Source organism: Chromobacterium sp. INPA-IVC, assembly GCF_059047085.1.
The window spans coordinates 220990-333234 of sequence record NZ_JBTNLS010000004.1; the positions used below are offsets into that span (position 1 = coordinate 220990).

Here is a 112245-nt window from a genome sequence, read left to right on the forward strand (position 1 = left end):
CCACCACTGGCCCCGGGCGTCCAGCCGCAGCCAGCCGAACACCGCCGGCACGTTCGGCCACTTGGCCAGCGCCGCCAACACCATTTCGTCCATCGCTTCTCCTTCCGCGGGTTCGTCCCGCTTGTTCCGCCGCTAGCCTATGGCGCGCAGCACCCTCAGCGGCGGCGTTCTCGTCACCTTGCCCACCAGCGGCCAGCCAGCCAGCGTCACCACCAGCACCCCGCCGGCCATCCCCAGCGGCAGCAGCCACCAGTTGAGCAGCAGAGGCAGGGAAAACAGTTTCACCGCCGCCAGCACGCCGATGCCCATCGCCCCCAGCGCCGCCAGCAGGCCGGACACCGCGCCCAGCCACACCAGCTCGGCCAGCACCACGCTGCGCACCTGCCTGCGCGACGCGCCCAGCGCCCGCATCAAACCCACGTCGGCCAGCCGCTCGTCGCGGGTGGCGGTCAGCGACGCCCACAGCACCAGCACCCCGGCCGCCAGCGCCAGCAGGAACATCGCCTCGATCGCGCGCGTCAGCTTGTCCACCATCGCCCTGACCTCGGCCAAGATGCTGCCCACGTCTATCACCGTCAGATTGGGGAAGCGCTCCACCAGTTGGTTGGCGAAGGCCTCGTCCGCCGGCTCCAGGCGGAAGCTGGTGATCCAGCTGGCCGGCTGCCGGCTGAACTGGCCCGGCGTGCCGATCACGAAGAAATTGACGCGGAAGCTGTCCCAGGGCACTTCGCGCAAGCTGGTCACCTTGGCGCGGTAGGCAGTGCCGGCCAGGTCGAAGGCCAGCGTGTCGCCCAGCTTGATGCCCAGGAGATTGGCCAGGCCCTTCTCCACCGAGAATTGCGGCTTCACCCGCTTGCCCTCGTCCCACCACTTGCCGGACACCACCTGATTGCCCGGCGGCGGCTCGGCGCGCCAGGACAGGTTGAACTCGCGCTCGGCCAGGCGCCGCGCCTGCTCGTTGTCATAGCTTGCCGGACGCACCGGCTGCTCGTTGATGGCGATCAGCCGGGCGCGCACCATCGGCGCGAGCTCGGGCTGCGGCCGCCCGGCCGCGGCGAACGCGTCGCGCACGCCGTCCAGCTGGTTGCCCTGGATGTTGATCACGAACTTGTTCGGCGCGTCGGCCGGCACGCTGCGCTGCCAGGCGCCGATCAGGTCGTCGCGCACCACGGTCAGCGTAAGCAGCGCCATCAGCCCCACCGACAGCGAGGCGATCTGCAGCACCGCCAGCCAGCGCCTTCGCGCCAGATTGGCGATGCCGAAGCGCCAGCCCACCTTGCCGCCGCGCGGCAGCCGGCGCAACAACAGCACCAGGCCCAGCGCCAGCGCGCCGGACACGCCGAGAAAACCCAGCATCGCCGCCAGCAGCCAGCCGGCCAACGACCACTCGCCCACCTGCCACGAAGCCAGGCCCAGCAACGTGGCCAGCGCCAGCACCGGCGCGATCACGCCCTGACGCGTCGGCGGCAGTTCGTTGCGCAGCACCGCCGCCGGCGACACGTCGCGTATGCCCATCAGGGGCGGCAGCGCCAGGCCGGCCAGCAGCAGCTGCGCCGCCAACGGGCCTATCAGCCAGGGCTGCCAGCCCGGATCGGGCAGAATCTCGCCGACATAGCCGCTGAACAGCCGCATCAGCCCCAGTTGCACGCCGAAGCCGGCCAGCGTGCCGATCAGTCCGGCCAGCAGCCCCACCAGCGCGAACAGGCCGACGAACAGCCCCCATACCTCGCCGGAGCCCAGGCCCAGGCAACGCAGCACCGCCACCTGCTGCCAATGGCGCTGCAGGTAGCGGCGCACCACCAGCGCCACCGCCGAAGCGGCCAGCGCCACAGTCAGCATCGCGGTCAGGCCGAGAAAGCGCCGCGCGCGCTCCAGGCCGGTGCGGATTTCCGGCCGCATCTCTTCCACGTTTTCCAGCCTGGCGCCCTTGGGCTTGTGCGCGCGCAGCCAGGCGCGGAAATCGGCGATTTGGCGGTCCTCGCCGGCGAACAGCAAGCGCCAGCGGATGCGGCTGCCTTCCTGCACCAGGCCCGTGGCCGGCAGGTCGGCGCTGTTGAACATCAGCCGCGGCACGAAATTGTAGATGTCCATGCTGCCGTCCGGCTCGCGGACGATGACGCCGGCCAGCTTCAACTGGGCGTTGCCGACGCCGATCTCGTCGCCCAGCTTCAGCTTGAGCCGGCTGATCAGCCTGGCGTCGGCCCAAGCGGTGCCGGGCGCCGGCTGCAGCTGGCCGCTTTTCTCGCCGCCGTCGGTCAACCGCACCGTGGTCTCGCCGCGCAGCGGATAGCCCGAGCTCACCGCCTTGTACTGCGCCAGCGTCGCCTGTCCGCCGGCGAACACCATGGACGGGAAGGTGATGTTGTCGGCGGTCTGCAGGCCGCGGCGCTTCGCCTCGGCCCGCACCGCGTCCGGAGCCGTCTCGTTGCCGGAGAGCACCAGGTCGGCCGCCAGCAGCTGGGTGGCCTGGGTGGTCAGCGCCTTTTCCACCCGGTCGGAGAAAAAGGCGACGCTGCTCATCGCCGCCACCGCCACCAGCAGCGCCAGGCCGAGGATGGTCAGCTCCCCCGCCGCCAGCTCGCGGCGGATGAAGCGGGAAACGAAACGGAAACGTCCAAACATGGTCATTCGGCTCGCGCTCCGTTCAGCTTGCCGTCCACCAGCCGGTAGATGGCGTCGCAGCGGCTGGCCAGCTCGTTGTCGTGGGTGACCAATACCAGCGCCGTGCCCTGCTCGGCGTTCAGCTGGAACAGCAGGTCTATGATCTGGCGGCCGGTGTGCGGATCGAGATTGCCGGTCGGCTCGTCGGCGAACAACAAGCCGGGGTGGATGACGAAGGCGCGCGCCAGCGCCACCCGCTGCTGTTCGCCGCCGGACAGGTGGCGCGGATAATGGCCAAGCCGCGCCGCCAGCCCCACGCGCTCCAGCATCCGCTCCGCCGCTTCGCGCGCGTCGTTGCGCCCGGCCAGCTCCAGTGGCAGCATGACGTTCTCCAGCGCGGTCAATTGCGGCAAGAGCTGGAAGTTCTGGAACACGAAACCCACCTTGTCGCGCCTGAGCAGCGCGCGGGCGTCTTCGTTCAGCCGCGACAGCGGCTTGCCGAACAGCGCCACCTCGCCGTCGCTGGGGTGGTCGAGGCCGGCCAGCAGCGACAGCAGCGTGGACTTGCCCGAGCCCGAGGTGCCGACGATGGCCACGCTCTCGCCGGAATACAGGGTCAACGACGCGCTGCGCAGGATGTGCAGCACGTCGCCGCGGAAATGCACTTGTTTCGCCAACTCGCTGGCGGCCAATACCGCCTTCTTTTTCTCAGGATGGTTCATGCGTTCTATCGTCTGCAAAATGCTGTTCCCCTTGTTGCTGCTGTGGCAGCTGCCCGCCTTCGCCGCCACGGTGCTGGTGTTCGGCGACAGCCTGTCGGCCGGCTACGGCCTGGCGCCGGGCCAGGGCTGGGCGGCGCTGCTGGCGCGCGATCTCGCGCCACGGCACCAGGTCGTCAACGCCAGCGTCTCCGGCGAAACCAGCGCCGGCGGCCTGGCCAGGCTGCCCGACGCGCTCGCCCGCCATCGGCCCGACGTGCTGGTGCTGGAGCTGGGCGCCAACGACGGCCTGCGCGGCCTGCCGATGGCCGAGATGCGGCGCAACCTGCAGCGGATGATAGATCTGGCCCAGGCCCGCAAGGCCAAGGTGCTGCTGGTGGGCATGGCGCTGCCACCCAACTATGGCCCTCGCTACGGCGCCGAGTTCCGCGCCGTTTATGACGATTTGGCCCGGCGCAATCGCCTGGCCTACGTGCCGCTGCTGGTCGAGGGCTTCGCCGGCGATCTGAGCGCCTTCCAGCCTGACGGCCTGCATCCCCGCGCGGAGAAGCAGGCCACCATGATGCGCACGGTCAAGGCAAAACTACCAGTGAAATAATGCAACAAAGCCATTGACTGGTTATTGTTTTAAATAGAAGAATAAGCATATCGCATAACCATACGACGATCCGCCAATCTGCTTCCGCCGCGCAGCCGGAACCAGACCGAACGGCCGTTGCCGCGCCATGCCCCAATCCCCCTTGCTCAGCCGTATCACCCGCCCCTACCGCGGCCTGCCGCCCAGCGTCTACATCCAGGTCGTCTGCAGCTTCATCAACAACGTAGGCGGCATTTCCAAGCTGTTCCTGCCGCTCTATCTGCGCGAGAACTACCACCTGCCCTATAGCCAGATCGGCATGCTGATGGCCTTCTACGGCGCCGGCATGCTGGCCGGCTCGCTGAAGGGCGGCAGCCTGAGCGACCGCTTCGACAGCCGCGCGCTGGGCGTGCTGGCCCTGGCCGTGTCCGGCCTGTGCATGGCCGCGCTGGCGTCGCAGATTCCGGTATGGCTGTTCATGCCGCTGCTGGTGCTGTCGGGCATGGCGGACGGCGGCTTCCGGCCGATCAACCAGCGGCTGGCGCTGGAACCCTGTACCCCGCAGCAGCGCCCGGTCGCCCAAGGCATGATGCGGGTGGCGTTCAATCTGGGCGTCGCCATCGCCGGCATCACCAGCGGCTTCCTCGCCGCCTACGGCTACCAGTGGGTGTACGCGGCCAACGCCGCCGGCACGTTGCTTGGCACCTGCTGGATGGCCTGGTCCTACAGCCGCCAGCGGGAAGATACCCGGCCGCAGCGTCGACAGGCCGGCAACGAAGGCCCGCTGGCCGGTCCCTGGCGCGACGCCAGCTTTTTGCGGACCATCTTCGCGCTGGTGCTGGTCACGCTGGCCTTCGACCAGATGTATGTGACGCTGGCGCTGTTCCTGCGCGAGCACTACCAGCTGGGTCCGCAATGGGTGGGCTATCTGTTCACCATCAACGGCCTGATGGTGGTGGCGCTGCAGATCCCGGTCAGCCGCCGCATCCTGCGCTGGGGGCTGGCGCGCAGCACCCAGCTGGGCGTGCTGCTGACCGGCTGCTCCTTCCTGTGGCTGAACGCCGGCCACGGCGCGCAGTGGGCGGTGCTGATGATGGTGACGCTGACCTTTGGCGAGCTGCTGCTGTCGCCCAGCTACGCGCAGCTGGTGATGCATCGCTCGGAGGGCCGCCTGCGCGGCAGCTATCTGGGGCTTTACAACGCCGCCTGGAACGGCCGGACGCTGGTGGCGCCGGCGCTGGGCACCGCGCTGTACGGCCAGCTGGGCGGCGCGGCGCTGTGGTGGCTGTGCGCGCTGGCCGCCTGCCTGAGCGTGGCCATCCAGCACGGCGCGCTGAAAACCATGCTCTCCCCCGCGGCGGCAAGCCGCTAGGCGGCTCGCGCCCCGGCCTCGCGCGGGGTGGCCGATAAAACAACACCCCGCCGGCTTGCGCGGGCGGGGTGCGGAACGGAATCCGGATCAGTCGCGGATTACAGGTCCTTGGCGTTCTCGGCCAGGTAGGAAGCCACGCCTTCAGCGGACGGCTTCATGCCCTTCTTGCCCTTGTTCCAGCCAGCCGGGCACACTTCGCCGTGCTCTTCGGTGAATTGCAGCGCGTCGACCATGCGCAGCATTTCGTCGACGTTGCGGCCCAGCGGCAGGTTGTTCACCACTTGGTGCTGCACCACGCCGGACTTGTCGATCAGGAAGGAGCCGCGGAAAGCGACGCCGCCGTCGGCTTCAACGTCGTAGGCCTTGCACAGGTCGTGCTGGATGTCGCCGACCAGGGTGTAGCCGACTTGGCCGATGCCGCCCTTTTCCACCGGGGTGTTGCGCCATGCGGCGTGGCTGAACTGGCTGTCGATGGACACGCCGATCACTTCCACGTTCTTGGCCTTGAAGTCAGCCAGGCGGTGGTCGAAGGCGATCAATTCGGACGGGCAGACGAAGGTGAAATCCAGCGGGTAGAAGAACACCACGGCGTACTTGCCGGCGGTGGCTTGCTTGAAGGAGTAGTTGTCTACGATCTCGCCATTGCCCAGCACGGCGGAGAAAGTCTTTTCACCAGCGAAGAACGGGGCTTGCTTGCCAACGAGTACGGCCATTTGGATCTCCTTGAAAGTCTTGGTATGACAACGCGTCCCTGATCGGGCATCGGGAAACGTCGGGGGAATGCGAGGCTTTATAAAACAACCGCGTCGAACCGGCCAATTGTAATTCCATATGATGGCAATTAAGTTTCGCAATGCCATCGAATCCAGCAGGCCGCAAACCCTATGTGGGGACGATCGCGGCCGATTCAAGCGTCGAAGGACAAGGCCGGGGGCTCGTCCCGGCCCCGCCCTCCAGCTCGCCGTGCTGCAAAATCCGCTCCCGCAGCCACGCCAGTCCGGGGTCGCCGTCGATGCGGGCATGCCAGATCAAGGCGTAGGCGTAGCTGTCGATCTCGAATGGCAGTTCGAACGCCAGCAAGCCGAATCGTTCCCGCAATCCGCTCCCCAGCCTGGAGGGCAGGCTCATCAGCAGATCCGTGCCCTCCAGCGCGCTCAGGCTGCCGATGAAGCCAGTCGCATGCAGCGCGATATCCCGCCTGCGGCCCAGCCGCTCCAGCGCTCGGTCCACCAAGCCCTGGTTTTCCTTCAGAAAAGTCGCGTCGACATGTCCGCAGGATAGATAGTCGTCCAGATCCAGCGAACCGCCCCTCGCCTTTCCCGACAGCGGATGGTCGCGGTGCATCACGCCGATGAAGCGCTCGCGGAACAACTCCCGGTAGTGGAACCCCGCTCCCGGCGGTGTCCATCCCCAGAAACTCAGATCCAGCTCTCCCGACTCCAGCTGCGACAACACCTTGTCGCCGACCGGCTGCAGGGAAAGCCTGACGCCCCTCGCCTCGCGCCGCAGCCCGCGCAGCAAAGGCGGCAACAGCGTCGCCTCGGTGTAGTCGCTCACCGCCAGGCGGAAACTGCGGCTGGCGGTGGCCGGGTCGAAAACCGGCGGCTGCAGGATGGCGCAGACGCGGGCCAGCACATCGTTCACCGGCGCCACCAGCTGCTCGGCCCGCGCGGTCAGCACGAATCCCTCCTTGCCGCGGATGAACAGCGCGTCGTTCAGCAATTGGCGCAAGCGCCCCAAGGCATGGCTGACCGCCGGCTGGCTCAAGGCCAGTTGCTTGGCGGCCCGCGTCACCGAGCGCGTTTCAGCCAGCGTCGAGAACAGCACCAGCAGGTTCAAGTCCTCGCGCAGAAGATGCATCAAATGAATATCCCGGTTCATATTTGTGCATTTTACGCGCCCTGATGCCGGTAGCAATATAACGCCTGCATAACCATTCATGGCAGAACGGCATGACCCCACGCCCCCGCATCGCCCCGCCCACCCCATCCGTCCCGCCGCGCAAACCGGCCTTGCTGATCCTGCTGGCCGCCAGCCTGCAGCTGGCCGGCTGCGCGGTCGGACCCGACTTCCAGCGTCCGTCCATCCCGCCGCCCGCTTTTCGCCTGCCGGACAGCGCCTCAGCGACGCAAGCCGGCGCAGCCGCCTCCCGCCCCATTGACGCCCGGTGGTGGAAGCTGTTCAACGACCCCGTGCTCGACTCGCTGCAGCAGCTGGCCGCGCAGGGCAACCTGGATCTGAAGATCGCCGAGGCCAGGTTGGCGCAGAGCCGCGCCCAGCTCGGCATCGCGGAATCCGCCAACCTGCCCAGGCTGGGGCTGGGCGCCCAGTATTCGCGCGAAGCGATCAGCGGCGAAGGACCGCTGGCCAGGCTCGGCGCGCCGAATACGCCGCACAATCTGCGCCAGGCCGGACTGGACAGCAGTTGGGAACTGGACATCTGGGGCTACAACCGCCGCTTGCGGGAAGCCGCCTACGCCGGCCTGGACGCCGCGCGGATGCGCAGCGAAGGCGCCAGGGTGATCCTGGCGGCCGACATCGCCCGCAACTATCTGCTATTGCGCAATGCGCAGGCCCAGCTGGATATCGTCGAACACAACCGGCAGTCGGCGCTCAAACTGCAGGAGCTGACCCAGCGGCGCGCCCAGCATGGCGTCGCCACCCGCTACGAAACCGCCGCCGCCAGCGCCCAGCTGGCGGTCTTCGAGGCGCAGCTGCCGCGGCTGCGCCAGCAGCGCGCCGCGTTGATGAACGCGCTGGCGCTGCTGCTGGGCGAGCCGCCCCATGCGCTGGAAGCGCTGCTGGCGCCGCCCTCCGGCCTGCCACCATTGCCGGGCGAAGTTCCGGTGGGCCTGCCGTCCGAGCTGGCGCGCCGCCGGCCCGACATCCTGCTGGCCGAAGCGCAGCTGCGCGAAGCCACGGCGGCGATAGGCATGGCCCAGGCCGACTTCTACCCCCGCGTCCGCCTGAACGGCAGCTTCGGCTACCAGGCGCTGGAGGCCAGCGACTTCGGCAGCTGGTCCTCCCGCTTCTTCTCGGCCGGCCCGTCCTTCTACCTGCCCATCTTCGAAGGCGGCCGGCTCAGCCGCAAGCTGGAGCTGAGCCAGGCCAAGCAACAGGAAGCCGCCGTGGCCTACCGCCAGACCGTACTGCGCGCCTGGCACGAGGTAGACGACGCGCTATACGCCTATTCCAGCGAGCAGGCGCGGCAAATCCAGCTGCAGCGGGCCTTCGAGCAGCAGAGCATCGCGCGCGACGCGGCCTTGCAACGCTACCGCGAGGGCGCCAGCCATTTCCTGGCGGTGCTCCACGCAGAGCAGGCCCTCCTCTCCAGCCAGCGCGAGCTGACCGACAGCCGCACCGGCATCGCGCTGGCCCTGGTCGGCCTGTACAAGGCGCTGGGCGGCGGCTGGGATGCCGATCTGGCCGCGGCAAGCGGGAAAGACGCGTCATGAGCGCGCCAGCCCCCTCCCCGCCGCCGCCGGCTCCTTTCGGCCCCCGCCTGATCATCGGCCTGTGCGGCGTGCTGCTGGCCACCATCATGTCCGGCCTGAACAATCGCGTCGGCGCGCTGGCGCTGGCCGATCTGCGCGGCGCGCTGGGATTCGGCGCCGACGAGGGCGCCTGGCTCAACAGCGCCTACCTGGCCGGCGAGCTAGTGGCCATGCCGTTCTCCTGCTGGCTGGCCATCACCTTCTCGCTGCGCCGCTTCCACCTGGCGATGGTGGCCGCCTTCGCCCTGCTCGCCGCGCTGCTGCCCGCCATCCACAGCCTGCCGCTTTTGCTGGCGCTGCGCTCGGCGCAAGGCCTGATAGGCGGCATGCTGATTCCGGTGCTGATGATGGCCGCGCTGCGCTTTCTGCCCTTGTCGGTCCGGCTGCACGGCCTGGCGCTGTACGCGCTGACCGCCACCTTCTCGCCCAATCTCGCCGCCTGGCTGGGCGGGCAATGGACCGACGTCTGGCGCCATTGGCCGCTGGTCTATTGGCAAAGCCTGCCGCTGGCGCTGCTGTCGATGGCGATGGTGGCCTGGGGCCTGCCCCAGGATCCGGTTCTGCTGCCCCGCCTGCGCCAGGCCAACTGGTTCGGCATGGGTTGCGCCTGCGTCGGCCTGTCCATGCTGGCGCTGGCGCTGGATCGAGGGGGGCGGCTGGACTGGTGGCGCTCAGACTTGATCTGCTGGCTGGCGCTGGGCGGCTCAGGCATGACCGCCTTGTTCCTGCTCAGCGAATGGTTCCACCCCGCGCCCTTCATCAAGCTCCAGCTGCTGGGCAAGCGGAATCTGGCCCTGGGCTTTTCCGCCTTCGTCGTGCTGCTGGTCGTGATGCTGTCGGGCTCGCTGCTGCCCGCCATCCACCTGGAGCGCGTCTGGGGCTACCGCAGCCAGCAAAGCGCCCCCATCGGCCTGATCATCGCCGTGCCGCAATTGCTGCTGGGCTCTCTGGTGGCGCTGCTGCTCTATCGCCGCCGCGTCGACGCGCGGCACGTCTTCGCGCTGGGCCTGGGCCTGATCGCGCTGGCCTGCCTTCTCGCCAGCCGCATCACCAGCGACTGGACCTGGACATACTTCCTGCTGGCCCAGGCGCTGCAAGCCGTCGGCCAGCCGATGGCCGTGATTTCCACCCTGTTTTTGTGCACCAGCGTGGTGCTGCCGCCGGAAGGCCCTTACGTGGCGGGCACCGTCAACACCCTGCGCGCGTTCGGCATTCTGCTCGGCAGCGCGGTGGTCAGCCATTTCGTCACCCTGCGCGAGCGCTTCCACAACACAGACCTGACCGACCGCCTGGGCCAGGTGGCCGGCGTCGTTCAGCTGCCCGATGGCTTGGGCGCAGGCGTGCGCCAGCAAGCGTTCGTGCTGGCGATATCCGACGCTTACTGGCTGCTGGGCGCCATCGCGCTGCTGCTCATCCTCCCCGTGCTGTGCCTGCAATACGTGCCTCCGCCCGGCAGCGCGCCGCCAGCCGCCCCCCAGACACCCTGAATCCGGAGACAAACCATGACCATGCCACGATCCGCAAAATACCTGAGCGCCGGCGTACTGCTCGCCCTCGCCGCCGCTTCCGTCCACTTGCTGAACCGCCACGAGAGCGACACCTCGGAACAAAGCACCGACGACGCCTACGTCCAGGCGGACTTCACCCTGGTGGCTCCTCGCCTGTCCGGCCAGATCAGCCGGCTGCTGGTGAAGGATCACCAATCCGTCGCCGCGGGCCAGCTGGTGGCGGAGCTGGACAATCAGGACCAGCAGGCCGCATTGGCCGCCGCCCGCGCCGACGTGCAGGCGGCCCGGGCCAATGTCGAAGGGCTCAAGGCCCAGGCCAGCCGCCAGGGCGCCGTCATCGCCCAGGCCGGCGCCGCGGTCAGCGCCGACGACGCTTCGCTGGCGCTGGCCAAGGCCAACCAGCGCCGTTATCGCGACCTGTCTTCCGATGGCTCGGGTTCGGAGCAGGACGCCCAGCAAGCCGAAGCGCAGCTGCGCATCAGCGCGGCGGCGAAAGAGCGCGACCAAGCGGCGCTGACCGCCGCCAGGCTGCAGTCCGACATCATCGCCGCCGATCTTCACAAGGCCGAAGCGGCGTTGGCGCGCAGCGAGGCGGCGCTGCACACCGCGCAGCTCAACCTCTCCTACACCCGTATCAGCGCGCCGGTGGCCGGCACCGTCGGCAGGCTGTCCGCGCGCGTCGGCAGCTATGTCACCACCGGCACTCCGCTGATGGCGGTAGTGCCCTTGCAGGCGGTCTACATCGAAGCCAACTACCGCGAAACCCAGCTCGCCTCGATACGTCCCGGCCAGGCGGTCAACGTTCAGGTCGACACCTTGCCCGGCGTCAGCCTGAACGGCCGCGTCAGCAGCCTGGCGCCGGCCAGCGGCATGGCCTTCGCCCCCATCGCGCCGCAGAACGCCACCGGCAACTTCACCAAGGTGGTGCAGCGGCTGCCCGTCCGCATCCAGCTGGACCCCGGCCAAGCAGCCTTGAAACAGCTGCGGGTCGGCATGTCGGTCCAGCCGACGATTTACACCCGCCAATCCTCGCGGGAATAAAAAAAACGGACAGCAAGCTGTCCGTTTTTCTCATGCCAGGCGAGCGAATCAGGCGCTCGGCTCGGCCTTCTGGCGCAGGCGCAGGTTCAGCTCGCGCAGCTGCTTGTCATCCACCGCGTTCGGCGCGTTGGTCAGCAGGCACTGGGCGCGCTGGGTCTTGGGGAAGGCGATCACGTCGCGGATGGATTCCGCGCCGCACATCAGCGTCACCAGGCGATCCAGACCGAAAGCCAGGCCGCCGTGCGGCGGCGCACCGAACTTCAGGTTGTCCAGCAGGAAGCCGAACTTGTTCTGCTGCTCTTCCGGGCTGATCTTCAGCGCGCCGAACACCTTCTCCTGGATCTCGGCGCGGTGGATACGGATCGAGCCGCCGCCGATTTCCCAGCCGTTCAGCACCATGTCGTAGGCGCGGGCCAGGCAGTTGGCCGGATCCGTTTCCATCAAGTCCTCGTGGCCCGGCTTCGGGCTGGTGAACGGATGGTGGCAGGCGGTCCAGCGGTCGGCTTCCTCGTCATGCTCGAACATCGGGAAGTCAACCACCCACAGCGGGCGCCATTCCTTGACGAAGTAGCCGTTGTCCAGACCGTGCTCGTGGCCGATCTTGATGCGCAGCGCGCCGATCGCCTCGTTCACCACCTTGGCCTTGTCCGCGCCGAAGAAGACGATGTCGCCGTTCTGCGCGCCGGTGCGCTCGATGATCTGCTTTAGGCCGTCGGCGGACAGGAACTTCACGATCGGGGACTGCAGGCCCTCTTCGTTCAGCTTGGTCGCGTCGTTGACCTTGATATAAGCCAGACCCTTGGCGCCGTAGATGGCGACGAACTGGGTGTAGTCGTCGATTTCCTTGCGGCTGAACGACGCGCCGTTCGGCACGCGCAGGGCCACCACGCGGCCATTGGCCATGTCGGCGGCGCCGCGGAACACCTTGAACTCTTCCGACTTCATCACGTCGGTCAGTTCGGTGAATTTCAGCGAAACGCGCATATCCGGCTTATCGGAGCCGTAGTAGAACATGGCGTCACCGTAAGTCATGCGCGGGAAGGTCGGCAGCGTCACGCCCAGCACGTCGCTGAAGATCTCCTTGGTCATGGTCTCGGTGATGTCCATGATCTGGTCCTCGTTCAGGAACGAGGTCTCGATATCGATCTGGGTGAATTCAGGCTGGCGGTCGGCGCGCAGGTCTTCGTCGCGGAAGCACTTGGTGATCTGGTAGTAGCGGTCGAAGCCGGCCACCATCAGCAGCTGCTTGAACAGCTGCGGCGATTGCGGCAGCGCGAAGAACTCGCCCGGATGCACGCGGGACGGCACCAGGTAGTCGCGGGCGCCTTCCGGGGTGGAGCGGGTCAGCATCGGGGTTTCGATGTCGATGAAGCCCTGCTTGTCCAGGTGGTTGCGCACGCCCATGGCCACCTTGTAGCGCAGGCGCAGGTTCTTCTGCATCGCCGGGCGGCGCAGGTCGATCACGCGGTTGGTCAGGCGGACGTTTTCCGACAGGTTCTCGTCGTCGATCTGGAACGGCGGCGTCGCCGCGGCGTTCAGGATCTCGATTTCCTTGGCCAGGATTTCGATCTCGCCGGAGATCATCTTGCTGTTGGCGGTGCCGGCCGGACGCTCGCGCACGATGCCGCTGATGGACAGCACGTACTCGCCGCGGCTGCTGTCAGCCAGACGGAACGCTTCCGGGGTGTCCGGATCGATCACCACCTGCACCAGGCCTTCGCGGTCGCGCAGGTCGATGAAGATCACGCCGCCATGGTCGCGGCGGCGGTGGGCCCAGCCTTTGACGGTCACGGTTTGACCGAGGTATTTCTTGTCGATGAGTCCGCAATAATCGGTGCGCATTGGGTAAAACCTTTTTGATTGAATTCTTCGAAGTTCCCGCTAGGGGACGACATGCTTAGGGGCTAGACAGGGTGACGGCCTAGCCCTGCCGATTATGTTCATCATTCAGCCGCGGGCGCTGAGCCTGCGGCGGCGGGTTCGGAACCACCACGCCCATGGAAATGACGTACTTGAGCGCCTCGTCGACGCTCATGTTCAGCTCGCGGGTATCGCTGCGCGGCACCACGATGAAGTAGCCCGAGGTCGGGTTCGGCGTGGTCGGCACGTAAACGCTGACCAGTTCCTCGCCGTTCTCCGCGTGGCGCAGGATTTCCTGGGCCGGCGTGCCGGTCTGGAAGGCCACGGTCCAGGCATTTTGATGCGGCCAGCGCACCAAGAGCGCGTTCTTGAACGCGTTGCCGGAGTCGGACAACAGCGTGTCGCTGACCTGCTTGACGCTGTTGTAGATCGAGTTGACCACCGGCGTGCGCGACAGCAGGCCGTGCCAGAACTCCACCAGGCGGCGGCCCAGCACGTTGGCGGCCAGCATGCCGGTGCCCATCACCACCAATACCGCGAACACCACCCCCAAACCGGGGATGTGCATGCCGAACAGCTGCTCTGGGCGCCACTCGGCCGGCAGCAGCGTCAGCGTCTGGTCCAGCGAACCGATGATCAGGTTCAATACCCAAAGGGTGATCGCCAGCGGCAGCCAGATCAGCAGGCCGGCGATCAGATAGCCCTTCAGGGTCATTTTGATTTGCGGGGGAACCGACATCAGTCGCAACCGCAGCCGGCGCCGCAGCTATGGCCCCCGGAAGAGGTGGAATCGCCGGACGAGGACGAAGACGAGGAAGCGCCGCCCTTGAAGTCGGTGGCGTACCAGCCCGAGCCCTTCAGCTGGAAACCCGCGGCGGACAGCTGCTTGTTGTAGTCGGCGCTGCCGCATTCCGGACAGGCGGCCACCGGCGCGTCGCTCAGTTTCTGCAGGTGTTCCTTGGCGACGCCACAGGCGCCGCAACGATATTCATAGATCGGCATAGCTTTACTTTCCCGCCAATTGACCACAATGGCATAATACGCATGATTGCTGCACTGCACCACATCCGGAACTAAACTCAGGACAGGTCTGACTGTACAGATGCGGCCGCCAGCTTTCAAACACAAGTGCGCCGTCTGCAAACCAGCCATTATATCCGACTGAAACGGCAATACAAAAACCACTTTTACTCATTCTGCTGCAACACCGCCCTGCAACGCTATCCCGGAGGTCCAAATGGTTTACCAAGAAGGTCAGATGGAAAGCATACGCAACATTCTCGCCGGCAAGAGGGGGCTCATCGTCGGCATCGCCAACGAAGACAGCATCGCCTACGGCTGCGCCACTGTGCTGCATCAGCTGGGCGCGGAGTGCGCGGTCACCTACCTCAACGCCAAGGCCGAGAAATACGTGCGGCCGCTGGCCGAAGCTTTGCAGGCCAAGCTGGTGCTGCCGCTGGACGTGGAGCAAGCCGGCCAGCTGGAGAGCGTGTTCGCCGAGATAGAAAAGCACTGGGGCGGGCTGGACTTCATCATCCACTCCATCGCCTATTGCCCGATGGAAGACTTGCACGGCCGCGTCACCGACTGTTCGCTGGCCGGCTTCCAGCAGGCGATGCGGGTGTCGTGCTACTCCTTCATCGAGATGGCGCGGTTGGCCGAGCCGCTGATGAAGCGCGGCGGCAGCCTGATCACGATGAGCTATTACGGCGCCGACAAAGTCGTGGAAAACTACAACATCATGGGTCCGGTCAAGGCAGCGCTGGAAAGCGTGTCGCGCTATCTGGCCAACGAGCTCGGCCCCAAGCGCATCCGCGTGCACGCGGTGTCGCCCGGCCCGCTGAAAACGCGCGCCGCCTCCGGCATCGCGCATTTCGACCAGTTGATCGAGGACGCCATCGCCCGCGCGCCGCAAAATCGCCTGGTGGAGATAGAGGAAGTAGGCATGACCTGCGCCTTCCTGATTTCCGACGCCGCCAGCGGCCTGACCGGCCAGACCATCTACGTAGACGGCGGACACCACATCAAGGCTTGAGGAGAGCGGCATGATTCACGATACCCACGCATTCGACGACATCCTGCAACAGGCTCGCCAGTTGGGCGCGCTGCCGATGGCGGTGGCTCACCCCTGCAGCCGCGAATCCCTGCTGGGCGCGGTGGAGGCCGCCGACAACGGCATCGCCACCCCCATCCTGGTCGCGCCCCTGGCGCGGCTGCAGAAGCTGGCCGACGAACTGGAAGTGGACCTCCGGCGCTTTGAATGCCTGGACGTCGAGCACAGCCACGCCGCCGCCGCCCGCGCGGTGCAGCTGGCCCGCGACGGCTACGCCGACATCCTGATGAAGGGCAGCCTGCACACCGACGAATTCATGAGCGCCGCTCTGGCGCGCGACACCGGCATCCGCACCGACCGCCGCATCAGCCACATCTGGGTGATGAAGGTGGAAAGCTATCCGCGCTACCTGTTCATCACCGACGCGGCGGTCAATATCGAGCCGGACCTGATCACCAAGCGCGACATCTGCCAGAACGCCATCGACCTCACCCACGCGCTCGGCATCCCCTGCCCCAAGGTGGCCATCCTGGCCGCGGTGGAAACCATCAACCCCGACATGCGCTCGACGCTGGACGCCGCCGCGCTGTGCAAGATGGCCGACCGCGGCCAGATCACCGGCGCCATCCTCGACGGCCCGCTGGCCTTCGACAACGCCATCTCCAAGGAAGCCGCCGAGAGCAAGGGCATCGTCTCGCCGGTGGCCGGCGATCCCGACATCCTGCTGGTGCCGGACCTGGAGGCCGGCAATATGCTGGGCAAGCAGCTGACCTACCTCGCCCAGGCCGCCTCCGCCGGCATCGTGATGGGCGCCCGCGTGCCGATGGTGCTGACCAGCCGCGCCGACGACGCCAGCGGCCGTCTGGCCTCCAGCGCCATCGCCAGCCTGCTGGCTCACCAGAAGCGCCGCCAGGGAGGACGTTCATGAACCGTTGCCTGTTGGCAATCAACGCCGGCTCCGCCACGCTGAAGTTCCGCGCGTTTTCGCTGGACGGCCAGACGCTGCTGGCGCGCGGCATGGTGGACCGCTTCGGCAGCCGCGAAGCCCTGTTCTCGCTGGCCGACGCCAACGGCCAGAAGCTGGCCGAGCGCGGCCTGGCCGACGCCGCCCACGACACCGCGCTGGCGGCGGCGCTGAACGGCCTGGCCGACCAGGGCCTGGAGGCGCGGGCGGTGGCGCACCGCGTGGTGCATGGCGGCAGCCGCTTCCGCCAACCGACGCTAGTGGATGCCGACACCCGGGCGGCGCTGGACGACTACATCGCGCTGGCGCCGCTGCACCAGCCGGTCAGCCTGGCGGTGATAGACGCCTTCAGCCGGATAGATTCGCAACTGCCGCAAATCGCCTGCTTCGACACCGCCTTCCACGCCACCCAGCCGACGGTGGCCACCCGCTTCGGCATCGCACGCCACTGGCACGACGAGGGCGTGCGCCGCTACGGCTTCCACGGCCTGTCCTACGCCGCCATCGCGCGGCGGCTGCCGGAAATCGGCCTGGCCCACGGCAAGGTGGTGGTCTGCCACCTCGGCAGCGGCGCCAGCGCCTGCGCGATCGAGTCCGGCAAGAGCGTGGCGTCCAGCATGGGATTCTCGGCGGTGGACGGCCTGATGATGGGCAGCCGGCCCGGCTATATCGACCCGGAGGTGATCCTGTACTGGCAGGAGCATGAAGGCATGGGGGTGAAGGACGTGCGGCGCGAGCTGTACAAAAACTCCGGCCTGCTGGGCGTGTCGGGCGTGTCCGCCGACATGCGCGAGCTGCTGGACAGCGAACTGCCGGAGGCCCGCGAGGCGGTGGAGCTGTTCTGCTACCGCGCCGCGCGGGAAGCCGCCAGCCTGGCCGCGGCGATGCGCGGCCTGGACGCGCTGATCTTCACCGCCGGCATCGGCGAGCACTCGGCGGAAGTGAGGGCCAGGATATTGCAGCAGTTGTCCTGGCTGGGATTCGAGCTGGACCACGCGGCCAACCTCGCCCACGCGCGCCGGCTCACCGCCGCCGGCAGCCGTCTGCCGGCCTATGTGCTGCCCACCGACGAGGAAGGCGAGATGGCCCGCCAGGCGGCGCGCCTGCTCTAAGAAGCGGTTCGCTGGCCCCGCGCATCGGCGATGCGGCGTTGCAAACGGCTGCAGAATACCCGGGGAGCGCATGCGCGCTCCGCCTCCCCGGCCGTTTTCTCCTAGCCCCGCCTGCGCTGGCGAGACTTTGAACCAGCGTCAAACCTTCAGGCTCAGGCCTCGGCGGCGCTCAGCCAGCGGGTAAGCACCTGGGCGGCCAGCGCGGGCATAGCCTCGCCGTGCCGCCGGTTCTGCTCGCGCAAATCGCGCGGGTCGATGCCCGCCGCCGCCAGCTCTCCGCTGTGGCCGATCAGCCAGCGTTCCAGCTGCGCCGGCTCCACTTCCGGATGGAATTGCAAGCCAAGCGCGTAATCCTCGACGGCGAAAGCCTGGTTCGGACACAGCTCGCTGCCCGCCAGGCACTGCGCGCCGTCGGGAATGGCGAACTGGTCGCCATGCCAGTGCAGCACCGGCGCGTCGGCCAGCGGCGCCAGCGGCGACGCTTGGCCGGCATCGGTCAGACGCAGCGGCGCGTAGCCGATTTCCTTATGCCCCATCGGCGCCACCGGCGCGCCGAGCGCGCTCGCCATCAATTGCGCCCCCAGGCAGATGCCCAAGGTCGGCCGGCGCCGCCTCAGCCTCTGCTCCAGCAGCAGCCGCTCCTGCTGGAGAAACGGATACAGATCGTCGTCGCCGACGCCTATCGGGCCGCCCAGCACCACCAGCAGATCGGCCTGCTCCAGCGCCGGGCTGTCCAGCCGGTCCACGCCGGCCTCGCGGTATTCGATGCGGTAGCCGCGCATTTCCAACTGGCGGCGCAAGGACCCCAGGTCCTCGAACGCGACATGGCGGATCGCAATGGCGGTTTTCATCGGCGGCGCTCCCGTTTCTGCGTGCGGATTCATCGAGTATGCATAAGCCCCTTGCCCTTGTCGACGCGGGAAAGGACAACGCCCCCGCCGCATCGCTGCGACGGGGGCGCGGATACACAAAAGGCCCCGCGATGCGGAGCCTTTGCGTATTCTTGCAGCCTGGGCTGTCGATCGATTAGGCCATGGCCTTGATCTGGGCGGACAGACGGCTCTTGTGACGAGCAGCCTTGTTCTTGTGGAACACGCCCTTGTCAGCGATGCGGTCGATCACTTTTTCGGAAGTCTGGAACACCACGCGAGCGGCGGCCTTGTCACCGGCTTCGATAGCCTTGAGCACTTTCTTCACTGCGGTACGGAACGCAGTACGCAGGCTGGCGTTGTGCGCGCGCTGCTTAAGGGCTGTGCGTGCACGCTTGCGAGCTTGTGCGCTGTTAGCCATGAATTTCTCCTGATAGCGGAATCTGAAACCCGCGATTCTAAGCCCTAAACTCAGGTTTTGCAACAATAAACCCGCCAGCGTAAACTAGCGGGCTTGCTCAATCCGCCCAGTATCGGCCGTCAAACCAAAATGAACCTGCTCAAGGCCCTGGCTGCAGTCAGCAGCATGACCATGGTGTCCCGCGTCCTCGGCCTGGTGCGCGACACCCTGGTCGCCCGCATCTTCGGCGCCGGCATGGCCGCCGACGCCTTCAACGCCGCCTTCAAAATTCCCAACATGCTGCGCCGGCTGTTCGCCGAAGGCGCGTTCTCGCAGGCTTTCGTGCCCATCCTCGGCGAGTACAAGCAGAACAAGACCCATGAGGAAACGCGCGAGTTCGTCGCCAAGGTGACCGGCGTGCTGGGCTCGGTGCTGCTGCTGGTGACGGCGATAGGCATGCTGGCCGCGCCGGCCATCATGTGGATCTCGGCGCCCGGCTTCTACCGCGAGCCGGCCAAGGCCGCGCTGTTCGCCGACATCCTGCGCGTGTCTTTCCCCTATATATTCTTCATCTCGCTGTCGTCGATGACCGGCAGCATCCTGAACAGTTGGGGCAAATTCTCGATCCCTGCTTTCACGCCCACCTTCCTGAACCTCAGCTTCATCGTGTTCGCGCTGTGCTTCACCCATTACTTCCATCCGCCCATCATGGCGATGGCGTGGGCGGTGTTCGTCGGCGGCCTGATCCAATTGGTGTGGCAACTGCCTTTCCTCAAGCAGATCGGCATGCTGGCCCGGCCCATCCTGGCCTTCCGCGACCCGGAAGTCTGGCGGGTGATTCGGCAGATGGGGCCGGCGATCTTCGGCGTGTCGGTTGCGCAGATCTCCCTCTTGATCAACTCCACCTTCGCCTCCTTCCTGCCCACCGGCAGCGTGTCGTGGATGTATTACGCCGACCGGCTGATGGAATTCCCATCCGGCGTGCTGGGCGTGGCGCTCGGCACCATCCTGCTGCCGTCCTTGTCCAAACACGCGGCCAGCAAGTCCGACGCCGAGTTCAGCGTGCTGCTGGACTGGGGCATCCGGCTGTCGCTGCTGCTCGCGGTGCCGGCCACCGTTGGCCTGGGCCTGCTGTCCGGCCCGCTGCTGTACACCATGTTCATGTACGGCAAATTCACGCCTCACGACGCGCTGATGTCGCAGCAGGCAGTGATCGCCTATTCGTTTGGCCTCCTGGGCCTGATCCTGGTCAAAGTGCTGGCGCCGGGCTTTTACGCGCGCCAGGACATCAAGACCCCGGTCCGCATCGCAGTGACCACCCTGGTCATCACCCAGGTGATGAACCTGGCCTTCGTGTTTCCGCTGAAGCACGCCGGCCTGGCGCTGTCGATCGGCCTCGCCTCCTGCATCAACGCCGGCCTGTTGATGCACACGCTGCAAAAGCGCGGCATCTACCGGCCGGAGGCCGGCTGGAAGCCCTTCCTCGCCAAATTGTTCGTCGCCATCGCGGCGATGGCCGCCGCGCTGCTGGCCTGCCTGCAGTGGCTGCCGATAGACTGGCACGGCCACGCCTGGCAGCGCGCGCTGTGGCTGCTGTTGCTGGTCGGCGTCGGCGCGACGGTCTACTTCGCCGCCTTGTTCGCGCTGGGTTTCCGCCCGCGCCAGTTCATGCGCCGCGAGCATTGAGCCGCCAGCCTATGATTCATCAGCATTCGGTTAGAAAGTCGCAACCATGAGCCATCTCACCCCCGAACATTCGCCGTTGGGCAAGACCGTCAGCTACCAGGACCAGTACGATCCCTCCCTGCTGTTCCCGATCGCGCGCAAGACCAAGCGCGACGAGATCGGCGTGGATGAAGCCGCGCTGCCCTTCGCCGGCGTCGACATCTGGACCGGCTTCGAGCTGTCCTGGCTCAATGCCCGCGGCAAGCCGCAGGTCGGCATCGCCACCTTCCGCATCCCGGCGGCCAGCCCCAGGCTGATCGAGTCCAAGTCGTTCAAGCTCTACCTGAACAGCTACAACCAGACGCGGATGGACGGCGTCGACGCCCTCTCAGCCCAACTGGCGCGCGACCTGTCCGCAGCCGCCGGCGCGGAGGTTTCGGTCTCCATCGCGCTGCCGCAGGCCTTCGCCGCCGAACAGGTACGCGAACTGGCAGGCGAGTACATCGACGAGCTGGACATCGAGGTCGACCACTACGCGCCCTGCCCTGAGGTTCTCAAGGCCGACGCCGCCGACATCGTCAGCGAAACCCTGTGCAGCAATCTTTTGAAATCCAACTGCCTGGTCACCGGCCAGCCGGACTGGGGCAGCGTATCCATCCGCTACACTGGGCCGAAGATCGACCGCGAGGCGCTGCTGAGATATCTGATCGGCTTCCGCCAGCACAATGAATTCCACGAGCAATGCGTGGAACGCATCTTCGTCGACGTGCTGCGCGCCTGCGCGCCAGAGAAGCTCACCGTCTACGCCCGCTACACTCGCCGCGGCGGCCTGGACATCAATCCGTGGCGCAGCAATGCGGACGCCGCGCCGACGGACAACGTCCGCGCCGCGCGGCAGTAAGCGGCCCGGCCGGCCAAAACAAAAGGGATGCCAAAGAGCATCCCTTTTTTGCGGACCAGGCCCGGCCTCAGAACGGCGCCGGCGCCTCGAATTCCATCTCCTCGAAAGTCACCGGGTGGCGCAACACCAGCCTCGACGCGTGCAGCAGCAGGCGGTCGGCCTTGGCCTGCGCCTCCGGCGGCGCGTAGATGTCGTCGCCGAGGATGGGGTGGCCGGATTCCAGGTTCAGCATGTGCATGCGCAGTTGGTGGGCGCGGCCGGTTTGCGGATCCAACTCCATCCGGCTGATGTTGCGGCCGGTGTCGCGCAGAATCACCCGGTAATGGGTAATGGCTTCCTTGCCCTCGTCGAAATCCACCTTCTGCCGCGGCCGGTTCGGCCAATCGATGATCAGCGGCAGATCCACCGTGCCGCTATTGCTCTCCACGATGCCGTCCACTACCGCGATGTAGCGCTTCTTCACCTTGCGGTCCATGAAGGCGATGGACAAGGCGCGCTGCATCTCCGGGCCGCGGCCCATCACCACCAGGCCGGAGGTGTCCATGTCCAGGCGGTGCACGGTCAGCGCGTCCGGGTAGACCTTCTGCGCGCGGCTGATCAGGCAGTCGGCCTTGTCCTCGCCTCGTCCCGGCACCGACAACAGGCCGCTGGGCTTGTCCAGCACCAGGAGGCAGCTGTCGGCGTAGATCACGGAAAGGCCGGTGTCCGGCGGCGGGTTGTAGTGTTCCAGATTGTGTCTTTGCATTGAAAACGGCTTTTAAGAAAAACGATTTGGCGGCGATTATCGGCGTTAAAGCCTTGCGCCACAAGCTGTTACCGTCTTTTCTCCGCGGCGCTGTCACTTGAAATCCCGCCCGGCAGCCATCACCCTGTTCAGACAAGACGACAAAGGACGCATCATGACGGAACGATTCTATCAAGACCCCTACCAGACCCGCCTGGCCACCCGCGTGCTCAGCCACGACGACGCCGGCCTGACGCTGGAAGACACGCTGTGCTATCCCCTGGGCGGCGGCCAGCCCGGCGACAGCGCCACGCTGACGCTGGCCGACGGCGCCATGCTGCGCATCGCTGACACCCGCCGCGACCGCGACACCCGCGCCATCCTGCACCAGACCGAAGGCGACACCCGCCTCGCGCCCGGCGCGGAAGTGACGCTGGAGCTGGACTGGGAGCGCCGCTACCGCCACATGCGCATCCACACCTGTCTGCATTTGCTGGGCGTGGTGATCAAGGCCGGCGTCACCGGCGGCAATATGACTGCGGAATCGGGCCGGCTGGACTTCGCGCTGCCGGAAGGCATGGAGCTGGACAAGGAGCATATCGAGGCCGAGCTGAACCGGCTGGTGGCGGCCGACCTGCCCCTCGTCGTGAAAATGACCAGCGGCGAAGCGCTGAAGGCGCAGCCCGAGCTGATCCGCACCATGTCGGTGACGCCGCCCTTGCACCTGCCGGAGATCCGGCTGATCGAGGTGGAGGGGGTGGATCTGCAGCCCTGCGGCGGCACCCATGTCGCGCGCACCGGCGAAGTGGGCCGGGTGCGGGTGAAGAAGATAGAGAGCAAGGGGGCGCGCAACAAGCGGGTGGTGGTGGAGCTGGCGGAATGAGCCGGGAAACCGTCATCGGCAGCGTGCTGGCGGTATTGACCGGCAAAGCCGTGCCCTTCGCCCGCCCCGGCGCGGTCAGCGCCATCGCCAAGCAGCCGCTGGCTGGACGCGCATCCGTGGGCGCGCTGGGCCTGGCTGGCGACGAGCAAGGCGATCCGCGCTACCACGGCGGCCCGCACAAGGCAGTGCATCTGTACGCCTTCGAGCATTACACCCGCTGGCGCGACGAAATCGGCCCGCGTCCGGCGCTGGAGCAACCCGGCGGCTTCGGCGAAAACCTGAGCACGCTGGGCATGGACGAGGCCACGCTGTGCTTGGGCGACCAATTGGCAATCGGCTCCGCGGTGCTGGAGATCTCCCAGGGCCGCCAGCCTTGCTGGAAGCTCAATCACCGCTTCGACCAGCGCGACATGGCCAAACGCTTGCAGGACAGCGGCCGCACCGGCTGGTACTGCCGGGTGCTGCGCGAGGGCGACGTCGGCGCCGGCGACGACATCCGCCTGCTGGCGCGCCCGCATCCGGAGTGGACGCTGGCGCGGCTGGCCGATGTCTTCTACCGCCGCGGCCTGGAGCGGGCGTTGCTGCTGGAGATCGCCCGGCTGCCGCTGGTGGAGTCCTGGCGGCAGCTGATCGAGAAAAGGCTGGAAAGCGGACAGCTGGAAGACTGGAGCCGCCGGCTGGACGGCTAGGCAAGCAAAACGGGGACCGAATCGGTCCCCGTTGCTATTTGGCGGATGCCGCGCTCAGCGGGCGTCCAGCGCCATTTCGTGCTCCGGATGCTCCGGCTTCTCGTCCAGCGTCATCCGGTGCAGCCACGGCGCGATGATGATGGTCACGATCGCGATCGCGCCGGTCACCACGCCGATCTGGGTGAACACGCGGCTATAGATCTCCAGCGTGGCCAGCGGGCTGGTGACGTTGTCCGGCGCGGCGGTCAGGCCCGCCACCCAGCCGGCGATCACCGACGACGCGGCCGAGGTCAGAAACCATGCGCCCATGATGAATCCCATCAGACGCTGCGGCACCAGTTGCGCCACCATCGCCAGGCCCAGGCCGGAAATCAGCAACTCGCCCACGCTCTGCAGCAGATAGCTCAGCACCATCCAGTTGGACGACACCAGGCCCTGGGCGTTGGCGTACTTGGCGCCCAGCGGCAGCACCAGAAAGGCGGCGGCGCACAGCACCATGCCGATCGCGAACTTGTGCGGCATCGGCAGGCGGTTGCCCAGCTTGTTGTAGCAGACCGCCAGCAGCGGGCTGGCCAGCATGATCCAGAACGGATTCAGCGACTGGAACTGCTCCGGCTGCACCGGGATGCCGAACAGCGTGTGCTCGGTATTGTGGATGGCGAAGAAGTTCAGCGACAGCGGCATCTGGTTGTACAGCACGAAGAACACGGTCGCCTGCAGCATCAGGATGGCGGCCACGATCATCTTCTTGCGCTCCGCGCCCTTCAGCAGCAGCGTTTCCTTGACGTACAGACCCACCACGCCGATGGACAGCACGGCCAGCACCACATTGGCGATGATCTCGTGCTTCAGCAGCAGCGCGGCCGCGCCGCAGGCGACGACGATGCCGGCCAGCACCGCCAGCCAGGTGGACAGCTTGGGCGTGCGGAAATCGGCGTCGGAGCCGTAATCCTTGACCCAGCCCTGCATGAAAACGAAGTTGACGACGGTGATCAGCATGCCCACCACCGACAGCGCGAAAGCATGGGCGTAACCGAAACGGTCGGCCAGCCACGGCGTGGCCAGCATCGACAGCAGCGAACCGATATTGATCGCCATGTAGTACATGGTGAAGGCGCCGTCCAGGCGGGGATCGTTCTCCTCGTAGCACTTGGACAGCAGCGACGACGGGTTGGCCTTGAACAGGCCGTTGCCCACCGCGATGGTGCCCATGCCCAGGTAGAGCAAGCTGATGTGGTCGGCCGACGCGGTCACCATCGCATAGCCTGCGGTCAGCACCAGCGCGCCCAGCAGAATGGTGCGCTTGGTGCCCAGCACCTTGTCGCCCAGCCAGCCGCCGACGGCGATCAGGCCGAACACCAGCGCGATGAAGGACGAAAACAGCGTGAAGGAGTCGGCCTCGCGCAGGCCCAGGGCCTTCACCAGGTAGACGGCCAGGATGCCCTGCAGGCCGTAGAAGCCGAAACGCTCCCAGAATTCGATCGAGAAGATCAGGTAAAACGGCTTGGGCTGGCGCAAGGGATTGAGCGCAGACGACGTCATTATGGGTTCCTTGTAATCAGAACTGCCGCGGACCCGGGAAAAAATCCTGCATGGCGGAATGACGGAAAGACAGACACCCGCGGCGCCGGCCATCGCCAGTCACGCCAGGGTGAGACAGACAGTGGTCACTACTGAAAAATAAGGCAAACTCTTGCCATCATTCGAAAAAGCACGACAAATAGCGCTTTTGCTCTATGAAAGATAGCGTTCAGGAACTATTGATGAACGAAGTAGTCGGACCTGTCAATGCGGGGAGAAGAAATCAGGGGCAAATACCCGCATGGCAAGGACGGGATTCGAGAATGCGACAGTATTTTACAAATCAGAATGCTGCTAAATCGATTATTAAAAGAATAAATACAATCCATTGACATATTTAAGCAATATAATTGCTTTTATATCAAACCAACATCTATTCTCCGCCAACTCCAGCCCTCATCTACACAAAGCCGCCAGCCTGCGGTCCAGCTCGCCTCCCCGCCGACGCAAGGCATCGACGAAACGCAGCGGCAACGGCGACGCCGGGCGGAACTGCGGCAACACCAGCTGCACCGAAAATGGAATGGCCTCGGCCAGCGGCCTTACCGCCACCCCTCTTCCCGCCTCGGCCAGCGCCGTCAAAGGATTGACGATGGCCACCCCCAGGCCCAGCCTCACCATCTCGCAGACCGAGGCCGCGCTATGGCTGGACAACTGCAGCCGCCGCGCCACGCCTTCGCGCGCGAACCAGGCGTCCACCTGCTGCCGGTAGCTGTCGCTGGCGGCCAGGCTGATGAAGGACAGGCCGTCGAAATCGCGCGCGTCCAGCCTGCGCTTTTCCGCCAGCGGATGCCCCGCCGGCAGCACGCACAGCTCGTCCCCCTGCCATAGGGGCTGCGCCAGGCAGCCGGCCGGGGCCTGCTGCTGCTCAGTCAGGCCCAGGTCGAAGCGCTGCGCGGACAACCATTCCTCCAGCCACGGCGACTCCTGCGGGCTGATGTCCACTCCCACGTCGGGAAAATCGGCGACGAAGTCGGCGCAGGCCGCCGGCAGCAAGGCCTGCGCGAACACCGGCAGGCAGGCGATGGCCAGCTGGCCGCCGGCGAACTGGCGAATCGCGTCCGCGCTGGCGACGATGCGTTCCAGGCCGACAAAGCTGCGCTCCACTTCAGTGAACAATTGCAGCGCCTGCTGGGTGGGCCGCAGCCGGCCGTGGCCGCGCTCGAACAGAGCCAAGCCCAATAGCTGCTCGCAACGCGCCAGCTCGCGGCTGACGGTAGGCTGCGAGGTATGCAGCAACCGCGCGGCGCCGCTGACGCTGCCGCTGGTCATCACCGCCCGGAATACCTCGACGTGACGCAGATTGATCGACACGGCCACTCCCGTTGCTTGAATTCAATCCATATCATAAATGAAAGACCTGCCAATAAATTGCTATTTTATTTTTGCAGCAAGCCGGTGGATCATTGAATGAAATCTCAACCGGAATGCCCGCCATGCACGCCTTCGACCACCGCCGACTCGCCGATATCGCCCGCCAATACGGCACCCCGCTATGGATCTACGATGCCGGCTCCATCCGCCAGCGCATCGCTCAGTTGAAGGCGTTCGACACCATACGCTATGCGCAGAAGGCCAACTCCAACACCCACATCCTGCGGCTGATGCGCGCCGAGGGCGTGAAGGTGGACGCGGTGTCGCTGGGCGAGATCGAGCGCGCGCTGGCCGCCGGCTACCGCGGCGGCGGCGAGGACGCCGACATCGTGTTCACCGCCGACGTCCTGGACCGTCCGACGCTGGCCAGGGTGGTGGCCGAGAACATCCCGGTCAACGCCGGCTCCATCGACATGCTGCGCCAGCTGGGCGAAGCCGCGCCCGGCCATCCGGTGTGGCTGCGCATCAATCCCGGTTTCGGCCACGGCCACAGCCAGAAGACCAACACTGGCGGCGAGAACAGCAAGCATGGCATCTGGCACGGCGATCTGGACGAAGCGCTGCAGGCTGTGCGCCAGTTCAAGCTGCGGCTGATCGGCATTCACATGCACATCGGCTCCGGCGTCGACTACGGCCACCTGGAGCAAGTGTGCGGCGCGATGGTGGATCTGGTGGCGAAGCTGGACTGCGACATCGAGGCTATCTCCGCCGGCGGCGGCCTGTCGATCCCCTACCGCGACGGCGAGCCGCGCATCGACACCGGGCATTACTTCCAGTTATGGGACGCCGCCCGCCGGCGGATCGCCGAGCGCCTCGGCCATCCGGTGCGGCTGGAAATCGAGCCCGGCCGCTTCCTGGTGGCAGAATCCGGCGCGCTGCTCGCCGAAGTGCGCGCGGTGAAGAATATGGGCAGCCGCCGCTTCGCCCTGGTGGATGCCGGCTTCAACGACCTGATGCGGCCGTCGCTGTACGGCAGCTATCACCACATCACGCTGCTGGACGCCGACGGCCATGAGAAAACCGGAGCCGTCGACACCGTGGTGGCCGGCCCGCTGTGCGAATCCGGCGATGTATTCACCCAGCAGGAAGGCGGCACCGTGGAAACCCGGCCGCTGCCGCCGGCATCGGTCGGCGACCTGATGGTGTTCCACGATGCCGGCGCTTACGGCGCCTCGATGTCGTCCAACTACAACAGTCGGCCGCTGCTGGCCGAGGTGCTGGTCGACGGCGCCGAAGTCCGGCTGATCCGCCGCCGCCAGACCATGGCCGAGCTGCTGGCGCTGGAAGCCTGAGCAGCCCAACGCAGAACGCAAAAAAGCCGGACGTCGTCCGGCTTTTTCGCACATTCCGTCAAACCCAGGCCGGAATCAGCCCTTCTGTTCCATCTTGTTGATGACGAACTTGACTCCCGGCACCTTCTCGGCCGCCTGGCCGGCCTGGAACATCTGCTGATCGTCGGTCATCACACCTTCGATCGTCACTTCGCCCTTCTTGCTCGACACCTTCAGGTCCAGCGGCTTCAATGCCGGCTCGGCGTCCAGCGCCTGCTTGACGCTGGCGGCCAGTTGCTCGTCGGTCGGCGCGGCGACCGCCGCGTCTTCGGCGTAGACGGCGTGGGCGGCGAAAGCGCCGGAGCAGGCCAGAGCGGCCAACAGCAGGGTGCGGCTTGCGATTCGTTTCATCGTTTTCTCCAAATTTCTCGCGACGATGGCCGTTCGGCATCCGCGCCGCCGGCCATATCCATGGGACCCGTCCATGTTAACGATGAAACTTTTCGGTTTTGTTTCAGCTCCATGACTTCACATCTGCCCGGCATCACGCCGGGCCGTCCATCAGGTTACAATCCAGACCATCTACCACGGGAAGGCCATTCGGCCCCAAGCATGAAGCAGACACTGTTCAAGAAAAGCTGGCCGCTATGGCTGGCCTTGCTGGCGCTGGCCGGCTGCACCACCACCTCGTCCGTCGTTCCCGACCGCCCGGCTCCCGGCATCCCCTCCGGCGCCGACAGCGCCAGCCCGGCCGCTCTTCCCGCCTGGAACGACCAGGCCGTCGGCGACACGATCCAAGGCCTGCGTCAAAGTTGCCGGACCCTGCAGAAGAAACCAGCCTGGAGCGGCGTCTGCCGCGAGGCAGGCGCGCTGGCGGACAATGACGCCGACGCCGCGCGCCGCTTCTTCGAAAACCGCTTCACCGCCTGGAAGCTGCGCGACGGCGGCCGCGACAGCGGCCTGATCACCGGTTACTACGAGCCGCTGCTCAACGGCAGCCTCAACCGCTCCGACCGCACGCCGTGGCCGATCTACGGCGCGCCGCGCGACATGGTCAGCGTCGACGTGCCGATGAGCCAGCGCAATCGCGGCGTGCTGCGCGCCAAACAGACCGGTCCCGGCCGGCTGGCGCTGGCCTCAGGCGGCAATATCGAAATCAACCCGGCCGACTTCCCCGCCGATCCGCGCGGCATCCGCATGAAGGGCAGACTGTCCGGCTCCCGCCTGCTGCCCTACTTCACCCGCGGCCAGATCAACCAGGGCAGCATCGCCGGCAGCGCGCCGGTGATCGCCTGGGTAGAGGACCCGGTGGAGCTGTTCTTCCTGCAGGTCCAGGGCTCCGGCCGCATCCAGCTGGACGACGGCAGCTTCCTGCACGTCGGCTTCGCCGACCAGAACGGCTATCCCTACCAGTCGATAGGCAAATGGCTGGTGGACAAGGGCGAAATGACGCTGGGGCAGGCGTCGATGCAGGGAATCAAGGATTGGCTGGCGAAAAACCCGCAGCGCCGCGACGAGTTGCTGGCGGTCAACCAGAGCTACATCTTCTTCAAGCAATTGCCCGGCGACAACGGCGGGCCGATCGGCGCGCTGGGCGTGCCGCTGACCGGCGGCTACAGCATCGCGGTGGACCCGCGCTACATCCCGCTGGGCGCGCCGGTCTATCTGTCCACCACCTGGCCCCACTCCAGCGAGCCGCTGACCCGGCTGGTGCATGCCCAGGATACCGGCAGCGCGATCAAGGGCGCGCTGCGCGCCGACCTGTTCTGGGGCTACGGCACCGAGGCCGGCATGTACGCCGGCCGGATGAAACAGCAAGGCAGCCTATGGCTGCTGCTGCCTAAGGGCTTGTCTCCCGGCGCCGCGCTGTAACGCGCATCACGGCAGACGGAGCCCAAGGGCTCCGTTTCGGTTTTCAAGCCGGCTCAGGCCGCCAGCGCGCGCGGCCGGCGGCGCACGGCGATGGCGGGAGGAAGCGAACAAGCGCTGCGGGCGCGGCCTCTCCGCCTTCCCGCTCCTCATCGCGGCTCAAGGCGGTCTCCAGCGCCCGGCTGGCCAGGAACAGCGCGCGCACCACTTCCGGCTGCCGGAGAACGGCGTGTTGCGACAACAGCTCGCCACTGAGCGGATCCACTCCAATGGCGAGGGCTTCCACTATGCTGCGGGCTTCGGCTGGCGACATCATGCAGGCTCCTCGGACTGATGGAACGACAATCCATGCCGCGAATATCGTGGCTGGACCCCGCATAGGATCGGCATTCCCGGAGCAAAGCGCACCTGTCTGTTCAGCCACCTGCGCAATGCGCGGCCAGCGCCTGGCGCACCCGCCCCTGCCCGTCCTCCAGCCAGACCACCACGCCGCTGACGCCCGGCCTCTGGCCATCTGCGAAGCGCAGATGCCGTTTCAGCGTCGTTTTGGCGCCGCTCAACGGAAAGGGACCGGCCAAGGTCCGCGCCACCGCATCGTGCCGCAACAGCCTGCCCTGGTTCTCTCCCGCGCTCACCCGACTTTGCAGTCCGTCCTCGAACAGCGCCAGCATCAGGCGCAGCGGCGGCTCGCCGGGCCCGAGCACGGCTTCGGCCTCGATGTCCACGCCGTCTCCCGCTTGCCGCCCCCTCACCCGCAGCGCGGCTCCCGCCTGCCCGCCGGGAAGGCCAGCCCTCAGGCCGTCGTAGCCGGAGAAACGCCAGTCGCGCCCATTGACCAGCATCTGTGGGGTATAAATCAGTGGCGATCCGGCCAGAGCCGCGCGCCAGCGTTGGCGCTGCGAATAATCGGGGCTGGCGAAACGGTCCCGCCAGCCCAGGCCATCCCAGTAATCGACATGGAAAGCCAGCGGCACCACCCGCTTCGCGTCCAGTCCGGCCGCGGCGAGGCCTGACAGCCAGCTTTCGGCCGGCGGACAGCTGCTGCAGCCCTCCGAGGTGTACAGCTCCAGCAAGGACGCCTGACGACCGGCATCCTGCGCGCCGCTCAAAACGCAAGCCGCGGCAGCCTGCGCCGGCGGCGCGCAGATCAACAGCATTCCAACCCAGCAAATCGCTTTCCAGCATTCCATGGCTCTCTCCCCCGCCGTTTGCAGATTAGTCGCAAACGCCTCGGGTTTCTTGCATGGGAAGGATGGATCGCCACCAGGCAGAGCGCGCGCTCATCCAAGAAAACGGCGACCGGGCAGAAATTGGCGGGCAAACAGGAAAGGGAAAGGGAAAGGGGTTGCGCTTACGCGCAACCCCTTGTATCTGGTGGGCCCCCCGAGAGTCGAACTCGGCACCAACGGATTATGAGTCCGCTGCTCTAACCAAGCATGAGCTAGAGGCCCTGAAGAGTGGGCGATTATAGCAGGGGAAAATAAAAATCCCCAAGCCCTTTATTCAAGGAGCTTGGGGATTTCCGACATTTCAAGCAGTGCGCTTATTGGCCGCCCGGCTCGCTGTCCAGGAAGCTGCGCAGACGCTCGGAACGGGTCGGATGACGCAGCTTGCGCAGCGCCTTCGCCTCGATCTGACGGATCCGCTCGCGGGTCACGTCGAACTGCTTGCCCACTTCTTCCAGCGTGTGGTCGGTGTTCATGTCGATGCCGAAACGCATGCGCAGAACCTTGGCCTCGCGCGGCGTCAGCGTGTCCAGCACTTCCTTGGTCGCGTCCTTCAGGCTGGAATACATCGCCGCGTCGGACGGGGCCAGGTTGTTCTGGTCCTCGATGAAGTCGCCGAGATGGGAATCGTCGTCGTCGCCGATCGGGGTTTCCATGGAGATGGGCTCCTTGGAAATCTTCATGATCTTGCGAATCTTCTCTTCCGGCATCTCCATCTTCTCGGCCAGTTCCGCCGGATCCGGCTCGCGGCCGCTTTCCTGCAGGATTTGACGCGAGATGCGGTTCATCTTGTTGATGGTCTCGATCATGTGCACCGGGATGCGGATGGTGCGCGCCTGGTCCGCGATGGAGCGGGTGATCGCCTGGCGGATCCACCAAGTGGCATAGGTCGAGAACTTGTAGCCGCGGCGGTATTCGAACTTGTCCACCGCCTTCATCAAGCCGATGTTGCCTTCCTGGATCAGATCCAGGAATTGCAGACCGCGGTTGGTGTACTTCTTGGCGATCGAAATCACCAGACGCAGGTTGGCCTCGATCATTTCCTTCTTGGCGCGGCGCGCCTTGGACTCGCCGGCCGACATCTGGCGGTTGATTTCCTTCAGCGCCTTGATCGACAGCATCGCCTTGTCCTGCAGATCGGACAGACGGGTCTGCTTCTCGATGATCGCGTGCTTGAAGCGGGTCAGCGCCTCGCTCCAGGCCTTGCCGGAATCGATTTCGCTTTCCACCCAGTCGGTGTTGATCTCGTTGCCGGGGAACACCTTGATGAAGTGGGCGCGATCCATGCGCACGCGGCTGACGCAGATGTCCTGGATGTCGCGCTCGTAAGTGCGGATCTCGTTGACGCGGCCGCGCAGCGACTCACAGAGGCTTTCCACCTGGCGGGTTGCGAAGCGCACCAGCATGAACTCGGTGGTGATCGCGTCCTGCAACTCCTGGTATTCCTTGCTCTGCGGACCCTTGGAGCCCAGCGCCTTGACCATTTTGTCGAACAGCATGCGCACGCCGGCGAAGTGCTCCAGCGCGTGCTGCTTCAGTTCTTCCAGATTGGCCGCGGCGTCGGCGTCGGCGTCGACCTCGCCTTCCTCGTCCTCTTCCTCTTCCTCTTCCTCGTCCAGCAGATCGTCGCTGTCCTCGGCTTCGGCGAATTGGGCTTCGTCTTCGGTCGGGGCGTTGAGGTCGATGAAACCGTCGACGACTTCGTCGACGCGGATTTCATCGCGCGACACGCGCTCCATCAACTCCAGCACCTCGGCGATGGTGCCGGGGCAGGCGGAGATGGCCTGGATCATGTACTTGAGGCCGTCTTCGATCCGCTTGGCGATTTCGATTTCGCCCTCGCGGGTCAGCAACTCGACCGAACCCATTTCGCGCATGTACATGCGCACCGGATCGGTGGTGCGGCCGAATTCGGAGTCCACCGAGGACAAGGCCGCCTCGGCCTCTTCCACGGCGTCTTCATCCGCCACCGAAGGGGTGGCGTCGGACATCAGCAAGGTTTCGGCGTCCGGCGCTTCCTCGCATACCTGAATGCCCAGACCGGCGATCATCGTGACGATGTTTTCGATCTGCTCGGCGTCGGATACGTCTTCCGGCAGGTGGTCGTTGATTTCGGCGTAGGTCAGATACCCACGCTCTTTGCCCAGGGCGATCAGCTGGCGCAAGCGTTTCCGCTGCTCTTCCAGGCTCATCACCTCTTGTTGGCTGTCCTGCACATCTTTCTGGTTTTCGGGAGAGGCCGCCATTTCGCTTCCTGCTTGAAAAAAAGCCGAAAAAAACAGTTGATTATAACACAACCACTTGAACTTTTCCGCCGAACCCGTTAGTTCGACGGCGAGAACATTTCCCGCAACAACTGGCCCATCAGAACCTTCTCCTCCGGAGTCAGTCCCTCGTGCCGGTCCTTCAGTTTTAGCCGCTCCAGTTGCTCCGCATGCAGCATTTTGATCAGCCTGGCGTTGCCGTCCTGGAACAGCTGCCGGTCGTCTTCGCTCGGGTCGGCGAACTCGTCCGGATCCTGCATCGCCTGCTGCAGCACGCCGTCGATCAAACCCTCGTACGGCGTGCCGCGCAGTCCTTCGATCAATTGCGCGGTGTTAGGCGCGTCGCCATGCTCCAGCACCCGCTCGGCCAGCATCGCGAAGCAGCCCAGCTCGTCCGACAGCGCCAGGCTGTCCGGCAGCTTGACGTCGCCCGCCCACTGCGGATTCATCAACAGCCACTTGATCAGCTTCTTGACCATGGTGGTGTTGACCACCCGCTGCGACTCCGCCGGCAGCCTGTACTCGCGCTTGCCGCCGCCGCGGCTGCCGCGCTCCGACCGCGGCGGCTTGCCGCCGCCGGTGAGCATGTCCAGCTCGTCGACGTCCACGCCGGCCATTTCGGCCAGCCGCTTGCGTATCATGTAGCCCAGCGCCGGCGCGGCGATCTGGGCCAGCAGCGGCGTCGCCTGGCGGATCAGGTCCGCCTTGCCTTCCGGCGTGCCGAGGTTGACGCCGCGGCACAGCTCGCGGGTGAAATACACCGACAGCGGCAGGCTTTCCTGAACCAACAACTGCTCAAACGCATCGGCGCCGAATTCGCGCACATAGCTGTCCGGATCATGCTCGGTCGGCAGGAACAGGAAGTTCAGCGCCTTGCCGTCCACCAGCTGCGGCAAGCTGTTCTCCAGCGCGCGCCAGGCGGCTTTCTGCCCGGCGGCGTCGCCGTCGAAGCAGAAATACACCTGCTCGGCGTGCTTGAGCAGCTTGCGCACATGCTCGCCGGTGGTGGCGGTGCCCAGCGTGGCCACCGCGTACCCGACGCCGTACTGCGCCAGCGCCACCACATCCATATAGCCTTCGACCACCAGAACCCGGTTTTTCTCCCGTATCGCCTGGCGACCCTCGTACAGGCCGTACAGCTCGCGGCCCTTTTCGAACAGCGGCGTCTCGGGCGAGTTCAGATACTTCGGCTCGCCCTTGCCCAGCACCCGCCCGCCGAAGCCGACGATGGCGCCGCGCTGGTTGCGGATCGGAAACATCAGCCGGTCGCGGAAGCGGTCGTAGCGGCGTCCGCTGTCCTCGGCCACGATCACCAGGCCGGCTTCCACCAGCTTGTCGTCCTGGTAGTTGTCGACCGCGGCTTCCAGGTTCTGCCAGCCGTCCGGCGAGTAGCCCAGGCCGAAACGGGCGGCGACTTCGCCTGACAGCCCCCGCCCCTTGCAGTAGGCGACGGCGTTGGCCGCGCCCTTCAGCTCGCGGCGGTAGAAATCGCTGGCCTGCTGCATCAGCTGCTCCAGCGACACCTGCTTCTCGCGCGCCTTGCGGCTGGCTTCCGGATTGACGTTGCGCTCGTTCGGCACCTGCATGCCGATGCCCTCGGCCAGCATCTTGACCGCGTCGATGAAGCCGATGCCCTGGTACTCCATCACGAAGCCGATGGCCGAGCCGTGCGCGCCGCAGCCGAAGCAGTGATAGAACTGCTTGCTGGGGCTTACCGTAAATGAGGGCGACTTTTCCTTGTGAAAGGGGCAGCAGGCCATATAGTTCTGCCCGCCCCGCTTCAGCGGAACGTAGCGGTCCACCACGTCGACGATGTCGACGCGGGACAGCAGCTGGTCGATGAAATCCTGCGGAATCAAATCCTGCTACCCGGGCGTCAGGCGCTCAGCTGGGCCTTGATCAGCGCGGACACCTGCGCCATGTCGGCGCGGCCGGCCAATTGCGGACGCAGCGCGCCCATCACCTTGCCCATGTCCTGCATGCCGGCGGCGCCGGTATCGGCCACCGCCTTGGCGATCAGCGCCTCGATCTCGGCCTGGGACAGCTGCTGCGGCATATAGCCCATCAGCACGTCCATCTCGGCCTGTTCCTTGTCGACCAGATCCTGGCGCTGGGCGGCCAGGTACTGGGAGATCGAGTCACGACGCTGCTTGATCATCTTGTCCACGACGGCGATGACGCCGGCGTCGTCCAGTTCGATGCGCTCGTCCACCTCTTTTTGCTTGACGGCGGCCAACAGCAGGCGGATCGCGCCCAGCTTGTCGGCTTCCTTGGCTTTCATGGCGGACTTCATGTCGTCGGTGATGCGAACTCTGAGGCTCATGTCGTGCTCACTTGGAAATCAGGCGCTGCGCGGGCAGCGGGGGAAATTCGGGAGTACAAATGGCAAAACCGCAGGCATGGCCTGCGGTCCTGCTTGATGCCGGAAAACTCTTAGTAGAGTTTCGGCGGCAGCATTTGGCTGCGGATGCGCTTGTAGTGGCGCTTAACCGCGGCAGCGTGCTTGCGCTTGCGTTCGGTGGTCGGCTTCTCGTAGAACTCGCGGGCGCGCAGTTCGGTCAGCAGGCCAGTTTTTTCCACGGAGCGCTTGAAACGACGCAGGGCAACTTCGAACGGTTCGTTCTCTTTAACGCGAATAGTCGGCATTTACTTAAGGGTCCTTAGATTTCTTTAGGGCGTGGCTAAAGCCGCCGCCTGTAAAAACAGCATTTTAGCAATGTTACTGCATTTGTAAAAGTCTGAAACGACAACGTCAGGTCATCTTGTGGTGTTTTGCGCGGTTTGGCGCGGCCAGCCTGGGCCATGAACATCACGACTTGACGGAAGAAATCACCCCCTCACTAGGAGAACTTGGCACTGCACTATAAAAACGTTTCGGCATCCGGCCGGCCAGATAGGCGGCGCGGCCAGCTTCCACGGCCAATTTCATGGCGTGCGCCATTTGAACAGGATTGCGCGCAGCGGCAATCGCGGTATTCATCAGCACGCCGTCGCAGCCCAATTCCATCGCGATCGCCGCGTCGGACGCGGTGCCGACGCCGGCATCCACGATCACGGGAACATTGGACTGCTCGATGATCAATTGCAGGTTCCACGGATTCAGTATCCCCATGCCGGAGCCGATCAGGCTGGCCAGCGGCATGATCGCGCAGCAGCCGATCTGCTCCAGCTCGCGCGCGACGATGGGGTCGTCCGAGGTATAAACCAAGACATCGAATCCCTCCGCCACCAGCACCTCGGCGGCCTTGAGGGTTTCCTTCACATTGGGGTACAGATTATTCGGGTCCCCCAGCACTTCCAGCTTCACGAAACGATGGTCGTCCAGAAGCTCCCGCGCCAGCCGCAAGGTGCGCACGGCGTCTTCGGCGGAATAGCATCCCGCCGTGTTGGGCAGAAGGTTATACCGGTTTTGCGGCAAAAAGTCCAGCAAATTCGGCTCGTTAGCGTTCTGACCCAGGTTCACGCGCCGTATCGCCGCGGTGACGATTTCGGTGCCGGAAGCGTCCAGCGCCGCCGCGGTCTGCTCGAAATCCTTGTATTTGCCGGTCCCCACCAGCAAGCGAGAGCCGTACTCTCGGCCGGCTATCACCAGTTTATCGTCCACCTGCATTCCCTTTTCTTCCATTGACGTCAGAACGGCAGGAGAGCGGACTCAGCCGCCGCCGACCGCCACCACGATTTCCAGTTCGTCGCCGTCGGCCAGCCTCGCCTCGGCGAAGCTGCCGCGGGGCACGATCTCGCCGTTGCGCTCGATCGCGATGCGCTTGCCGCCCAGATCCAGCGCGGCGACCAGCTCCGCGAACGTGGCGATGCCGGCGAAGCTTCTGTCTTCGCCGTTGATGCGTAGATTCATTTGGCTCACTTTCTCTCCACGCGCTGCACCACCGCCAGCTGGCGGACGGCCGCGAGCACGCGCTCCAGGTGCTCCACGCCCTCCACCTGCAGGCGGAAGTGGATATTGAACAGGCTGTCGCCGTCGCGGCTGCTGTCCTGGGTGTCGGCGCTCTCGATATTGGCCGAGGCCTGCGAGATCGCTGTGGCGATGTCGGCCAGCGCGCCGCGCTCGTTGCGCGACAACACGCCGACGGTGACGCCGAACATCCGGTCGCGCTGCGCCTCCCAGTTGACCTCCAGCAGCTTGTCCGGATCGGCGCGGCGCGCGTTCGGACAGCTGACCCGGTGTATCACCAGGCCCTGGCCCTTGGTGATCACCCCCAGGATGTCGTCGCCGGGCAGCGGGTTGCAGCAGCTGGACAACTGCACCATGCCCGCCTCGTTGCCACGAATGGTGATCGGACCGACGCGCACGCCCTCGCCCAGCCGCTCGCCGGCCAGCTCCAGCATCCGGCGCGCCACCACGATGGGCAGCAGCTTGCCGGCGCCGATCTCGGCCAGCGCGTCGTCGAAACCATGCATCTTTTCGCCGTAGGCGGCGAGATACTCGGCGCGCAGCTCGTCGCTGACCGCCAGCGGCGTCGACGCCAGCGCGCCCACCGCCTGCCTGAGCAGCTTCTCGCCCAGCGCCACCGCCTCCTCGCGCTGCAGGCTCTTCAGATAGTTGCGGATGCCGGAGCGGGCGCGGCCGCTCTGCACGAAGGCCAGCCACGACGGATTGGGCTTGGCCTGGGTGGAGGTGATGATCTCGACGGTGTCGCCGTTGCGCAAGGCGGAGCGCAGCGGCACCAGCGCGTGGTTGACGCGCGCGGCGATGCAGCGGTGGCCGACGTCGGTGTGCACCGCGTAGGCGAAGTCCACCGGGGTGGAGCCCTGCGGCAGCACCATGATCTTGCCCTTGGGCGTGAACACGTAGACTTCGTCCGGGAACAGGTCGATCTTGATGTGCTCGAGGAATTCGACGGCGTCGTCGCTCTCCTCCTGCATGTCCAAGAGCTTCTGCAGCCACTGGTGGGTGCGCTGCTGCGCGGTATTGACGCCCTCGCCGCTCTTGTACATCCAGTGCGAGGCCACGCCGGCCTCGGCCACGTTGTGCATCTCGCGGGTGCGGATCTGCATCTCCACCGGCGTGCCGTAGGGGCCGAACAGCGTGGTATGCAGGCTCTGGTAGCCATTGCCCTTGGGAATGGCGATGTAATCCTTGAATTTGCCGGGAATCGGCTTGTACAGGCTGTGCAGCGCGCCCAGCGCCAGATAGCAGGCCGGGATGTCGTTGACGACGACGCGGAAGCCGTAGATGTCCAGCACCTCGGAGAAGGACAGGTGCTTCTCCTGCATCTTCTTGTAGATGCTGTAGAGGTTCTTCTCGCGGCCCTTGATGGTGGCCTCGATATTGCTCTGCACCAACCGCTGGCTGACGGCCAGCAGGATCTTGTTGACCACTTCGCGGCGGTTGCCGCGCGCGGCGCGCACCGCCTTGGACAATACGCTGTAGCGGTGCGGGTGCAGATGCTTGAACGCCAGGTCCTGCAGCTCGCGGTAGACCTTGTTCAGACCGATGCGGTTGGCGATCGGCGCGTAGATTTCCAGCGTTTCCAGCGCGATGCGGCGGCGCTTGTCCTCGCGCATCGAATCCAGCGTGCGCATATTGTGCAGCCGGTCGGCCAGCTTGACGATGATGACGCGGATGTCGCGCGCCATCGCCAGCACCATCTTGCGGAAGCTTTCGGCCTGGGCGTCTTCCTTGGTCTGGTATTCCAGCCTCTCCAGCTTGGATAGGCCGTCCACCAGATCGGCGACGATCTTGCCGAACTTCTCGATCAGCGTCGGCTTGGTGACGCCGGTGTCTTCCAGCACGTCGTGAAGCAACGCGGCGGCCAGGCCCTGCACGTCCAGCCGCCAGTCGGTGAGCATGGTGGCCACCGCCAGCGGATGGGTGATGTAGGGCTCGCCGCTCTTGCGGGTCTGACCCTCGTGCGCCTCGCGGCTGACCTGGAAGGCCAGCCTGAGCATCTCGACGTCTTCCGGCTTGAGATAGCGCGCGGCGCTCTCCAGGAACGCCGCCGCTTCGGAGTCGATCAGGGCGTTGTAGTCGATGCCTGTCTCAATGCCGGTGCCCATCTTCACGCTCCGCGCTGCGTCAATCAGGCCTTGCCGCGGTTCAGGAGTTCTTTGCCGACGTGGCCGGCGGCGATTTCACGCAGGGCGATCACGGTCGGCTTGTGGCGGCCCGGCTCCACGAAGGAGCTGGCGCCGGAAGCCACTTGGCGGGCGCGGTAGGCGGCGGCCAGGGTCAGGTCAAAACGGTTCTGGATGCGGTCCAGGCAGTCGTCAACGGTAATACGGGCCATGATCTCTCTCAGCTAAATGACGGTTACAGGGTTCACTATATCGATTTTCGTCCCGTCCGGCACAGCGGGACGGAACTATTTTCATTTCGCGCCGGCGCTGCCCATGCGGCGGAACATGTCGGCCAGGCGGCGGCGCTGCGGGCCGCTCTTCAGGCGCTGCGCGCGGACGATGCTGATCAGGTCCAGCTTGGCGCGCTCGAAATCGTCGTTGACCACGATGTAGTCGTATTCGTCGATCTTGTCGATCTCGGCGCGGGCCGAGGCCAGCCGGCGCAAAATCACCTCTTCGGTGTCGGTGTCGCGGCCGCGCAGGCGGCGCTCCAGCTCTTCGATAGACGGCGGGGCGATGAAGATGCCGATGGCGTCGGGGAACACTGCGCGCACCTGTTCGGCGCCCTGCCAGTCGATTTCCAGCAGGATGTCCTGGTCAGCTTCCAGACGGCTGCGTATCCACGGCGCGCTGGTGCCGTAGCAGTTGCCATACACCTCGGCGTGCTCGAGGAAGTCGCCGCGCTCCACCATGGCGTCGAACACCGAGCGGTCGACGAAGTGATAATGCTTGCCGTCGACCTCGCCCTTGCGCGCCGCGCGGGTGCTGTAGGACACCGACAGCTCGACGCTGGGCTCGGCCTGCAGCAAGGCGGCCACCAGCGAAGTCTTGCCGGCGCCGGACGGGGCGACCACGATGTAAATGTTCCCGATAAGCTGGCTCATAAATACAAACGTTTGCCGAAGAGTAATTTTTCAGGATATCACAGCGGGGCTGCCATTGTTAAGCAATGACATATTTTCACGTCAAGATTTAGGTGTTTGAGCGCCTGGAGGCCGATAATGCCGCGTTTTCCGAACTCGCGCGATCCGCCCGGAGTCATTCTTCATGCAACTGCTGGAAAGCTTTTTCAAGCTCAAGGAGCACGGCACCACGGTCAAAACCGAGGTGATAGCCGGCTTCACCACCTTCCTGACCATGGCCTACATCATCCTGGTCAACCCGCTGATCCTGTCGTCCACCGGCATGGACCTGAACGCGGTCTTCGTCGCCACCTGCCTCGCCGCCGCGCTGGGCACCGCCATCATGGGCCTGGTGGCCAACTACCCGATCGCGCTGGCGCCCGGCATGGGCCTGAACGCCTACTTCACCTTCAGCGTGGTCAAGGGCATGGGCCTGTCGTGGGAAACCGCGCTGGGCGCGGTGTTCATCTCCGGCATCGTGTTCCTGGCGGTCAGCCTGTTCAAGGTGCGCGAAGCCATCGTCAACGCGATTCCGCAGTCGCTGAAGTTCGCCATCTCGGCCGGCGTCGGCATGTTCCTCGCCATCATCGCGCTGAAGAACGCCGGCGTGATCGCGCCGCACCCGGAAACCTATCTGACGCTGGGCGACATCCACAAGCCCACCGCGCTGCTGGCCATTTTCGGCTTCTTCCTGATCGTGGCGCTGGAATACCGCAAGGTGCCCGGCTCCATCATCATCGGCATCCTGGTGGTGACGGTGCTGTCGATCGCGCTCGGCCTGTCGCCGTTCAAGGGCATCGTCGCCCCGGTGCCGAGCATGGCGCCCACCTTCATGGCGATGGACATCCAGGGCGCGCTGCATGCCGGCCTGATCGGCGTGATCTTCGTGTTCTTCTTCGTCGACTTGTTCGACACCACCGGCACCCTGGTCGGCGTGTCGCACCGCGCTGGCCTTTTGGACAAGGACGGCAAGCTGCCGCGCCTGAAGCGCGCGCTGATGGCCGACTCCATCGCCATCACCGCCGGCGCCGCGATGGGCACCTCGTCCACCACCGCCTACATCGAATCCGCGGCCGGCACCGCCGTCGGCGGCCGCACCGGTCTGACCGCCGTGGTGGTGGCGCTGCTGTTCCTGGCCGCGCTGTGGCTGTCGCCGCTGGCCGCCACCGTGCCGGCCTACGCCACCGCGCCGGCGCTGTGCTACGTCGCCGTGCTGATGGCGCGGGGCCTGGCCGAAATCGAATGGAACGACCTGACCGAGTCCGCCCCGGCGGTGATGACCGCGCTGGCGATGCCGTTTACCTTCTCGATCGCCGACGGCATCGCCTTCGGCTTCATCAGCTACGCGGTGATCAAGATCCTGGCCGGCCGCTTCTCCGACCTGCGCCCGGCGGTGGTGATCATCGCCGCGCTGTGGATCTTCAAGCTGGCTTTCTTCCACTGAACGCACAATAATCGGCTCATCCGACGGCCTGCCGCTCGCGGCGGGCCGTTTTTTTCTGACCGACGCCAGTCGGCACAGTCTCTTGATTTCGAAGTACAATAGGCCCATGGAAAACCTCAGCAACCTCGACTACTCCAGCTACCTGAAGGGCTGGATCCGCACCGTGCCCAACTGGCCGCAACAGGGCGTGATGTTCCGCGACATCACCCCGCTGCTGCAGAACCCGAAAACCTTCCGCATGCTGATCGACATCTACGTCCATCGCTACATGATGGAAAAGGTGGATCTGGTGGCGGGCCTGGACGCGCGCGGCTTCATCATCGGCTCGGTGCTGGCCTATGAGCTGAATGTCGGCTTCGTGCCGATCCGCAAGAAGGGCAAGCTGCCGTTCACCACGGTGGAAGAAGAATACGAGCTGGAATACGGCAACGCCGCGGTGGAAATGCACACCGACGCCTGCAAGCCGGGCGACCGCGTGATCCTGATCGACGATCTGGTCGCCACCGGCGGCACCATGATGGCCGGCTACAAGCTGCTCAAGCGCATGGGCGCCGACGTGCTGGAAGCCGCAGCCATCATCGAGCTGCCGGAACTGGGCGGCGGCCAGCTGGTGCGCGACGGCGGCCTGGACCTGTTCACCGTCTGCAGCTACGAAGGCCATTGAGCGCGGCCAGCGCGATTCGCGACCGCGCATGTTGAAAACGGAGCCGACGGCTCCGTTTTTCATGGCGCAACGAAAAAAGCCCGGCGGGCTTGCCGGGCAAAGGGACACGGAGTCATACCGTAATCAGTTGTGTTCCAGCGACACCTTCACCGCCGAACCGCCCACTCTCAGCTTCAGCGGCGCGCCGGGCGTGTTGGCCCAGTCGCCGCTGACCTTGCTGGCCTGCCCGCTGACCTGATAATCCAGCTTGGCCTGCCGGTCGGCATGGAAATCCAGATTCACCATCTGGCCTTTGACGTCGACGCCGGCCGCCGGCTGCGCGCCGCGCAGCTTGAGGTCGGCCTTCACCGCCTGCCCTTCCAGCGCCACGCCGCGGGTCGTACCGTCGAACTCCAGATTCACCGCCTGGCCCTTGGCCTTCAGGTCATCGACGCTGGCATCCACCTCGGCCTTGACCGCGTCGCCACTCAGCGCCACCGCGCCGTAAGCGCCCTTCAGATCCACTTTCAACGCCTGTCCGCGCATCTGCACCGAGGAGAATCGTCCGTTCAGGTCGCCGTCGAACGCCCGCATATCCACGCCCACCTGCTTGCCGGGCTTGACGTTGCCGCGGACCGTCAGCTTGCAACGGTCGCCGACCGGCTTGTTCAGCTTGACCTGGAAGGTCAGATCCCCGCCCATCCGGGTCACCGTCAGCTTGCAGTCGGCGTCCGACCAATTGCGCTTCTCCACATCCAGCTTGTAGGGCCTGGCGGCGTCGGCGCTCAGCTCCAGCTTCAGCGCGTCGCCGTTGAAATTCAGCCTGTCGATGCCGGCGGCGTCCTCCGCCCGCGCGGCCGCGCTACCCAGCAGCAACAGCCCGCAGCCAATCTTGACGATGTTCATCTCGGTTTTCCTCAGCAAGCGTTTCAATTCAGGAACAGCCAGTAGCCGGCCAGCGTGGCCGCCAGCGCGGCGGCCAGCGCCAGGCCATGGATGGCCAGCCTCTCCCGGCCGGATCGGCGGGACAGGCCCGCGGCCAGCTGGCGGGTATCGGCCAGCACGGCCAGCAAGCGGCTTTCGCTGGCGCGGTCGGCCACCGCGCCGCGGATATAGCCGCGATAATCGCGGAGGATCTTGCGCAATTCGGCTTCCGGCAATTCGACCAGGGTCAGTTGCAACTGTTGCAGGCAGGCATCGTTCTTCATGATCCATACTCCCATCGCAAGTTTAAGGTTCAGGCCGCGGCGTTTTCGCCGCCCTTGCCGGACACCAGTTCAATCTGATACTTCACGTAAGCCACCAGCGCGCGCCAGGTCAGCCGGGTCAGCCACACGCAGAACACCAGCCCCAGCGAACCGCCCAGCAGCAGCATCAGCCCCACCACCAGCGCGCTCATGCCTACCGACAAGCCAGGCAACGCGTCGATCTGGATGTGGTCCATCCCGTCCTTCAATTCGATGCTGCGCTCGGAAATCTCCAGCGTGCTGTCGCCATCCTTCAGCGAGATGCTGCCGTTCGGCCCGCTAGCCACCAGTTTCAGCACGGTCCCGCCGACGGACACATCCAGCGTCTCCAGACGCTTGCCGTCGTCGACCCGGGCGGTGAATACGTCCCCGCTGTCCTCGCGCAGTTTCAATTCGCGGATCGCGCCGCCGTCGATGCTGACCTGGCCGTCATCGATCCGGGCCAGCTCCCGCACCGCCGGCTGGCTGGCATCGACCGCCAGCTTGCCGCCAGACTTGGACACCAGCAGCAGCGCGCCCTGGCTGGTCTTGAGTTCGAAACGGTCGCCGTCGTCCGGCTCCAGCATCAGCAGGCCCTTGTCGATCCAGACCTGCCCGGAGTGGTCGTCCATCTCGCTGCGCCAGGCCATTTCGGCGCCGCTGTCGCCATAGCGGCCGATATACCAGCCGGAGCCGTCGCTGGTGAACTGCGGCCAGCCGAACAGGCTGTGGCTGCCCCAGGCCAGCACCACCGCCAATCCCGACAGCAGGAAGCCGGCCGACGCGATGTAGCCGACGGTCAAAAACAGCAGATAGACCAGCAAGGGGATGGCCAGGATGAAATTCAGCACGCCCAGCCCCGCGATCGACGCCACCACCCGCGTCAGGTTGGCGAAGGAGCGGTGCTCCTGCCATTGCCGGTAATGGGTTTGCGCCTTCAGCTCCCGCGCCAGCTTCTGCGGGCTGCCCAGCGCCTCCACCACCTCGGCCTCGTCGCGGCCATCGGCTTGCGCGTCGCTGAAATACTCGTCGTAATCGGCGAGGATTTCGCGCACCGCCTCCGGCTTCAGGCCGGACAGCGCTTGCTCCAGCTGCCTCAGGAATTCCTTGCGTGTCATTGTTGCGCTCCCTCTGTCGCTGCCGCCGGGCCGCCCCGCAGCACGTTTTCCACTTCGGCCACAAACTCCTGCCATTCCTGTCTCATCGTCTCCAGCTCTCGCCTGCCCGCTTCGGTCAGCTTGTAGTACTTGCGCGATGGACCCGACGACGATTCCACCAGATAGGTGCTCACCCACGATTCGTTCTGCAGCCGGCGCATCAAGGGGTAGATGGTGCCTTCGCTGATGTCCATGCCCTGCGACAGCTTGCTGACCAGCTCGTAGGCATAGCTGTCGGCCTGGGACAGCACCGCCAGCACGCACATGTCCAGCGTGCCTTTTTTCAATTGCGTCTTCATTGTTGCCTTCCTCACCGACTGGCAATACACGATACCTTGCATTACAAGGAACATCGGTAAACTGCTGCACCCGGATGTCTGAGTGAACTGTATGGCAAGATACCTTGTATCGCAAGGTATCTTTCATTGTTCTGCGCCATGACATCCGGAATGCGTCTTTTCCGCCACAGCGGCGCAACAGCATGCTGCGTTGCAAACCACAGTTTTCCGGCCATACTTCAGCCATGCATTTGTATTTTCCAGCGGCATTTCCCTATGGCAATCCACGATGGAGAAGCATGCGATGGCACAATTCAAACGTCCCTCGATCGCGCTGGTGCTGGGCGGCGGCGCGCCCAACGCCACGCTGATGGCCGGCGCCCTGGTCGCGCTGACCGAAGCCGGCGTCAAATTCGACATCATCTCCGCCTCCGGCGCCGGCGCCATCGTCGGCCTGCTGTACGCAGCGCCGCGCCAGGGCGACGCCCTGGCGGCGCTGTCCCGGCTGGCCGACATGGGCGTGTCCGACCGGATCTACAGCCTGTTCCCGGTCAACTACAAGGTATTCAACAAGCCCGGCCCGCTGGCCGACGCCTGGCGCTCGCTGCTGTCGAACAATCCATTTCTGCAGGCGATACAGCGGCAGGCCGACAGCAGCCCGGCCCACCGGCTGTTCGCCGACTGGACCTCGCTCGCGCTGGCCGCGCTGTGCCCCAGCGGCCTCACCTCGGATAGCCAGGGCCTGTGCGCGCACGTGCCCTTCATCGATCAGGTGGTGGATTTCTCCAAGCTGCAGTCGCTGACCGGCGAGTTCTACCTGAACGCCTACAACGTCAGCCGGGGGGAAATGCGCTGCTGGGACAAGAGCGAAGTCACCCACGAGCATTTCCTCGCGGCGCTGTCCTTTCCCTTCATCTATCCGCCGTACAAGCTGGGCGACGACTATTACATCGAGGGCGCGGCGATAGACACGCTGAACTTCAAGCGGCTGTTCGAGCTGCATCCCCACATCGACTACACCATCGTGTTCGACGTGCTGGGCAGCAGCAAGCTGCTGCATCCGCCGCGCAACCTGTACGACGCCTGGGTGCAATCCATCATCGCGCCGCTGACGGAAATCGCCCGCGACGACCTGCGCCTGTTCGAAGCGCTGCACAACCGCGACGAGCAGGGCCGGCCGCGCACCGAGGTGCTGAAGATCAATTTCGACGCCCACATCCGCCGGGAAGGATTCAGCGAGGAGCTGGACTGGTCTTACTCCAACCTGTCGCGGCTGTACGATGCCGGCTACCGCGCCGGCCAGGACCTGGCGCGGCGCCACGCGCGCGAACTGGGCCTGGCGGAGGCCTTGCAAATGACTGCGTAGTTGCAACGATTCCAGTCCGCCGGACAGACGGCTAATCTGGACTTCCTCCCCCCACTTGAACCAAGGAGACCGGCCATGGCGCTTCCCACAGCAGTGAACGACCAGATCGCCGACGCCGCCGCGCAGGGCAATGTCAAAGCGCCGGGCGCTGATTCCGCGACGGACCGCGACGGCCTGCCGCCCGACCCGGCCGAGCTGGAGGATCTGATCCGCCAGTTGAAGTCGGAATAAGCCGGCCTGCCGCCGGCATGAAAAAGGGCTGCCGTCGGCAGCCCTCTCGCTTGGCGCGGAATCGCTATCCGCTCAGTACCACTCGATGCCTTGCCTCTCGGTGGAAATCACGGTGCCTGCCTCGCCTTTGACGATCTTCTCGATGTCTTCCAGCGCGCCGATCACCGCTTTCTTGCCGGTCAGGCGGGCGAACTCGCAAGCGGCCTCCACTTTCGGCCCCATGGAGCCGGCAGCGAAGCCCAGCTTGTCCATCTCGTCCGGGTGCGCCTGGCGGATGGCCTTGGCCTCCGGCGTGCCCCAGCCGACGAACACGCTCTTCACGTCGGTGGCGATCACGAAGTAATCGGCGTCGATCTCGCGCGCCAGCAGCGCGGACGCCAGATCCTTGTCGATCACCGCCTCCACGCCCACCAGCTTGTCGCCCTGATACATGGTGGGAATGCCGCCGCCGCCGGCCGCGATCACCACCGCGCCCTTCTCGATCAGCCACTTGATCGGACGCATTTCGAAAATGCGCTTCGGTTTCGGACTCGGCACCACCCGGCGGTAGTACTGGCCGTCGGCTTTCACCGCCCAGCCCTTGTCGGCGGCCAGCTTCTCGGCCTCTTCCTTGGAGTAAACCGGGCCGACGAATTTGGTCGGGTTCTGGAAGGCCGGATCGTTGGCGTCCACTTCGGTCTGGGTCAGGATGGTGGCGATCGGCACCTCGAACGGCAGCACATTGCCCAGCTCCTGCTCCACCATGTAGCCGATCATGCCCTCGGTCTGCGCGCCCAGCACGTCCAGCGGATACGGGGTGACTTTCTCGTCCACGTGGCGGGCGTAGGCATCGTTCTGCAGACCCAACAGGCCCACTTGCGGGCCGTTGCCGTGGCACATCACCAGGTTGTGACCCAGCCGGGTCACGGCGGCCAGTTGTTCGGCGGCCACCTTGACGTTGGCGCGCTGGTTGTCGGCGGTCATGGCCTCGCCACGACGCTGCAGGGCATTGCCGCCCAAAGCTACGACGACTCGCATAATTCTTCCTTCCTCATTCTTCTAACGACGCCGGCCAAAGCTCCCGGTCAGGAGGCCTTGGCCGGTTGATGTGTGATCGGGCCGGACTGCGCCGGCCCAAGCCCGGGCTTAGTCGCCCAGCGTGGCCACCAGGATGGCCTTGATGGTGTGCATGCGGTTTTCGGCCTGTTCGAAGGCGATGCAGGCTTCAGACTCGAACACGTCCTCGGTCACTTCGATGCCGTTGGCCAATTCCGGATACTGCGCGGCGATTTCCTTGCCCACCTTGGTTTCGCTGTTGTGGTAGGCCGGCAGGCAGTGCATGAACTTCACCTGCGGGTTTTCCGCGGCGGCCATCAGCGAGCTGTTGACCTGGAACGGCTTCAGCAGCTTGATGCGTTCGGCCCACACTTCGGCCGGCTCGCCCATCGACACCCATACGTCGGTGTGGATGAAGTCGGTGCCCTTGACCGCGGCCTTGGCGTCTTCAGTCAGCGTGATGCGGGCGCCGGTCTTGACGGCGATCTCGCGGCACTCGGCCACCAGCTCGTCGGTCGGCCACAGGTGCTTGGGCGCGCCGATGCGGACGTCCATGCCCAGCTTGGCGCCGATCACCAGCAGCGAGTTGCCCATATTGTTGCGGGCGTCGCCCAGGTAGGTGTAGCTGATCTGCGAGATCGGCTTGTCGCTGTTTTCCCACATGGTCAGCACGTCGGCCAGCATCTGGGTCGGGTGCCATTCGTCGGTCAGGCCGTTGTACACCGGCACGCCGGCGAACTTGGCCAGCTCGGTTTCCACCATGTGCTGGTCAAAGCCGCGGTACTCGATCGCGTCGTACATGCGGCCCAGCACGCGGGCGGTGTCCTTCATCGATTCCTTGATGCCGATCTGCGAGCCGGACGGCCCGAGGTAGGTGACGTTGGCGCCCTGGTCGTAGCAGGCCACTTCGAAGGCGCAGCGGGTGCGGGTGGAAGTCTTTTCAAAGATCAGGGCGATGTTCTTGCCCTTCAGGTGCTGCTGTTCGGTGCCGGAATACTTGGCGCGCTTCAGGTCGCGGGCCAGGTCGAGCATGTAGCGGATTTCGCGCGGGGTGAAGTCCAGCATGCGGAGGAAGTTACGGTTGCGCAGATTGAAAGCCATGATGTTGCTCCTGATTAGAGTCTGGGCAAGCGGGCCGCCGTCCCCGTGGAGGCAGCGGTCAACCTGTCTTTTTGCAAACAAACTAGATGAGTATTTTCAGCCCCCGGCCGGACTCGCCGGCCGGGTCAAACAGCCTTACACCTTCACTTCGTCGCGGATGATCGGGCAGGTCATGCAGTGGCCGCCGCCGCGGCCGCGGCCCAGTTCGGAGGCCGGGATCTCGATCACTTCCACGCCGTGCTCGCGCATCAGGCGGTTGGTGTAGGTGTTGCGGTCGTAGGCCACCACCACGCGGCGGTCCAGCGCCACCACGTTGTTGCCGTCGTCCCATTGCTCGCGTTCGCGCTGATAGGCGTCGCCCCCGGTCTGGATCACGCGGATTTCCTTCAGGTTCAGCGCCTCGCGCACCACGTCCACCAGCTTCACGCCCTCATGGCGTTCGAAGACGACCTCGCCTTCGCGGTCGCCGGCGTACATGCTGGTGCAGGTGATTTCATCCACCACGTCCGGGAAGACCGACAGCAGGTCGATGTCGAGGAAGCTGAACACGGTGTCCAGGTGCATCGCCGCGCGGGACTTGGGCATCTGGCAAGCGATCACGCGACGGGCGCCGCCCTCTCGGTGCAGCACGCGCTTGGCCACCTGCACCACCGCCTGCGGGCTGGTGCGCTCGCCCATGCCGATCAACACCACGCCGTTGCCGATCGGCATCACGTCGCCGCCTTCCAGCGTGGCCGGGCCGTGATCGGTGTCGCAGCCGCCCCACCAGATATTGACCTTGCCGGCGAAGTACGGGTGGAACTGGTAAATCGATTGCAGGATCAGCGTTTCCTGACGGCGGGCCGGCCAGTACATCGGGTTCAGCGTCACGCCTTCGTAGATCCAGCAAGACGGGTCGCGCTGGAACAGGCTGTTCGGCACCGGGGGCAGCACGAAGTCGGAACGGTCCAGATAGCCGCCGAACAGGCCTTTCGGGTCGAACGGCAGCTCGAACTTGGCGATGCCGCCCACCAGATGGTCGGCCAGCTGCGACGACGGCATTTCGTTCAGCCAGCTGCGTAGGTCGGACAGCATGCCGATGCCTACGTTGTCGGCCTTGACCTTGCGGTCCAGGATCCAGTTGCGGGCGGCCTTGTCATCCAGCACCTTGGCCAGCGCGTCGTGCACCTCGATCACTTCGATGCCGCGGGCGCGCATCTGCTCGACCATGTAAGCGTGGTCCTTCTGCGCGCGCTCCACCCAGATCACGTCGTCGAACAGCAGGTCATGGCAATTGTCGGGGGTCAGGCGCTTGTGGGCGAGGCCGGGACGGCACACCATCACGGTGCGCAACTTGCCGCATTCAGAATGAACACCAAACTTGGTCATAACGCTACTCCTTGAGTCTTGTCTGACTTCGGGGGCGGGCATCCGCCCCCACTGGTTTCAAAATCTTTCGCTTACAGGCCGATCTGACCGGTCGCCAGCATGTAGACCGCGATCAGGGCCAGCACCACCACGATGGCGGCCAGCACGGCTTCGATCAGGTTGAACGGCTTCCGGCCTTGCTCTTTCTTGGCCCACAGGTAGAACAGCAGGCCCGGTGCGTACAGCACCATGGACAGGAACAGATACTTGGGACCCGCGGCGTAGATCAGCCAGGCGCCATACAATGTGGCCAGCGCGGCGGTCCAAAATTCCTTGGCAGTGCTTTCGCCCTGGGCGTAGCCCTCGCCGCGCTTGGCCACCAGCAAGGAGTAGCCGGCGCACAGCAGATAGGGAATCAGAATCATCGAGGTGGCCAGCGACAGCAGCGCCAGGTAGCCGGCCGAGCTCTTCAGCGTGATCAGCAGGAACAGCTGGATCAGGCCGTTGGTCAGCCACAGCGAGGCGGCCGGGGTGTCGTTGCCGTTGACGGTGCCGAACACCTTGGGCATCACGCCGTCCTTGCCGGCGAGGTAAGGCGCTTCGGCGGCCAGCAAGGTCCAGGCCAGGAGCGCGCCGCCGACGGAGATCACCAGGCCCGCGTTCATCAAGTTGGCGCCGAAGGTGCCGAAGGCTTTCTGCAGCACGTAGGCGGTGGACGGATTCTTCAGCGCGGCCAGTTCAGCCTGGGTCATCACGCCCAGCGACAGCACCGATACGGCGACCAAGAGCGCAATGGTCAGCAGGAAGCCGATCACAGTGGCCTTGCCCACATCCTTCATGCTCTCGGCGCGGCCGGAGAACATCGACGCGCCCTCGATGCCGATGAATACCCACACCGTCACCAGCATGGTGCTCTTCACCTGGTCGACGATGGAACCGAGCTTGGCGCTGCCCCAGAAGTCCAGGTTGAAGGTATCGACCTTGAAGGCGAACACGATCAATAGAATGAACAGAGCCAGCGGCACCAGCTTGGCGATGGTGGTGATGGTGTTGATGAAAGTCGCGCCGTGCACCCCGCGCAGCACCAGGAAGTGCAGGCCCCACAACACCACCGACGCGCAGGCGATGGCGATGGGCGTGTTGCCGTCGCCGAAGGCCGGCACCCAGAAGCCCAGCGCCGAGAACATCACCACAAAATAGGAGACGTTGCCGATCCAGGCCGAGATCCAGTAACCCCAGGCCGAATTGAAGCCCATGTAGTCGCCGAAACCGGCTTTGGCGTAGCCATACACGCCGCCGGACACTTCCGGCTTGCGCGAGGCCAGCATCTGGAACACGAAGGCTAGCGCCAGCATGCCGACGAAGGTGATGGCCCAGCCGATCAGGATGGCGCCGGCGCCCGCGCCGGCCGCCATGTTCTGCGGCAGCGAAAAGATGCCGCCGCCTATCATGGAGCCGACGACCAGCGCCGTCAGCGCGCCAAGCTTCAGCCTGGGCGACGCGCCCTCGGCCAAGCCGGCTTGAGTTGCAGTTTCAGTGGACATTTTCGTTCTCCGATCTGGTATGTAAACCGAGCATTACATTATTAAATTCTTATCATCTGAAATTATGGTATACCCCGAAAAACAAGGCTTTCCAGCGGTGTCGGTTGTTAGGTTGATTTGCATCAAGCAGGCCCAGCCATCAATCCGGCGACTTCCGGGGAATGCGACCAAGGCTTGCATTAAGGCGTCATGGGCAGCGGAACCCGGGGCGGCGAAAATGGGCGCTCAGCGCCGCAAGCCGACTACCAATCCTGTACAGCCCGGATCTTCCGCCAGGTTTGCCAACGGCTCTTAAGCATAGAAAGGAGAGGCGGAAGAGAAAGCCCGAAGCGGAAATAGTCTGATGAAGAACAAAAACCAGGCGCGGCGGGCAAAAAAAACGGATACGGCCCACCACCGTATCCGCCAACACACACATCAAGAGGAAATACTGAAAACAACGGGAGTGATCCTTACTTGCCCGGCTTGTTCATGTTCCGGAAAATCACCCACAAAGCCCCGAAAGCCACCACGGTGGCGACCACGATAGTCAACAGGCTCAAACGGCCGACATCGTCGGCCAACAATAGGGTCAGCAACTCCATGGTTCCCTCCTACCCGCACGCGGTTTCAATTGACTTGCCAGCGACATAATAACCACTAGGTAAACCATGGAATTGACCCAAGTCAAATCGCCCATCCCGGCGATTTGATGCAGGACAAATAAAAAGCCCCCAGCGATTGCCGGGGGCTTTTTACATACAGATCAACAGCTTGTCTATCTACTTGCCGCCGCCCATGTCCTTGGCCAGGAAGAAAGCGTCGGAGAAGAATTCGTCCTCCGGCAAGCCGCGCTCGCGGATAAAAGTGCCGTGCGCCGCCTCCACCATCACCGGCGCGCCGCAGGCGTACACCTGGTAAGCGGACAGGTCGGCGAAGTCTTCCAGCACCGCCTGGTGCACGAATCCGGTGCGGCCGGTCCAGTTGTCTTCCGGCAACGCCTCGGACAACACCGGGACATAGCTGATGTTCGGGTTCGCGGCGGCCCAGCCCTCGGCCAGCTCCGCCATGTACAGGTCGGCCTTGGTGCGGGCGCCCCAGTAGAACTTCATCGGCCGGGTGATGCCATGATGGATCGCATGCTCGATGATGCCCTTGACCGGCGCGAAGCCGGTGCCGCTGGCGATCAGCACGATAGGCTTGTCCGATTCCTCGCGCAGGAAGAAGGAGCCCATCGGTCCCTTGAAGCGCATGATCTCGCGCTCCTTCATCTGATGGAACACGTATTCGGAAAACGAGCCGCCGGGCTGATGGCGGATGTGCAGCTCCAGGAAGGAATCGTCGTGCGGCGCATTGGCGATCGAGAAGCTGCGCTTCTTGCCGTCCTTCATCAGGATGTCGATGTACTGGCCGGCGCGGAACTGCAAACGCTCGGACACCGGCAGCTTCAGCTTCAGCACCGCTACGTCGTGGATTTTCTCGACCGCTTCGACGCGGCACGGCAGCGTTTTGATCTGGATATCGCCGATGCCGGTCACTTCGCGCGCCTCGATGCTGATGTCGCCTTTCGGCTTCGCACAGCAGAACAGCGCCATGCCCTGCGCGCGCTCGGCGGCGGACAGCGCCTTTTCCTGGAAGCCGTCCTGGCTCACTTCGCCCTCCACCACTTTGCCCTTGCAAGCGCCGCAAGCGCCGTCGCGGCAGCCGTAGGGCAAGCCCACGCCCTGGCGCAGCGCGGCTTCAAGAATGGTTTCATGCGCTTCGACACCGAATGCATGCCCGCTGGGGAGCACCTTCACCTGGCAAGTCATAATCGTTTCTCAATCCCGAATTCTGGCTAAAATGCACACCATGCGTACACTACTTGTCATCGGCGCCGGCGATGTCGCCCGGCGCGCCCTGCCTTTGCTGCGCCGGAACTGGCGGATACTGACCCTGTGCCGAACCGAAGAAGCCGCCGCCCGCTGGCGCGCGCTGGGCGCCCTGCCGATGATCGGCGATCTGGACCATGGCCCCAGCCTGGAGCGGCTGGCCGGGCTAGCCGACGCCGCCTTGCTGACCGCGCCGCCGCCGACGCAAGGCCGGACCGATCCAAGGATGCGCAAGTTGTTGTACGCGCTGGCAAAAACGAACAGCATACCACAGCAATTGATCTACATCAGCACCAGCGGCGTCTACGGCGACGCAGGCGGCGGCGTGCTGGACGAAGCCGCGGCGGTGCGCCCGCGCAACGACCGCGCGCAGCGCCGCGCCGACGCAGAACGCCAGCTGCGGCGCTTCGCCATCGCCCGCGGCTGCGCGTTGACCATCCTGCGCGCGCCGGGCATTTACGCAGATGAACGGCTGCCGCTGTCGCGTTTCGCCGCCGCCGCGCCCTTGATCATCGACGCCGAAGACAGCTGGAGCAACCACATCCACGCCGACGACCTGGCCCTGCTGTGCGCGGCGGCCTTGCGCCGCAGAAGCGGCATCCGCGTCTACAACGCCTGCGACGACCAGCCGCTGCCGGTCAGCCTGTGGTACCGGCGCCTGGGCGAAACGCTGGGCCTGCCGGTGCCGACGCAATTGCCGCGCGACGAGGTGAAGGCGCGCGTCACGCCGCAGCAATGGTCGTTCCTGGCCGAATCGCGCCGCCTGGACAACGGCCGGATGCGGCGCGAACTGGCCGTCCGCCTGCGATGGCCCAGCGTGCTCGATTATCTGGACGCGCTGCGGCGGGACGAGCCGCGGCGGGCGGCAATACTCGCAAGCTACGCCGAGATTCGGTAACATCGCGGTTTTTTTGAGTTTTCAGCAGGCCAGCAAAATGGAAAATCCGGCTTTCAAACGCGCGATCCGCAGCTTTGTGCTGCGCCAGGGCCATCTGTCCGCAGGCCAGCAGCGGGCGATGGACGAAGGCATGCCCAAGTGGGGCATAGAGTACCGTCCGGAAACAATCGACCTGGAACAGGCTTTCGGCCGCGCCGCGCCCAAGATTCTGGAAATCGGCTTCGGCATGGGCGGCGCCACCGCCGAGATCGCCGCCGCCAATCCGGGCAATGATTACCTCGGCATCGAAGTGCATGGACCCGGCGTCGGCAATCTGTGCAAGCTGATCGCAGAGAAGGAACTGACCAATCTGCGGCTGATGCGCCACGACGCGGTGGAAGTGCTGGACAACATGCTGGCCGACGGCAGCCTGGACGGCGTGCACATTTTCTTCCCGGACCCGTGGCACAAGAAACGCCACAACAAGCGCCGCCTGATCCAGGCGCCGCTGGTGGAGAAACTGGCCAAAAAACTGAAGCCGGGCGGCTACTTCCACGCCGCCACCGACTGGGAGGATTATGCGGTCCAGATCCTGGAAGTGCTGAGCGGCAACGCCGATCTGGGCAACACCGCCGATGGCTACGCGCCGCGTCCGGACTACCGCCCGCTGACCAAGTTCGAAGCGCGCGGCATCAAGCTTGGCCACGGCGTGTGGGATGTGGTCTTCCGCCGCAAATAACCATCCTCCCATCTCTCAACGGCCCGCCTGCGCGGGCCGTTCGCATTTCACCTCGCCAGCAGCGCCTTGACGTCATCGAGCAGCTCGTGCGGCTCCACCGCCGGCTCGTAGCGCTTCACCACCCGCCCCCGGCCGTCGACCAGAAACTTGGTGAAATTCCACTTGATGGGATGCGGCCGATCGGAATCCGCCTGGGTCAGCCAACGCCACAACGGATGCGCGCCGTCGCCGTTCACCTGCAGCTTGGCGAACAAGGGAAAGGTCACCCCGAAACGGCTCTGGCAGAAAGCGACGATCTCATCCTCGCCGCCAGGCTCCTGCCCGCCGAACTGGTTGCAGGGAAAGCCGAGCACGACAAAATCCTGCCCGGCGAAATAGTCCTGCAGCTCCTGCAGGCCGGCGTACTGCCGCGTATAGCCGCATTCGCTGGCGGTGTTCACCAGCAGCGCCACCCTGCCCTCGTAAGCCGAGAGCGCCTGCTCGGCGCCGTCGGCCCGCTTCGCGCTAAAATCGTAGAGCGTGGTCATGGCTAGCTCCCTCCCGTATAATGCCGCAGCCCGGAATGGCAGCCGCCTGCGACCCAGATACCCTGTTGCGTTCAAGCGGCGCGCCCGCGCCGAGCCCCGCCAGCAATCGCCCGAGGTCTTTATCGATGTTGTTCAGCCCCAGCCGCCAGGATGCCCGCCGCTTCTTCTTCGACACCTGGCACAAATCCAAGTCCGGCGAGACCTTGTCCGACCTGGAACAGATCGTCCTCTCCATTCTTATAGACCACCCTGAGTATCATCCCATCCTGGAAAACCCGGATGCCTTCATGGAGCAGGAGTGGACCCCGGACATGGGCGAGACCAACCCCTTCCTGCACCTGGGCCTGCATGTGGCCATCGCCGAGCAGCGCTCCATCGACCAGCCTTTCGGCATCCGCGCGCTTTACGCGCAGCTGGCGCTGCGCCACGGCGACGAACACCGCGCCCAGCACGAGATCATGGAATGCCTGGGCGAGATGATCTGGCATGCCCAGCGCTACGGCGGCGGCCCCGACGTCAACCGCTACATCACCTGTGTGCGCGGCAAGCTGGGCATGGGAGAAGAGGACGCGCCGCGCGTCAATCCCAACGATATCGGCGACTGATCAACCCGATAGGCAAAAAAACACCGTGGCAGGCGTACTGTCCACGGTGCAACAAGCGGGGTAGCTCAAGCCGGAGAACCAGCCGAGCCCTTGAAAAATAGTCAACAATGTAACTACAATCAAATTCTTTTTAAACAAAAACAACAAAATCTATCGCGGCATGACAAGGCGCGCTGGCTATCCGGTAAAGAATGCCAAGCGATACCATAAAATTTCTTAGTACTGATTAAACCAAACGGTTTACTTTTTCGCCGCGCGCGAACGCTTCGATATTGCCGACCAGCTGCGCGGCCAAGCGGCCCATCGCCTCTCCGCTGGCCCAGCCCACATGCGGGGTGACGATCAGATTGGGCAAGCGCGCCTTCAAGAGCGGATTGTCCGGCGACGGCGGCTCGCTGCTCAGCACATCGAAACCCGCCCCCCCCAGCTGCCCATATTTCAGCGCCGCCACCAGGTCGGCCTCGTCCACCAGGCCGCCGCGCGCGGTATTGATCAGGATGGCGCCCGGCTTCATCGCCATCAGCTCCGGCTGGGCGATCATGCCACGCGTTTCGTCGGTCAACGGACAGTGCAGCGACACCACGTCCGCCCGCGCCAGCGCTTCGGAAAACAGCACGCGCCCCTCCCTGGCCTCCGCCGCGTTCTTGCGCTCGGCGAACACCACCTCCATGCCGAAGGCGCGCGCCATCTCGGCCAGCCGGCCGCCGATGCCGCCGCTGCCGACGATGGCCAGCGTCGCGCCGCGCACCTCGCGTATCGGCGCGCCGAAATGGCAGAACTGCTTGGCCTGGCTCCAGACGCCGGCGGCGACATCGCGCTGATAGGCCGGCAGGTTTTTCATCAGCGCCATCATCAGCATGAACGCGTGCTCGGCGACGGTGTGATCGCCGTAATGGCGGATATTGCACACCGCGACGCCGCGCTCGCGGCAGGCGTCCAGATCGACATGGTTGTAGCCGGTGGCGGCGATGGCGATCAGCTTGAGGTTCGGCAGCCGCGCGATCGTGTCGCGCGACAGCGGCACCTTGTTGCTGATCACCACGTCGGCCTCGGCGGCATGGGCCGCGACCTGGTCGGCGGCGGTTGCCGGATATTCGCGGTAATGAACAGGAAAGCCAAAAACGGGAACCGGGACAGGCAAGCTGTCCCGGTCAAGGAATACGACGTTATGAGTCATTGCTTGGCGGTCATCTCTCGAAGGTGATCAAATCCCGATAGGCATGCCAGCTGGACAGCGCCAGCACCGGCATGATGATGATCAGGCCCAGGTAATAGGTGACGAAGCCCACCACCGTCATCACGACTATGATAGCGGCCCAGAAACCCATCGTCAGCAGATTGCGGAACACCGCCTGCACGCTGGCGATCATCGCGGTGATGGTGTCCACTTCCTTGTCCAGCAGCAGCGGAATGGCCACGACGCTGACCGAGAACACCAGTTGGGCGAACAGGAAGCCGACGGCGAAGTAGGCGATCAGGAATTCCAGATTGTCCGGATTGAACGCGTCGGCGACGATCTCGTTCAGATTGGGCAGCGCCGCGGTGTCGTAAAACAGCGCGAACATCAGCAGCGACACGCGGAACCAGCCGAACACCAGCACCGCCAGCAGCACCGCGTACAGACTGAAGCCCGGCATGTTGACGCGCCAGGCGGCCATGCTGTGCAACAGCTTGACCCGGCCATGGCCGTCGAAGGCTTCCATCTGCTTGGCGATGTCGTAAAGGCCGATGGCCAGGAAGGGGCCGGCCAGCAGGAAAATGGTGGCGAAGGTGATCACCAGCTCCGGCGCCTGCTCGAAATAGGCGCCCAACAGATAACCCATCAAGACGAATACCGCGCCGTAGAACAGACAATCGGCCGGCGCCTTTTGAAAGTCCCGGAACCCCCTTTTCAGCCACAATAGCGGCTGCCGCAACTCCACCTTGCGCGCCACCGGGCGCACAGGCGGTACATCGTGGTGAGTGACATCCATGGCACACTCCCTTGCATCGCGTGGAAAATAGAGCCGAACGCTCTGTTTTTCGTTATATGCCACACAGGAGAAAACACAAATCCGCCGGCCGGCTGCTACAATCGCGCGGTCAACCCCATTCTCCCGGAAGGAAATAGCATGAGCGAACTGATCATCGAGGAACTGCTGGTCGGCGAAGGCGCCGAAGCCGCCGCGGGCCAGGAAGTCACCGTGCACTATACCGGCTGGCTGACCGACGGCACCAAGTTCGACTCCAGCAAGGACCGCATGCAGCCGTTCAGCTTCGAGCTGGGCGCCGGCTACGTGATCAAGGGCTGGGACCAGGGCGTGCAAGGCATGAAGGTAGGCGGCAAACGCAAGCTGACCATTCCGTCCGAACTGGGCTACGGCGCGCGCGGCGCCGGCGGCGTGATCCCGCCGCACGCGACGCTGGTATTCGAAGTGGAGCTGCTGCAGGTGGGCTGATCATTCCGCCATCCAGCAAAAAGGCCATCCCGAGGATGGCCTTTTTCATGCGTCAGCGCGCTTACTTCTTCGCGCAGGACAGGCGGCGGCGCTTGAACCAGACGAAACCGACCACCAGCAGCAGCACCGCCACCACGGTGAGGATGCCCGCCTGGCCGCGATGCACCATCATCATCAGCCAGTCGCGGTTGGCCGCGCCGTAATAACCCAGGTAAACCCATACCGGCACCGAGATCAGCGCGGCGAAGCCGTCCATCATCAGGAAGCGCCAGTAGGACACGCGCCGGGTCATGCCGGCGGTGATGAAGATCGGAGAGCGCAGACCCGGCAGGAAGCGGGCGACGAACAGCACCCAGTTGCCGTATTTCTCGAACTTCTCCTGCACCGCCTCGAAACGCTCCTTGGTCAGGATGCGGGCGATGGGCTTGAAGCGCAGCACCTTGTGGCCGAAGATGCGTCCGGCCAAGAACATGATGCCATCGCCGACCAGCACGCCCGCCATGCCGACCACGAACATGTAGTGCACATTGGCGTAGCCCAGGCCGGAAATCACGCCGCCGGCCACCAAAGTGATGTCCTCCGGAATCGGCACGCCGAAACCGCAAATCAACAGCACCGCAAACACGGCCACGTAGCCGTAACCAGCGAAAAAGTCGAGAAGTATCTGCAGAGTATCCATCTAGTATTCCGTCCGCCGGCTTTATTCCAAATCGTCGCAATCAAGCGGCTGGGCGGCTAATGTCCATGCACGGAGGTGTATAATAGCACACCTCTCGCACACGCTTTCTTGACATGACACGCCCTATCCGGCTGGAGATTTCCCTCCCGGCCATCCGCCACAATTTCCTATTTACCCGCCAGCACTCGCAGGCCCGCAGCCTGTTCGCCGTGATCAAGGCGAACGCCTACGGCCACGGCGTATTGGACACTGCAAAGGCGTTGGCCGATCTGGCCGACGGTTTTGCCCTGCTCAATATCGAAGACGCGGTGCTGCTGCGCGAGGCGGGCATCGATTGCCCGATCGCGCTGCTGGAAGGCCCGTTCGACGCGGCCGAGGCCGCCGCGATGGCCGACTACCGCCTCGGCGGCGCCGTCCACTCACAACAACAGATGGACTGGCTGGCCAAAGGTTCCGCCGACCGCCCGGTTGAGGTCTGGCTGAAGGTCAACAGCGGCATGAACCGGCTGGGCTTCCGCCCGGAAGAAGCCTCCGCCGCCCAAGCCCGGCTGCGAACGCTGCCGGCCGCGCGGCTGACCGCCATCATGACCCACTTCGCCACCGCCGACGAAGACTACGGCGTGGCCGAGCAATGGAGCCGCTTCGAACCGACGGCCGCCGCCAGCGGCCTGAAAATCTGCGCCGCCAATTCCGCGGCGCTGCTGCGCCACCCGCACACCCATGGCGACATCGGCCGGCCCGGCATCGTGCTATACGGCGCATCGCCGTTCGAGAACGAAACCGGCGCCGACCTCGGCCTGCAACCCGCGATGACGCTGTCGGCCGACATCATCGCCGTGCAGCAGCTGCAGCCCGGCGACGCCATCGGCTACGGCCGCCGCTTCGTCGCCGACCGTCCGATGCGCATCGGCGTGGTCGCCTGCGGCTACGCCGACGGCTATCCGCGCGTGGCCGCCAACGGCGCGCCGGCGGCGATAGACGGCCGACCGTGCCAACTGGTTGGCCGGGTGTCGATGGACATGCTGACCGTGGACATCAGCCACCTGCCCCAGGCCGGCGTCGGCAGCCGGGTGGAACTGTGGGGACCGAACGCGCCGATCGAAAAGGTGGCCGCCGCCGCCGGCACCATCAGCTATGAACTGATGAGCGCGGTGATGCCGCGAGTGCCGCGCGTCGCGCATAGCTGAGGCCGATCAGCAGCAGCGGCGCCAGCACGGCGCCGCCGACATGGGCCGACCACAGCACCGGCTCTCCGCCCGGCCCCAGATTAGGCCACAGCCCCTGCCAGGCCAGGCGCAGCAGCAGCGCCGCCGCCAGCCAAAAGCCGGCGGCCTCGCGTCGCTTCAACCAGGCTAATGCCGCCCACCAGCCATAGACCACGCCCGACGCGCCGAGGAAGGGCTGCGGCTCAGGCAAGGCCAGCTGCTGCAGCGCGATCAGCCAGGGCAGCAACAGCGCCAGCGCGCACAGCGGCCAGGCCGCGCGCCGGCCGCCCAGGCCAACCAGCAACAGCAGGCTGGCGCTGTTCAATGCCGCGTGCCGCCAGTCGGCGTGCACCCAGCTGGCGGTGAAGGCCCGCCACCACTCGCCGCCGGCGGCCGGATCGAACAGCCAGCGCCGCGCCGCTTCGCCCCAAGGCGTCAGCAACGGCAGCAGCGCCGGCAGCACGCTGGCCGGCGGCAGCCTCACTTGCGGCGTCGCCAGGCCAGCAGACCCGCCAGCCCCAGCATGCCCAGGGCCAGCTCATCCGCGCCGGCGATCGGCACCAGTTGCAGGTCGACATACAAGGGATCGTGGTCGGACGAGCGGTAGGCGTCGGGCGCGTAGTAGTTCTGCCGCTGGGCGGCGGACTTGAACTCGCTGCTGTACTCCAGCGCGGTCGGCTCGTCGGCGTTGATGTGCCATTCGCCGGCGGCGGCCACCCATTTCGTCAGCGCGGCGTCGGCCAGCGCGTGGTCGAGGTTGCCGGACTCGCCCTGGTACACATAGGAATAAGCATCCTTCTGGAATCGCGCCAGCAGATTGGACAGGCCGCCATCCTCGAAGACGCGGATCGGATCTTCCTTGGCGTAGGCGTTCATGTCGCCCATCACCAGCAGGCCCTCTTTGGAAGAGGCTCCGCGCTGCTTCGCCCATTTCACCAGATCGCGCGCCGCCTGCACGCGGGTCAGATTGCAATTGCCCTGGCCGTCGCCGGTATCCGCGTCGGGCGCGCCATCCACCTTGACCTGGTCGCAGCTGCTGCCCTTGGACTTCAGATGGTTGACCACCAGCGTCAGTTTCTTGCCGTCGGCGGCGAAAGTCTGCGCCAGGCTGAGGCGGTTCTTGGCCGGATCGCCCACCGTCAGCGCCTTGGCGGCGCCATCGGGCTTCACCCGCGACGGGCGGTAGAGCATGCCGGTGGTGATGGCGTCGGTGCCGATCTTGGGCAGGCCGGGATCGACGAAGCGGTACTGCTTGTCCGCGTCCTGTCCCGCGTTCAGCGCGTCGACCAACTCCTTCACCGCCGATTGCGGCCCGAAGCCGTCGTTCTCCAACTCCATCAGGCCCAGCACGTCGGCGTCCAGCTGGCGGATGGCGCTGACGATCTTGGCCTTCTGCCGCAGGAAGTCGTCGCGGGTCTTGGCGCCGCGCTCGGTCGGAAAGCCGCCGCCCAGGCCGTCGCCGTTGAAGAAATTGAGCACGTTGAAGCTGGCCACCCGCAGCTGGCCGGCCTTGCGCGCCGGAGCCGCCGCGCGGGGATTGGCGGCGGAAACCTGCGGCAGATACAACGGCTGGACGCGGTAGGCGCCGTTGCTGAACGACACCACGCCGGTCAGGCCGTCCAGGCGGTCCCCCACCCGCAGGGTGTTGGCGGCGGACAGGCCGCCCGGCCCCGGCAGCCAGGCGTCGGCGTTCTGCCAGGTCTTGCTGTCGTCCAGCAGCAGGCGGTCGCGCGGATTGGCCGCGCGCAGCGCCTGGGCCTCGGCGCTGCCGGGGCGGTATAGCTGGGTCGGCACCCACTGGCGCGCCTGGCTGGACAGCGCCAGCTCGCCATAGCGGCCGTAGTTGTAGCTGTCGACGACGAACAGCGGCTGCTCGAACTTGACGACCATGCCGGCCAGCGACTCCAGCTGAGCCGCGTCGCCGCTCAAGGGCAGCCGCAGGCTCGCCGGAGCCAGCGCTCCCTGGTAGCCGCACAGCTGCACATCGGCCGCGGCCGATGGCTGCAGCTGGGTCTCGGTGCGCGCGTCGCCCTTGCGGCCGAACTCCAGCACCTTGCCGCGCACGCCGACCACGTCGCCGGCCCTCAGCGCCGGCAAGGCCAGCTTGCCGGTGTAAACGTAGATGCCCTCGGAAGTGGCGGAATCGGCATCCTGGTTCTGCGGCGCTTCCTGGATGAAAAAGCCCACCGGGCCGTCCTTGCCGTACAACAGGCTGCTGACCACGCCCTGCACGGCGACGGTCTTGCCCTGCATCGGGCTTTGCGGGCCATTGCCCTGGACCTGGTGGATGCGCGCGTCGGGCAGACTGCAGGCCGCCTGCGCCTGCAAGCCGGCCAGCGCCAGCGAAGCGGCGATGGCGACGCGGGAAAGGGTGAATGCGGGTATTGTTCTCATCTTTTTGTCATCCTGAGTAGAGGTGCGGCAATTCTATCCACAGATTGATGACATTCAAGTTTATTATTATCGGATAGCAAATTTTTGACACAAAAAATGCCAACCCGTACAGGTTGGCATTTTTGTTGGCTTCAAGACGAAACGATCAGACAACAACCTTCTCGATCGCCGCTGCGATGGCTTTGGCCCAAGTATCGGCCAACGCCTTGTCGTCGGCCTCAACCATCACTCGCACCACCGGCTCGGTGCCCGACGGGCGCAACACCACGCGGCCGCGGCCCTGCAGCGCGGCCTCGGCCTCAGCCAGCGGTGCGGCGGAAGCGCCCTTCCAGTCGCAGCCATTGTGGCGGACATTGATCAGCGTCTGCGGGAACGGCTGCCAGTCGGCGCAGATATCGGCCAGGCCTGTGCCCAGTTGCTGCACCGCCGCCAACACCTGCAGGCTGGAAATGATGCCGTCGCCGGTGCTGTGCTTGTCCAGGCACAGGATGTGGCCGGAGGCTTCGCCGCCCACCTGCCAGCCATCGGCATGCAGCATTTCCAGCACGTAGCGGTCGCCGACCTTGGCTCGGCCGAAAGGCACATCCTGCTTTTGCAGCGCCAGCTCCATCGCCATATTGGTCATCACGGTGCCGACCACGCCGCCCTTCAGTTCGCCGCGTGCGGCGCGGGCCTTGGCGATCACGTAGATCAGCTGGTCGCCGTCGTAGATTCGGCCAGCGGCGTCCACCATGATCAGGCGGTCGCCGTCACCGTCCAGCGCGATGCCGAAGTCGGCCTGATGCTCCAGCACCGCCACCTGCAGCGTCTTGGGATAGGTGGCGCCCACCTTGTCGTTGATGTTGTAGCCGTTGGGCTCGCAGCCGATCTCCACCAGTTCCGCGCCCAGCTCGTGGAATACCTTGGGCGCGATATGGTAGGTGGCGCCGTTGGCGCAATCGACCACCAGCTTCAGCCCTTTCAGGCTGAGCTCGTTGGGGAACGTGCTCTTGCAGAATTCGATGTAGCGCTCGGCGGCGCCGTCGATGCGGCGGGCCCGGCCCAGCTCCAGCGACGGGTTGGTGGCCATCGGCTGTTCCAGCATCGCCTCGATCTCCAGCTCCAGCGCATCGTCCAGCTTGTTGCCGCCTTCGGCGAAGAACTTGATGCCATTATCCTGGAACGGATTGTGGGAAGCGGAGATCATCACGCCGGCCTCCAGCCGCAGCGCGCGGGTCAGGTAGGCGATGCCCGGCGTCGGCAGCGGGCCGGTCAGCAGCACGTTGACGCCGGCGGCGGTGAAACCGGCCTGCAGCGCCGCTTCCAGCATATAACCGGAAATCCGGGTGTCCTTGCCGATCAGCACCGTGGGGCGGCTGTCCTTGTCATGGTTGACCAGCACGCGGCCGGCCGCGTAGCCCAGCTTCATCACGAATTCGGGCGTGATCGGAAACTTGCCGACTTCGCCGCGCACGCCATCGGTGCCGAAATATTTGCGACTCATTCAATATTCTCTGTATCAGTTCAATGCCTTGCCAGGCGCAGTGCCCGCCATTTTGCCATCACCGCCGGGTGGAAAACCAGCGTCAAATCAATAATCCCGCAGCGCCTGCCATAGCTGCAGCGCCTGGCGCGTCGCCTTGACGTCGTGCACGCGGATCACCGCAGCGCCGCGCCGCGCCGACTCCAGCGCCGCGGCGACGCTCGCGCCCAGTCTCTCCGACGGCGCATCCTCGCCGGTGATGGCGCCCAGCATCGATTTGCGCGACAGGCCCACCAGCAACGGCGCGCCGGCGATTTTCTCGACCTCGTCCAAACGCGCGAGCAGCGCCAGATTGTGCTCCAGCGTCTTGCCGAAACCGAAACCGGGATCGACCAGCAACCGCTCGCGGACGATGCCTGCATCCAGGCATAACTGGAGACGGCGTTGCAGATAACCGGCCACCTCGGCCACCACGTCGGCGTACTCGGGCCGGTTCTGCATCGTGTCCGGATTGCCCTGCTTGTGCATCAGGCACACCGCGGCGCGGCTGGCGGCCGCCAGCGGCAGCGCGCCCTCGTCCTCCAGCGCCGACACGTCGTTGATCAGATCCACCGCGCCAAGCCTCAGCGCTTCCCGCATCACCTCGGCGCGACGGGTGTCCAGCGACAGCGGCGCGCCGATGCCGCGCAGCTTCTCCAGCACCGGCATCACCCGCGCCATCTCCTCTTCCGGGCTGACGAAGGGCGCGCCAGGCCGAGTCGATTCGCCGCCGATGTCGAGGATATCCGCCCCCTCGGCCAGCATGGCCTCGGCGCGCCGCAGCGCGTCGTCCACGCGGTTGAAGCGGCCGCCGTCGGAGAAGGAATCCGGCGTGACGTTGAGGATGCCCATCACCAGCGGACGGGACAAGTCGAGCGTGAAGCGCCCGCACAGCAAAGTTTTCATCTTGGTTCTCGTTCCTATGGCCCGGACCTGCGCGACGAAGCGCGGAATGAAAAACCGGGCAAGCCCGCAAAGGCTTGCCCGGTTGAAGAGGATGCGGCGATCAGACTTCCTGGGCCGGGTCCGAGGTGGCCGACGAGGCTGCCGGCTCCTCCGGTTCGGCCGGCTTCTCTTCCGCCTTGGCGGCGAAACCGGAACCCGGCTTCGGCGGACGCGGCGGCTTGCCTTCCATGATGTCGTTGATCTGCTCGGCGTCGATGGTTTCGAATTCCAGCAGCGCGGCGGTCATCGCCTCCACCTTGTCGCGGTTCTCTTCCAGCAGGCGGCGCGCCAGCGCGTACTGCTCGTCGATGATGCGGCGGATCTCGGCGTCGACCTGTTGCAGCGTCGCTTCCGACAGGTTCTTGTGAGTGGTGATGGAACGACCGAGGAAGACTTCGCCCTCGTTTTCGCCGTACACCATCGGACCCAGCTTGTCGGACATGCCGTAGCGGGTGACCATGTCGCGCGCCATCTGCGTCGCGCGCTCGAAGTCGTTGCTGGCGCCGGTGGTCATCTGGTTCATGAACAGCTCTTCGGCGATGCGGCCGCCGAACAGGATGGCCAGACGGTCCATCAGGTAGCCGCGGTCGTAAGCGAAGCGGTCCTGTTCCGGCAGCTGCATGGTCACGCCCAACGCGCGGCCGCGCGGGATGATGGTGACCTTGTGCACCGGATCGGACTTCGGCAGCAGCTTGGCGACGACGGCATGGCCGGACTCGTGGTAGGCGGTGTTCTTCTTCTCCTCCTCGGTCATCACCATGCTGCGGCGCTCGGCGCCCATCATGATCTTGTCCTTGGCGGACTCCAGGTCTTCCATGTCCACCAGGCGCTTGTTGCGGCGGGCGGCGAACAGGGCGGCCTCGTTGATCAGGTTGGCGAGGTCGGCGCCGGAGAAGCCCGGCGTGCCGCGCGCGATCACCTCGGCGTTGACGTCGGCGGCGATCGGCACCTTGCGCATGTGCACGTTCAGGATCTGCTCGCGGCCGCGGATGTCCGGCAGCGGCACCACCACCTGGCGGTCGAAGCGGCCCGGGCGCTGCAGCGCCGGGTCCAGCACGTCCGGACGGTTGGTGGCGGCGATCACGATCACCGTGGAATTGGTGTCGAAGCCGTCCATTTCCACCAGCAGCTGGTTCAGCGTCTGCTCGCGCTCGTCGTTGCCGCCGCCGAGACCGGCGCCACGCTGACGGCCGACCGCGTCGATCTCGTCGATGAAGATGATGCACGGCGAGTTCTTCTTGGCCTGCTCGAACATGTCGCGCACACGGGCCGCGCCCACGCCGACGAACATTTCGACAAAGTCCGAGCCGGAGATGCTGAAGAACGGCACCTTGGCCTCGCCGGCGATGGCCTTGGCCAGCAGCGTCTTGCCGGTGCCGGGAGAGCCGGCCAGCAGGATGCCGCGCGGGATGCGGCCGCCCAGGCTCTGGTAGCGGGAAGGATCGCGCAGATAGTCGACGATCTCCTTCACCTCTTCCTTGGCCTCGTCGCAACCCGCCACGTCGGCGAACACCACGGTGTTGGCGTCCTGATCCAGCATGCGCGCCTTGCTCTTGCCGAACGAGAACGCGCCGCCCTTGCCGCCGCCCTGCATCTGGCGCATGAAGAACACCCACACGCCGATCAAGAGCAGCATCGGGAACCAGCTGATGAAGATGCTCATCAGCATGGACGGCTCTTCTTCCGGCTTGGCGGAGAAGCGCACGTTGTTCTTGATCAGGTCGTCGACCAACTGCGGGTCATACGGCGCGAAGGTGGAGAAAGCGGTGCCGTCGGTCAGCTTGCCTTTCAGCCACTGGCCGCGCAGCGGATGTCCTTCTATGGTCAGGGATTGCACCTTGCCCGACTCGACGTCGCTGACGAACTGCGAGTATTCGAGCTGGTTCTGGGTGTCCTGGCGCTTGTTGAACTGATTGAAGACGGTCATCAGAACCAAGCCGATGATCACCCAGATGGCGATGTTTTTGCCGATATTGTTCACGAGTAGCGGACTCCTCTGTGCCCTGACTTTTTGGTTGCTTGTATTGAATGGCTACGATTGTACGCTGCGCGCCCTTTTATGTCAGCGGCGGCCCTTGCCCAGCAGATAGATTTCACTGGAACGGTCCCGCGACGCCTTGGGCTTGCGCGTCACCACCTCGTCGAACAGCTCTCGCATGGACTTGAGATAGGATTGAAAATCGCTCCCCTGGAACACTTTGACGAGAAAATGTCCGCCGGGTTTCAAATGATCGCGCGCAAATTCCAACGCCAGCTCGCATAACAGGAAACTCCTGGCCTGGTCGATGGCGCTCATGCCTGACATATTGGGCGCCATATCGGAAATTACAAGGTCGAGCTCGCGTCCGCCCAGCAATTGCTCGAATTCACGCAAAACCTCTTCCTCGCGGAAGTCGCCCTGGATGAAATCGACGCCCGGCACCGGATCCATCTCCAGGATGTCCAGCGCGAACACCTTGCCCGAATCGCCGACGATGCGCGCGGCCACCTGCGACCAGCTGCCCGGCGTGGAGCCCAGGTCCGCCAGCACGGTGCCGGGGCGGATCAGCTTGTCCTTGTCGTTGATTTCCAGCAGCTTGTAGGCTGCGCGGGCGCGGTAGCCGTCCTTCTGCGCCATGTTCACATAGGGATCGTTGACGTGCTCCTGCAACCAGCTGTTGCTGCTCTTGCTTCTTGCCATACGCGGCGGTGCTTTCTGTCGGTTCAATCGTCAGGATAGCCGATACGCGCCGGGCGGCGCGCTATCCTGTTGTTTTTCGGTTATTTCAGCCCCAAACTTTGGGCCTGGGGCCAAATTCTAGTAGAATCGCGTTTTGCTTTGAATTCCATGTTTCCATGAAAATTGACATCAAGCCGTTTCAGCGCAAGTACCTGCAGGGTCTGGCGCACGGCATCGACCCGGTGGTGATGATCGGCAACAACGGCCTGACCGAGGCCGTGGTGCGCGAAATCGCCATCAGCCTGGACGCCCACGAGTTGATCAAGGTCCGCGTGCAAGGCGACGACCGCGACGCCCGCATCGCCATGTTCGAGCAGATCTGCGACGAGCTGGGCTGCGCTCCGGTGCAGCACATCGGCAAGCTGCTGGTTCTGTGGCGCCCCAGCGACAAGGCGCGCATCGCGCTGCCGAAGAACAAGCAGGCGATGAAGGACTGAGTCCTCCCGCCCGGCAGATGAAAAAAGCGGTGGCCTTGCCACCGCTTTTTTATTGTTCCGTCACTCGCTGCGCCAGATATAGGCGAGGCCGAGCACGCTCTGCACCAGGTAAATCAGGCTGGAAATCGCGTGCCAGGTGGCGAAGCCGCCGCCGAACAGCCCTTCCGCCGCGTGGTTCATCTGCTGCTTCAGGGTGACGATGATGGGCGCGACGCCGAACTGGTTGATCAGCGTGCAGGCCAGCATGCCGACGATCAGCCAGAACGCGCCCTGCTTCAAACCATTCACGCCATTGCGCCACACCTGGTCGACCAGCAGGAACACCCCGCACACCAGCCCGACCCAGGCGATGGCCGCGAACAGCCGCCCCGCCACCATACCGGCGGTGACCGCGTCCAGAGACTTGAACAGCACCGGGGCCACGATCAGCCCGATCACCCACAAACCGCCAATCCACAAGGTCTTGGCCACTGCACGCAAGCCGTCCATTTCCACCCCCATGCTCGGCAACAGACGCGGCCGATGAAAAACGCGCGGTCAATGCCGCGCGGTCCGGATCAGATGTATTTGACGTCGAGCACTTCGTACTCGCGGATGCCGCCCGGGGCCACCACTTCGGCCACGTCGCCGGCTTCCTTGCCGATCAGCGCGCGCGAGATCGGCGAGTTCACCGATACCTTGCACACCTTGATGTCGGCTTCGTCGTCGCCGACGATCTGGTAGGTGACGTTCTCTTCGGTTTCCAGATCCATCAGGTCGACGGTCGCGCCGAACACCACGCGGCCGTCGGCGTCCAGTTCGGCCGGATTGATGATCACGGCGTTGGACAGCTTGCCTTCCAGCTCGGCGATGCGGCCTTCGACGAAGGCCTGGCGTTCCTTGGCCGCGTCGTACTCGGCATTTTCAGACAGGTCGCCATGCGAGCGAGCCTCGGCGATCGCCTCGATCACCGACGGACGCTCCACGCTCTTCAGGCGTTGCAGTTCTTCCTTCAGAAGCTCGGCGCCGCGTACAGTCAACGGGACTTTGATCATTACAGTATTCTCCACAGGCGGTTGTCCGCCTTCATCAAAAGCACAAGCCGCCGTACGGGACGGCGGCTTGCGCGAGCGGGTTTGAGCGGAATTGTAACGGCAAATCGCTTCCGCATCAAAGCCTACCGGTGCCTGCTCTCCATCAGCCGGCGATCTGCGCGTGCAGCTGCTGCACGCTGTACACATCGAAGGACTCGGCGTGCTTCATGCCCACGCACACCGCCTTGGCGGCGGACAGCGTGGTGTATTGCGGCACGCGCGCCTGCAGCGCGGAGCGGCGGATCGAGTGGCTGTCCTGGATCGCTGTGCGCTTCTCGTCCACGGTGTTGATCACCAGATCCACTTCGCCGTTCTTGATCATGTCGACGATGTGCGGACGGCCTTCGTTCACCTTGTTGACCACCTGCACGATCAGGCCGGCCTCGGTCAGATGCTTGGCGGTGCCGCGGGTGCAGCAGACGCCAAAGCCCAGCCGCTGCAGTTCGCGCGCCACATCGACCGCGCCGTTCTTGTCGCCGTCGCGCACCGACAGGAACACCTTGCCGGTCTTGGGCAGACGGTCGCCCGCGCCCAGCTGCGCCTTGACGTAGGCTTCGGCGAAGGTCTTGCCCACGCCCATCACCTCGCCGGTGGACTTCATTTCCGGCCCCAGGATGGTATCGACGCCCGGGAACTTGATGAAGGGGAACACCGCTTCCTTCACTGCGTAGAACGGCGGGATCACCTCCTTGGTGAAGCCTTGCTCGACCAGGCTGATGCCTGCCATCGCGCGGGCGGCGATCTTGGCCAGCGGCGCCGAGGTCACCTTGGACACGAAAGGCACGGTGCGCGAGGCGCGCGGATTCACTTCCAGCACGTAGATGGTGTCACCCTGGATCGCGAACTGCACGTTCATCAGGCCGACCACGTTCAGCGCGCGGGCCATCGCTTCGGTCTGGCGGCGGATTTCGTCCTGCAGCGCCGGGAACAGGCTGTACGCCGGCAGCGAGCAGGCGGAGTCGCCGGAGTGGACGCCGGCCTGCTCCACGTGCTGCATGATGCCGCCGATCACCACGTTTTCGCCATCGGACACGCAGTCCACGTCGACTTCGATCGCGTCGTTGAGGAAGCGGTCCAGCAGCACCGGGCTATCGTTGGACACCTTCACCGCCTCGCGCATATAGCGCTCCAGATCGGCCGGCTCGTGGACGATTTCCATCGCGCGGCCGCCCAATACGTAGGACGGGCGCACCACCAGCGGATAGCCGATTTCCTCGGCCAGCTTCATCGCCTCTGCCGGCGCGCGCGCGGTGCGGTTCGGCGGCTGCTTCAGGCCCAGCTCGTTCAGCAGCTTCTGGAAGCGCTCGCGGTCTTCGGCGGCGTCGATCATGTCCGGCGTGGTGCCGATGATGGGCACGCCGTTGGCCTCCAGCGCGCGCGCCAGCTTCAGCGGAGTCTGGCCGCCGTACTGCACGATGACGCCGAACGGCTTCTCGATGCGGCAGATTTCCAGCACGTCTTCCAGCGTCAGCGGCTCGAAATACAGGCGGTCGGAGGTGTCATAGTCGGTGGACACGGTTTCCGGATTGCAGTTGACCATGATGGTCTCGAAGCCGGATTCGCGCAGGCTCAATGCCGCGTGCACGCAGCAGTAGTCGAACTCGATGCCCTGGCCGATCCGGTTGGGGCCGCCGCCCAGCACCATCACCTTCTTGCGGTCGGACGGATTGGACTCGCACTCCTCCTCGTAGGTGGAGTACATGTAGGCGGTATTGGTGGCGAATTCGGCGGCGCAGGTGTCGACGCGCTTGTACACCGGGTGCAGGTTCACGCTCCAGCGCTTGGCGCGCACGGCGGCTTGGTCAGAGCCCAGCAACTCGCCCAGGCGGCGGTCGGAGAATCCCTTGCGCTTCAGGCGGCGCAGTTCGCTGTACTCCATGTCCTCGATCTTGCGGCCGGCCAGCGCCTTTTCCTCGCCGACGATGTCTTCGATCTGAGCCAGGAACCACGGGTCGATCTTGCTGACCGCGTGGATGTCGTCGCGGCTCATGCCGATGCGGTACGCGTCGGCCACATACAGGATGCGTTCCGGTCCCGGCGCGCCCAGTTCGTGGCGGATGGCGGCTTCGTCGGTGGTGACCGAGTCGAAGCCGGACAAGCCGGTCTCCAGGCCGCGCAGGGCTTTCTGCATCGACTCCTGCAGCGTGCGGCCCATGGCCATCACCTCGCCCACCGACTTCATCTGGGTGGTCAGGCGGTCGTCGGCCTGCGGGAATTTTTCAAACGCGAAACGCGGGATCTTGGTGACCACGTAGTCGATCGACGGCTCGAACGAGGCCGGGGTGGCGCCGCCGGTGATGTCGTTCTTCAGCTCGTCCAGCGTGAAGCCGACGGCCAGCTTGGCGGCGATCTTGGCGATCGGGAAGCCGGTGGCCTTGGACGCCAGCGCCGACGAACGCGACACGCGCGGGTTCATCTCGATGACGATCATCTCGCCGGTGGCCGGATTGGTGGCGAACTGCACGTTGGAGCCGCCGGTATCCACGCCGATCTCGCGCAGCACCGCCAAGGAGGCGTTGCGCATGATCTGGTATTCCTTGTCGGTCAGCGTCTGCGCCGGCGCCACGGTGATGGAGTCGCCGGTGTGCACGCCCATCGGATCGAAGTTTTCGATCGAACAGATGATGATGCAGTTGTCGTTCTTGTCGCGAACGACTTCCATCTCGTATTCCTTCCAACCCAGCACCGACTGCTCGATCAGCAGCTCATGAGTGGGGGAAGCCTCGAAGCCGCGCTCGCAGATCGCCAGGAATTCTTCCTTGTTGTAGGCGATGCCGCCGCCCGAGCCGCCCATGGTGAACGACGGGCGGATCAGCGTCGGGAAGCCGACTTTGGTCTGCGCGTCCAGCGACTCTTCCATGGTGTGGCAGACGAAGGACAGCGGGCAGGACAGGCCGATCTTGGCCATCGCCTCCTTGAAGCGGCCGCGGTCTTCCGCCTTGTCGATGGCGTCTTCGGTGGCGCCGATCAACTCGACCTTGTACTTTTCCAGCACCCCGTGCTTGGCCAAGTCGAGCGCGCAGTTCAGCGCGGTCTGGCCACCCATGGTCGGCAGAATGGCGTCCGGGCGCTCCTTGGCGATGATCTTTTCCACCACCGGCCAGCTGATGGGCTCGATGTAGGTGACGTCGGCCATGTCCGGATCGGTCATGATGGTTGCGGGGTTGGAGTTGACCAGGATGACTTTATAGCCTTCCTCGCGCAGCGCCTTGCAGGCCTGGGCGCCGGAGTAGTCGAACTCGCAGGCCTGGCCGATGACGATCGGGCCGGCGCCAATGATCAGAATGCTTTTGATGTCGGTACGCTTTGGCATGGCTTCTACTCTTTGATGACTTGTATTTTTCCGGCCGCGCCCCCTCCCCGGCGGCGCGGCATGTTTACTCTCGACCTTACAGGCTGGCCGCGGCCAGCTTGGCGCCGAACCCGACGAAAACCGCTCCCACCGAGCCGCCCAGCGCCGCCGTCAGCTTGCGGCGGCGGCGGAAGGCCGCGGCCAGCTTGTTGCCCAGCAGGATCAGCATCGACAAGTTGGCGATGCTGCAGCACTGGACGATGGCGCCCAGCGCGGCGAAGGTGACGGCTGGGTGCGGATAGGCCGGATCGACGAACTGCACGAAGAACGACACGAAGAACAAGATGGCCTTCGGGTTCATCAGGCTGATCAGCAGCGCCTTGCGATACGGATGGCCGCCGGACAGCGCCGACGCCTTGGCCGGCGATTCGTCGCCGCGGCGCGCTCGGCGCCAGGCCAGGATGCCGGACTTCAGCATATTGACGCCCAGCCAGGCCAGATAGCCGCCGCCGATGTACTTGACCACCGCGAACAGCGCCGGGTTGGCCTGCAGCAAGCCAGCCGCGCCGGTGGCCGCCAGCGTCATCAGGATGAAGTCGCCGCTGACCACGCCGCCCGCGGCCGCGAAGCCCGCGCGCTTGCCGCGCTGCGCTGCCACCGACAGCACGTACATGGCGTTCGGCCCCGGCAGCAGGATCACGATCAGCGTGCCGATCAGGTAGGTGGTAAGGTCGGTAATGCCCAACATGATTCGACCCCGCCTTACTGCCGTTCCGCCATCGCCGCGATGAAGCGGTCGAACAGATAGGCCACGTCCTCCGGCCCCGGGCTCGCTTCCGGGTGGCCCTGGAACGAGAATGCCGGGCGGTCGGTCAGCGCGATGCCCTGCACCGTGCCGTCGAACAGCGAGCGGTGGGTGACGCGGACATTGGCCGGCAGGCTGGTCTCATCCACCTGGAAACCGTGGTTCTGGCTGGTGATCATCACGCGGCCGCTGTCCAGATCCTGCACCGGATGGTTGGCGCCGTGGTGGCCGAACTTCATCTTGGAGGTCTGCGCGCCGGCAGCCAGGCCCAGGAGCTGATGGCCCAGGCAGATGCCGAACACCGGCAGCTTGGTTTCCAGGATCTTGCCGATGGCCTTGATGGCGTAATCGCACGGTTCCGGATCGCCGGGGCCGTTGGACAGGAACACGCCGTGCGGATTCAGCGCCAGCACATCCTCAGCCGGCGTCTGCGCCGGGACGATGGTCAACTGGCAACCGCGCTCGGCCAGCATGCGCAGGATGTTGTGCTTGACGCCGAAGTCGTAGGCCACGACGTGGAAACGGGTGGACGCCTGGATCTGATAACCCGCGCCCAGCTTCCATTGCTTCTCGGTCCAGGCGTACGGTTTCTGGCAGCTGACGACCTTGGCCAGATCCTGGCCGGCCATGCTGCCGAAGCCGCGCGCCAGCTCCAGAGCCTTGGCCTCGTCGATGTCGCCGGCCATGATGCAGCCGGCCTGGGCGCCCTTCTCGCGCAGGATGCGGGTCAGCTTGCGGGTATCGATATCGGCGATCGCCACCACCTTGTGCTTCTTCAGGTAATCGGACAGCGAGTCTTCGGCGCGGAAGTTGCTGTGCAAGAGCGGCAGATCGCGGATGATCAGCCCTGATGCAAAAACGGCGCGGGATTCGGTGTCTTCCGAATTCGCGCCGACGTTGCCGATGTGCGGATAAGTGAGTGTGACGATCTGCCTGGTATAAGAGGGATCCGTCAGGATCTCCTGGTAACCGGTGATGGCGGTATTGAATACCACCTCGCCGACCGTGTGGCCGGCGGCACCGATAGCACTACCTCTGAAAAGCGTGCCGTCAGCCAAGACAAGGATTGCGGGGAGGTTTGACACTGGCTGGCTCCTGTTGCATTGCTCGGGCGCTTACACAAAAACCGGCTGAGCCGGTTTCGTTTGTACACCCTGGGATTTTCAAAATTCTTATGTGAATAACGGGACTCGGCGCCTGCGCCTGTCCCGTTTGGTTAAACCTTTCTATAGTACCGCGCATTTTTCACTTGCACAATACGACAGGCGCCATTTTTCAAAAAAACGTCACATGCCCGGCTTCACCTGCCAGCTGACGCTGGTCGGGCCCGCCGGCTGGCCCAGCATCAGCATCAGGGGCTTCAACGCGTCGTATTTGTCCTGCGGGCTGTCCGCGGTGCCTGCCATGTGGAAAGCGCCGCCAGCCGGCAACGCGCCCTGGCCGCTGAGCATCAGCGGCCCTTCCAGCGTGGACAGGTTCAGGTTCAGCCCCTGGCCCGTGCCGGCGACATCCAGCTGGTAGCTGCCGAACGGCAGCACCGTGGTCAGCGGCGACGAAGCGCCGCGCCAAGCGATCTGCACCGCGCCGCTGACGTCCTTGCCCTGGCGCGCCAGTTGCGGAATATTCAGCTGCAGCTCGCCGCCCAGCCGCGCCGCCTGCCAGGTTTTGGACAGATCGGCCAGCGCCGCCACCGGCAGCGACAAGGCCAGCCCCCTGACTTCCTGCTTGCCGAAGCCCAGCTGCAGCATGCCGGGCTGGCCGGCGCTGTCCAGATGCCAGACCAGCAGGCCGGACAACAAGGCCTTGGGCTGCCATTTCCACGCCAGCGGACTCATGCTGCGCACTTCGCCGGCCTTCCCCAGGTAAACCAGCTTCGCGCCGCCGTCCCAGACCGTGCCCCTGGCCTCGCTGACGCCCCAGTGCCCGTCGCTGTAGCGCGACACCGGCCAGGACAGCCAGCTGGCCGGCAGCGACGACAACAGGCCGGCCAACAGCAGCGCGGCCGCGCCCAGCCATTTCAAGATCCGCTGTCTCATGCCGCCGCTCCCGCGTGCGCCAGCAGCGCCTTGATCTTCACCTGCCCCGGCACCGGCTGCGCCTCAGCCTTGACGTTGACCACCCGCACCTGCTGCTGCGCGGCCAGGATGCCGACGAAACGCACCCAGTCGTCGAAGCCGACCACGCCCTCCATCGACACGCCGGAATCGCCGTCGGCGTTGAACTGCAGCCCGGCCACCGACAGCCCCTGGCTCTTGGCCGTCTGCTGCAGCAGCGGAATCAGCTCCTTGGCCGGCAGCGGCGTCTGCGCCGGCTGGCGCTTGAGCTTGGCGGCTTCATCGGCCAATGCGCTCACCGCGCCCAGTTCGGCCTGCAGCCGCGCGACCGAGGCGCGGTTGCGCTGCAGGGACGAGCTGGCCGGCTCCCATACCGCCAGATAGAGCAGCGTCGCGCCCAGCACCGCGGCCATCGCCGCCAGCAGCCGCTGCTCGCGCGGGCTGCGCTGGCTCCAGTACTCGAGAAATTGTTGCTTGTAGGCTTTCATCGTCACGGCTCCCGCGCCACCACCAATTGCTTGCTGCCGGGCTGGCTGCTCGTCGCGTCCAGCATGATCTGCCGCGCCGCCAGCAGCTTGCGCCAGCGCGCCAGGCTTTCCGCCGGCACCTCGGCCACCTGCAGCTTGAGCCTGCCGGCTTCGTATTCCAGCGTCCGCACTTGCAGCTCGCGTCCGCTGACCGCCGCCAGCGCGCCCATCAGCTCCACCAGATCGTCGCGCGCCGGTTGGCCGTGGCTCAGCCTGAGCTTGTCTACTGCCCGCGTCATCGCCAGCGCGCTGCTGCCCGGTTGCGCCTGGCCGCCTATCCACGGCGTGGCCGCCGCTCGGATCTGCTGCGACAGGCTGTGCTTGCGCCACGCGTACCAACCGGACTGGCCCAGGGTCAGCGCGATCTGCGCGATCAGCAGCCCGCCCAGCAGCCAGCCGGTCTTCTTCAGCGACGGCGCCCAGTCGCGCCAGTAGCGGTTGGCGGCGAGATCGCCCTGGGCGAAGTCGTAACCCGGGTGGTGGCGGCCGCTGCGCCAATCGTGCGCGTCGCCGCGCGCGGCCTCGCCTTGCCAGCCGGGCAGATGGGCCAGCACCTCGTCGGCGCTGTCCACCCCGTGCAAACGCAGCCGCGCCGGCTGCGTCGCCGCCAGCAGCGAGGCGAACAGGGCGTGCTCCATCTGCCCTCCCGCCCGCGGCAGGCTGGCCGCGTACGGCGCGGCGGCGCGCACCATCCAGCGGTCGGCCAGGCGGGTCACGCTCCAGCCGTCCGCCGGCGGCGGCGCGAGCAGGCATTCCTCGGGCACGATGCGGTCGCACAGCCGGCCCAGATTCTTGAGCATGGCCACCGCGCGCCGCAGGCCGGCGGCCTCGGTGACCGCCACCGCGCGCCGGCCGCCGGCCAGCGCCTCGCCCAGCGCGTAAAGATTGGCGCCGGGATCGTTGGCCAGCCCCTCCTCCAGCGCGAAACCCATCACGGCCGGCGTCGGCTGCTTGACCGCGTCCGGCAGCTTCACGTCGGTGAACAGCGTGCGGCCGGCCGGCAGCACCAGCTCGCACTGGTCTGCCTTGGGCCAGCCGCCGGGCGCGCTGTCTCCCTGGGCGGAGAGCTCGCCGCGGGCGTTCAGCAGGGCCCAGGGCAGGCCGGGCTCGCTATCGGGCCAGCCCGGACGCAGATAGAGTCGCAGCGTCGTCATGTTTGTCTCCACCTGGCCGCGCCTGCTGGCTGCGGCCATTGTTGCCTTCTTGTCGCCAAACCAGTTTGACGATGTTCTGATTGCTGTAAATCATCGCCCGCATCGACAGCCTGGCCTTGCCGTAGCCGGCCCGGCTGTCCAGCAGGAAATAAGAGGATCCGGCGCCGATGTCCACGTCGGGAAAGACGAAGCCGCCGCCCGGCAGCCTCGCCTTGAAATCATTGGCGTCCTTGTAATAATTGGTCTGCCGCTGCTTCATCAGCACCATCAGGTTGCCGTCGCCCATGCCGGGCAGCATCGCCTTCAGCACCTCGCCGGTCGCGGTGTTGACGTTGATCTGCGTCACCGACGGCGGCAGCGCCGCGATGTGCGGCAGAAGCTTTTCCATCACCTCGGGCGTGTAGCCCGGCAGCCAGCGCAGCATCTCCACCCGGGGCAGCGGGCGGTTGGGCTGCGGCGCCGCGGCCGCGCCGTCGCCGCTCGGCTTGTCGTCCTCGTCCTTGCCGCCGCGCAGCTCCTTCAGCAACGGCTCGGACAGCTTGCCCGGCAAGCCCAGCGAACTCAGCAGCCGCTTGTAGAATTTCAGCTGTTTGGCGTTGGTCTGGCCGTTTAGCACCAGCGAGTTGATGTTGAAGCGGCCCTGCAGGTCCTCCAGCGCGCCGCTCACCTTCACGCCCTGCGCCTCGGTCTGCGGCAAGGGCTGCGCCCACAGCTGCGACAGCGCCACCACGCCGTTGCCGGCCGGGCCGTTGTTGAAACGCAGGATTTCCATCGCCCAGCCCAGGCCGGCGTCGGCCACCAGCCGCAGCTGGGCTCGGTTCTTGTCGTTTTCCAGCTGATGCCACCACAAGCCCTGCTGCCACAGCACCAGGCTGGCCGCGGTGGTGGCCAGCGCGACGATCAGCAGCGCCATGATCACCGCCATGCCGGATTGCCGCCGCCTCATGGCAACACCCATATCCGCCGCGCCTGCTGCTTGCCCGGCATCTTCACCCGCATCTCCAGCGCCCGAGGCGCCCGTCCCTGGGCCGCGTCGCCCATCGGCCACGCCTCCTGCCAGCTGCCGTCGTTGAGCAATACCCGCCAATCGACGCGCATGTCGCGCCCCAGCAGCGCATAAACGATGGGTGACGCGCCGCCGGCGTCTCCGGCCGACCAGCTGACTCCGCCCTCGCCGCTCTGGTAGACGATGCGCTCCCGTCCGCTGGGGTAGCGGGTGGACACCGCCTCCAGCATCAGCGCCTGGCCCTTGCCGTCCTGCTGCAGCACCAGGCTGCTGACGCCCAGCGTCAGCCCTTGCTGCTGCTCGGCCGCATTGGCCGCCGGCTGCTGGCCTCCCAGATCGCTTTCCAGCCGGCGGAAGGCGCGCGCCACGTCCACCCACTGCTCGCCGGTCTGCATCAGCCGCTCGCGGGCGATCAGCAGCGAGCCGAAAGCCTTGTAGCCCATCACCGACAGGATGGCCAACAGGCTCATCGCAACCAGGATTTCCAGCAGCGTCATGCCGCCCTGCCGCCGCGCGCTCAACCGCCGCCTCCCGCCTGCTGCCGCAGGTAGCCGGTCATCTCAGCCAGCACGTAATGGCCGGCGCCGGGCGCCAGGATGCGCACCGTCACCTTGCGGAAATTGGGATTGGGCGTCGGCGAGATTTCGCGCTCCCAGCGCCATTCGACGCCGTCTTCCTTGCTTTCTCCGGCCTGCTGTCCCGGCTCCGGAAACTGCCGCAGCGCCTGCAGCATCGCGATCTGGTTCTGCGCCTCCCAGTTGGCCTGCATCCGGCGCTCCATGCCTTCCGCGTTGTCGGCGGCGAGGCCGGTGGCGCGCAGCAGCGCGCCCAGCGCCACCGCGATGATGGCGAGCGCGACCAATACTTCGAACAGGGTGAAGCCTTGCTGCCGCTTCATGAGCCGTCCGCCACCGTCACCCGGCCCAGCGGCGACTGCAGCACGCTCAGCCGCCGGCCCGCGCCGTCCAGCCTGAGCGCCAACGCCGCGGCGCGGCCGTCCTGCCACAGCAGCAGCGGCCGGTCGCCCTTCCAGGGCTTGCCGTCCTGCAGCGCGCCCTCTCCCGATATGCCTTCCGGCCATTCGTGCGCGGCCAGCAGCTCCTCGGTCACCGGCTGCCATTCGCCGTCGTCGTCCAGCCGGCTGAAGGCGTAGCCCTTGCCGTTCCAGCTGAGCGCCAGCGTGTCGCCCATCTCGGCCAGGTCGCCTGCCTGCTCCAGCACGCGCGCGAAGCGGTAGCCCTCGTCATTCAGCTGGCGATGGGTGTCCGGCCTCAGGCTGAGCGTGACGGTAGTGGCGAGCACGCCGATGATCAGCATCACCACCATCACCTCGATCAGCGTGAAGCCGCGCGCGCGCGCGGCGGAAGTCACGTTGCCTCTCTCCGGGCCCGGCTTACTTGCCGCTGTCCCAGTTGCCGATGTCGGCGTCGTTGTTCTCGCCGCCCGGCTCGCCGTCGGCGCCGAAGCTCCAGATGTCGATCTCGCCATGGGTGCCCGGATTGGCGTACTGGTAGGCGTTGCCCCACGGATCCTTGGGCAGGCGCTCCAGGTAGCCGCCCGGCTTCCAGTTCTTAGGCTCCGGCGCGGCGGTAGGCTTCTGCACCAGCGCCGACAGGCCCTGGTCGGAGCTTGGATAGCGGCCGTTGTCCAGCCGGTACAGCTTCAGCGCCTGGCTGATGGCGCCGATGTCCTGCTTGGCGGCGACGATGCGCGCCTCGTCCGGGCGGCTCATCACCTTGGGCACCACCAGCGCGGCCAGCACGCCGAGGATGACGATCACGACCATGATCTCGATCAGGGTGAAACCGCGCTGGGCGGTGCGTTTCAACTGTTTCATCGCTTCTCCATCATTTGATCCGGCGGCGCTTGGCCATGCCGGGTTGCTTCCAATTGCCGAACTTCCGTCACAGCCCAGGCAGGATCTCATCCTCCCGGACTTCACATCATCTTGTCCTGATCGATTGCCTGCTGCAGCAGCGTTTGCAGCGCATCGACGCGGCGGCGCAAGTTGCTGCACTCGCGGGCGCAGGCCAAGGAGACAACAAAACCCACATAAGCGATCGCCGACAGCGCGGCCAGCCAACCCTGTCCGGCATATGCCCAGACTGTGCCAGCCATCGCCGCGGCCCCCGCGCCGACAAACAGCAGCAGCCACCACGCCGCCGCCTTGGGCTGGCGCGCCGCCAGCGTTTCCCTGGCTTTTGCCTCCGCGGCGACGCCGTCCAGCAATTTCCGGTATTGGCGGCTGGTGATCGGGTCCGCGTCCAACATCTTGTCTTTCGCCATAGGCACGGCTCAGTGCACCATCTGGTTCATGTCGATGATGGGCATCATGATGGCCAGTACGATCAACAGCACCATGCCGCCCATCACCAGGATCAGCAGCGGCTCCATCAGCGTGGTGAAGGTGGCCAGCTTGCGCTCCACCTCCTGCTCCTGCTGCTGGGCGGCGCGGTCCAGCATGTGGGACAGCGTGCCGCTGGCCTCGCCGCTGGAAATCAGGTGGATCAATACCGGCGGAAACTGGCGGGTGGCGTTCAGCGCGCGCGACAGCGACACGCCCTCGCGCACCTTGGCCATCGCGTCGGCCACCGCGTCCTGCATCGGCAGCATGGTCATCAGACCGCGCGCGGTTTCCAGCGCGGTCAGCAACGGCACGCCGGAGCCGACCAGGATGGACAGGGTGCTGGCCATCCGCGCGGTGTTCAGCGCGCGGAACAGCCGGCCGAACACCGGCAGCTTCAGCACCCGAGCGTGGAAACGCCGCTTCAGCGCCGGCGCGCGCAAGGCGCGGACGATCAAAACCGCCGCCGCGGCGATGCCGATCAGCATGACCACGCCCCACTGGCGCAGGAAATCGCTGCAGGCCACCAGCGCGCGGGTCAGGAAGGGCAAGGTCTGCTTGGTCTGGGCGAACACGCTGACCACCTGCGGCACCACGTAGCTCATCAGGCCGCCCACCACCAGGATGGCGACCAGCGTCACCACCGCCGGATAGGCCAGCGCCAGCGTCACCTTTTGTTGGGTGTTCTGCCGCTTGTCCAGGTACTCCGCCAGCCGCGACATCACCATGTCGAGATGGCCGGATTGTTCACCGGCCTGCACCAGCGAACGATACAGCGGCGAGAACACGCCGGGCGCCGACGACAGCGCCTGGGCGAAGCCCTTGCCTTCCAGGATGTCGCTGCGCAAGGCCGCCAGCACGGTGCGGCTGCGGGCGTTTTCCGACTGCTCGGTGACGGCGGTCAGCGCCTTCTCCAGCGTCAGGCCGGCGTTGAGCAGCGTCGACAGCTGTTCGGTGATCATCACCAGCTCGGCGCGCGGCAGACCACGGCGCAGCACATTGCTGCCGGCGCCGCCGGTCTTGGCGTTGACGCTGTCCACCGTCACCGGCAGCAGGCCGCGCTCTCTGAGCTGCCCGCGCGCGGCGCGGGCGGAATCCGCCTCCAACAGGCCGCTCTGCTCCTTGCCCGCCGCGTCGTAAGCGGTGTATTTGAAGGCCGCCATCAGCTCCTCGTCACCCGCAGGATTTCTTCCAGGCTGGTCTCGCCGGCCTTGACCCAGCGCATGCCGTCGTCGCGCAGGCTGCGCATGCCGTGGCGGCCGGCGTGGTCGCGCAGCCGGTGTTCGGAGGCGCGGTCGTGGATCAGCCGCTGCATGGTGTCATCGATCAGCATCAGCTCATAGATGCCGTAACGGCCCTTGTAGCCGGACTGGCTGCAGGCCGGGCAACCGACCGGACGGTAATGCACCGTCTCCGGCGCGTCGTCCAACGGCACCGGATGCGGCGCCTTGCATTGCGGGCAGACGCGCCGCACCAGCCGCTGCGCCATCACGCCCAGCAGGCTGGAGGCCAGCAGGAAGGGCTCGACGCCCATGTCGGTGAGGCGGGTCACCGCGCTGGCGGCGTCGTTGGTGTGCAGCGTGGCCAGCACCAGGTGGCCGGTCAGCGATGCCTGCACCGCGATCTGCGCGGTTTCCAGGTCGCGGATCTCGCCTATCATCACCACGTCCGGGTCCTGGCGCAGGATCGCGCGCAGCGCCTTGGCGAAAGTCATGTCGATGCGGGCGTTGACCTGGGTCTGGCCGACGCCGTCCAGGTGGTACTCCACCGGGTCTTCCACCGTCATGATGTTGGTGTGGGCCGAGTCCAGCCGCGACAGCGCCGCGTACAGCGTGGTGGTCTTGCCTGAGCCGGTGGGGCCGGTGACCAGCAGGATGCCGTGCGGCTGGCGGATCAGCGTGTCCACCGAGGCCAGCGTGTCGGCGGCCATGCCCAGCGTGGCCAGGTCAAGCTTGGCGTTTTCCTTGTCCAAGAGACGCAGCACCACCCGCTCGCCGTGGCTGGTGGGCAATGTCGACACCCGCACATCCACCGGCCGGCCGCCCAGGCGCAGCGAGATGCGGCCGTCCTGCGGAATGCGCTTCTCGGCGATGTCGAGGTTGGCCATGATCTTGATCCGCGACACCATCGCCGCGTGCAGCGCGCGATGCGGGCTGACCACGTCGCGCAACGTGCCGTCCAGGCGGAAACGGACGGTGGAGCGATCCTCGAAGGCCTCGATGTGGATGTCGGACGCGCCGTCGCGCAGCGCCTGGGTCAGCAGCGCGTTGATCATGCGGATGATGGGCGCGTCGCCCTCGCTTTCCAGCAGGTCCTCCACCGTCGGCAAGGACTCCACCATCTGGTTCAGGTCCATGTCCTGGCCGATGTCGTCCACCATCTCCGCCGCCGCTCCGTCGCGGCTGGCGTAGTGCTCGGACAGGCGCTTCTCGAACTGGGAGGCCGTCAGCGTCTCCACGCCCGACAGCTCGCCGCCATGCACCCGCAGCGCCTCGGCCCAGGCCGCCGGCTTGGCGTCCTCTCGCAGCAGCAGCACCCGGCCGACCTCGCCGTCCAGCAGGATGACCCCGTTGGCGCGGGCGAAGGGAAAGGGCAGCAGCGTCGCGAACTTGGCTTGCATCATTGCTTGGCCTTGGCGTTGTCTTCCGACTTGTTCAGCGCATCCAGCGCGTTCAGCGCGCCGTGGATGCTGCCGGCTGCCGGCGCCTTCAACTGGTCATTCAAATCCAGCGGCAGCTTGCGTCCCGCATTCCGCGTCGCGTCGTCCATCACGTAGCCGTAGCGCTCGCCGGCCACCGCGCGGTTGCCGATCTCGTCGCGGATGATGGTGGGGCGGATGAAGATCATCAGGTTGGTCTTCTTTCGCTCCTTGCCCTGGTACTTGAACAGGTTGCCGATGACCGGAATGTCGCCCAGCAGCGGCACCTTGTCCTCGGCGTTGCTCGTGGTTTCCTGGGTCAAGCCGCCCAGCGCCACCAGACCGCCATCGCCGACCGTCACCACCGTGTCCAGCGTGCGGCGGTTGAAGGTGGGGCCCGCCGCCGCATTCAGCGTGGTGGCGTCGATGGAGTCGGCCGCCTGGCTGATCTTCATGCGGATGGTGCCGCCTTCGGAGATCTGCGGCGTGATCTTCAGGCCGAAGCCCACCGTCTTGCGGTCATACGTGTTGTAAGGCGCGTTGGAGGTACCGCTGGAACCCGCCGGATAGGAGGCGCTAAGCACCCCGATCTCCTGGCCGATCACGATCTTGGCTTCCTCGTTGTCCATCGTCACCAGCTGCGGGCTGGCCACCAGATTGCCTTGCGCCTCCTGCTCCAAAGCCTGGGCCAGCAGGCCCAGCGTCGGGATCTGCTGCCCGCCCACCGTGATGGTGTTGATGATGGCTGCGGTCAGGCCGCCGCCGGTCAGGCTGTTGACCAGGCCCGACAGCGGCGAGGTCGGCGTCGTGCCGCCGCCGCCCGCCACCAGCGGCTGAGACGGACTGGGCAGGCTGTTTCCGATCAGGCCGTTGCCATGCACGTTCGCCGCCCACTGCACGCCGATCTTGGTGGTGCGGTTGGCCGTCACCTCCATCACCAGCGCTTCGACATAAACCTGGGCCCGGCGCTTGTCCAGCAGGTCGATCACATTGCGCAGATTCTGGTACATCGGATCCGGCACGTTGAGGATCAGCGCGTTGCTGTTGCTGTCGGCCTGGATCATCGTGCCGACGCCGGCGCCGGACGGCGCGGAAGACGAGGACGAGGAGGCCGCCGCGGCCGCCCCGGCGTCCGGCGACGACACCGGATTCTGGGCCGAAGCGCCGCTGCCGCTGCCGGCACCGGTGGAGGAAGGCATCAGGCTCGCGCTGCCTCCGGTAGATGTCGCGGTATTGATCGTGCTGCGCGTCTGCACCGGGCTGCCCTCGCTGGCCAGCAGCAGTCGCAGCGTCTTGGCCACCTCGGACGCCTGGGCGTTCTTCAGGTAGACCACCCGCACATTGGAGCCGGCCTGGCTGGGCTGATCCAGCACCTTGAGCAGGCTCTTGACCTTGCCGATCTTGCCCGGTGTGTCGGCGCGCACCATCAGCACATTGGCGCGCGCGTCGGCCAGGATGGTGGTTTTGCCGCCGTCGGCGCCGCCTTCCTGCATCAGCTTGTTCAGCGAGTTGGCCAGCTCCACTGCGGAGCCGAACAGCACCGGAATCACCACGGTGTCGCCCGCCGCCGCCGACTCCACCGATTCGATGATGGATTCGATGCGCTGGATGTTGTCGGCGTAGTCGGTGACGATCAGCGCGTTGGACTGCGGATAGGCGGCCACCGTGTTGTTGGGCGACACCAGCGGCCGTATCACCGGCACCAGCTGGTTGGCGTTGCTGTTTTTCAGCGCGAATACCTTGGTGATCAGCCGGTCGCCGTCGCCGCGCGGAATGCCCTTGCTCGCCTTGGCGTGCAGCTTGGCGTCCGCCTCCGGCACGATCTTGATCACGCCGTTGCCCTCCACCGCGGAAAATCCCTGCAGGCGCAGCGACGACAGCAGCACCTGGTAGGACAGCGCGCGCGGCACCGGCCGGCTGGAAACAATGTTGACCGTGCCCTTGACGCGCGGATCGATGATGAAGTTCTTGCCGCTGATCTCGCCTATCGCCTTGACCACGGTTTCGATGTCGGCGTTGACGAAGTTGAGCATGACCGTATCGTTTTGCGGCGCGGCGAGCAGATTGCAACTGTAAACCAGGGCCAGGGCGGCGACGAGCTTGGAAATTCGCATTGCACTCTCTTATTGGCGAATCATCGCGGCGGGATCCACCGCGGGTTGAGGCTGGGCATCGGGTACGGCGTTCTGGCCCGGAACCGGAATGGGTATCGCGCCGGGCATGGGCTGGGCCGGCTGCATGGAGGGAGGCTGCGACGGCGCGGATTGCTGCATGTCGCCGCCGCCACTCTGGCGCTGCAGCGGAACGAACTGTTCGTTGCCGCCGGAACGCAAGGTGACGCCGTTGGGCGCGACCTTGACCAGCTCCCAGCCGTCAGGCGTCTGCTTGCCCTGCAACAGCGGCTCGGGGTGGCCGTTGCTGTCGATGATGGCGAAGCCCTGCACGCCGTCGCGGCTGGGCGCGTACACGCCCAACAGCCGGACCGGCGGCAAAGCCGCCACCGGCTGCTGCGGTGCCTCGCCGAACCAGTGCCCCTGCGCGGCGGCGGCCGCGGCGGCCTGCGGCTGGGCCGGCGCCAGATCGCGGTAGCTGGGCGCGGAAGGCGCGAGCAGCGCGCTCAATTGCTGGCCCAGCCAGAAAGCGGCCAGTCCCAGCGCCGCGGCGGGCAGGGCCTTGTGCCACTGCCGGCCCGGCAGCCGCCAGCGGCTGAAGTCCAGCTTGCGGCGCATGATTGTCTTGTCCCCTGAAACCATCGGCCTTCCGTATCGTAAATTTGCTGAGCGACTGTCACTGCAGGCACGCTAGATTAAGCAGCAAGAGGACGATTTTGCAATAGGCAGTCTGAATATTTGATGACAGATGAAAATTTAGTCATCGTTAATATTTACAGCCGATTCGCTTGCCGCTTGATTCTTATCGCATCCAAACAAGAAATTTACATCGGTAAAAAGCAAACTTTCGGCATTTTCGCATAAAAAAACGCCGCAGCAAGGCCGCGGCGTCCGCATCTGGCGTCAAGCCGGTCAAAACTGGCTGTCATCCAGCGCCAGCGCGCTATCGGCGCCATTCAGGATCGCCGCCGCCAGGCCGGAAACCTGCGGCAGCAGGTGCTCGGCGAAGAAGCGCGCGGTGATGATCTTGGCGTTCAGGAAATCGCTGTCCGCATCGGCGTCCTGCAGTTTTTCCTTGGCGATCAGCGCGGCGCGGCCCAACTGCCAGCCGCCCAGCACGATGCCCATCAGCTTCAGGAACGGCACTGAGCCGGCCGCCGCCAGTTGCGGCTGCGCGCCGAAGGTTTCCAGAATGAAGGTGACGCAGCGCTCGGCGTCGGCGATTCCCGACGACAGATTGCCGGCGATGGAATCGAATCCCGCCGCCTGCAGCTTGTTCGCCGTCGACTGCGCCTCGGCCAGCAGCGCGCGGGCGGCGACGCCGTGATCCATCGCCGTCTTGCGGCCGATCAGGTCCAGCGCCTGGATGCCGGTGGTGCCTTCGTAGATGGCGGTGATGCGGGCGTCGCGGTAATACTGGGCGACGCCGGTCTCCTCGATGTAACCCATGCCGCCGTGCACCTGGATGGCCAGGCTGGTGATCTCGTTGGCCTGCTCGGTGTTCCAGCCCTTGACGATGGGAATCAGGAAATTCAGCAGCGCCTGGTTGCGGGCGGCTTCGTCCGCCACCGGATGGCGGGCGGCGCGGTCCAGCGCGGCTGCGGCGTAGAAGGTCAGCGCGCGCTGCGCTTCGATCTGGGCGCGCATCGTCATCAGCATCCGGCGCACGTCCGGGTGCCGGATGATGGCCACGCCGGCCGGGTCGGGCGAACCGACCGCGCGGCTCTGCACCCGATCGCGCGCGTATTCCACCGCCTTCTGGTAGGCGCGCTCGGACACCGCCACGCCCTCGATACCCACGCCCAGCCGGGCGTGGTTCATCATGGTGAACATGTAGTTCAGGCCCTTGTTCGGCTCGCCGACCAGATAGCCGACCGCGCCGTCGTTGTCGCCGAAGCTCATCACCGCGGTCGGGCTGCCGTGTATGCCCAGCTTGTGCTCCAGCGACACGCAGCGCACGTCGTTGCGCGCGCCAAGCGAGCCGTCGGCGTTGACCAGGAACTTGGGCACGATGAACAGCGAGATGCCCTTCACCCCGGCCGGAGCGTCCGGCAGGCGGGCCAGCACCAGGTGGACGATATTCTCGGCCATGTCGTGCTCGCCCCAGGTGATGAAGATCTTCTGGCCGCTGACGCGATAGCTGCCGTCGGCGGCCGGAGCCGCCTTGGAGCGCACCTGAGCCAGATCGGAGCCGGCCTGCGGCTCGGTCAGGTTCATGGTGCCGGTCCACTGGCCGCTGGCCATCATCGGCAAATAGACGCTCTTCAGCTCATCGGAGGCGTGATGATGGATGGCTTCCACCGCGCCCAGCGTCAGCAGCGGGGCCAGCGAGAACGCCAGGTTGGACGAGCACCACATTTCCTCCACCGCCGCCGCCACCAGCGCCGGCATGCCCTGGCCGCCGTATTCCTCCGGCGCGCGCAGCCCCACCCAGCCGGACTCGACATACTGTTGCCAGGCCTCCTTGAAGCCCGGCGCGGCGGTCACTTCGCCGTCCTTCCACTTGGCGCCCTGGTCGCCCTGCTTGTTGATCGGCGCCAGCACGCCCTCGGCGAACTTGGCGCCCTCTTCCAGCACCGCGTCGGTGAGCTCCACCGAGCACTCGCCGTAGCCCGGCAGCCCGCAGATCGCCGCCAGATCGGCCAGCTCGTTCAATGCAAATCGAATGTCTTTGATTGGGGCGTGATAAATCATCGCGCTACTCCTCTGCTTCTCTCGCGTCGGCCCGCGCCGCGGGCCATAAAAAAAACCGGCGCTCCCTGATAGGGCGCCGGCTGCTGTTGTTGGTTCCGGCGGCTATGCTGCCTGCTCGGTCGGGGGCGCTTGCGGCCGCGCCCCCGGCTGTCGCTTACTTCGACAGTTCGGCGATCAGTTCCGGCACCACGGCGAACAGGTCGCCGACGATGCCGTAGTCGGCCACCTGGAAGATCGGGGCCTCTTCGTCCTTGTTGATCGCGACGATCACCTTGGAATCCTTCATGCCCGCCAGGTGCTGGATCGCGCCGGAGATGCCGACGGCGAAGTACAGCTGCGGCGCCACCACCTTGCCGGTCTGGCCGACCTGGTAGTCGTTCGGCGCGTAGCCGGCGTCCACCGCGGCGCGCGAGGCGCCGACGGCGGCGGACAGCTTGTCGGCCAGCGGGCCAATCACGGCCTTGAACTGCTCTTCCGAACCCAGCGCGCGGCCGCCGGACACGATGACCTTGGCCGAGCCCAGCTCCGGACGGTCGGACTTGGTCAGTTCCTGGCCGACGAAGGCGGACAACTGGCTATCGGCGCCGGCGGCGATGGTTTCCACCGCGGCCGAACCGCCCTGGCCCGCCGCGTCGAAAGCGGTGGTGCGCACGGTGATCACCTTGATCGCGTCGGCCGACTGCACGGTGGCCAGCACGTTGCCGGCGTAGACCGGACGCACGAAGGTGTCGGCCGATTCGATGGCGACGATTTCGGAAATCTGGGCGACGTCCAGCAGCGCGGCGACGCGCGGCAGCAGGTTCTTGCCGAAGGACGAGGCCGGAGCCAGCACGTGGCTGTAGCCCTTGGCCAGGCCGACAACCAGCGCGGACAGGCTTTCGGCCAGGCCATGCGCGTAGTGGGCGGCGTCGGCCAGCAGCACTTTGGCCACGCCGGCCACGCTCTTGGCGGCGTCGGCGGCGGCGGCGGCGTTGTGGCCGGCCACCAGCACGTGCACTTCGCCCAGCTTGGCCGCGGCGGTGATGGTGTTCAGGGTGCCTGTCTTCAGGCTCTGGTTGTCGTGTTCAGCGATAACGAGAATAGCCATGTCTTACAGCACCTTTGCTTCGTTCTTGAGTTTGGCGACCAGTTCGGCGGCGTTGGCCACCTTGATGCCGGCGGAACGCTTGGCCGGCTCGGCCACTTTCAGCGTCTTCAGGCGCGGAGCGGCGTCAACGCCCAGATCGGCCGGCGTGGTCTTGTCCAGCGGCTTTTTCTTGGCGGCCATGATGTTGGGCAGCTTGATGAAGCGCGGCTCGTTCAGGCGCAGGTCGGCGGTGACTACGGCCGGCAGGCGCAGCTTGACGGTCTCCAGGCCGCCGTCGATCTCGCGGATCACGTCCACGGTCTCGGCCGCCAGGTCCACCTTGGAGGCGAAAGTGCCCTGGGACCAGCCCAGCAGCGCGGAAGTCATCTGGCCGGTCTGGTTCGCGTCGTCGTCGATCGCCTGCTTGCCCAGGATCACCAGTTGCGGCTGTTCCTTGTCGGCGACGGCCTTCAGCAGCTTGGCCACCGCCAGCGGCTGCAGCTCGACATCGGTTTCCACCAGGATGGCGCGGTCGGCTCCCATCGCCAGCGCGGTGCGCAGGGTTTCCTCGCACTGCTTGATGCCCATGGACACGGCGATGATCTCGCTCACTTTGCCGGCTTCCTTCAGACGCACCGCCTCTTCCACGGCGATTTCGTCGAAGGGGTTCATCGACATCTTGACGTTGGCGATATCAACGTCGCTGCCGTCGGCTTTGACGCGGACTTTCACGTTGTAATCGACAACGCGTTTCACTGCGACTAGAACTTTCATATTCCTCCAGCAAACTTCTGTGGGTTAATCGAACGCGGAAGGCAACGACGGCCAGCAGAGCCTGATTATGCCCCAAGCAAAATTCAAACGAGCGTTTGGTTTGTACGCGCCGGCGCGACGCGTGGTGAAAATGCAACTCGGCGTCGATAGTACGTCATTTCCCTGCGGTTTGCATTTCAGGCCAAAGCTGTCACAATGCACTGCAGCATTTCCCCGTCATAAAATTCTGCAGGGAGTTGTCATGACCGTTTATTTCGAGGATCTGGCCGTCGGCGCCAGCGCCGAAACCGGCAAAACCATCACCGAGGCCGACGTGCTGCTGTTCTCCGCCGTCAGCGGCGACAACAATCCAGTGCATCTGGACCAGACCTACGCCGCCGCCACGCCATTCGAGACCCGCATCGCCCACGGCATGCTGACCGCCAGCCTGATTTCCGGCGTGATCGGCACCCGCCTCCCCGGCTACGGCACCGTCTACCTGTCGCAATCCACCCGCTTCAAGGCGCCGGTGCGCATCGGCGAAACCGTCACCACCCGCGTCACCGTCGAAGAACTGATCCCGGAAAAGAAACGGGTGCGCCTCTCCACGCAATGCCGCGTCGGCGACAAGGTGGTGCTGGAAGGGGAATCGCTGGTGATCGCGCCGTCCCGCAATTGAAATCAACAGAACTGGCCGTGCCGGGCCAGCGCCCAGCGCACCGGCTCGGCCACCAGTTCGTCGGGAAAGTCCAGCCGCCTGCGCAGCGCGGCCACCACTTCAGGCGTGGTCGGCGCGTTGCCCAGGCCCACCGCCAGATTGGACAGCCACTTGTGATAGCCGATGCGGTAGATCGGACTGCCCGCCATCCGCTCGCGGAACTCGTCCGCGCTCCAGTCGAACAGTTCTACCAGACTGGCGCCATCCAGACCATGACGCACCGCAAAATCAGCTTCCGCCGTTAAAGCGCCGAAGCGGTTCCACGGGCAGAACAGCTGGCAATCGTCGCAGCCGTACACCCGGTTGCCGATCAAGGGCCGCAGCGGTTCCGGAATCGCCCCCTTCAATTCGATGGTCAGGTAGGAAATGCAGCGCCGCGCGTCCACCGTGTAGGGTTCGATGATGGCGCCGGTGGGACAGACATCCAGACAGCGCGTGCAGCGGCCGCAATGGCCGTCTTCGGCCTCGTCCGGCGGCAGCGGCAGGTCGGTCAGGATCTCGCCCAGGAAAAACAGCGAGCCCTGGCGCTTGGTCAGCAGCAGCGTGTGCTTGCCGCGCCAGCCCAGGCCGGCCTGGGACGCCAGCGCCACCTCGGCCAGCGGCGCGCTGTCGGTGAACACCCGGTAGCCAAACGATCCGACCGCGCCCTCGATGCGCTCGGCCAGCTTCTGCAGCCGGTTGCGCAGCACCTTGTGATAGTCGCGCCCCAGCGCGTACCGCGACAGGTAGGCCCGCGACGGGTCGGCCAGTACCTGCTCGGCCGGCTCGCCCCCGGGCCAGTAGTTCATCCGCAGCGAAATCACCGACAGCGTGCCGGGCACCAACTCGGCCGGCCGCACCCGCATCGCGCCATGCCGGGCCATATAGTCCATCTCGCCGTGATGCCCGGCCGCCAGCCAGGCTTCCAGCCGTTGTTCCGCCTCCGGCGGCAGCGCCGCGCGCGTGACGCGGGCGTCGGCGAAACCGGCTTCGCGCGCCCAGGCTTTGATTTGGCGCGACAATTCGGGATAATCCGGTTTTTGAGGAGGATTCTCAGTCATGGCGATGGATGATACCAGCGTTCAAAGCGGCGGCCTGCCCGACGAGAGCGCGACCCTGGCGCTGGGCGCAGCCTTCGCCGCCGCCGCAGAGCCCGGCCTGACCGTCCACCTGCTGGGCGACCTGGGCGCGGGCAAGACCACGTTCACCCGCGGCCTGCTGGCGGCGCTGGGCCACCGCGGCAAGGTGAAAAGTCCCACCTACACCCTGGTGGAAAGCTACGCCTTACCTGAATATAGTGTCCATCACTTCGACCTGTACCGTTTCGCCGATCCCGAAGAATGGAACGACGCCGGCTTCAGCGAATATTTCGGACAAGACAGCCTATGCTTGGTGGAGTGGCCGGACAAGGCCCGTGGACTCGCGCCCGCGCCCGACATCGTGCTGGAACTTGCCGTCGCCGGAGATGGTCGCACCTATCACTTTCAAGCCCTGAGCCAAACCGGACAGTCATGCCTGATTCGACTTTCGACCCCAAACGCCGCACGCTGCTAGGCGCAGCGGCCGCCACCTTTCTGATCGCCGTCAGCCGAAAAGGCTGGGCGGCCGGCAGCCAGATCGTCGCCCTGCGCATCTGGCCGTCGTCCACTTACACCCGCATCACGCTGGAGTCCAGCGCCGCCATTCAATACAAGCAGTTCACGCTGGCCAATCCGAACCGGCTGGTGATCGATCTGCAAGGCGTGCAGCTGAACGGCGTGCTGAAGGACATCAGCGGCCAGATCGCCGCGGCCGACCCTTATATCCGCACCGCCCGCGCCGGCCAGTTCGACCCGGACACGGTACGCCTGGTGCTGGACCTGAAGACCGACGTCAAACCGCAGGCCTTCGCCCTGGCGCCGGTGGCAGAATACCAGCACCGGCTGGTGGTGGACCTGTATCCGGCCAGCGGCCAGCAGGACGATCCGCTGCTGGCGCTGCTGCAGGACTACAACAAGGGCAAGATGGAACAGCCCCCGGCGCAGATCAAGCCCAAGGCCAAGAACACCGACCGCCCCATCGTCGTGATGCTGGATCCCGGCCACGGCGGCGAGGACCCGGGCGCCATCGGCTTGCAAGGCAATCGCGAGAAGGACGTGGTGCTGAAGATAGGCCACCAGCTGAAGCAGCTGATAGACGCAGAACCGAATATGCGCGCCTACATGACGCGCAGCGACGACGTGTTCATCCCGCTGGGCGTGCGCGTGGCCAAGGCGCGCAAGCTGAACGCCGATCTGTTCGTCTCCATTCACGCCGACGCCGCGCCCAACCGCGCCGCGCGCGGCTCCTCGGTGTTCGCGCTGTCCGAGAAAGGCGCCACCAGCGCCTTCGCCAAGGCGTTGGCGCAGACCGAGAACAATTCCGACCTGGTCGGCGGCGTCAAGATAGGCAGCAAGGACAAGTATCTGGCGCACACGCTGCTGGACCTGACCCAGACCGCCACCATCAACGACAGCCTGAAGCTGGGCAAGACCGTGCTGGGCCAGCTGGGCGGCCTGAACAAGCTGCACAAGAACGCGGTGGAGCAAGCGGGCTTCGCGGTGCTGAAGGCGCCGGACATCCCGTCCATCCTGGTGGAGACCGCCTTCATCTCCAATCCGGACGAGGAGCAGCGGCTGATCACCGCCGAATTCCAGCAGCAGATGGCCAACGCCATCTTCAGCGGCGTCAAACGCTACTTCGCGTCGGGCGCCGCGCTGGCCGCGCGCGCCTGAACGATCGTCCGCCAAAACAAAACCGCCGGGCTGTTTGGCCTGGCGGTTTTTCGTTTGCCTGCGCGCTCAGTGCGTCGGCGGCATTTCTCCGGGCGGAGAGTCCTCCTCCGCCGGCACCCGGTAGGTCTCGCTGGCCCACTGCCCCAGATCGATCAGACGGCAGCGTTCGCTGCAAAACGGGCGATAACGGCTCTGCGGCTCCCAGCGCACTTCGGCTTTGCAGGTGGGACAGGCGACGATGCGTACGGATTCGGACATGATGCTCAAAACTTGCAATTGGTCAGTTGGAACTCGACATCCTGCTCAGTCTGCCGCGGCCGGGTCTCGCCGGTCACCGCGTTGACAAAGCGGATGTTGAGCGCGTACTTGTTGGCGGACAGCTCAGGCAGCAGTTCCAGATTGTCGTCGTAGGCGACCTGGATCAGTTGCACCACTTTGCCGCCGGACATCTGTTGGAACGCGCCCTTGCGGGCCACGTAATGATAGGTCTTGCCGCTGTCTCGCAGCAGGTGCAGCAGGATTTCGGCGGCGTCGGCGGTGGGCATCAGCGGCGCGGCCCAGCGGCGCAGATCCTGGCGCCGGACCTCGGCGGAGCGCTGCTGCCACAGATGATAGGATGGCAAGTCGAACTGGCAGGTGCCGCCGGGAATGCCGGCGCGCTGCTTGATGGCCATCAGCCATTCGTTCTCGCGCAGGTTCTGGCCGAACTTGCCGGTCAGCGCCAGCAGTTGCGACGACGCGCGCTCGATCTCTTCCAGCACGCCTTCCAGCGTTTCCTCCGCCACATTGGGATTATCGCGCAGCGCTTCCAACATCTGCTTCTGCCGCTCCAGCTCCTGCAGCAGATCGGCCTTCAGGTCGGCGCGGGACGCCGTCTCCATCAGCTCGAACAGCACCTGCAGCGCGGCGTGATGATCATGCGGGTGATCCTTGCCGATAAAGTAGGCCAACCGCCCGTATAGATACTCCAGACGGAGCAGAATACGGGTGCGCTCGGTGACAGGAAATTCGAAACTGATCACGGCAGATCTGCCCTTCTCCACGGCTTGCAACAAGCCTTATAACAATGCTTTGACAAGATTTGCCAGATAATAACTGTGTTTGGCATCAACTTGAAGCCTCAATTCTGCCAAGCCGCCGCTATTGTCGATGACATCGTCGGCGCGGCTCAACCTCTGTTCGCGCGGCAGTTGCGCGGCCATGATCGCACGCACCGCTTCCGCGCTCAATCCGCTGCGCTGCATCACCCGCTCCACCTGGACCTCTTCGCGGCAATCCACCGCCAGCGTCCGCGCCAGCAAGGGCAGATAACGGTTGCTTTCAAACAGCAGCGGCACCACCAGCACCGCGTAATCTCCGACAGCAACCTCCAGCCGGCTCAAGCTTTCCGCGTGGATGGCCGGATGCAGGATGGCCTCCAGCCTATGCCGCTCCTCCGGATCCGCGAACACTCTCGCCCGCATCGCCGCGCGGTCCAGCGAACCATCGCCGGCCAGCGCCGACGGGCCAAACGCGCGCTCGATCGCCGGCATCGCCGCGCCGCCAGGCCCGGTCAGCTGATGGGCGATGCTGTCGGTATCCACCACCGGCACGCCCAGTTCGGCGAAGCGATCCGCCGCCGCGCTCTTGCCGGAGCCTATTCCCCCGGTCAATCCCACTACCGGGATAGCCATGCCAAATATCCATTCATGATCTGTGGCCCCCACACCAGCGCGATCCAGCCTGCCGTCGCCAGATAGGGGCCAAAGGGAATCTGCTGCCCGCCCCGGACTTTGGAAGCCGCCATCAGCGCGACGCCGAACAACGCGCCCACCAGCGACGACAACAGGATGATCAGCGGCAACATGCTCCAGCCCAGCCATGCGCCCAGCGCCGCCAGCAACTTGAAATCGCCATAGCCGAAACCTTCTTTGCCGGTCAGCAGCCGGAATCCGTGAAACACCAGCCACAGCGACAGATAACCGAATACCGCGCCCCACACCGCGTCGCTCAGCGGCACCAGGCCTGTCTGCAGGTTGAACAGCAGGCCGCCCCACAGCAACGGCAAGGTCAGGCTGTCCGGCAACAGCTTGGTGTCGAAGTCGATGAAGGCCAATGCCAGCAGACAAGCCGTCAACGCCAAAGCGCCGGCCAGCGGCCAGCCCCAGCCCAGCTTCCAGGCCAGAAAGCCGAACAATGCGCCGCTCAGCAGCTCCACCAGGGGGTAGCGCCAGGCGATGCCCGCTTCGCAATCGCCGCAACGGCCGCGCAACAACAGAAAACTCAGCAACGGCACATTGTGCCAGGGCCGCACCGGCGCATGGCAAGCCGGGCAATGCGAGGCGGGCCGCCACAAATTGTAGCCCTTCCCATCGTCCAGCTCATTCCTGGCCTGCTGGGCGGCCAGCCGCAATGCGGACGACGCGTCGCCTTCGGCGAGGTATTCGACGCTATCCGCCAAAAACTCCCGCTCAAGCATCTTGGGCAGGCGATGGATCACCACATTCAGAAAACTGCCCACCATCAAGCCCAACAGCAGCGCCGCGCCGGTCAACCAAGCAGGATGGGTGGCCAACAACCATGTCATGTCGTCCAGCATCAACCCACCACCTGGCCCATCTTGAAAATCGGCATGTACATCGCGATCACCAACCCGCCTATCAATATACCCAGTATCACCATGATCGCCGGCTCCAGCAGGCTGGACAACGCGGCCACCGCATTATCCACTTCTTCCTCGTAAAAGTCGGCCACCTTGTCCAGCATCTGGTCCAGCGAGCCCGACTCTTCGCCGATCGAGGTCATCTGCAGCACCATATTGGGAAACAGATCGGTGCGCTGCATCGAATAGCTGAGGCTGGAGCCGGTGCTGACGTCGGACTGGATCCGCCGCGTCGCCTCTGCGTAAACCTGGTTGCCCGCAGCGCCGCCGACGGAATCCAACGCCTCCACCAGCGGCACGCCGGCGGAGAACAGCGTCGACAGCGTGCGCGACCAGCGCGCGATGGTGGCCTTGCGTATGATGTCGCCGATCACCGGCAGCCGCAGCAGGATGCGGTCCATCTGCTCCTGCATCTTGGGCGTACGCTTGAACGCGTAGAAAAAAGCGAAAACCCCGCCGAACAAGGCGCCGAAAATCAGCCACCAAAAATGGACGAATTGATCGGACAACCAGATCACGAACAGCGTCGGAGCCGGCAGATTGGCGCCGAAGCTGGAAAACAGATCCTTGAACGCCGGGATCACATAGATCATGATCACCGCGGTGATGATGAAGGCGGTGCCGACAATGGCCGATGGATAGATCATCGCCGATTTGATCTTGGACTTGATGGCCATCACCTTTTCCTTGTAGGTGGCCAGTTTGTCCAGCAGGTTGTCCAGCACGCCGCCCGCCTCGCCTGCGGCGATGATATTGCAGAACAGCTTGTCGAAATACAGCGGACGCTTGCGGAACGACTCCGCCAGCGACATGCCGGTTTCGACATCCGCCCTCACTTCCAGCAGCATCCGCGTCACCGCCGGATTGCTGTGCCCTTTCGCCGCGATGTCGAAAGCCTGCAAAAGCGGCACCCCTGCGCGCATCATCGTCGACAGCTGGCGGGTGAACAGCGTAATGTCCTTCTCGGTGATTCGCTTGCCGAAACCGCTGCGCCGGCGGCGGATCTTGGCGACGTTGATGCCCTGCCTCCGCAACTGGGTTTTGGCGACAGTTTCGGACTCTGCGCGCAGCTCGCCCCGTATCATCTTGCCGGACTTGTCCTTGCCTTCCCATTCCCAGATGTACCCTGGATTCGCTTTCTTGGCCGCCGTGGTCGCCATCGCCCCATTTCCTCTAAATTAATGCAGCGGGTCGCCGTTCAATCGTTGGTCACCGCTTCGACCTCGGCCAGCGAGGTCATGCCGGCCATCACTTTCAGCAAGCCGGCGCGGCGCAAATCGACCATGCCCTCCTCCCTCGCCAGATCGGAGATGTCGACCGCGGTACCGTTCTTCATGATCAACCGCATCATCGCGTCGCTGATCGGCATCACTTCGAAAATCCCGACGCGCCCCCTGTAGCCGGTATTCCGGCACTCCTCGCAGCCGACCGGCCCGTAGGGATGCCAGCCGCCGGCCAACTCCTCCTTCAAGAAACCAGCGCGCAGCAACGCCTCCTCCGGAATCTCCACCGGCTGCTTGCAATGGCTGCATAGCTTGCGCGCCAAACGCTGCGCCATGATCAGCAACACCGAACTGGCGATGTTGAACGGCGCCACGCCCATGTTCAGCATCCGCGTCAGCGTGGATGGCGCATCGTTGGTATGCAGCGTCGAGAACACCATGTGACCGGTCTGCGCGGCCTTGATTGCGATGTCGGCCGTCTCGAAATCTCGGATTTCGCCCACCATGATCACGTCAGGATCCTGCCGTAGAAAGGCCTTCAGCGCCGAAGCAAAAGTCAATCCTGCCTTTTCGTTGACGTTGACCTGATTGATGCCGGGCAGATTGATTTCCACCGGATCCTCGGCGGTGGAAATATTCGTGTCCGTCTTATTCAAAATATTCAGACAAGTATAAAGTGATACGGTCTTGCCGCTACCGGTGGGGCCGGTCACCAGCACCATGCCATACGGCCGGGCGATTGCCCTCAGCAATTGCGCCTTTTGCTCCGCCTCGAATCCCAGTTGTTCGATATCCAGCGAAGCCGCCGACGAATCCAGGATACGCATCACGATTTTTTCGCCGTACAAGGTCGGCAGCGTGCTGACGCGGAAATCTATCGCCCGGGATTTGGAAATCACCAGCTTCAGCCGGCCATCCTGAGGCAGCCGCTTTTCCGAGATATCCAGCCGGGAAATCACCTTGATGCGCGAGGCGATCTTTTCCTTCAGCAGCAGCGGCGGCTGCGCCACCTCCTTCAATACGCCATCCACCCGGTAGCGGATGCGATAGTACTTTTCGTATGGCTCGAAGTGGATGTCGGACGCGCCGATGCCTATCGCGTCCAACAACATCTTATGAATGAACTTGACCACCGGCGCGTCGTCGACTTCAGTCTGCGGACCACTGTCCAGCTGCGCTTCGGGATCGGCGAACTCCAGGTCGCCGAAATCCTCGCTCTCCAGTTCTTTCAACGCCGAGGTCGAATTGTCCTGATATCGTCCGATCAGCTTGGACAGCTTGTCCTCTTCCACCACCACCACTTCTACCGTCAGGCCGGTCTTGAAGGTGATCGCGTGATAGGCGGAGGTCTGGGTGGGATCAGAAGTGCCGATGTAAAGCTTGTTGCCACGTTTTAACAGCGGCAGCAACCGGCGGCTGGCGATCACTTCGTCGTCCACCAGCCCCTTGGGTAGTTGATCGGTATCCAGCGAAGCCAGATCCAACAGCGGGTAACCGAACACCCGGGACGAAAACATAGCGATGTCGCGCGCAGCCATCTTCTTGCTCTGGATCAGCTGCTCGACGAAACTGAGATGGGAAATCATCGCCTGTTTCGAAATGGCGTCCGCATCCTGCTGCAACAGCATATTGTGCTGGACCAGGGCTCTGCCCAGGCCGGAAATTCCTGCCGTAGCTTCCATAAGCGAAATCGATCCGGTTCGAACCTTGCGGTCGTGATCAGGTATAGGCTGTGACGGTATTATATGCGAATCGAACCGGCAAATCCCTGTCGATCAGGGTTTGAAGGCCAGATAGACAAAAAAAGGGCTGCCGAGGCAGCCCTTTTCGAGATGAACCGAATCTCGGCTTAGAAGCGGTGAATCAGGCCCAGACCGAAGGAGCTTTCATTTTGCGCGTTCGGCAGCTTCCAGTTAACGTGGCCATACGAGGTATACACGTCAGTACGCTTGGACAGCGCATAATCCAGACCCAACACATACTGATCATAACCAGTATTAGCAACGTCGCCATAACCGGAAATGTTCAGATTATACCCCTTGGCATAACTCAGATAGGGAGTGAACGCTCCGAAAGTATAGCCGCCGGTCAACGCGATTTCACGTGTGCGAGCTTGTTGCAAGGTCGTGAAATTACCAAGACCCGGATTTTGCGCTGCCAAGGCAGTCCAGTTGGCGGCTGCAGCGTTGTCGTTGTAATACAAACCACCCGCATCACCCAGACCGGTAGCGCTCAGTGCGAGCTGGCCGCGAGCTTGCTGGAATCCAAAGGCGACATAAATATTATTGGCGTTATAACCACCTTCAAAACGATGCCAATCTTTCAAACCGCCAACCTTATTGGAATCGCCCCAGCTGCCAAAGTTATACTTGCCGAAAAAGCCGGAATTTTCGTAGCTCAAACCGATGTTGATGAACTGGTTATTAGCGGTTCCAGCATTAGTCTGCTGACGCACCTCGTCAGTAGCATACAGCGCCGACATAGTGAAACCATAAATATTTGAACTATCAAACCTCAGAGCATTGTTGTGGCGACCGTCAATGCGGGTGAACATAGCCAAACCCCCAACGCTCGGGGAGCTATTGCCTGCGCCGCCGTTATTGCTGTAATGACCCGGATCCACCTGTTCCATGTCCGAATTGGCATAGTCAGACAGCCGGCCAAGGCGGAACTTGCCCCAGTCGCCGGCTAGCCCGATGAAGCTATCGCGGGTGGCGAGAGTGCCGGATCCATTACCCGGAGTCGCGCTGCCATCGATGTTCAATCGGCTCTCCACCTGCCAGATCGCCCTCAGGCCGTTGCCCAAGTCTTCCGCGCCCTTGAAACCGATATTGGACACCCAGTCGTTGACCGCGGTGCGGGATTGCAGCTGGCCAGCTTGCGCCGCACCGCCAAACGAAGCAGTGTTGGCATTGTAGGTCTTCAAGGACTCGATACCACCGGCGATCGTGCCATACAAAGTCACGTCGGCCATAGCCGCCGCAGGCAGGGCAGCCAACGCCAAAGCGATGAGCTTCTTGTTCATTGCAAATCCTTTCAAGTCAGTTGATTTTGTCCTGTTGGCTTCCCGGCGGAACCGTTTGCCTGGACATTTATGTGCCGACGGTATGTTCCGTCGATCGCTGTAGCCAATATAAGACTGGCGTTGCAAAAAAACAAAGAGAGCCCCGCCATGACAGGTAAAAATCAGCAAAAAAACAACAGGACAGCGCTATCTATTTGTTTACAAAATACTTACCGCAGCCCCTGCAGCGCCAAGCAGACGCGCAAAAACAACAAAACTGTCACATTGTTGCCAATTAACAACAGGGAATACCCCGCATCAATCAGACCGGCAAATTAAAAAATGCCTGAAAATGAAAAACCGCCATCCCAATAGGCATGGCGGTTTAAATGCAGTGTCGGCGTTGGCCGACGGGCGCTTACTTGGCGGCGGGTTTGGCCGCGGCTGGCTTCGCGTTCGCGGCGGCAGGCTTGGCGGCCGGGGCGGCCCCGCCTACGGTGATTTCCTTGCGCAGGCTCTCCAGCGTCTTGTCGCCGATGCCGGAAACCTTCTTCAGATCGTCGACAGTCTTGAACGGTCCGTTCTTGGTCCGGTAATCGACAATGGCCTTGGCCTTGGCCGGACCAATGCCCTTCAAGGCCTCCAGTTGCTGCGGCGTGGCGGTGTTCAGATTGACGGCGGCCCAGGCGAGATTGCACAGCAACAGCAAACCGGCAAAGACAGCGAACAGCTTCTTCATGGCAAGCTCCTAGTGAAAGTGCGGTCGTGAAAATGTATTGGTATGCGTCAGCGCGAGACGAGCGGGCTCACCCGCGCTGCAGGATCAATTCTAAGACCACCTTGCTGCCCACGTATGCCAGCATCAATGACAGGAAACCAGCCAGCGCCCAGCGTATCGCCACCTTGCCGCGCCATCCCTTGAGGCGGCGCCCCACCAGGAGGCCGGCGAAGATCAGCCACGAGATCACGCCGAACACCGTCTTGTGGGTCAGCGCGGCGGCCTGGCCGAACACCTCTTCGGAAAACAGCACGCCGGTCAGCAGCGTCAGCGTCAGCAACAGGAAGCCGACGGCTATCACCTGGAACATCATTTTCTCCAGGGTCAGCAGCGGCGGCAGCTGCTTGGCCAGCATCGACACCCGCCGGTGATGCAGCGCCCGCTCCAGGATCAGCATCAGCACCGCTATCAGCGCGCCGATGGCGAACAGGCTGTAGGCCAGCATGGACACCAGGATGTGCATCACGAAGGCGGGATTGGACAGGTCGCTGACCATGTGCCGCCCCGGAAAGGCGATGGCGAAGGCCAGCGCGGCCATCGCCAGCGGCATCATGAACAGCTGCAGGCCCTCCACCTTGTAGAAGAAGCTGCAGGTCCAATAGATCAGCAGCATGATCCACACCACCACGCTCAAGGCGTGGCCCACGCCCAGCGACAGGCCGCCGCTGGCGCTCAGCGGCACCACCACGACGAAAGCCTGCACCAATAGCAGCAGCCCCAGCAGGCTGTGCTCCAGCCGCGGATTGCGCGGCCAGCGCGCCGCGCCTTTCCAGTTGGCAAGGTAATGCCAGGTGAAGGCCCCGTAGGACAGGATCAGGAGCAGGGACAGAACGAGCAGTAGGCTGGTCATATTAGTATGTGATCAAATCCGGGCGCGGCCCGGGCGGCTCGTGGTAAAATCGATGGATTTGAAAGTCTACACCAAGCTGCCGTTCGTTGGCAGAGAGTAAGGACAGCACCATGCTAGACAACTTGACCAGCCGCCTGTCCGGCGTGATGAAAACCCTGCGCGGCAACGCGCGGCTGACCGAATCCAACATCCAGGACGCGATGCGCGAAGTGCGCATGGCGCTCTTGGAAGCCGACGTGGCGCTGCCCGTCATCAAGACCTTCATCGCCCAGGTGAAAGAGCGCGCGCTGGGCCAGGACGTGATGGGCAGCCTGACCCCGGGCCAGGCGCTGGTGGGCGTTGTGAACGAAGAGCTCGTCAAGCTGATGGGCGAGAAGAACGACGAGCTCGACCTGGCCGCCGTGCCGCCCGCCATCGTGCTGATGGCCGGCCTGCAGGGCGCCGGCAAGACCACCACCGTCGGCAAGCTGGCCAAAAGGCTGAAGGAAACCCAGAAGAAGAAGGTGCTGGTGGTGTCCGCCGACGTCTACCGTCCGGCCGCCATCGAGCAGCTGAAGCTGCTGGCCTCGCAAGTGGGCGTCGAGTGGTTCCCGTCCGAGGCGTCGCAAAAGCCGGTGGACATCGCCCGCGCCGCGATCGACCACGCCCGCCGCCACTTCTTCGACGTGCTGCTGGTGGACACCGCCGGCCGCCTCGCCATCGACGAAGCGATGATGGAGGAGATCAAGGCGCTGCACGCGGCGATCAACCCGGTGGAAACGCTGTTCGTCGTCGACGCAATGCAGGGCCAGGACGCGGTCAACACCGCCAAGGCCTTCAACGAGGCGCTGCCGCTGACCGGCGTGGTGCTGACCAAGATGGACGGCGATTCGCGCGGCGGCGCCGCGCTGTCGGTGCGCCACGTGACCGGCAAGCCGATCAAGTTCATCGGCGTCGGCGAGAAGGTCTCCGGCATCGAGCCCTTCCATCCTGACCGCATCGCCAGCCGCATTCTGGGCATGGGCGACGTGCTGTCCCTGATCGAAGAAGTCCAGAAGGGCATCGATCAGAAAGAAGCCGAGGCGATGGCCAAGAAGTTGAAGTCCGGCAAGGGCTTCGACCTGGAGGACTTCAAGGCCCAGATGCAGCAGATGAAGAAAATGGGCGGCATGGCCAACCTGCTGGAAAAGATGCCGGGCCAGCTGGGCGAGATGGCCAAGGGCGTACAGGGCGCCGAGGCGGAGAAGTCGATGCGCCGCGTCGAGGGCATCATCAACTCGATGACGATGGAGGAGCGCCGCAAGCCGGAGCTGCTGAAGGCCAGCCGCAAACGCCGCATCGCGGCCGGCTCCGGCGTCACGGTGCAGGAGGTGAACCGCCTGCTGAACCAGTTCGAGCAGATGCAGAAGATGATGAAGCAGTTCTCGTCCAAGGGCGGGATGATGAAGATGATGCGAGGCATGAAGGGCATGATGCCCGGCATGTAAGCGGAAACAAACGGGCGCCAGTCGCCCGTTTCTTTTGAGATAAAGACATGTTGTTCGACGTCGCGGTGCTGACCGACAGCCGCCAGCTGGAACACAAGCCAGAGGACTGGTACAGCCGCCAGGTGCATCACGAGGATGGCTTGGTGCTGGACGCGCTGCGCGACGCTGGCCTGGCGGTTTGCCGCCTCGCCTGGGACGACGCCGGTTTCGACTGGCGCCAGGCACGCTCGCTGCTGTTCCGTACCACTTGGGACTATTTCGAGCGCTTCGGCGAATTCTCGCCCTGGCTGTCGCGCGTGTCCCGGCAGTGCCGGCTGTTCAACGCCGCCGAGCTGATCCGCTGGAATCTGGACAAGCGCTACCTCGTCGAACTGCAAAATAAGGGCGTGGCCGTGGTGCCCACCCTCTACATTGAAAAAGGCGAGCGGCGCACCCTTGCGCAACTGGCCGACGCCAGTGGCTGGAATGAGCTGATCCTCAAGCCGGCGGTGTCCGGCAACGCCCGCCACACCTACCGTTTCGACGCCGGCGACGGCCAGCGCCTGGAATGCGCGTTCGGCGATTTGATCGAACGCGAAGCGATGCTGCTGCAGCCCTTCCAGCGCCAGGTGCTGGAACAAGGCGAGCTGTCGCTGATGGTGGTGGACGGCCGCTACAGCCACGCGATACGCAAGACGCCCAAGCCCGGCGACTTCCGCGTCCAGGACGACCACGGCGGCAGCGTGCATCCGCACCAGGCCAGCGCCGAGGAAATCGCCTTCGCCGAAGCCGCCGTGCGCGCGGTGCCGTTCGACGTGCTGTACGCGCGCGTCGATCTGGTCCGCGACAGACAAGGCCGCCTCGCCGTCATGGAACTGGAAATGATAGAGCCCGAGCTGTTCTTCCGCTTCCGCCCCGAAGCGGCCGGCCTGTTGGCCGCCGGCCTCAGGCGCCGGCTGACGGACAGCGCGGCCTGAAACGAATCTGTACTAGCAACCCGCCGCAGTTTGGCAAACCACGTTTGGAAATACTCAGCATGAATCTGACTACGTTGACCGCCCTCTCCCCGCTGGACGGCCGCTACGCCGCCCAAGTGGAAGGCCTGCGCAACCTGTTCTCCGAATTCGGCTTGATGAAGTGCCGCGTCAAGGTGGAACTGGAATGGCTGAAGATGCTGGCCGCCGAGCCGGGCATCGAAGAGGTCAAGCCGTTCTCCGACGCCACCATCCGCGAGATCGACGACGTGATCGCCAACTTCAGCGTCGAGCACGGCGAAGAGGTGAAGGCGATCGAGGTCCGCACCAACCACGACGTCAAGGCGATCGAGTACTGGCTGAAGGAGCGCCTGTCCGGCAATCCGGAAGTGATGGCCGCCAGCGAGTTCATCCACTTCGCCTGCACCTCCGAGGACATCAACAACCTCAGCCACGCGCTGATGCTGAAGACCGCGCGCAACACCGTGCTTCTGCCGATGCTGGACGAGGTGATCCACAAGCTGCAAAAGCTGTCGCATGAACTGGCCGACGTGCCGATGATGTGCCGCACCCACGGCCAGCCGGCCACGCCGTCGACGATGGGCAAGGAACTGGCCAACGCCGTCTACCGCCTGAAGCGCCAGCGCGAGCAGCTGGTGCACCAGGAAATCCTGGGCAAGATCAACGGCGCGGTCGGCAACTACAACGCCCACCTGGCCGCCTATCCGGACATCGACTGGGAAAGCCTGTGCGGCCGCTTCGTCACCGGCCTCGGCATCACCTTCAATCCGTACACCATCCAGATCGAGCCCCATGACTACATGGCCGAGCTGTACCAGGTGGCGATGCGCGTCAACACCATCCTGATCGACCTGAACCGCGACATCTGGGGCTACATCTCGCTGGGCTACTTCAAGCAGAAGGTGAAGAAAGACGAAGTGGGCAGCTCCACCATGCCGCACAAGGTCAACCCGATCGACTTCGAAAACTCCGAAGGCAATCTGGGCATGGCCAACGCCATCATGGGCCACCTGGCGGAGAAGCTGCCGATCTCCCGCTGGCAGCGCGACCTGACCGACTCCACCGTGCTGCGCAATATGGGCGTCGGCTTCGGCTACACCATCCTGGGTCTGAAGTCCTGCCTGAAGGGCCTGAACAAGCTGGAGATCAATCCGGCCCTGATCGCCACCGAACTGGACGCCGCCTGGGAGCTGCTGGCCGAGCCGGTGCAGACCGTGATGCGCCGCTACGGCATCGCCAATCCGTACGAGCAGCTGAAAGAGCTGACCCGCGGCAAGGGCGGCATCACCCGCGAAACGCTGCACGCCTTCATCCGCAGCCTGGAGCTGCCGGACGCGGTCAAGTCCAGCCTGCTGGAAATGACCCCGTCCAACTATCTGGGCAAGGCCGAGGAACTGGCGCGCCGCATCTGACCGCCATCCATGCCGCATCCCTCCGCGCCGCCCTCCCGGGCGGCGTTTTTCTTTCCGCCCGCCGTCAACGCCTCGCCATTGCGGCAACTTAGCCGCACCTTGCCTTTCCCCCGCCATCCATTACACAGAATTTAGTGGTCAAAATGCCAATTGGACCTGACAATGGAATGTGAATAACACCAAAACACCATAAGCACGCTGCTGACAGGAACGGCCGGCCGCTTCGGCCCGGCCGCCCGAACCAAGGGTAACCTTGAAGAGAGAATGGATGATCATGCAATCTATGTACGACCAGTCCTCGAATCCCCCGACAACCCCCGACGAGCCGGCTCCCGCCACCCCGCAGGCAGCCACCACGCGCCAATTGCTGAATCTGAATGAGCGTAGCCAGAACGGGTTGTATCAATACTTCATCGAGCACGACACCAACCGCATCCTGCAGCATCTGGACACGCTGCGCGGCATGGCCTTCACCCGCGACGCCGAAGACGGCCAGATCGGCCCGCCGGAAAAGCCCTTCCCCTCGGTCTGCCTGATCGGCCTGGGCCGTTGCGGCTCCAATATCGCGCTGGACGTGGCCACCCTGGTGTACAACGCCCGCAAGTTCTACCTGAACGAGTTCAACCAGGAAGACAAGAGCGCCCCCGAGCAGGAGCAACGGCCGCGGCGCTGGATACGCCGCAACCTGCTGTCGCAGCACAAGGAGGCCAAGCCGGCCTTCCTGATCGAGCCGATGGTGATGCTGGGCGACCTGGACAAGGACATCAAGGGCCGCATCCGCTTCTCCCGCCGCGGCGAGCAGGGCGACTTCATCAACAACTACAACAAGCTGAAGATCATGGACCTGGCCGAGGTCCACGCCGGCGGCGCCGGCAATGCGCCCATCCTGGGCCAGTACCTGGCCAAGATCATCCTCAACAAGGACACGCTGAGCTTCTCCGACCCGGACTGGACGCTGATCCACTCCTACCTGGTGGACTCCTGCGGCATCAAGGCCAACCAGTCGCGGCTGTACTTCTACATCTTCAGCGCCGGCGGCGGCACCGGCTCGGGCATGGCGTCCGAGTTCGGCCTGGCCCAGCAGTACGCCTACATGAGCAAGACCTTCGAAACCCGCAACGAGGGCAAGGGGGATCAGGGCGACGACTACGGCTTCGTGTTCGAGCCCATCTTCACCAGCGGCATCTGCATCCTGCCCAACATCTCCGGCCAGCACGCCGAGGGCTCGGAAGCGCTGCACATCAACGCCGGCCGGCTGCTGTGCAAATACCTGTCCGAGGAGTGGGACTTCTCCTACAACTTCGACAACGAAGAGGCCGGCGCCGAGAGCGTGATGCGCCGCATCCGGCCGTGGAACGCGATGATGCTGATCTCCAACGACATCATGCGCTACGCCGAGGAGAGCGAAGGCGGCAACATCGAGCATCTCGACGTCAACGCGATGGAGCGCCACGCCAACCAGTACATCTCGCAGCAGATCTTCAACATCCTGACCGCGCAGGCCGTCACCAGCGACTACGACGAGAACTACTTCCTGCGCGCCGGCATCGACATGGGCGAGACGATACGGCTGGACGCCAACGACCTGTTCATGAGCCTGGCCGGCCCGGTGGCGGTGGCTTACGCCGAATCGGTGGTGTCCGATCCGCTGGGCTCGGACGGCTTCGTCAACAAGCTGGACATCGACGACCTGTTCTACCGCTCGATCGACCTGCCGCACTTCAACCAGCAAACCCAGGCGATAGAGGGCATCAGCCTGCTGCCGATCGAATCGGCCAACTACCGCGCCGCGCTGGCCGACTACAAGCAGTCCGGCTACTCGGCGGACAAGCTGAACCAGCTGTTCTTCTTCCAGAACTGCTCGTCGGTGGTGGCCATCCTGTCGCTGCCCAAAGGCTACAAGCTGTCCTACCTCGACCTAAACCGGCTCAAGCGCCACTTGAATGACCTGTTCCCCAGCACCACGCTGAAGCGCTACGCGCTGGTGATCGGCGCGTCCACCAACCTGTCGCTGACCACGCTGGTGGCCAAGAGCCCCTGCCTGAGCGACGACTTCCTGACGCTGATCGTCGCCTACATCAAGCGCTGCTTCGCCCACGGCAACCACCGCTTCGACGACAGCCTGGACAACGTGATCCTGGACCTGATCACCGCCGACACCTTCGACGAGACAGTGCTGGAGCGCTTGTTGAACGAGTACGAGAACCCGGCCAAGATCCTCGACACCAACTGGTTCGCGATCAAGCCGATGTACGAGAAGAAGTACCGCGAGCTGATCCGCGACAGCAAGAAGTTCGTGTCGATCAACGACATCCGGCTGACCCGCGAGCACGTGCAGAAAGCGGTGTGCTACCTGCGCGAGATCTACCGCCACCGCATCGGCAAGACCCGGGTGGTTTCGCTCAACAGCTACGCGCGCAAGCACCACGCCTGAGCGCGCTTTCCCCCGTCGCCAACCCCGCCCCGCCCTGCGCGCGGCGGGGTTTCTACTGGCTAAAATAGTAAAGTAGATTATTTTTTTACTACCCGGCCGAAAAGTGTCAACGCCATGGCCGCTTGGCCAGTTAATCCTGCTTGAACGCGGCGAATATGCCAGCGCGCTGCGCGCGTCGGCCTCGCATCACTCATTAACAAAACCCGATCGCAACCAAGCACGATCCGCCCACAGAACGCCTTCAAGCTGGCATAAGCTGCAACAAGGCATGGCGCGGATCGCAACAACCGCGCCGCCGAGCCGCCCGGACCGGGACCTTCGCGCCGGAAATCCGCCGCCCGGGCGCGGCAATCTGAAGAGAGGACGCACCGTCCAATATGTGGATCGTCGAAACGGCCCTGAAACGGCCCTATACCTTCATCGTGATGGCCATCGTCATCCTGCTGGCCACCCCGCTGGCGATCATGCGCACGCCGGTCGACGTGCTGCCGGAAATCGACATCCCGGTGATCAGCGTGATCTGGGGCTACGGCGGCCTGGCGCCGCAGCAGATGGCCGACCGCATCACCCAGACCCATGAACGGGTGCTGACCACCACCGTCAACGACATCGAGCATATCGAGTCGCAGTCGCTGGCCGGCATCGCCATCATCAAGATCTTCTTCCAGCCCAACGTCAACATCCAGACCGCCATCGCCCAGGTGGTGTCGGTGTCGCAGGCGGTGGTCAAGCAGATGCCGCCCGGCGCCACGCCGCCGCTGGTCATCAAATACACCGCCTCCAGCGTGCCGGTGATCCAGATAGGCATGGCCAGCAAATCGATGTCGGAACAGGACGTGTTCGACGCCGCCATCAACACGCTCAGGCCCCAGCTGGTGACGATACCCGGCATCGCCATTCCCTACCCCTACGGCGGCAAGGTGAGGCTGCTGTCGGTGGACCTGGACACCCGCGCCATCGCCGCCAAGGGCCTGACGCCGGCTGACGTGATCAACGCGGTCAACAGCCAGAACCTGGCGCTGCCGTCCGGCACCGCCAAGATCGGCGGCACCGAGTACAACGTCGAGCTGAACGGCTCGCCGGACACCATCGCCGGGCTGAACGACATCCCGGTGCGGTCGGCCAACGGCGCCACGGTCTTCCTGCGCGAAGTGGCGCACGTGCGCGACGGCTTCTCGCCGCAGACCAATATCGTCAAGCAGAACGGCCAGCGCGGCCTGATGATGTCCATCTACAAGAACGGCGGCGCGTCGACGCTGGACGTGGTCAACCATCTGAAGGACAAGCTGCCCGGCCTGCTGCCGCTGCTGCCCAAGGACCTGCGCGTCAGCCTGCTGGCCGACCAGTCCATCTTCGTCAAGACGGCGGTGGAAGGCGTGATCCACGAAGCGCTGGTAGCCGCGGTGCTGACCGCGGTGATGCTGCTGCTGTTCCTCGGCAACTGGCGCACCACCTCCATCATCGCCGTCTCCATCCCGCTGTCGATCTTCTCGTCCATCGTCGCGCTGCACATGATAGGCGAAACCATCAATGTGATGACGCTGGGCGGCCTGGCGCTGGCGGTGGGCATCCTGGTGGACGACGCCACGGTGACCATCGAGAACATCGAGCGCCATCTGCACATGGGCTCGCCGCTGTACACCGCCATTCTGGACGGCGCCGGCGAGATCGCCATTCCAGCCTTCGTCTCCACGCTGTGCATCTGCATCGTATTCGTGCCGATGTTCTTCCTGGAAGGCGTGGCGCGCTACCTGTTCGTGCCGATGGCCGAGGCGGTGGTGTTCGCGATGCTGGCCTCCTACGTGCTGTCGCGGACGCTGGTGCCGACGCTGGCGCTGCTGCTGATGGGCCATCGCCACCACGACGGCCGCGTGTCGGCGTGGATACACCGCGTGCACCAGGGCTTCAACGCCCGCTTCGAACGGCTGCGCGAGCTCTACGTGCACCTGCTCAGCCACCTGCTGACGCACCGCAAGGGCTTCATCTCGGTCTTTCTCGGCTTCTGCCTGGCCTCCTGCGGCTTGTATCTGCTGCTGGGCCGCGACCTGTTCCCCGAGGTGGACACCGGCCAGATCAAGCTGCACGTGCGCGCGCCCACCGGCACCCGGATCGAGGACACCGCCGTTCTGGCCGACCAGGTGGACGCCGAGATCCGCAAGGCGATCCCGCCGGGCGAGCTGGACTCCATCATCGACAACATCGGCCTGCCCTATAGCGGCATCAACCTGTCGTACAGCAACTCCGGCACCATCGGCACGCTGGATACCGACGTGCTGATCTCGCTGAAACCCGGCCACCAGCCAAGCGCCGACTACATCGCCGCGCTGCCGGCCAGGCTGGAGCGCCGCTTCCCCGGCGTGGAATTCTTCTTCCAGCCCGCCGACATCATCACCCAGATCCTGAATTTCGGCTCGCCGGCTGCCATCGACGTGCAGATTTTCGGCAAGAACTACGCCGACAACGCCGCTTTCGCCGGCCGCCTGCTCTCCCGGATCAAGGCGATTCCCGGCGCCGCCGACGTCCATGTGCACCAGCGGCTGGACGCGCCGGCAATCAAGCTGAACATGGATCGCGCCCGTTTGCAGGGCATGGGCATCGCGCCGTTCGACGTCGCGCAGAACCTGCTGCTGCCGCTGTCCGGCAGCCAGCAGACCCAGCCGGCGTTCTGGCTCAATCCGGCCAACAGCATCGTCTACAATCTGCAGGCGCAGGCGCCGCAGTACCGGATCGGCAGCATGGACCAACTGCTGCAGCTGCCGATCAACGCGCCGGGCAGCCGCGGCGCCGGCGAGCAGACGCTGGGCAACCTGGTGCAAACCAGCCCGGGCCGCGAAGCCGCCATCGTCACCCGCTACAACATCCTGCCGTCTATCGACATCTACGCCAGCGCGCGCGGCCGCGACCTGGGCTCGGTGGCCTCGGCCATCCAGAAGGTGATCAACGAGGAAGAGGCTCATCTGCCCAAAGGCAGCCATGTCGCGCTGCGCGGCCAGGTGGAGACGATGCGCTCGTCCTACATCGGCCTCGGCGTCGGCATTCTCGGCGCCATCGTGCTGGTCTACCTGCTGATCGTGGTGAATTTCCAGTCCTGGCTGGACCCCTTCATCATCATCAGCGCGCTGCCGGCGGCGCTGGCCGGCATCGCCTGGATGCTGATCGTCACCGGCACCGATCTGTCGGTGCCGGCGCTGACCGGCGCCATCATGACCATGGGCGTGGCCACCGCCAACAGCATCCTGGTGGTGTCGTTCGCTCGGCATCGGCTGCAGGACGGCCTGCCGCCGCTGTCGGCGGCGCTGGAGGCCGGCGCCACCCGGCTGCGGCCGGTGCTGATGACGGCGCTGGCGATGATCATCGGCATGATCCCGATGGCCATCGGCATCGGCGAAGGCTCGGAGCAGAACGCCCCGCTCGGCCGCGCCGTGATCGGCGGCCTTCTGTTCGCCACCCTATCCACCCTGCTGTTCGTACCGGTGGTGTTCGCCAGCTTCCACCGCTACCTGGCGCAACGCAAACAACACGCGGCCGATGCCCCCGCGGCTCCCGCACAGGACGCTTGAAATGACCGACCCACGCCATGACCGCCAGGGCCTGCCCGAACTCCACCTGCACCACACCCGCCGCGGCGCGGTGGTGCGCAAGGCGCGCGTCGCCGCCATCGTCGCCGTCGCGCTGCTGCTGCTCGGCCTTGGCCGCACGCTGCTGGTCCGCCACGCAGACGCCGAGACGCTGGCCCGCGAAGCCGCCCGCCACGCGGTGCTCACCGTCAGCGTGGTCACGCCGCGCCAGGGGCACGGCGAAGCCATGCTGACCCTTCCCGCCACGCTGCAAGGCATGGCCGAGGCGCAGATCTACGCCCGCACCAACGGCTACATCAAACGCTGGTACAAGGACATCGGCCAGCCGGTGAGAAAAGGCGAGCTGCTGGCCGAGCTGGACATCCCCGACATCGACAAGCAGGTGCAGGAAGCCCAGGCCAATTTCGGCCTGGCCAAAACCGCCTACCTGCGCTGGAAAGCGCTGCGCGCGCAGGACGCGGTGTCGCAGCAGGAATTCGACGAGAAGCAGGCCGCCTACCAGCAGACCGAGGCCGAGTTGAAGCGGCTGCGCGACCAGCAGGACTTCGCCCGCGTCGTCGCGCCGTTCGACGGCATCGTCACCCGCCGCAACATCGACACCGGCAGCCTGGTCAACGCCGGCAACGGCGGCAGCGC

General features: G+C 64.9%; 109 protein-coding genes and 1 tRNA gene (2 of these 110 cut by a window edge). 33 read left to right on the top strand and 77 right to left on the bottom strand.

Annotated features, from left to right (window positions below; genetic code table 11):
- The 3 genes in view from ACX17K_RS08740 to ACX17K_RS08750 are tightly spaced (at most 39 nt apart) and all read right to left on the bottom strand, a layout consistent with a single transcriptional unit that may run on beyond the window.
- Positions 1–93 carry the 5' end (the start) of a DUF2946 family protein gene (locus tag ACX17K_RS08740; RefSeq protein WP_493774484.1) on the bottom strand. Its footprint begins 429 nt before the window's first position, so the window shows 93 of its 522 coding nt (coding positions 1–93); it begins with the start codon at positions 91–93; the stop codon falls past the left edge of the window.
- A gap of 39 nt (positions 94–132) precedes the next feature.
- Entirely contained in the window at positions 133–2628 is a 2496-nt protein-coding gene (locus ACX17K_RS08745) for an ABC transporter permease (protein ID WP_493774485.1), read from the bottom strand.
- Positions 2625–3323, bottom strand: a complete 699-nt coding sequence (locus ACX17K_RS08750; protein ID WP_046166434.1) for an ABC transporter ATP-binding protein — start codon at positions 3321–3323, stop codon at positions 2625–2627. Before ACX17K_RS08750 ends, ACX17K_RS08745 begins: the two co-directional genes overlap by 4 nt.
- On the opposite strand from ACX17K_RS08750, the gene ACX17K_RS08755 reads away from it, so the two are divergent.
- Complete coding sequence (locus ACX17K_RS08755) at positions 3322–3918, top strand: arylesterase (RefSeq protein WP_493774486.1); 597 nt, start codon at positions 3322–3324, stop codon at positions 3916–3918. The two genes, ACX17K_RS08750 and ACX17K_RS08755, sit on opposite strands and share 2 nt — an antisense overlap.
- Before the next feature lie 127 nt (positions 3919–4045).
- The gene (locus ACX17K_RS08760) at positions 4046–5269 is read left to right on the top strand and encodes an MFS transporter (protein ID WP_493774487.1); all 1224 of its coding nucleotides are present in this window, start codon (positions 4046–4048) and stop codon (positions 5267–5269) included.
- 98 nt (positions 5270–5367) lie between these two features.
- Here ACX17K_RS08760 and ACX17K_RS08765 read toward each other — a convergent pair whose 3' ends face one another.
- On the bottom strand, positions 5368–5982 hold the full coding sequence (locus ACX17K_RS08765) for a peroxiredoxin (protein ID WP_231151071.1): 615 nt from the start codon (positions 5980–5982) through the stop codon (positions 5368–5370).
- A 169-nt stretch (positions 5983–6151) separates the two neighbouring features.
- On the bottom strand, positions 6152–7129 hold the full coding sequence (locus tag ACX17K_RS08770; RefSeq protein WP_493774488.1) for a LysR family transcriptional regulator: 978 nt from the start codon (positions 7127–7129) through the stop codon (positions 6152–6154).
- 92 nt (positions 7130–7221) lie between these two features.
- Between ACX17K_RS08770 and ACX17K_RS08775 the strand changes: the two genes are divergently transcribed.
- From ACX17K_RS08775 to ACX17K_RS08785, 3 genes are read left to right on the top strand one after another with little or no spacing between them, the layout of a single operon-like run.
- Complete coding sequence (locus ACX17K_RS08775; protein WP_493774489.1) at positions 7222–8724, top strand: efflux transporter outer membrane subunit; 1503 nt, start codon at positions 7222–7224, stop codon at positions 8722–8724.
- Positions 8721–10250: an MFS transporter gene (locus ACX17K_RS08780; protein ID WP_493774490.1), complete on the top strand. Its 1530-nt coding sequence runs from the start codon at positions 8721–8723 to the stop codon at positions 10248–10250. The genes ACX17K_RS08775 and ACX17K_RS08780 overlap by 4 nt, the downstream gene beginning before the upstream one ends.
- Positions 10251–10265: 15 nt before the next feature.
- Positions 10266–11312: an HlyD family secretion protein gene (locus ACX17K_RS08785; RefSeq protein ID WP_493774491.1), complete on the top strand. Its 1047-nt coding sequence runs from the start codon at positions 10266–10268 to the stop codon at positions 11310–11312.
- 48 nt (positions 11313–11360) lie between these two features.
- Here ACX17K_RS08785 and aspS read toward each other — a convergent pair whose 3' ends face one another.
- The 3 genes from aspS to ACX17K_RS08800 form a co-directional block, all read right to left on the bottom strand.
- Entirely contained in the window at positions 11361–13154 is a 1794-nt protein-coding gene (gene aspS / locus ACX17K_RS08790) for an aspartate--tRNA ligase (protein WP_493774492.1), read from the bottom strand.
- A gap of 79 nt (positions 13155–13233) precedes the next feature.
- Positions 13234–13887, bottom strand: a complete 654-nt coding sequence (locus tag ACX17K_RS08795; RefSeq protein WP_347371106.1) for a DUF502 domain-containing protein — start codon at positions 13885–13887, stop codon at positions 13234–13236.
- Between the two features lie 23 nt (positions 13888–13910).
- A complete protein-coding gene (locus ACX17K_RS08800; protein ID WP_493774493.1) occupies positions 13911–14174 on the bottom strand; it encodes an FmdB family zinc ribbon protein in 264 nt (87 codons plus the stop codon).
- Between the two features lie 235 nt (positions 14175–14409).
- On the opposite strand from ACX17K_RS08800, the gene fabI reads away from it, so the two are divergent.
- The 3 genes from fabI to ACX17K_RS08815 are packed head-to-tail and all read left to right on the top strand — an operon-like array spanning position 14410 to position 17301.
- Complete coding sequence (fabI, locus tag ACX17K_RS08805; RefSeq protein ID WP_493774494.1) at positions 14410–15207, top strand: enoyl-ACP reductase FabI; 798 nt, start codon at positions 14410–14412, stop codon at positions 15205–15207.
- A gap of 10 nt (positions 15208–15217) precedes the next feature.
- The gene (locus ACX17K_RS08810) at positions 15218–16153 is read left to right on the top strand and encodes a phosphate acetyltransferase (protein ID WP_493774495.1); all 936 of its coding nucleotides are present in this window, start codon (positions 15218–15220) and stop codon (positions 16151–16153) included.
- Positions 16150–17301 (top strand): acetate/propionate family kinase, encoded by a 1152-nt coding sequence (locus ACX17K_RS08815; protein WP_493774496.1) that lies wholly within the window; start codon positions 16150–16152, stop codon positions 17299–17301. The genes ACX17K_RS08810 and ACX17K_RS08815 overlap by 4 nt, the downstream gene beginning before the upstream one ends.
- A gap of 152 nt (positions 17302–17453) precedes the next feature.
- Here ACX17K_RS08815 and ACX17K_RS08820 read toward each other — a convergent pair whose 3' ends face one another.
- Positions 17454–18152 (bottom strand): glutamine amidotransferase, encoded by a 699-nt coding sequence (locus tag ACX17K_RS08820; protein WP_493774497.1) that lies wholly within the window; start codon positions 18150–18152, stop codon positions 17454–17456.
- A gap of 175 nt (positions 18153–18327) precedes the next feature.
- The gene (gene rpsT / locus ACX17K_RS08825; protein ID WP_046155534.1) at positions 18328–18591 is read right to left on the bottom strand and encodes a 30S ribosomal protein S20; all 264 of its coding nucleotides are present in this window, start codon (positions 18589–18591) and stop codon (positions 18328–18330) included.
- A gap of 129 nt (positions 18592–18720) precedes the next feature.
- On the opposite strand from rpsT, the gene murJ reads away from it, so the two are divergent.
- Together murJ and queF are read left to right on the top strand one after the other, a co-directional pair.
- Positions 18721–20256: a murein biosynthesis integral membrane protein MurJ gene (gene murJ, locus ACX17K_RS08830; protein ID WP_493774498.1), complete on the top strand. Its 1536-nt coding sequence runs from the start codon at positions 18721–18723 to the stop codon at positions 20254–20256.
- 46 nt (positions 20257–20302) lie between these two features.
- Positions 20303–21136, top strand: a complete 834-nt coding sequence (queF, locus tag ACX17K_RS08835) for an NADPH-dependent 7-cyano-7-deazaguanine reductase QueF (RefSeq protein ID WP_493774499.1) — start codon at positions 20303–20305, stop codon at positions 21134–21136.
- A 67-nt stretch (positions 21137–21203) separates the two neighbouring features.
- Here queF and ACX17K_RS08840 read toward each other — a convergent pair whose 3' ends face one another.
- Positions 21204–21881, bottom strand: coding sequence for a pseudouridine synthase (locus tag ACX17K_RS08840; RefSeq protein ID WP_493774500.1), 678 nt, complete (start codon positions 21879–21881; stop codon positions 21204–21206).
- Positions 21882–22035: 154 nt separating this feature from the next.
- Between ACX17K_RS08840 and ACX17K_RS08845 the strand changes: the two genes are divergently transcribed.
- Positions 22036–22743, top strand: a complete 708-nt coding sequence (locus ACX17K_RS08845) for an alanyl-tRNA editing protein (RefSeq protein ID WP_493774501.1) — start codon at positions 22036–22038, stop codon at positions 22741–22743.
- Positions 22740–23432: an MOSC domain-containing protein gene (locus ACX17K_RS08850; protein ID WP_493774502.1), complete on the top strand. Its 693-nt coding sequence runs from the start codon at positions 22740–22742 to the stop codon at positions 23430–23432. The genes ACX17K_RS08845 and ACX17K_RS08850 overlap by 4 nt, the downstream gene beginning before the upstream one ends.
- A gap of 54 nt (positions 23433–23486) precedes the next feature.
- Here the strand turns inward: ACX17K_RS08850 and dtpA are convergent, their stop codons facing one another.
- A complete protein-coding gene (gene dtpA / locus ACX17K_RS08855; protein WP_231162199.1) occupies positions 23487–24974 on the bottom strand; it encodes a dipeptide/tripeptide permease DtpA in 1488 nt (495 codons plus the stop codon).
- A 435-nt stretch (positions 24975–25409) separates the two neighbouring features.
- Complete coding sequence (locus ACX17K_RS08860; RefSeq protein WP_493774503.1) at positions 25410–26327, bottom strand: LysR family transcriptional regulator; 918 nt, start codon at positions 26325–26327, stop codon at positions 25410–25412.
- Between the two features lie 122 nt (positions 26328–26449).
- Between ACX17K_RS08860 and lysA the strand changes: the two genes are divergently transcribed.
- On the top strand, positions 26450–27679 hold the full coding sequence (gene lysA, locus ACX17K_RS08865) for a diaminopimelate decarboxylase (protein ID WP_493774504.1): 1230 nt from the start codon (positions 26450–26452) through the stop codon (positions 27677–27679).
- Positions 27680–27754: 75 nt separating this feature from the next.
- On the opposite strand, the gene ACX17K_RS08870 is transcribed toward lysA, so the two are convergent.
- Positions 27755–28069, bottom strand: a complete 315-nt coding sequence (locus ACX17K_RS08870; protein ID WP_231151048.1) for a BON domain-containing protein — start codon at positions 28067–28069, stop codon at positions 27755–27757.
- 201 nt (positions 28070–28270) lie between these two features.
- Between ACX17K_RS08870 and mltA the strand changes: the two genes are divergently transcribed.
- Entirely contained in the window at positions 28271–29530 is a 1260-nt protein-coding gene (mltA, locus tag ACX17K_RS08875; RefSeq protein ID WP_493774505.1) for a murein transglycosylase A, read from the top strand.
- A 43-nt stretch (positions 29531–29573) separates the two neighbouring features.
- Here the strand turns inward: mltA and ACX17K_RS08880 are convergent, their stop codons facing one another.
- From ACX17K_RS08880 to gmk, 12 genes are all read right to left on the bottom strand, one after another.
- The gene (locus ACX17K_RS08880) at positions 29574–29843 is read right to left on the bottom strand and encodes a hypothetical protein (protein WP_493774506.1); all 270 of its coding nucleotides are present in this window, start codon (positions 29841–29843) and stop codon (positions 29574–29576) included.
- 100 nt (positions 29844–29943) lie between these two features.
- On the bottom strand, positions 29944–30717 hold the full coding sequence (locus ACX17K_RS08885) for a DUF1223 domain-containing protein (protein WP_493774507.1): 774 nt from the start codon (positions 30715–30717) through the stop codon (positions 29944–29946).
- Positions 30718–30899: 182 nt separating this feature from the next.
- Positions 30900–30978 (bottom strand) — tRNA-Ile (locus ACX17K_RS08890).
- A gap of 92 nt (positions 30979–31070) precedes the next feature.
- Complete coding sequence (gene rpoD, locus ACX17K_RS08895) at positions 31071–32999, bottom strand: RNA polymerase sigma factor RpoD (RefSeq protein WP_493774508.1); 1929 nt, start codon at positions 32997–32999, stop codon at positions 31071–31073.
- A gap of 77 nt (positions 33000–33076) precedes the next feature.
- Positions 33077–34876 (bottom strand): DNA primase, encoded by a 1800-nt coding sequence (dnaG, locus tag ACX17K_RS08900; RefSeq protein WP_493774509.1) that lies wholly within the window; start codon positions 34874–34876, stop codon positions 33077–33079.
- Between the two features lie 17 nt (positions 34877–34893).
- Positions 34894–35340 (bottom strand): GatB/YqeY domain-containing protein, encoded by a 447-nt coding sequence (locus ACX17K_RS08905; RefSeq protein WP_231162178.1) that lies wholly within the window; start codon positions 35338–35340, stop codon positions 34894–34896.
- 110 nt (positions 35341–35450) lie between these two features.
- Positions 35451–35663, bottom strand: a complete 213-nt coding sequence (gene rpsU / locus ACX17K_RS08910; RefSeq protein WP_021478758.1) for a 30S ribosomal protein S21 — start codon at positions 35661–35663, stop codon at positions 35451–35453.
- Between the two features lie 163 nt (positions 35664–35826).
- Positions 35827–36627 (bottom strand): thiazole synthase, encoded by an 801-nt coding sequence (locus tag ACX17K_RS08915; RefSeq protein ID WP_046155547.1) that lies wholly within the window; start codon positions 36625–36627, stop codon positions 35827–35829.
- A 42-nt stretch (positions 36628–36669) separates the two neighbouring features.
- Positions 36670–36870: a sulfur carrier protein ThiS gene (gene thiS / locus ACX17K_RS08920; protein WP_493774510.1), complete on the bottom strand. Its 201-nt coding sequence runs from the start codon at positions 36868–36870 to the stop codon at positions 36670–36672.
- A 5-nt stretch (positions 36871–36875) separates the two neighbouring features.
- Positions 36876–39032 carry a RelA/SpoT family protein gene (locus ACX17K_RS08925; RefSeq protein ID WP_046155548.1) on the bottom strand — a complete coding sequence of 719 codons (2157 nt, stop codon included), beginning with the start codon at positions 39030–39032 and terminating at the stop codon, positions 36876–36878.
- Positions 39033–39055: 23 nt separating this feature from the next.
- Entirely contained in the window at positions 39056–39262 is a 207-nt protein-coding gene (gene rpoZ, locus ACX17K_RS08930; protein WP_021478754.1) for a DNA-directed RNA polymerase subunit omega, read from the bottom strand.
- Between the two features lie 81 nt (positions 39263–39343).
- Positions 39344–39976 (bottom strand): guanylate kinase, encoded by a 633-nt coding sequence (gmk, locus tag ACX17K_RS08935; RefSeq protein WP_493774511.1) that lies wholly within the window; start codon positions 39974–39976, stop codon positions 39344–39346.
- Between the two features lie 163 nt (positions 39977–40139).
- Between gmk and ACX17K_RS08940 the strand changes: the two genes are divergently transcribed.
- Together ACX17K_RS08940 and ACX17K_RS08945 are read left to right on the top strand one after the other, a co-directional pair.
- On the top strand, positions 40140–41438 hold the full coding sequence (locus ACX17K_RS08940) for an NCS2 family permease (RefSeq protein ID WP_021478752.1): 1299 nt from the start codon (positions 40140–40142) through the stop codon (positions 41436–41438).
- 106 nt (positions 41439–41544) lie between these two features.
- A complete protein-coding gene (locus ACX17K_RS08945; RefSeq protein ID WP_021478751.1) occupies positions 41545–42102 on the top strand; it encodes an adenine phosphoribosyltransferase in 558 nt (185 codons plus the stop codon).
- Between the two features lie 123 nt (positions 42103–42225).
- On the opposite strand, the gene ACX17K_RS08950 is transcribed toward ACX17K_RS08945, so the two are convergent.
- Genes ACX17K_RS08950 through ACX17K_RS08965 form a run of 4 tightly spaced genes read right to left on the bottom strand, consistent with a single transcriptional unit; the run spans position 42226 to position 44763 of the window.
- Positions 42226–42987 (bottom strand): hypothetical protein, encoded by a 762-nt coding sequence (locus tag ACX17K_RS08950; RefSeq protein ID WP_493774512.1) that lies wholly within the window; start codon positions 42985–42987, stop codon positions 42226–42228.
- A 23-nt stretch (positions 42988–43010) separates the two neighbouring features.
- The gene (locus ACX17K_RS08955) at positions 43011–43289 is read right to left on the bottom strand and encodes a DUF1700 domain-containing protein (RefSeq protein WP_021478749.1); all 279 of its coding nucleotides are present in this window, start codon (positions 43287–43289) and stop codon (positions 43011–43013) included.
- A gap of 29 nt (positions 43290–43318) precedes the next feature.
- Entirely contained in the window at positions 43319–44425 is a 1107-nt protein-coding gene (locus ACX17K_RS08960; protein WP_493774513.1) for a DUF1700 domain-containing protein, read from the bottom strand.
- On the bottom strand, positions 44422–44763 hold the full coding sequence (locus ACX17K_RS08965) for a PadR family transcriptional regulator (RefSeq protein ID WP_493774514.1): 342 nt from the start codon (positions 44761–44763) through the stop codon (positions 44422–44424). The genes ACX17K_RS08960 and ACX17K_RS08965 overlap by 4 nt, the downstream gene beginning before the upstream one ends.
- A gap of 283 nt (positions 44764–45046) precedes the next feature.
- Here ACX17K_RS08965 and ACX17K_RS08970 point away from each other — a divergent pair, with 283 nt between their 5' ends.
- Together ACX17K_RS08970 and ACX17K_RS08975 are read left to right on the top strand one after the other, a co-directional pair.
- The gene (locus tag ACX17K_RS08970) at positions 45047–46108 is read left to right on the top strand and encodes a patatin-like phospholipase family protein (RefSeq protein ID WP_493774515.1); all 1062 of its coding nucleotides are present in this window, start codon (positions 45047–45049) and stop codon (positions 46106–46108) included.
- 75 nt (positions 46109–46183) lie between these two features.
- The gene (locus ACX17K_RS08975) at positions 46184–46339 is read left to right on the top strand and encodes a hypothetical protein (RefSeq protein WP_493774516.1); all 156 of its coding nucleotides are present in this window, start codon (positions 46184–46186) and stop codon (positions 46337–46339) included.
- Positions 46340–46411: 72 nt separating this feature from the next.
- On the opposite strand, the gene arcC is transcribed toward ACX17K_RS08975, so the two are convergent.
- From arcC to ACX17K_RS09005, 6 genes are all read right to left on the bottom strand, one after another.
- The gene (arcC, locus tag ACX17K_RS08980; RefSeq protein WP_493774517.1) at positions 46412–47356 is read right to left on the bottom strand and encodes a carbamate kinase; all 945 of its coding nucleotides are present in this window, start codon (positions 47354–47356) and stop codon (positions 46412–46414) included.
- A gap of 108 nt (positions 47357–47464) precedes the next feature.
- Positions 47465–48475 (bottom strand): ornithine carbamoyltransferase, encoded by a 1011-nt coding sequence (locus ACX17K_RS08985; protein WP_231151011.1) that lies wholly within the window; start codon positions 48473–48475, stop codon positions 47465–47467.
- A 135-nt stretch (positions 48476–48610) separates the two neighbouring features.
- The gene (locus tag ACX17K_RS08990; protein WP_021478742.1) at positions 48611–49843 is read right to left on the bottom strand and encodes an arginine deiminase; all 1233 of its coding nucleotides are present in this window, start codon (positions 49841–49843) and stop codon (positions 48611–48613) included.
- Between the two features lie 71 nt (positions 49844–49914).
- Complete coding sequence (gene arcD, locus ACX17K_RS08995) at positions 49915–51366, bottom strand: arginine-ornithine antiporter (protein WP_493774518.1); 1452 nt, start codon at positions 51364–51366, stop codon at positions 49915–49917.
- A 452-nt stretch (positions 51367–51818) separates the two neighbouring features.
- Positions 51819–51950, bottom strand: coding sequence for a DUF3149 domain-containing protein (locus ACX17K_RS09000; protein ID WP_021478740.1), 132 nt, complete (start codon positions 51948–51950; stop codon positions 51819–51821).
- Between the two features lie 177 nt (positions 51951–52127).
- Positions 52128–53156 carry a CDP-6-deoxy-delta-3,4-glucoseen reductase gene (locus ACX17K_RS09005; protein ID WP_493774519.1) on the bottom strand — a complete coding sequence of 343 codons (1029 nt, stop codon included), beginning with the start codon at positions 53154–53156 and terminating at the stop codon, positions 52128–52130.
- A gap of 40 nt (positions 53157–53196) precedes the next feature.
- Between ACX17K_RS09005 and ACX17K_RS09010 the strand changes: the two genes are divergently transcribed.
- Together ACX17K_RS09010 and trmB are read left to right on the top strand one after the other, a co-directional pair.
- Positions 53197–54114: an NAD-dependent epimerase/dehydratase family protein gene (locus ACX17K_RS09010; RefSeq protein ID WP_493774520.1), complete on the top strand. Its 918-nt coding sequence runs from the start codon at positions 53197–53199 to the stop codon at positions 54112–54114.
- Between the two features lie 37 nt (positions 54115–54151).
- Entirely contained in the window at positions 54152–54832 is a 681-nt protein-coding gene (trmB, locus tag ACX17K_RS09015) for a tRNA (guanosine(46)-N7)-methyltransferase TrmB (RefSeq protein WP_493774521.1), read from the top strand.
- Positions 54833–54879: 47 nt separating this feature from the next.
- Here trmB and ACX17K_RS09020 read toward each other — a convergent pair whose 3' ends face one another.
- Positions 54880–55359, bottom strand: coding sequence for a glutathione peroxidase (locus ACX17K_RS09020; RefSeq protein WP_493774522.1), 480 nt, complete (start codon positions 55357–55359; stop codon positions 54880–54882).
- Between the two features lie 125 nt (positions 55360–55484).
- Between ACX17K_RS09020 and ACX17K_RS09025 the strand changes: the two genes are divergently transcribed.
- Entirely contained in the window at positions 55485–55964 is a 480-nt protein-coding gene (locus ACX17K_RS09025) for a DUF1841 family protein (protein WP_493774523.1), read from the top strand.
- 226 nt (positions 55965–56190) lie between these two features.
- On the opposite strand, the gene ACX17K_RS09030 is transcribed toward ACX17K_RS09025, so the two are convergent.
- Both ACX17K_RS09030 and ACX17K_RS09035 read right to left on the bottom strand, forming a co-directional pair.
- Entirely contained in the window at positions 56191–57141 is a 951-nt protein-coding gene (locus ACX17K_RS09030; RefSeq protein WP_493774524.1) for a D-2-hydroxyacid dehydrogenase, read from the bottom strand.
- A gap of 10 nt (positions 57142–57151) precedes the next feature.
- Positions 57152–57937 carry a DUF2189 domain-containing protein gene (locus tag ACX17K_RS09035; RefSeq protein WP_493774525.1) on the bottom strand — a complete coding sequence of 262 codons (786 nt, stop codon included), beginning with the start codon at positions 57935–57937 and terminating at the stop codon, positions 57152–57154.
- Between the two features lie 138 nt (positions 57938–58075).
- On the opposite strand from ACX17K_RS09035, the gene ACX17K_RS09040 reads away from it, so the two are divergent.
- Positions 58076–58402, top strand: a complete 327-nt coding sequence (locus ACX17K_RS09040) for an FKBP-type peptidyl-prolyl cis-trans isomerase (protein ID WP_046155559.1) — start codon at positions 58076–58078, stop codon at positions 58400–58402.
- Positions 58403–58463: 61 nt separating this feature from the next.
- On the opposite strand, the gene ACX17K_RS09045 is transcribed toward ACX17K_RS09040, so the two are convergent.
- Positions 58464–59081, bottom strand: a complete 618-nt coding sequence (locus tag ACX17K_RS09045) for a DedA family protein (protein ID WP_021478731.1) — start codon at positions 59079–59081, stop codon at positions 58464–58466.
- A gap of 113 nt (positions 59082–59194) precedes the next feature.
- On the opposite strand from ACX17K_RS09045, the gene alr reads away from it, so the two are divergent.
- Positions 59195–60268, top strand: a complete 1074-nt coding sequence (gene alr, locus ACX17K_RS09050) for an alanine racemase (RefSeq protein ID WP_493774526.1) — start codon at positions 59195–59197, stop codon at positions 60266–60268.
- On the opposite strand, the gene ACX17K_RS09055 is transcribed toward alr, so the two are convergent.
- From ACX17K_RS09055 to rlmE, 6 genes are all read right to left on the bottom strand, one after another.
- On the bottom strand, positions 60210–60770 hold the full coding sequence (locus ACX17K_RS09055; protein WP_493774527.1) for a rhomboid family intramembrane serine protease: 561 nt from the start codon (positions 60768–60770) through the stop codon (positions 60210–60212). The genes alr and ACX17K_RS09055 overlap by 59 nt on opposite strands.
- Positions 60767–62680, bottom strand: coding sequence for an ExeM/NucH family extracellular endonuclease (locus ACX17K_RS09060; protein WP_493774528.1), 1914 nt, complete (start codon positions 62678–62680; stop codon positions 60767–60769). Before ACX17K_RS09060 ends, ACX17K_RS09055 begins: the two co-directional genes overlap by 4 nt.
- Before the next feature lie 145 nt (positions 62681–62825).
- Positions 62826–64163 carry a phosphoglucosamine mutase gene (glmM, locus tag ACX17K_RS09065; RefSeq protein WP_493774529.1) on the bottom strand — a complete coding sequence of 446 codons (1338 nt, stop codon included), beginning with the start codon at positions 64161–64163 and terminating at the stop codon, positions 62826–62828.
- 87 nt (positions 64164–64250) lie between these two features.
- Entirely contained in the window at positions 64251–65087 is an 837-nt protein-coding gene (gene folP, locus ACX17K_RS09070; RefSeq protein WP_493774530.1) for a dihydropteroate synthase, read from the bottom strand.
- A gap of 100 nt (positions 65088–65187) precedes the next feature.
- Positions 65188–67107: an ATP-dependent zinc metalloprotease FtsH gene (gene ftsH, locus ACX17K_RS09075; protein WP_493774531.1), complete on the bottom strand. Its 1920-nt coding sequence runs from the start codon at positions 67105–67107 to the stop codon at positions 65188–65190.
- Positions 67108–67188: 81 nt separating this feature from the next.
- Positions 67189–67806, bottom strand: a complete 618-nt coding sequence (rlmE, locus tag ACX17K_RS09080) for a 23S rRNA (uridine(2552)-2'-O)-methyltransferase RlmE (protein ID WP_493774532.1) — start codon at positions 67804–67806, stop codon at positions 67189–67191.
- 155 nt (positions 67807–67961) lie between these two features.
- Between rlmE and ACX17K_RS09085 the strand changes: the two genes are divergently transcribed.
- On the top strand, positions 67962–68282 hold the full coding sequence (locus ACX17K_RS09085) for a YhbY family RNA-binding protein (RefSeq protein WP_346194831.1): 321 nt from the start codon (positions 67962–67964) through the stop codon (positions 68280–68282).
- A gap of 60 nt (positions 68283–68342) precedes the next feature.
- Here the strand turns inward: ACX17K_RS09085 and ACX17K_RS09090 are convergent, their stop codons facing one another.
- From ACX17K_RS09090 to ACX17K_RS09190, 21 genes are all read right to left on the bottom strand, one after another.
- Positions 68343–68771: a DUF4149 domain-containing protein gene (locus tag ACX17K_RS09090; protein WP_166439741.1), complete on the bottom strand. Its 429-nt coding sequence runs from the start codon at positions 68769–68771 to the stop codon at positions 68343–68345.
- A gap of 68 nt (positions 68772–68839) precedes the next feature.
- Positions 68840–69316 (bottom strand): transcription elongation factor GreA, encoded by a 477-nt coding sequence (greA, locus tag ACX17K_RS09095; protein ID WP_166439742.1) that lies wholly within the window; start codon positions 69314–69316, stop codon positions 68840–68842.
- A gap of 142 nt (positions 69317–69458) precedes the next feature.
- Positions 69459–72668: a carbamoyl-phosphate synthase large subunit gene (gene carB, locus ACX17K_RS09100; RefSeq protein ID WP_493774533.1), complete on the bottom strand. Its 3210-nt coding sequence runs from the start codon at positions 72666–72668 to the stop codon at positions 69459–69461.
- Between the two features lie 76 nt (positions 72669–72744).
- Entirely contained in the window at positions 72745–73395 is a 651-nt protein-coding gene (leuE, locus tag ACX17K_RS09105; RefSeq protein WP_493774534.1) for a leucine efflux protein LeuE, read from the bottom strand.
- A gap of 14 nt (positions 73396–73409) precedes the next feature.
- A complete protein-coding gene (gene carA, locus ACX17K_RS09110; protein WP_493774535.1) occupies positions 73410–74537 on the bottom strand; it encodes a glutamine-hydrolyzing carbamoyl-phosphate synthase small subunit in 1128 nt (375 codons plus the stop codon).
- A 201-nt stretch (positions 74538–74738) separates the two neighbouring features.
- Positions 74739–75488 carry a type II secretion system protein N gene (locus tag ACX17K_RS09115; RefSeq protein ID WP_493774536.1) on the bottom strand — a complete coding sequence of 250 codons (750 nt, stop codon included), beginning with the start codon at positions 75486–75488 and terminating at the stop codon, positions 74739–74741.
- Positions 75485–75994: a type II secretion system protein M gene (locus ACX17K_RS09120; protein ID WP_052717299.1), complete on the bottom strand. Its 510-nt coding sequence runs from the start codon at positions 75992–75994 to the stop codon at positions 75485–75487. The genes ACX17K_RS09115 and ACX17K_RS09120 overlap by 4 nt, the downstream gene beginning before the upstream one ends.
- Positions 75995–75996: 2 nt before the next feature.
- The gene (gene gspL / locus ACX17K_RS09125) at positions 75997–77187 is read right to left on the bottom strand and encodes a type II secretion system protein GspL (RefSeq protein ID WP_493774537.1); all 1191 of its coding nucleotides are present in this window, start codon (positions 77185–77187) and stop codon (positions 75997–75999) included.
- Positions 77144–78133: a type II secretion system minor pseudopilin GspK gene (gene gspK, locus ACX17K_RS09130; protein ID WP_493774538.1), complete on the bottom strand. Its 990-nt coding sequence runs from the start codon at positions 78131–78133 to the stop codon at positions 77144–77146. The genes gspL and gspK overlap by 44 nt, the downstream gene beginning before the upstream one ends.
- Positions 78130–78714, bottom strand: a complete 585-nt coding sequence (locus ACX17K_RS09135; RefSeq protein WP_493774539.1) for a type II secretion system protein GspJ — start codon at positions 78712–78714, stop codon at positions 78130–78132. The genes gspK and ACX17K_RS09135 overlap by 4 nt, the downstream gene beginning before the upstream one ends.
- Complete coding sequence (gspI, locus tag ACX17K_RS09140) at positions 78711–79091, bottom strand: type II secretion system minor pseudopilin GspI (RefSeq protein ID WP_021478712.1); 381 nt, start codon at positions 79089–79091, stop codon at positions 78711–78713. The genes ACX17K_RS09135 and gspI overlap by 4 nt, the downstream gene beginning before the upstream one ends.
- Positions 79088–79564, bottom strand: a complete 477-nt coding sequence (locus tag ACX17K_RS09145) for a prepilin-type N-terminal cleavage/methylation domain-containing protein (RefSeq protein WP_021478711.1) — start codon at positions 79562–79564, stop codon at positions 79088–79090. Before ACX17K_RS09145 ends, gspI begins: the two co-directional genes overlap by 4 nt.
- A gap of 22 nt (positions 79565–79586) precedes the next feature.
- Positions 79587–80030, bottom strand: coding sequence for a type II secretion system major pseudopilin GspG (gspG, locus tag ACX17K_RS09150; protein ID WP_493774540.1), 444 nt, complete (start codon positions 80028–80030; stop codon positions 79587–79589).
- 101 nt (positions 80031–80131) lie between these two features.
- Positions 80132–80464, bottom strand: coding sequence for a hypothetical protein (locus ACX17K_RS09155; RefSeq protein WP_493774541.1), 333 nt, complete (start codon positions 80462–80464; stop codon positions 80132–80134).
- Between the two features lie 24 nt (positions 80465–80488).
- Positions 80489–81700: a type II secretion system inner membrane protein GspF gene (gene gspF / locus ACX17K_RS09160; protein ID WP_493774542.1), complete on the bottom strand. Its 1212-nt coding sequence runs from the start codon at positions 81698–81700 to the stop codon at positions 80489–80491.
- Entirely contained in the window at positions 81700–83160 is a 1461-nt protein-coding gene (gene gspE / locus ACX17K_RS09165; RefSeq protein WP_031296890.1) for a type II secretion system ATPase GspE, read from the bottom strand. The genes gspF and gspE overlap by 1 nt, the downstream gene beginning before the upstream one ends.
- Complete coding sequence (gene gspD / locus ACX17K_RS09170; RefSeq protein WP_493774543.1) at positions 83157–85289, bottom strand: type II secretion system secretin GspD; 2133 nt, start codon at positions 85287–85289, stop codon at positions 83157–83159. The genes gspE and gspD overlap by 4 nt, the downstream gene beginning before the upstream one ends.
- 9 nt (positions 85290–85298) lie before the next feature.
- Entirely contained in the window at positions 85299–85904 is a 606-nt protein-coding gene (locus tag ACX17K_RS09175; RefSeq protein ID WP_493774544.1) for a type II secretion system protein N, read from the bottom strand.
- Between the two features lie 294 nt (positions 85905–86198).
- On the bottom strand, positions 86199–87980 hold the full coding sequence (locus ACX17K_RS09180) for an acyl-CoA dehydrogenase (protein ID WP_493774545.1): 1782 nt from the start codon (positions 87978–87980) through the stop codon (positions 86199–86201).
- Between the two features lie 154 nt (positions 87981–88134).
- Positions 88135–89067 (bottom strand): electron transfer flavoprotein subunit alpha/FixB family protein, encoded by a 933-nt coding sequence (locus tag ACX17K_RS09185; protein WP_021479162.1) that lies wholly within the window; start codon positions 89065–89067, stop codon positions 88135–88137.
- A 3-nt stretch (positions 89068–89070) separates the two neighbouring features.
- Entirely contained in the window at positions 89071–89820 is a 750-nt protein-coding gene (locus ACX17K_RS09190) for an electron transfer flavoprotein subunit beta/FixA family protein (protein ID WP_493774546.1), read from the bottom strand.
- Positions 89821–90061: 241 nt separating this feature from the next.
- On the opposite strand from ACX17K_RS09190, the gene ACX17K_RS09195 reads away from it, so the two are divergent.
- The gene (locus ACX17K_RS09195; RefSeq protein WP_493774547.1) at positions 90062–90478 is read left to right on the top strand and encodes a MaoC family dehydratase; all 417 of its coding nucleotides are present in this window, start codon (positions 90062–90064) and stop codon (positions 90476–90478) included.
- Positions 90479–90480: 2 nt separating this feature from the next.
- On the opposite strand, the gene queG is transcribed toward ACX17K_RS09195, so the two are convergent.
- On the bottom strand, positions 90481–91518 hold the full coding sequence (queG, locus tag ACX17K_RS09200; RefSeq protein WP_493774548.1) for a tRNA epoxyqueuosine(34) reductase QueG: 1038 nt from the start codon (positions 91516–91518) through the stop codon (positions 90481–90483).
- A gap of 37 nt (positions 91519–91555) precedes the next feature.
- On the opposite strand from queG, the gene tsaE reads away from it, so the two are divergent.
- Both tsaE and ACX17K_RS09210 read left to right on the top strand, forming a co-directional pair.
- Positions 91556–92050 (top strand): tRNA (adenosine(37)-N6)-threonylcarbamoyltransferase complex ATPase subunit type 1 TsaE, encoded by a 495-nt coding sequence (tsaE, locus tag ACX17K_RS09205; RefSeq protein WP_021479158.1) that lies wholly within the window; start codon positions 91556–91558, stop codon positions 92048–92050.
- A complete protein-coding gene (locus tag ACX17K_RS09210; protein WP_493774549.1) occupies positions 92008–93249 on the top strand; it encodes an N-acetylmuramoyl-L-alanine amidase in 1242 nt (413 codons plus the stop codon). Before tsaE ends, ACX17K_RS09210 begins: the two co-directional genes overlap by 43 nt.
- Before the next feature lie 66 nt (positions 93250–93315).
- Here ACX17K_RS09210 and yacG read toward each other — a convergent pair whose 3' ends face one another.
- From yacG to ACX17K_RS09255, 9 genes are all read right to left on the bottom strand, one after another.
- Complete coding sequence (gene yacG / locus ACX17K_RS09215; RefSeq protein WP_221668063.1) at positions 93316–93507, bottom strand: DNA gyrase inhibitor YacG; 192 nt, start codon at positions 93505–93507, stop codon at positions 93316–93318.
- Positions 93508–93512: 5 nt separating this feature from the next.
- Positions 93513–94271 carry a cell division protein ZapD gene (zapD, locus tag ACX17K_RS09220; protein WP_031297029.1) on the bottom strand — a complete coding sequence of 253 codons (759 nt, stop codon included), beginning with the start codon at positions 94269–94271 and terminating at the stop codon, positions 93513–93515.
- Between the two features lie 36 nt (positions 94272–94307).
- Positions 94308–94922 carry a dephospho-CoA kinase gene (coaE, locus tag ACX17K_RS09225; protein WP_493774550.1) on the bottom strand — a complete coding sequence of 205 codons (615 nt, stop codon included), beginning with the start codon at positions 94920–94922 and terminating at the stop codon, positions 94308–94310.
- Entirely contained in the window at positions 94907–95815 is a 909-nt protein-coding gene (locus ACX17K_RS09230) for a prepilin peptidase (protein ID WP_199776195.1), read from the bottom strand. Before ACX17K_RS09230 ends, coaE begins: the two co-directional genes overlap by 16 nt.
- An 11-nt stretch (positions 95816–95826) precedes the next feature.
- Positions 95827–97050 carry a type II secretion system F family protein gene (locus ACX17K_RS09235; RefSeq protein WP_493774551.1) on the bottom strand — a complete coding sequence of 408 codons (1224 nt, stop codon included), beginning with the start codon at positions 97048–97050 and terminating at the stop codon, positions 95827–95829.
- Positions 97051–97088: 38 nt separating this feature from the next.
- Positions 97089–98795, bottom strand: coding sequence for a type IV-A pilus assembly ATPase PilB (pilB, locus tag ACX17K_RS09240; protein ID WP_493774552.1), 1707 nt, complete (start codon positions 98793–98795; stop codon positions 97089–97091).
- Positions 98796–98962: 167 nt separating this feature from the next.
- A complete protein-coding gene (locus ACX17K_RS09245) occupies positions 98963–100138 on the bottom strand; it encodes a porin (protein WP_493774553.1) in 1176 nt (391 codons plus the stop codon).
- Between the two features lie 397 nt (positions 100139–100535).
- The gene (locus tag ACX17K_RS09250; RefSeq protein ID WP_493774554.1) at positions 100536–100856 is read right to left on the bottom strand and encodes a ComEA family DNA-binding protein; all 321 of its coding nucleotides are present in this window, start codon (positions 100854–100856) and stop codon (positions 100536–100538) included.
- Between the two features lie 67 nt (positions 100857–100923).
- The gene (locus ACX17K_RS09255) at positions 100924–101745 is read right to left on the bottom strand and encodes a cytochrome C assembly family protein (protein WP_463088572.1); all 822 of its coding nucleotides are present in this window, start codon (positions 101743–101745) and stop codon (positions 100924–100926) included.
- 110 nt (positions 101746–101855) lie between these two features.
- Here ACX17K_RS09255 and ffh point away from each other — a divergent pair, with 110 nt between their 5' ends.
- The 6 genes from ffh to ACX17K_RS09285 all read left to right on the top strand — a co-directional run.
- Positions 101856–103211, top strand: coding sequence for a signal recognition particle protein (gene ffh, locus ACX17K_RS09260; protein WP_046155589.1), 1356 nt, complete (start codon positions 101856–101858; stop codon positions 103209–103211).
- Between the two features lie 47 nt (positions 103212–103258).
- Complete coding sequence (locus ACX17K_RS09265; protein ID WP_493774555.1) at positions 103259–104167, top strand: ATP-grasp domain-containing protein; 909 nt, start codon at positions 103259–103261, stop codon at positions 104165–104167.
- Positions 104168–104226: 59 nt separating this feature from the next.
- Positions 104227–105597 carry an adenylosuccinate lyase gene (purB, locus tag ACX17K_RS09270; protein ID WP_493774556.1) on the top strand — a complete coding sequence of 457 codons (1371 nt, stop codon included), beginning with the start codon at positions 104227–104229 and terminating at the stop codon, positions 105595–105597.
- A 268-nt stretch (positions 105598–105865) separates the two neighbouring features.
- Positions 105866–108031, top strand: a complete 2166-nt coding sequence (locus ACX17K_RS09275; protein WP_493774557.1) for a hypothetical protein — start codon at positions 105866–105868, stop codon at positions 108029–108031.
- A 377-nt stretch (positions 108032–108408) separates the two neighbouring features.
- Positions 108409–111591: an efflux RND transporter permease subunit gene (locus tag ACX17K_RS09280; protein WP_070979667.1), complete on the top strand. Its 3183-nt coding sequence runs from the start codon at positions 108409–108411 to the stop codon at positions 111589–111591.
- A gap of 1 nt (position 111592) precedes the next feature.
- Positions 111593–112245: the 5' portion of an efflux RND transporter periplasmic adaptor subunit gene (locus ACX17K_RS09285; protein ID WP_231150960.1), read on the top strand. The gene runs 508 nt beyond the window's last position; the window shows 653 of its 1161 coding nt (coding positions 1–653); the start codon lies at positions 111593–111595; its stop codon lies off the right edge, out of view.

Coding starts and splice junctions, on each gene's coding strand:
- ACX17K_RS08745 (WP_493774485.1), bottom strand. CDS start 2,628: ATGACCATGTTTGGACGTTTCCGTTTCGTTTCCCGCTTCATCCGCCGC.
- ACX17K_RS08755 (WP_493774486.1), top strand. CDS start 3,322: ATGCGTTCTATCGTCTGCAAAATGCTGTTCCCCTTGTTGCTGCTGTGG.
- ACX17K_RS08750 (WP_046166434.1), bottom strand. CDS start 3,323: ATGAACCATCCTGAGAAAAAGAAGGCGGTATTGGCCGCCAGCGAGTTG.
- ACX17K_RS08760 (WP_493774487.1), top strand. CDS start 4,046: ATGCCCCAATCCCCCTTGCTCAGCCGTATCACCCGCCCCTACCGCGGC.
- ACX17K_RS08765 (WP_231151071.1), bottom strand. CDS start 5,982: ATGGCCGTACTCGTTGGCAAGCAAGCCCCGTTCTTCGCTGGTGAAAAG.
- ACX17K_RS08770 (WP_493774488.1), bottom strand. CDS start 7,129: ATGCATCTTCTGCGCGAGGACTTGAACCTGCTGGTGCTGTTCTCGACG.
- ACX17K_RS08775 (WP_493774489.1), top strand. CDS start 7,222: ATGACCCCACGCCCCCGCATCGCCCCGCCCACCCCATCCGTCCCGCCG.
- ACX17K_RS08780 (WP_493774490.1), top strand. CDS start 8,721: ATGAGCGCGCCAGCCCCCTCCCCGCCGCCGCCGGCTCCTTTCGGCCCC.
- ACX17K_RS08785 (WP_493774491.1), top strand. CDS start 10,266: ATGACCATGCCACGATCCGCAAAATACCTGAGCGCCGGCGTACTGCTC.
- aspS (WP_493774492.1), bottom strand. CDS start 13,154: ATGCGCACCGATTATTGCGGACTCATCGACAAGAAATACCTCGGTCAA.
- ACX17K_RS08795 (WP_347371106.1), bottom strand. CDS start 13,887: ATGACCCTGAAGGGCTATCTGATCGCCGGCCTGCTGATCTGGCTGCCG.
- ACX17K_RS08800 (WP_493774493.1), bottom strand. CDS start 14,174: ATGCCGATCTATGAATATCGTTGCGGCGCCTGTGGCGTCGCCAAGGAA.
- fabI (WP_493774494.1), top strand. CDS start 14,410: ATGGTTTACCAAGAAGGTCAGATGGAAAGCATACGCAACATTCTCGCC.
- ACX17K_RS08810 (WP_493774495.1), top strand. CDS start 15,218: ATGATTCACGATACCCACGCATTCGACGACATCCTGCAACAGGCTCGC.
- ACX17K_RS08815 (WP_493774496.1), top strand. CDS start 16,150: ATGAACCGTTGCCTGTTGGCAATCAACGCCGGCTCCGCCACGCTGAAG.
- ACX17K_RS08820 (WP_493774497.1), bottom strand. CDS start 18,152: ATGAAAACCGCCATTGCGATCCGCCATGTCGCGTTCGAGGACCTGGGG.
- rpsT (WP_046155534.1), bottom strand. CDS start 18,591: ATGGCTAACAGCGCACAAGCTCGCAAGCGTGCACGCACAGCCCTTAAG.
- murJ (WP_493774498.1), top strand. CDS start 18,721: ATGAACCTGCTCAAGGCCCTGGCTGCAGTCAGCAGCATGACCATGGTG.
- queF (WP_493774499.1), top strand. CDS start 20,303: ATGAGCCATCTCACCCCCGAACATTCGCCGTTGGGCAAGACCGTCAGC.
- ACX17K_RS08840 (WP_493774500.1), bottom strand. CDS start 21,881: ATGCAAAGACACAATCTGGAACACTACAACCCGCCGCCGGACACCGGC.
- ACX17K_RS08845 (WP_493774501.1), top strand. CDS start 22,036: ATGACGGAACGATTCTATCAAGACCCCTACCAGACCCGCCTGGCCACC.
- ACX17K_RS08850 (WP_493774502.1), top strand. CDS start 22,740: ATGAGCCGGGAAACCGTCATCGGCAGCGTGCTGGCGGTATTGACCGGC.
- dtpA (WP_231162199.1), bottom strand. CDS start 24,974: ATGACGTCGTCTGCGCTCAATCCCTTGCGCCAGCCCAAGCCGTTTTAC.
- lysA (WP_493774504.1), top strand. CDS start 26,450: ATGCACGCCTTCGACCACCGCCGACTCGCCGATATCGCCCGCCAATAC.
- ACX17K_RS08870 (WP_231151048.1), bottom strand. CDS start 28,069: ATGAAACGAATCGCAAGCCGCACCCTGCTGTTGGCCGCTCTGGCCTGC.
- mltA (WP_493774505.1), top strand. CDS start 28,271: ATGAAGCAGACACTGTTCAAGAAAAGCTGGCCGCTATGGCTGGCCTTG.
- ACX17K_RS08880 (WP_493774506.1), bottom strand. CDS start 29,843: ATGATGTCGCCAGCCGAAGCCCGCAGCATAGTGGAAGCCCTCGCCATT.
- ACX17K_RS08885 (WP_493774507.1), bottom strand. CDS start 30,717: ATGGAATGCTGGAAAGCGATTTGCTGGGTTGGAATGCTGTTGATCTGC.
- rpoD (WP_493774508.1), bottom strand. CDS start 32,999: ATGGCGGCCTCTCCCGAAAACCAGAAAGATGTGCAGGACAGCCAACAA.
- ACX17K_RS08905 (WP_231162178.1), bottom strand. CDS start 35,340: ATGAGCCTCAGAGTTCGCATCACCGACGACATGAAGTCCGCCATGAAA.
- rpsU (WP_021478758.1), bottom strand. CDS start 35,663: ATGCCGACTATTCGCGTTAAAGAGAACGAACCGTTCGAAGTTGCCCTG.
- ACX17K_RS08915 (WP_046155547.1), bottom strand. CDS start 36,627: ATGCAGGTGGACGATAAACTGGTGATAGCCGGCCGAGAGTACGGCTCT.
- thiS (WP_493774510.1), bottom strand. CDS start 36,870: ATGAATCTACGCATCAACGGCGAAGACAGAAGCTTCGCCGGCATCGCC.
- ACX17K_RS08925 (WP_046155548.1), bottom strand. CDS start 39,032: ATGGGCACCGGCATTGAGACAGGCATCGACTACAACGCCCTGATCGAC.
- rpoZ (WP_021478754.1), bottom strand. CDS start 39,262: ATGGCCCGTATTACCGTTGACGACTGCCTGGACCGCATCCAGAACCGT.
- gmk (WP_493774511.1), bottom strand. CDS start 39,976: ATGAGCCAGCTTATCGGGAACATTTACATCGTGGTCGCCCCGTCCGGC.
- ACX17K_RS08940 (WP_021478752.1), top strand. CDS start 40,140: ATGCAACTGCTGGAAAGCTTTTTCAAGCTCAAGGAGCACGGCACCACG.
- ACX17K_RS08945 (WP_021478751.1), top strand. CDS start 41,545: ATGGAAAACCTCAGCAACCTCGACTACTCCAGCTACCTGAAGGGCTGG.
- ACX17K_RS08950 (WP_493774512.1), bottom strand. CDS start 42,987: ATGAACATCGTCAAGATTGGCTGCGGGCTGTTGCTGCTGGGTAGCGCG.
- ACX17K_RS08955 (WP_021478749.1), bottom strand. CDS start 43,289: ATGAAGAACGATGCCTGCCTGCAACAGTTGCAACTGACCCTGGTCGAA.
- ACX17K_RS08960 (WP_493774513.1), bottom strand. CDS start 44,425: ATGACACGCAAGGAATTCCTGAGGCAGCTGGAGCAAGCGCTGTCCGGC.
- ACX17K_RS08965 (WP_493774514.1), bottom strand. CDS start 44,763: ATGAAGACGCAATTGAAAAAAGGCACGCTGGACATGTGCGTGCTGGCG.
- ACX17K_RS08970 (WP_493774515.1), top strand. CDS start 45,047: ATGGCACAATTCAAACGTCCCTCGATCGCGCTGGTGCTGGGCGGCGGC.
- ACX17K_RS08975 (WP_493774516.1), top strand. CDS start 46,184: ATGGCGCTTCCCACAGCAGTGAACGACCAGATCGCCGACGCCGCCGCG.
- arcC (WP_493774517.1), bottom strand. CDS start 47,356: ATGCGAGTCGTCGTAGCTTTGGGCGGCAATGCCCTGCAGCGTCGTGGC.
- ACX17K_RS08985 (WP_231151011.1), bottom strand. CDS start 48,475: ATGGCTTTCAATCTGCGCAACCGTAACTTCCTCCGCATGCTGGACTTC.
- ACX17K_RS08990 (WP_021478742.1), bottom strand. CDS start 49,843: ATGACCAAGTTTGGTGTTCATTCTGAATGCGGCAAGTTGCGCACCGTG.
- arcD (WP_493774518.1), bottom strand. CDS start 51,366: ATGTCCACTGAAACTGCAACTCAAGCCGGCTTGGCCGAGGGCGCGTCG.
- ACX17K_RS09000 (WP_021478740.1), bottom strand. CDS start 51,950: ATGGAGTTGCTGACCCTATTGTTGGCCGACGATGTCGGCCGTTTGAGC.
- ACX17K_RS09005 (WP_493774519.1), bottom strand. CDS start 53,156: ATGACTTGCCAGGTGAAGGTGCTCCCCAGCGGGCATGCATTCGGTGTC.
- ACX17K_RS09010 (WP_493774520.1), top strand. CDS start 53,197: ATGCGTACACTACTTGTCATCGGCGCCGGCGATGTCGCCCGGCGCGCC.
- trmB (WP_493774521.1), top strand. CDS start 54,152: ATGGAAAATCCGGCTTTCAAACGCGCGATCCGCAGCTTTGTGCTGCGC.
- ACX17K_RS09020 (WP_493774522.1), bottom strand. CDS start 55,359: ATGACCACGCTCTACGATTTTAGCGCGAAGCGGGCCGACGGCGCCGAG.
- ACX17K_RS09025 (WP_493774523.1), top strand. CDS start 55,485: ATGTTGTTCAGCCCCAGCCGCCAGGATGCCCGCCGCTTCTTCTTCGAC.
- ACX17K_RS09030 (WP_493774524.1), bottom strand. CDS start 57,141: ATGACTCATAACGTCGTATTCCTTGACCGGGACAGCTTGCCTGTCCCG.
- ACX17K_RS09035 (WP_493774525.1), bottom strand. CDS start 57,937: ATGGATGTCACTCACCACGATGTACCGCCTGTGCGCCCGGTGGCGCGC.
- ACX17K_RS09040 (WP_046155559.1), top strand. CDS start 58,076: ATGAGCGAACTGATCATCGAGGAACTGCTGGTCGGCGAAGGCGCCGAA.
- ACX17K_RS09045 (WP_021478731.1), bottom strand. CDS start 59,081: ATGGATACTCTGCAGATACTTCTCGACTTTTTCGCTGGTTACGGCTAC.
- alr (WP_493774526.1), top strand. CDS start 59,195: ATGACACGCCCTATCCGGCTGGAGATTTCCCTCCCGGCCATCCGCCAC.
- ACX17K_RS09060 (WP_493774528.1), bottom strand. CDS start 62,680: ATGAGAACAATACCCGCATTCACCCTTTCCCGCGTCGCCATCGCCGCT.
- glmM (WP_493774529.1), bottom strand. CDS start 64,163: ATGAGTCGCAAATATTTCGGCACCGATGGCGTGCGCGGCGAAGTCGGC.
- folP (WP_493774530.1), bottom strand. CDS start 65,087: ATGAAAACTTTGCTGTGCGGGCGCTTCACGCTCGACTTGTCCCGTCCG.
- rlmE (WP_493774532.1), bottom strand. CDS start 67,806: ATGGCAAGAAGCAAGAGCAGCAACAGCTGGTTGCAGGAGCACGTCAAC.
- ACX17K_RS09085 (WP_346194831.1), top strand. CDS start 67,962: ATGAAAATTGACATCAAGCCGTTTCAGCGCAAGTACCTGCAGGGTCTG.
- ACX17K_RS09090 (WP_166439741.1), bottom strand. CDS start 68,771: ATGGACGGCTTGCGTGCAGTGGCCAAGACCTTGTGGATTGGCGGTTTG.
- greA (WP_166439742.1), bottom strand. CDS start 69,316: ATGATCAAAGTCCCGTTGACTGTACGCGGCGCCGAGCTTCTGAAGGAA.
- carB (WP_493774533.1), bottom strand. CDS start 72,668: ATGCCAAAGCGTACCGACATCAAAAGCATTCTGATCATTGGCGCCGGC.
- leuE (WP_493774534.1), bottom strand. CDS start 73,395: ATGTTGGGCATTACCGACCTTACCACCTACCTGATCGGCACGCTGATC.
- ACX17K_RS09115 (WP_493774536.1), bottom strand. CDS start 75,488: ATGAGACAGCGGATCTTGAAATGGCTGGGCGCGGCCGCGCTGCTGTTG.
- ACX17K_RS09120 (WP_052717299.1), bottom strand. CDS start 75,994: ATGAAAGCCTACAAGCAACAATTTCTCGAGTACTGGAGCCAGCGCAGC.
- gspL (WP_493774537.1), bottom strand. CDS start 77,187: ATGACGACGCTGCGACTCTATCTGCGTCCGGGCTGGCCCGATAGCGAG.
- gspK (WP_493774538.1), bottom strand. CDS start 78,133: ATGAGGCGGCGGCAATCCGGCATGGCGGTGATCATGGCGCTGCTGATC.
- gspI (WP_021478712.1), bottom strand. CDS start 79,091: ATGAAGCGGCAGCAAGGCTTCACCCTGTTCGAAGTATTGGTCGCGCTC.
- gspG (WP_493774540.1), bottom strand. CDS start 80,030: ATGAAACAGTTGAAACGCACCGCCCAGCGCGGTTTCACCCTGATCGAG.
- ACX17K_RS09155 (WP_493774541.1), bottom strand. CDS start 80,464: ATGTTGGACGCGGACCCGATCACCAGCCGCCAATACCGGAAATTGCTG.
- gspF (WP_493774542.1), bottom strand. CDS start 81,700: ATGGCGGCCTTCAAATACACCGCTTACGACGCGGCGGGCAAGGAGCAG.
- gspE (WP_031296890.1), bottom strand. CDS start 83,160: ATGATGCAAGCCAAGTTCGCGACGCTGCTGCCCTTTCCCTTCGCCCGC.
- gspD (WP_493774543.1), bottom strand. CDS start 85,289: ATGCGAATTTCCAAGCTCGTCGCCGCCCTGGCCCTGGTTTACAGTTGC.
- ACX17K_RS09175 (WP_493774544.1), bottom strand. CDS start 85,904: ATGCGCCGCAAGCTGGACTTCAGCCGCTGGCGGCTGCCGGGCCGGCAG.
- ACX17K_RS09180 (WP_493774545.1), bottom strand. CDS start 87,980: ATGATTTATCACGCCCCAATCAAAGACATTCGATTTGCATTGAACGAG.
- ACX17K_RS09185 (WP_021479162.1), bottom strand. CDS start 89,067: ATGGCTATTCTCGTTATCGCTGAACACGACAACCAGAGCCTGAAGACA.
- ACX17K_RS09190 (WP_493774546.1), bottom strand. CDS start 89,820: ATGAAAGTTCTAGTCGCAGTGAAACGCGTTGTCGATTACAACGTGAAA.
- ACX17K_RS09195 (WP_493774547.1), top strand. CDS start 90,062: ATGACCGTTTATTTCGAGGATCTGGCCGTCGGCGCCAGCGCCGAAACC.
- tsaE (WP_021479158.1), top strand. CDS start 91,556: ATGGCGATGGATGATACCAGCGTTCAAAGCGGCGGCCTGCCCGACGAG.
- ACX17K_RS09210 (WP_493774549.1), top strand. CDS start 92,008: ATGCCTGATTCGACTTTCGACCCCAAACGCCGCACGCTGCTAGGCGCA.
- yacG (WP_221668063.1), bottom strand. CDS start 93,507: ATGTCCGAATCCGTACGCATCGTCGCCTGTCCCACCTGCAAAGCCGAA.
- coaE (WP_493774550.1), bottom strand. CDS start 94,922: ATGGCTATCCCGGTAGTGGGATTGACCGGGGGAATAGGCTCCGGCAAG.
- ACX17K_RS09230 (WP_199776195.1), bottom strand. CDS start 95,815: ATGACATGGTTGTTGGCCACCCATCCTGCTTGGTTGACCGGCGCGGCG.
- ACX17K_RS09235 (WP_493774551.1), bottom strand. CDS start 97,050: ATGGCGACCACGGCGGCCAAGAAAGCGAATCCAGGGTACATCTGGGAA.
- pilB (WP_493774552.1), bottom strand. CDS start 98,795: ATGGAAGCTACGGCAGGAATTTCCGGCCTGGGCAGAGCCCTGGTCCAG.
- ACX17K_RS09245 (WP_493774553.1), bottom strand. CDS start 100,138: ATGAACAAGAAGCTCATCGCTTTGGCGTTGGCTGCCCTGCCTGCGGCG.
- ACX17K_RS09250 (WP_493774554.1), bottom strand. CDS start 100,856: ATGAAGAAGCTGTTCGCTGTCTTTGCCGGTTTGCTGTTGCTGTGCAAT.
- ACX17K_RS09255 (WP_463088572.1), bottom strand. CDS start 101,745: ATGACCAGCCTACTGCTCGTTCTGTCCCTGCTCCTGATCCTGTCCTAC.
- ffh (WP_046155589.1), top strand. CDS start 101,856: ATGCTAGACAACTTGACCAGCCGCCTGTCCGGCGTGATGAAAACCCTG.
- ACX17K_RS09265 (WP_493774555.1), top strand. CDS start 103,259: ATGTTGTTCGACGTCGCGGTGCTGACCGACAGCCGCCAGCTGGAACAC.
- purB (WP_493774556.1), top strand. CDS start 104,227: ATGAATCTGACTACGTTGACCGCCCTCTCCCCGCTGGACGGCCGCTAC.
- ACX17K_RS09275 (WP_493774557.1), top strand. CDS start 105,866: ATGATCATGCAATCTATGTACGACCAGTCCTCGAATCCCCCGACAACC.
- ACX17K_RS09280 (WP_070979667.1), top strand. CDS start 108,409: ATGTGGATCGTCGAAACGGCCCTGAAACGGCCCTATACCTTCATCGTG.